This is a genomic window from Polaromonas sp. Polasp52 (genome assembly GCF_059491565.1).
The window spans coordinates 5,019,657-5,131,476 of the sequence record NZ_CP168513.1; the positions used below are offsets into that span (position 1 = coordinate 5,019,657).

The window sequence follows — 111,820 nt, forward strand, 5'->3', positions numbered from 1 at the left end:
AGGATCAGCGAGAACACCATGCCCACCGATTGCGTCCAGTCGGGCAAGGCCGTGTAGTGCAGGTGATGCGGGCCCGCCCACATATAAGTGAAGATCAGCGCCCAGAAGTGGACGATGGACAGGCGGTAGCTGTAGACCGGCCGCTCGGCCTGCTTGGGGATGAAGTAATACATCATGCCCAGGAAGCCCGCGGTCAGGAAAAAGCCGACGGCGTTGTGGCCGTACCACCACTGCACCATGGCATCCTGCACGCCGGCATAGGCCGAATAGGACTTCATCCAGCCGGCCGGCACTTCGGCGCTGTTGACCACATGCAGCACCGCCACCGCCAGGATGAAGGCACCGTAAAACCAGTTGGCCACATAGATGTGCCTGACCTTGCGCACGCCCAGGGTGCCGAAGAACACCACCGCGTAAGCCACCCAGACCAGGGTGATCAGGATGTCTATGGGCCATTCCAGCTCGGCGTATTCCTTGCCGGTGGTATAGCCCAGCGGCAGGCTGATGGCCGCGGCCACGATGACCAGCTGCCAGCCCCAGAAAGTGAAGGCCGCCAGGCGCGGCGCGAACAGCGGCACGCCGCTGGTGCGCTGGACCACGTAGTAGCTGCTGCCTATGAGCGCGCAGCCGCCGAAGGCGAAGATCACCGCGTTGGTGTGCAGCGGCCGCAGCCGCCCATAGCTGAGCCAGGGGATGCCGAAGTTCAGTTCAGGCCAGGCCAGCTGGGCCGCGATGAACAGGCCCACCGCCATGCCCACCACACCCCAGAGCACCGCCGCCAGCGAGAACTGGCGCACCACCGTGTCGTGATAGGCGATCCCTTGCGTCGTTTCTTGGTTCATGAAGCACCTTTTGTCTAGATGCTTCAAAGTGTCGGCGCGGCGGGCGGCGCGGCATTTGATACAGGTCAATCACCGTGAAGAATGCGCTCGGCTTCCTGCTCCAGTGCCTCGAATTGCCCACGCCACACGGCCCAGCCCAGCGCGCCAATGATGAGCAGCGCCAGCACGACGGACAGCGGGATCAGCAAAAACAGGATGTCCATTCAAAACTCCGGAATGCTTCGTGCCAGCCTTGCCGAATTGGCCACCACCAGCAGCGAACTCGCCGCCATGCCGAAGCCCGCCAGCCAGGTCGGCATCAGGCCCGCGATCGCCAGCGGCACGCAAGCCGCGTTGTACAGCGCGGCCCACAGCAGGTTCTGGCGCACCACCCTCCTGGTTCGCCGCGCCTGCGCCAGCAGTGCCGCCACAGAAGCAAGCCGGTTGCCGGTCATGATGAAATCCGCCCTGGCCTGGGCCAGCGGCACGGCCTGGCCCATGGCCATGGACACATCGGCCGCGGCCAGCACCGGCCCGTCGTTCATGCCGTCGCCCACCATCATGACGCGGTGGCCTTCGCGCTGGAGCCTGCGCACATGCTCCAGTTTCATCTCCGGCGTGCATTCGCCGAAGCACCACTCGATGCCGGCCCGGCGCGCCAGGTGGGCCACGGCCTGGCCGGTGTCGCCCGACAGCAGCTGCACGCGGACACCGAGCTTGAGCAAGGCTGCCACGGCCTGCGCCGCGTCGGGCCTGATCGCCTCGTCCAGCTCGAAGCCCGCGAGGTAATGTTCACCGTCGGACAGGTGTGCCTGCGGCACCGGAGCATCACGGCCCGGCACAGGCGCGCGGCAAAAAGAGGCCGAACCCAGGTAGAGGTAGCGCGCATCGCTGCCGTCCGGCCTGGCAACCTTGCCGCGCAGGCCGCGGCCGGGGACCTCCTCTACCTCGCCGGCGACCCAGCCCGGCGCGGACGCATTCGCGGGAAAGCGCGCGGCGATGGCGCGCGAAACCGGATGCAGCGACTGCCTGGCCAGCGCGCCCGCCCTGCCACACACGTCGTCCCGGTCCACGCCGGCAGGCGTGTAGGCCATGACCACATCCATGCGGTCCTGCGTCAGCGTGCCGGTCTTGTCGAAGACCACGGTGTCCACGGCCGCGCAGCTTTCGAGCGCCTGCAGCCTGCGCACCAGCAGGCCGCGCCGCGCCAGCGCGCCCGCGCCGGCCAGCATGGCCGCCGGCGTGGCCAGCGACAGGGCACAGGGGCAGGTCACGATCAGCACCGAGACTGCGACCGCCATCGCATGCGCCTGGCCGAAAGGCCACCACCACCAGGCGGCAGCGGCTGCGGCCAGCAGCACGGCCGCCAGGAAAGGGCTGGCGATGCGGTCCACCAGTTGCACCAGGCCGGGTTTTTCGAGCGAGGCCTGCTCCATCAGCGCGACGATTTCGGCGTAACGGGTTTGCGCACCGACCCGCCGCACGCGCACCAGCAGCAGGCTGGTGAGGTTGTGGCTGCCGGCAATGACGCCGTCGCCGGCGCGCCGCAGCAAGGGTTTGGATTCACCGGTCAGCAGCGACTGGTCGACCCGGCTCTCGCCGCTTTCCACGTCGCCATCGGCGGGAAAGGCCTGGCCCGGCAGCACGCGGACCAGATCGCCCGGGGCAAGCCGGCGCACGGCCACCGCGCGGAAACTGCCGTCGGCCTCCCGCCGCTCCACGCTGTCCGGCAGGCGGCGCATCAATGCCTCCAGCGCGCCGGCGGTGCGGTCGCGCAGGCGCTGCTCCAGCAGCCGGCCCGACAGCAGGAAAAACACAAACATGGGCACCGAGTCGTAGGAGGCATGCTCGCCCCAGGGGCCGGCCGGGTCAAAGGTGGCGGCCGTGCTGGCGCCAAAAGCGATCAGCACACCCAGCGCCACCGGCACGTCCATGCCTATGCGCAGGTGGCGCACATCGCGCAGCGCTGCCGCAAAAAACGGCCAGCAGGAAAACAGCAGCACCGGCAGGGTCAGCACCCAGGAGGCCCAGCCCAGCAGCGCCCGTATGTCGGGCGTGATCTCGCCGGGCCCCGACAGATAAGCCGGCGCGGCGTACATCATGACCTGCATCATGCAAAAGCCGGCCACCAGCCAGCGCCACAGCATCAGGCGCTGGGCCCGCTGCCGGTTGCCGGCCAGCAGCAGGTCGCCCGCCGGCAAGGCGCCGTAGCCGGCCTGGCGCAGCGCGGCCATCCAGGCCGAAGGCCGCGTGGCCTGCGGCTGCCACTGAAGCCGCGCCACGGCCGTGACGCCATTGACCTGCACCGCGTCCACGCCGGGCAGCTTGCGCAACACCGACTCGACGGTGAGCGCGCAGGCCGCGCAATGCATGCCTTCGATCGCCAGGCAGGACTCCCAACAGCCCTCGCGCCCGGCGGCCGGCCGGCTGAAGCCTTCCCATTCGGCCGGCTCGTCCAGCGCGGCCCATGGCGTGGCGCCGCCCGCGGCAGGCGGCACGGCGCCGGCGGAAAGCAGCGGCAAGGAGGGGGCGGTTTGCATGGCGAAAGCTTAGCCAGCGCAGGGCGCCCTGCCCTTGACATGGATCAAACCAAGGGCCATGGGCACTTCCGAGGGTGCCCGCGGGTGTCGGCTGGCTGTCAGGCGCTGTGGCTTACGTCTGCTGGCGAACAGACACCTCCCGATGCCGCGCGCACAGTCACCTGATGGCATCGGACACCTTCCGGGCCCATGCGGGCCGATGCGGTTTTGCACGCGTCGAAAGACCTCGCCAGAAACGCGGAACAGCGGGTCGCAATCATGTGCCGCGCCCTTGACCTGGATCAAGCCCGGGCCCGGACGGCGCTCCTAGACTGCGGCACATCAACACAGGAGAACCACCATGTACCAACGCATTCTTGTTGCCACCGACGGCTCCACACTGTCCAAAAAAGCGGTCAAGGACGCCATCGCCCTGGCCGCATCCCTGGAGGCCGGACTGGTGGCGCTCAACATCGTGCCGCGCTATCCCATGAGCTACTTCGAGGGCGGCGCCAACATTTCGCCTCAGGAAGTCGGGCGCATCGAAAAGGATTGGGCCGACAGGGGCCAGGCCATCGTCGACGCGGTGTGCAAGTCCGCCGAAGCCGCGGGCGTCAAGGCCAAGGCCGTGGTCGTCAAGTCCGACCTTGTCGCGGCGTCCATCCTGGCCGCGGCCAAAAAGAACAAAAGCGACCTCATCGTGATGGCCTCGCACGGCCGCAAGGGTATCTCGCGCATCCTGCTCGGCAGCGAGACCCAGCAGGTGCTCACGCACAGCGGCATTCCCGTCCTGGTCCTGCGCTGAGCGCGCGCCGTTTCATCCCCTTCCTGGAGCACAGCATGAGAGTCCTTCTGGCCGTTGACGGCAGCAAGTTCACCAAAAAAGCCCTGGCCTTCCTGGTCACCCACGAAGCCCTGATGGGCCCCGACGCGGAGCTGATCGTGCTCAATGTGCAGATGGCCGTCTCCCCGCGCGTCAAGACCATGCTGGGCGCCGCCACGGTGCATGCCTGGCACCGCGACGAAGCCCAGAAGGTGCTGGAGCCCATAGAGCGTTTCCTCAAACGCCACAACATCCCCTTCCGCGCCTCCTGGATCGCCGGCATACCGGCCACGCAGATCGTGCAGGCGGCCAAACGCGAGAAGGCCCACATGGTGGTCATGGGCACCCACGGCCACGGCCTGCTGGGCCGCGCCCTGCTCGGCAGCGTCGCCCAGCGCGTGGTGGCCGATGTCGACGTGCCGGTACTGCTGGTTCAGTAGCCGTCCATCACCCGAAAGCGAGAACACGCCATGAGCACACTGTCAAACACCCGGTCCCCGGTGTCGCCGCCCCGGGCCATTCCCACCACACGCCAGGCGCAAGGCAGCCTGGGCCTGGGATTGCTGGTCGCGCTGGTGACGGGCTCCATCATCGGCAGTGGCATCTTCGGCCTGCCGCAGAACATGGCCGCGGGCGCCGGCGCGGGAGCCATCCTGGTCGGCTGGCTGATCACTGGCGTGGGCATGCTGGTGCTGGCGCGCGTCTACCAGACGCTGGCGCTGCGCAAGCCCGAACTGGACAACGGCGTCTACGCCTATGCCCGCGCGCTCTCGGGCGAATACATAGGCTTTAACTCCGCCTGGGGTTACTGGATCAGCGCCTGGATAGGCAATGTCGGTTACCTGGTGGCCGCGTTCGGCGCGCTCGGCTATTTCTTCCCGGCTTTCGGCGAAGGCAACACCCCCGCGGCCGTCGCCGGCGCGTCAGTGGTCTTGTGGGTGGTCCATGCGCTGGTACTGCGCGGCATCAACACCGCCGCCTGGGTCAATGCCGTGGTCACGGTGGCCAAGGTCATTCCCCTGCTGCTCTTCATCGTGCTGGCCGCGGCCGCGTTCCAGGCACCCACCTTCAACCTGGACTTCTGGGGCGGCGCCAAGCTCGGCTCCGTGCTGGAGCAGGTCAAGAGCACCATGCTGGTGACGGTATGGGTTTTTATCGGCATCGAGGGCGCCAGCGTCTATTCGGCGCGCGCGCGCCAGCGCAAGGACGTCGGCAAAGCCACGGTCATAGGCTTTCTGATCTGCCTGGCCCTGCTGATGGCCGTCTCGCTGCTCTCCCTGGGCATCTTCACGCAGCCCGAACTGGCCGGGCTGAAAAACCCCTCCATGGCCGGCGTGCTGGAAAAAGCCGTGGGCACCTGGGGCGCCGTGCTCATCTATATAGGGCTGATCGTTTCAGTGGGCGGCGGCTTCCTGGCCTGGACATTGCTGGCCGCCGAGTCGCTGTTCACGCCGGCCAGCAGCGGCGTGATGCCCGAAGGGCTGGGCCGCCAGAACGGCAAGGGCGTGCCGGCCAATGCCTTGTGGCTGAGCAGCGCCATGGTGCAGGTCTTTCTCATCGTCACGCTGGTGTCCAAGGCCTCCTACCTGGCGCTGATCTCGCTGTCGACCGCGATGATCCTGCTGCCCTACCTGTTCAGCGCGCTCTACGGCCTCAAGCTGGCGGTGCGCGGTGAGGATGCGGGCCCGGCGCCCCAAGGCGCCCGCGGCGCGCTGGACCTGCCGGTGGCCGCGCTCGCCTCGGCGTATTGCCTGTGGCTGCTGTATGCCGCCGGCGCCAAGTACCTGCTGCTGAGCGCCCTGCTCTACGCCCCCGGCGCGGCCCTGTATTTCATCGCCAAACGGCAGGCCCGCCGCGAGCCCTTCACCGCGGGCGAAAAAGCCATGCTGGCCGCCGTGCTCGCACTCGCGGTGGTCGCGGGCTGGATGCTGGCTGCCGGAAAGTTGAGCCTGTGATGGCCGGCGTCCATTCAGAGACGGGCCGGCTGCGCAAGGTGCTGGTCTGCAGGCCCGGCCTGGCGCACACGCGCCTGACGCCCGCGAACTGCCGGGACATGCTGTTTGACGACGTGATGTGGGTCGCGCAGGCCAAAAACGACCACTATGCCTTTACCAGCGCCATGACGGAGCACGGCGTGGAAGTGCTGGAACTGCACGACCTTCTCGCGGTCACGGTCGGCAACCCGATGACGCGTGACCGGCTGCTGGACCGCGAACTGGCCGGCACCGACTTTGAAGCCGCGGCCGTGCTGCGGCCCTGGCTGCAGGAACTGCCGCCGGCCCGGCTGGCCGAATTCCTGATCGGCGGGCTGACGCCGGCGGACCTGCCCTTCAAGCTGCCCGGCCTTACGGCTGCCTGCGCCAGCCCTTCGGACCTGCTGCTGCCCGCCCTGCCCAACACCCTGTTCACGCGCGACAGCAGTTGCTGGATAGGCGACGGCGTGGCGCTGGGCGCCATGTACTGGCCCGCGCGCCGGCGGGAAAGCCTGCTCATGGCGACCATCTACCGCTCCCACCCGGCATTCGCGGGCAAGGTCACCGAATGGTGGGGCGACCCGGGGCAGCCGCACGCGCAGGCCTCGCTCGAAGGCGGCGACGTCATGCCGCTGGGCAAGGGACTGGTGCTGGTCGGCATGGGCGAGCGGACCTCGCCGCAGGCCGTGACCCAGCTCGCGCGCAGCCTGTTTGCCCGCGGCGCCGCGACCCGGGTGCTGGCCGCCCAGTTGCCCAAATCGCGCGGCGCCATGCACCTGGACACGGTGCTGACCTTTTGCGACCGCGACCTGGTGACGGTGTTCCCGGAAATCGTGCAGGCTATCCGCGCGTTCAGCCTTCGCCCCGGCGAGAAGCCGGGCGAGCTGGACGTCAGGGCCGAAACCGAGCCCCTGCTGGAGGTGCTCGCGCAGGCGCTGGGCTTGCCCAGGCTGCGCGTCGTCGCCACCGGCGGCAATGCCTACGAAGCCGAGCGCGAGCAGTGGGACGACGGCAACAACGTGCTGGCGCTGTCGCCCGGCGTCGTCATGGCCTACAACCGCAACACCCATACCAACACCCTGCTGCGCAAGGCCGGCGTCGAAGTCATCACCATTCCCAGCGGCGAGCTGGGGCGCGGGCGCGGCGGCAGCCACTGCATGTCCTGCCCGATTGAGCGCGACGCCGCCTGACCCTCACTGCGCCAAAACGAAAGACGGCCCTCCCCATGAGCTTTAACCTTCACAACCGCAGCCTGCTGGACCTCAAGGACTTTTCCCCGCGGGACATCCGTTTCCTGCTGGACCTGGCCGCCGAGCTCAAGCGCTCCAAATACGCGGGCAACGAATTGGCGCGCCTGAAGGGGAAAAACATCGCGCTGATCTTCGAGAAAGCCTCCACCCGCACGCGCTGCGCGTTTGAAGTCGCGGTGCACGACCAGGGCGGCCATGTCACTTACATCGACCCGGTCAGCTCGCAGCTGGGCCACAAGGAATCCCTGAAGGACACGGCCCGGGTGCTGGGCCGGCTGTACGACGGCATCGAGTACCGCGGCTTTCACCAGACGGTGGTGGAGGAGATCGCGCGCTTTTCGCATGTCCCGGTGTGGAACGGGCTCACGGATGAGTCGCACCCGACCCAGGTGCTGGCCGACCTGCTGACCATGCAGGAGTTCGGCGAAAAGCCGCTGCATGAGCTGTCTTTTTGCTACCTGGGTGACGCCCGCTTCAACATGGGCTGCTCCCTGCTGGTGGGCGGCACGCAGATGGGCATGGACGTGCGCATCGCCGCGCCCGCCGCGCTGATGCCGCCGCCGGCCCTGGTCGCCGACATGCGCGAGCTGGCCAAGACAACCGGCGCGCGCATCACCCTCAGCAGCGATCCGGCCGAAGCCGTCAAGGGCGCCGACTTTCTCTATACCGACGTCTGGGTCTCCATGGGCGAGCCTGACGAAACCTGGAAGCTCAGAATCGAGCAGCTGCTGCCCTTTCAGGTCAACAGCGCGCTGATGAAGGCCACGGGCAAGCCGCGCACACGCTTCATGCACTGCCTGCCGGCCTTCCACAACCTGGACACCGAAGTGGGGCGCCAGATCCACGAGCGCTACGGCCTCAGCGAAATCGAGGTGACCGACGAGGTTTTCGAATCCGACGCGTCCATCGTGTTTACGCAGGCGGAAAACCGCATGCACACCATCAAGGCCGTGCTTGTGGCCACGCTGGCATGAGGCTGGTCGTGGCGCTGGGCGGCAATGCCTTGCTGCGCCGGGGCCAGTCGCCCAGCGCGCAGCACCTGCTCGAAAACATCCAGGGCGTGGCGGCCCAGCTGGCGCGCGTCGCGCTGCACCATGAGCTTGTGGTGACGCACGGCAACGGGCCGCAGATAGGCCTGCTGGCCCTGCAGAACTCGGCCTACGCGGCGGTGGCGCCCTACCCGCTCGACATGCTGGGCGCGCAGACCGAAGGCATGATCGGCTACCTGCTGGAGCAGGAACTCGCCAACCGGCTTGCGCCCAACCGGCCCGTGGTCACCCTGCTCACGCGCGTGGAAGTCGATCTCTCCGACCCGGCTTTCGGTCGGCCCACCAAACCGATAGGGCCCGTCTACACCCAGGAGGAAGCGCAGCGGCTTGCGCAAACCATGCACTGGCATGTCGCGCCCGACGGCGCAAGCTTCAGGCGCGTCGTGGCTTCGCCCCTGCCCCTGCGCGTGCTGGCCGTGGATCCGCTGCGCTGGCTGTTGCAGCACCAGGCCGTGGTCATCGCCGCAGGCGGTGGCGGTATCCCGGTGGCGCGTACGGCCGGCGGGCGGCCCCTGGAAGGCGTGGATGCCGTGATCGACAAGGACCTGACCAGCGCCCTGCTCGCGCTGGAGCTGGGTGCCGACTGCCTGGTGATCGCCACCGACGTGGACGCCGTCTACCTCGACTGGGGGCTGCCGACGCAGCGCGCTCTCGGCAAGGTCGGGCCGCAGGAACTGCTGGGCCACAGCTTCCCCGCGGGCTCCATGGGCCCCAAGGTGCAGGCCGCCGCCAGCTTCGTCCTGAAGACGGGAAAGAAGGCCTTGATAGGTTCGCTGGACCGGATCGAGGAGATGCTGGCGGGCCGCGCCGGCACCGAGGTCAGTCCCGGCGGCGGCCCGGCGGCATAAGCCGGCGTGGAAGGGCCCCGCCCCGCCGCATCGCGCGGGGCTTGCGCAACAAGCCATCGCTTGAGGAATATCAAGACAGGCACCGCCTCGCCTGCCTACAGTGGCATCACCACCCTGTGGTGGTGACCACTTCATCCAAGGAACAAGCCATGAAAACCGATTTTCAGCTCAAGGCTGATGTCACCGCCGAACTGGCCTGGGAACCCGCCGTCAATTCAGCCGGCATAGGCGTTCTCGTCAATGACGGTGTGGTGACGCTCACAGGGCACCTGAACAGCTTCGCCGAAAAAGTCGCGGCGGAACGGGCGGTTCGCCGCGTGGCCGGTGTGCGCGGTCTGGCCATCGAGCTGGATGTCAAGCTGGTGGCAGACCACCAGCGCAGCGACTCCGAAATCGCCACGGCCGCCGCATCCGCGCTGCGCTGGAGCGCGCTGCTGCCGCCCGAGCGGATCAGGGTCGAGGTGGAAAAAGGCTGGCTCACCCTCACGGGCGACGTCGACTGGGCCTACCAGTGCAGAACCGCCGAGAAATGCGTGCGCGGCCTGGTGGGCGTGCGCGGCCTGTCCAACAACGTTGTGGTGAAACCCACCGTCAGCACGCGGGACGTCGCGGCGGAGATTGCCGCGGCGCTGGCACGCCAGGCCGACCGCGAAGCCCGGCATATCCAGATCGACGTGGAGGGCGGTGAGGTCACCCTGCACGGCAAGGTGCATTCCCTGGCCGAGCGCGAAGCGGCCGCCGGCGCGGCATTGGCCGCCAGGGGCGTGATACGCATCGTCAACAAGCTCGAAGTCGACATCTGAAGCGGCGCGGCCGGTTTCAGCCTTTCACCACCAGCACCGGGACCGGTGCATGCCGCACGATCTGCTCGGCATCGCTGCCCATCAGCACGCGCGCAAGGCCGCGCCTGCCGTGCGAGCCCAGCACAATCATGTCGGCATGGGCCAGGCGGGCCTCCTCGGCGACCTGCTCGCAGACACGGCCGGCGCCCGACTCCACCAGCACGCTGTCGCACACCAGGCCCTGCTCGGTGGCGCGGCGCCGCATTTGGGCCAGCATTTTTTCACCGCCGGCGCGCATCAGCGGGAGCAATTCCTCGCGATAGGTCTTGGGGGTCTCAAAGCCGTTGACATGGTCCAGCTCATCGATCACATGAAAAAGCCGTATATGCGCCCCGGTCAGGCGCGCCAGTCCAATGGCGGTATCCAGCGCCCTGGTGGAGGTCGGGCTGCCGTCAACCGGCACCAGCAGTTGCTGTATCGAGGCCATGCGATCAGACGGCGCTGGGCGACAAAGTCGTCGGACGCACCGTTTCCTCGCTCTTTGCGCTGTCGCGGACCGCGCTGCCGAACACCTCCAGGGCGGACGAATAGCTGCCGTCGTCCACCGCGCGCGCGGTGAAGGAGGTCGACAGGATCGGAGGCCGGCCCAGAATCCGGTCGATTTCAGCGAAAGCATTGGTCGCGCCCTGCCCGCCCATCACCGAGATGACCGCCACGCACTTGAGGCCTCGTGCATGGTCACGCACAAAACTGCGCATGGGCGCCGCCAGCTCGGCAAGCCAGATGGGCGCGATCAGCACGACCGTCTCAAAACCCCGCGGGTCCGGCCCTTCATAACGAATCGCGGGATGGCGCTTGAACAGCGAATCCATCACGCAGCGCAGCATGCCTGCAGCGCCGGTGCGCGATCGCGCCTCGCTGACCTGGCCGCACGGCCACTTGAATTTGCTCGACAGGAGATCGGCCACGCGGCGCGATGTCCCGGTGTTGGAATAACAAACAATGAGGGTTCGCTCGGACATGGTTGTGCTCCTTGGAGGGTTGCGCGCAAACAAAGCTGCGGTCGGCCGGTCGCTGCGCGGGCATCGGCCACCGGCAAAGGGTATGGCCGGTGGCGGCTTCAGCCCTTGAGCTAAGTCAACTACATCGCTGGGCACCACGCCTAAGCTGGCGCCATGAAGATCCAATTCCTGGGCGCCACCGACACCGTCACCGGCTCCAAATACCTGGTCCGGCATGTCAAATCCACCGTGCTGGTCGATTGCGGCCTGTTCCAGGGCTACAAGCCGCTGCGCCTGCGCAACTGGTCGCCGCTGCCCATGGACCCGGCCGGCATCGATGCGGTGATCCTGACCCATGCCCACATAGACCACAGCGGCTACCTGCCGCTGCTGGCGCGCCAGGGTTTCAAGGGCAAGGTGTTCTGCTCGCCGGGCACGGCGGACTTGTGCCGCATCCTGCTGCCCGACGCCGGCCACCTGCAGGAGGAAGAAGCCGAATACGCCAACCGGCACGGTTTTTCGAAGCACGCGCCGGCCCTGCCCCTGTACACACGCGAGGATGCGCTGCGCTGCCTCAAGCTGCTGCACCCGGTGCCCGCCGGCAAACACTGGCAGCCGGCGCCGGGCCTGAACGCCAGCCTGACGCCTTCGGGCCATATGGTGGGCTCGTCCTTCGTGCGGCTGGACAACGGCTCGCGCTCCCTGCTGTTTTCGGGCGACATAGGCCGGCCCAACGACCTGGTGCTCAAGCCGCCCTCCTTCATGGACGGCGCCGACTACCTGGTGGTGGAGTCCACCTATGGCGACCGCCTGCACAAGGACTCCGACCCGCTGCTGGCGCTGGGCCAGGTCATCCAGCGCACGGCCGCGCGCGGCGGCGTGGTGGTGATCCCCGCCTTCGCCGTGGGGCGCGCGCAAAGCCTGTTGCACTGCATCGAGGTGCTCAAGACCCAGGGCGTCATTGCGCGCAAGCTGCCGGTCTACCTCAACAGCCCCATGGCGGCCAAGGCCACGCAGGTCTACCTCAAGCACAAGGACGAACTGCGGCTGAGCTCCGCGGAGTGCGAAGCCATGGCGCATACCGCCCACATCGTTGAATCACCGGAAGAGTCGCGCCTGCTCAATGCCAAACACGGCCCCATGGTCATCATTGCCGCCAGCGGCATGGCCACGGGCGGGCGTGTGGTCCACCACCTCAAGGCCTTCGCGCCCGACAAGCGCAACACCATCGTGTTTGCCGGCTTCCAGCCCGGCGGCACGCGCGGCGCCCTCATTGCCGGCGGCGCGCCCACGGTGCGCATCCACGGACAGGAGGTTCCGGTGCGCGCCGAGGTGGTCATGCTGGACGACTTGTCGGCCCATTCCGATGCCGCCGAGATCATGGGCTGGCTGCGCGGCTTCAAGTCCGCGCCCCGGCAGACCTTTATCACCCACGGCGAGCCGGCCGCGGCCGACGCCATGCGCCAGTGCATCGAACGCGAGCTGCACTGGCCCTGCAAAATTCCGTGCTATCTGGAGACGGCGGCGCTGGCTTGAACGCGGCCCGCCACCGAGACACCCCATCGAGCTCTGGCTTGATGCAGGTCAAGATCGCCGCGCCAAAACGGTCAATACTGTCCTTATCGCAACTTCAGACCGAGGCAGCCACCATGTTCAAACGCATCCTGATCCCCGTGGACGGCAGCGAGACCGCCAACAAGGCCCTGGTCGCCGGCCTGCGCATGGCGCGCGAGACCGGCGCCAGCGTGCGGCTGCTGCATGCCATCAATGAACTGGGCGGCATGGCCGCCGACGGCACTTACTCCGGCGACGTGGCCGGCATGCTGCGCGAAGGCGGCGCCAAAGTGCTGTCCGATGCCACGGCCGTCGCGCAGTCGGCCGGCGTGGCGGCCGACCAGAGCCTGTGCGAAGAACCCGGCAAACGCCTGGGCGAAGTCGTGGCCGAGGCCGCCAAACGCTGGGGCGCCGACCTCGTGGTCGTCGGCTCCCACGGCCGGCGCGGCCTGGGGCGTGTGCTGCTGGGCAGTGGCGCGGAAGAGATTCTGCGGCTGGCGCCCGTGCCTGTGCTGGTGGTTCGGGATGCGGCTGCGCAGGGTGGCGATCACGCGAAAGGTTGAACCCGTGGAATGGGGTTGACCGTGGAAGCTGCGGGGCGGTACCCGTCCCTTGCCGGTCTCTCACTCCCTCACAACTGCGATCGGGTTCAGGCCGGACGGATTGCTGCTCCCATGGTTTTTCGCCAGATATCAATCAACGATCAGGGTATAGGTGACAGCCTGAAGCATTCCAGGCAAAGCGCCGCCGAAATTGAGCACATGCGTCCCGCGCGCAAGCGGCTTGAGCATGACGTAATAGCCATTGGCCGCGGAGGGGAAGATGTTGTACCGCGCCTCGGTCAATGCGCCCATATCGAAGCATTTTTTTGTCGCCTGCCGGGAGGTGGCGAGGTTGGCGATTCGCTCACCATCGATCTCAAGAACCAGCGCGGCGGGATCGTCCGTGATTCTTCTCGCCGTCTCCATGGCTAAAGCACAAGTCGTCGAGCGGTCCTGGCTGGGCATGACGACGTAGTTGATCAAGGGAAAGAACAAGTACTTGCCGCCAGGCACGCGGCAGCTTCGCACGGTGCGCTGTGTTCCGTAGGTGCCGGCCAGAAACCACACCGGCCCCTTTTGTTTTTCGCCGCACAGCTCGCCCGTGCGGTCGGCAACAGGGCTGTCTTGCCGCGAGAACGACCCGGCCCACTGCCACCAGGCGCGCGACCAGTCCTCCTGTGACATGCCCCCCACGGAGACATCCGGGGCGACCAGCTGTTGGGTTTGCGCATGGCTGAGCGACGCGGTGAGCAGGCAGCTCAAGAGGATGGTTCGAATGAAAGCGAATGGCTCTTTGGTGTTCTGCATAGTCAATTGGTGTTATGCGCTGGAGATGCCGGGGAGGCGACCGCCTAATGTATAGGCAAGCCATGGCACCCATTGCACCCCGGCGCACTTTTTCAACGAAGAGCGCCCGGCTACGGTTCTAATAGGCCAATGGAAATGGCCACAGCTTCTTTCTTGATCACAGTCCTGGGTGTCTTCCCGGTCATCACTCTTGTTGTGCAGGTATACCGGGACTCACGCGGAAAGAAGCGCAACCTGGCCATGCGCTGCTATGCCTGCGACTCCAGCGGGTCTTTGTTTCCCGTCTCGCACTATAAGGGCGATACCTTTCTCTACTGTCTCCCCTGTACGGAAAGGCAGCGCAAGAGTGGGCGGTTTTGGGGCTATGGGGTTCTGTTGGTTGTCGCTGTTGGGTTGGTCGGATGGGTGATTATTTCCCGCGGATAGAAGGCGTTCAGCTTGGCTGGCATGCCGTTTGTGTCTGAAAGCCAAGACCACGTGGTCGGAGGAGATGGCAGCGTTCAAGATCGACTTGCCTCGACCCACGATGGAGGTTTTCAGAGAAATCACTCGCCGACACCATCACCAAGTCGTTTGAATGTCCCTTTAAGAGCTATCTCTTAATCCATATCAAATTAATTGGTTTCACCCTCCAGTTGGAGGATGGCCGCGTGCTACCTCTTCCCTAGAATCGAGCGATGGACGTTGTAAAGGCAATGCGACGTTCCAAAACTCACCGAAAGAATATTGTGTCGACCTCTGCTTATCAGGATCATCCTATCCGTGCTGCGCTCACTAGCATCCTTGAGATGCAGCGTACAAAGGAGTTTTCTGATCCAGCTATTCTGGAAAATGCGGAGCACGCATTTGCCCGCGATAAAGTATTTGCAATTGCTCGCGTGATACAAGAACTCGTTGCGATAACGCCAGCCGAGTTGACCAGCCTAGTCGCACTCAATCAAATTCAAGCCAATCTGCAAGCGCCGTTGGGTGAGCTAACTGCATTTCTTTCAGATAAAAATTCCGGCCATTTCGTTAATGCTGTTACCCAGTTTGAACAGACCGTCATGCATCTGTTATGGGGGTTTCTTCCAAAAACACAGTCACTATCTGTTAAATCACTTTCAACACTTTTGGAGTCGCAGGCTGAATCTTCGCGAAATGCAATTAACCAACTTCTCGATCAGCAAGCAGGTCTTTCAGAAAAACTCACAGAGCTGACAGCTAAGGCCGATGCGCAGGTCTCACGGTTTGAAACCCTGACTGAAGGAGCGGCAAAGGAACGCGCAGAAGCTGCAGCCACCGTCGCCAAGCTTGAGCAGTCGTTCGCCGAAAAGGAGACCGCTCGCGCTGCGGGATTTGATGCGGTCATTGGTGAATTCTCTAAGCAATTCTCAGAGTTCAAGGAAAAATCACTAGGTGAAAGTAATCGTCTAATTCAAAAAATTGAGGATCAACGAGTTCAAGCGGCGCAGCTTGTGCAAGTTGTGGGGAACATTGGGGTCACCGGTAACTACCAGCAGATTGCCAATAAAGAGTCTGCAGAAGCAAATTTCTGGCGATGGGCCACCGTTTTATTCTTTGTAGTGGGGATCGGAGTTGCAATAGCTACATTCGTCAAATTCTGGGGGCAACCATTCAACGCCGAGAATGCGGGATCTGTAGTTATTCGATTGCTTTACGCGATTGCCATCACGGCACCAGCTTGGTACACGGCGCGTGAATCTGCTCGGCACCGAACAAACTCTGATCGAGCCCGGCAGACAGAACTTGAGCTCGCGTCTATTGGCCCCTTCATTGAATTAATGCCAGAGGACAAGAAAGTTGAAATTCGTCAGCACCTTACCTCCGTTTATTTTGGCAAAGGTGTAGAAGCACACGTCGTCAACAGTCCTCTCGATGCCTCTATGGTCAAAGACATGGCTATCGAGTTAGCGAAAGCTTTTAAGAAGTAGCGCTTAGGTTAACTTAGCCATGCACATTGAGAAGCGTCTGTCTGTGGCGCCAATCAGCCAATAAAAAAGCTGCGGCATTCTTCTTGACCGCAGCTCTGAACATCTTCCCAGTCTTTGCGCTGGTTGAGCAGTTAATGCCCGCTTTTGACCGACAGCAGCGATCTACCCATTTATTCCGAGCCTTTGAATTCGCGCTCTACTAGTATGGGAAAAATCTCATGAACATAGCTCACCGAGGCATTCAATAGCGGGAAGGGTAACGTCCTGCCGTCCTGTCCCAATCCGGACATCCATACGGATGGATAGTACCTAGCTAACGTGCCCATGAAGTATGAGAGTAAAAAGGTTCGAGCAACGAGTGACAATGAATATTTATCACGAATAGGCCAAATGAAATACTGCTCTCGTATTGAATTTCTAGTGGAGCGCGCGCCATAGCAATTCACCGGAACTCGCAGATCCTCTGGAGTCCCTCCTTGTGTGAGATCCACGGTGACAGTCCACACCTGCTTCTGATTTTCAGTTGATACCTGAACGGTTACAGCCGATTTTTTAGCTGCTTGAAGGAGGATGAGGAAGTCGTCGATCTTATGTCGAACTTCCGCTCCCTTCGCCATAACGCTGATGTTTATCGGCTGATCATTCGTAGAGCTTGAATAGGCCCCTCCCTCGAAACATTCATTGCTCTCTCGAAAGACTTTTTCATAGAGATTACTCAACTCGGGTACACGCTCCACAATTTCCCTAAAAGTGAAATCAAAATTATTTGGCAGTGGCGTAGGGGACATGAGAGTAGCTCCCACATCTCGCAAGTGTGTTCTGTCAGGCGCGAACCAATCCGCGTTCTTTGTAGCCTCAACGAGTTCAAGAAATGTTCCTCCCTTTTGTGTGGCCATCTGCAATTCACGCATCGCATCTGGCCCTTTTCTCAACGTGTCTCCCCAGTGTTTATGTGTAATCCCATGTAGCGGGCTAAGGTCGCTTTCAACCCTATCGGGCGACAGAAACAGAATTACCGCCCGAGATAAAGTGAGTACCCCGTAGTACAGCAGTAAAGGCCTGGCTATCGGCGCGACACTAGGAGCCGCGTCAAGGTACTGTTTGCCTTGCTCTAAGGCTGCAATGATCTGCCAAGCCTTGTCGGCAGCGAGATCCTTTTTATGACGCTCTGCGTAGGAGCGCGACAGGTAATCGCGATTTCTATATAGATCCAACTCATCCCACGCGATCGACATATGAATCCTTTAGGCATACTGTCTATTCGCACAAGTATCGCGCAGCCAGCCATCACGTAGAACATAAAGAAGGACCGAACGATATGCCCATTCGCTACCTGGCACCTGCGGCAATAGCCTTATTTGTAGGCTTCCCAGCGCTGTCCGCTGCTTGCTCTATGCCGCCGCCTCCTCTTGGTGCCGATGGCAAGCCGATCTACCCTCCTGAGCGCACGCGTCGTTACGAGTTCGATGCCATTGTTTTGGGAAGTGCTGAAGTTATCGCCCCGCCCCGTTTGCCGGGGTGGCCAGCAACCGCAGTAAGCGCGCTGCGACTCCGTATTGTTCGCAGCAAAGGCATTGACCTGCCAGTTGGTAGCGAACACACCCTCTATCGAGCGGGCATCGGATCAGATTGCCTGTTCGAGGCCGTTTCGGTTTCGTTGACACAATTTCCGGTGGGATCGGAAGTGACGGTGAAAACAGACGACTTGGTATCTGGAAGCATCAATAGTGCTGCGACACCTCGGTAAACCCCGAGCTGCTCTTCCCGCCGCCTCATTTCAACCAACGCGTGCCGCCACGCAATACGTCGAGCGCTAAGACGTATGCAGGTGACCGCCGCCTGGCTTGCGCGCGGGACGGCGGCTCAAATGGCCGGTTCGGGTGCCGCACGCCCAACGCAGGGCTTTATTTGCCCAACCCTATCGCCGCGCGCATCTTCTCCAGCTGCTCCGCCGTCGGCACCACAAAGGAGAACTGCGGGCCCAGGTCCATGGCCACGGCAAGCGGCTTGGACGGTGAGGTCAGTCCCTGGAAGGCGGCAATGGCCTTCTTGGCGGCGGCATCGGGCACGCTGGCGTGCAGGTACAAGCCAAAGCCGACACTGGTGGCCTTGGTCGGCACCACCACGAGGCGTGCCTGGTGCACTTTTTCGGAGCGCCCGGCCAGGCCCTTGAGGCTAACGCCCAGTGCGGCGGGCTCGCGGGTGACGACGCCTGCCCAGGACTGCTCCTCCCACGCAAAAACGGCTTTGGCGATCAGGCCCTGCTGGCCGACGGTGGCTTGCGGCGCGACGTCCTCCACATTGCCGCACAGGCCCTCGGCTTTGGCGATGGCGGCCTCCACGCCGGCGGCCGTGCCAAAACATTTGGAGCGCTGCAGCTGGTCCAGCACGGCTTTCTGCTCGGCCGGCGGCAGGGTTTTCAGCGCCACGGCGCCCGCGTCCGTCGCGGCCTTGCCGACCACGGTGATGGCCAGCACGGCGGGCTGGACCACTTCATTGTTGAACACCGCGAGCTTGTAGCCGCTCATCAGGCCGGTGACCTGGTTGGTGTAGACCCAGCAATACGGTGTGCGCCCCGAGGCGGTGATGTCGTCCACTTTCTTGATGGCGTACAGCGGCGTCTGCGGCAGGCCGGCGCGGCCTATGAAGGCATGCATTTCCTGTTCGGCCACCGCGCTTTGGTAGGCGGCCTCACCGCGGAAGAGCTGGGGGTTCATATAGGCCCCTCCCTCGCAGTTTTGCGCCTGGGCGGCCGGTGGCAGGCAGGCGGCTGCCAGTGAAAAGGAAATGAGGGACAGATGACGCATGTTGGGCTCCCGAAGCAGTGGCGTTTGGCGTTGAGGTAACTGGGCTGTGGCTACCCGAATTGGTAACCAAACGTCACAAGCACGCTTTGGGCCATCATACTGACGCGCTTGCTGAAAATGCTAACTTTTTACTGCGGGTTGACCCGAATATTAGGCTGAAAGCGTAGCCATCAGTTCTACAGTTTGGCACTCCGGCACCCGAGCTCTCCATATCAAGGCAGCGCCTGTATTCTTGAAAAAAACACATGCATCAGGTCCGTGAACGCATCCGCCGGCACGGTTTCATGCCGGCGGGCGTCCAGTTCGGCAATGTGCTCCATCTCCATGGGCTGTGCTTCAAGCGCCGCCATGGAGATGTCCTTGAAGATGCGTTCCTGGGTCGTCGTGATGTAGACGATGCGGCAGTTGTGGTGGCGCATGTCGGTCGCGATCTGCACATACTTCCTCAGCACCGCCTGCTCCGGGCCTTCCAGGATCTGGGCGAACACGCCGCCCCCGAATACCAGCAGGCCGGTGATGCCCAGGGGCGGGTTGTTTTTGGCCGCGCTTTTCAGGACGCCGTTCACGGCTTCTTCGTTGATGCCTTCATGGGCGTCACTGAGGTAGAGCAGTCTGATCATGATGCGGCTCCTTGACTGGACTTGCAGTGTCCGCATGGGGAAGAGATGGCTTCCCCGGGCAATGAAGCCCCATCATCCCACCTCGCGCCACTTTGTGGGGGATCTTTCAGGCAGAAAAAACCCCTCCGCTCAGGGGAGGGTTTTTTGGCATTAGGGGGCATTATGGAGATTGGCGTCCTCCGCCCGCATACCGGACAAGGGCTAGCCCAGGCGCCCTTCTTCGCGCAGCCGCATCCCTATCCGCTGGATCTCGGCCTCCCCCTGGGCCAGCGCGGCCCGGCTGGTGTGCACCGAGTAATACCCCATGACCAGTTCATGCGGATGTTTGACGGCCGAGCCCAGCACAAAGGCCGTGTCGCCCTGGGCCGTGAAGGCTATGGCCTCGCCGGATTCTTCGAACACCGCGAGTTCGCCGGTGGCTAAGGGGCCGCCGCTCTCGTCGCCCGCATCCAGCCGTCCCTGGTTGACCGCGACCCAGCCCACGGAGTGGCCTTCGGGCGGTGTGTAACGCCACTGCTCGCCGTCCTTCAGCGTGACGGCCAGGTAATTCATGTCGGCCGGCGCGGGAATCGGGCTTTGCGCCGCGCCGTAGCGGCCCAGCAGCACACGCGCCGGGCCTTCTTGCGGCAACTGCCCGGGCGACAGGTAAAGGCTTTCGGCCGGCGCGTTTTCTTCCGCGGCCGGCAACGCGACCCAGAGCTGGAAGCCCTGGACCGGTGAATCGCTGACCGGCGCGCCGGTGTGCCAGACGCCATTGCCCGCGCGCATCCACTCGACGCCGCCGGCCGGCAGCACGCCCTTCTTGCCGGTCGTGTCTTCATAACCGACCTGGCCTTCGACCATATAGGTCAGCGTGGCGATGCCCGAGTGCGGGTGCATGCCGAAGCCTTTGTGGCCGGCCGCCGGCTTGAAGCCGAACAGGTCCAGGAAGACAAAAGGCTTGAGGAACTCACCCAGGTCGCCGGGGCTGACCAGCCGCGTGATGGGCCCGTGGGCGCTGCCGCGCGTGCGGTGCACGATGGCGCGGGCGGCCGTTGCAACTGCGGCGCTGCTCATACGGCCTCCCTGGCGGTCTTGAGCGCCCTCGCCCACCAGGCCATGTCGTCCAGCAGGCCGGTGGCGGCCTGGGCCAGGTGCGGAAAGTCTTCAAAGCTTTTGCCCTGCTTCCAGATGCCCATGAACTCGACCATGCCGATGTGCACCGCATTGCGCACGGGCGCCATCTGCAGCTCGGTGGCGACCAGGCGCAGCTGCTCGACGGCCCGCGCCGCGCCCACGCCGCCGTAGCCGACAAAACCTATGGGTTTGCGGATGAACTCCTTGTAGGCATAGTCCAAGGCGTTTTTGAGCACGGCGCTGGGGCCGTGGTTGTATTCGGGCGTGACCACGATCAGGCCGTCCAGCGTGGCGAGTCTGGCGGCCCAGCGCTGCGCGGCCTCGTTCTTCACGGGCGCCCAGGCCGGCGACATGGGCTCGGCGAAGAAAGGCAGCGGATGGTCGCGCAGGTCTATCAGCTCAAAGGCCAGGTCTGTGCGCTGCTGGGCAAGCGTATGAATCCACTGCGCGGGCTTGTCGCCGAAGCGGCCTTCGCGGGTGGAGCCGATGATGATGCCGATACGGGGGGTGTTTGAGCTCATGGGATGGTCCTGAAAAACAAGGTGGGAGGCCTGGGCAGCCCATGGACGGAAGATTAGGGCGACACCCATTGATTGACTAGACGGCAGAATCGGATTGCACCCATCCATTCAAAGAAGGAATAAACCATGCTGGACCTCAACGACATCGCCATGTTTGTGCAGGTGGTGCGCTGCGGCAGTTTTGCCGAGGCGGCGCGGCGGCTGGGCCTGCCGGCCAATACCTTGAGCCGGCGCGTCCAGCAGCTGGAAAACCAGCTAGTCACACGGCTGATGCAGCGCTCCACGCGCAAACTCACCTTGACCAGCGCGGGCCAGGCTTTTTATGAGCGCTGCGCGGGCGCGGTCGACGGGCTGGCCGAGGCCGGCCAGGAACTGGCGACCGGCAGCCAGGAGCCCAGCGGCCTGGTGCGCGTGGCGGCGACCGCCGATTTTTTTGATTTTTTCCCCATGGAATGGGTGGCCGAATTCCTGGCCGCGCACCCGCGCGTGCGGCTGGACTTTGTGCTCAGCGACGCCCACGCCGACCTGATTGCCGAGCAGATCGACGTGGCTTTCCGTGGCGGCCCCATGCGCGACTCGGGTTACGTGGGCCGGCAACTGCTGGGCGCGCGCAGCGACGGCATGGTGGCCAGCCCGGCCTACATCGCCGCGCGCGGCGCGCCGGCCACGCTGCAGGATTTGCGGGAGCACGACTGCGTGACCTCGCCCCACCCCAGCGGCCGAACGACCTGGCGCCTGACAGGCCCCGGCGGCATGGAAGAGGAAGTGCAGGTCGCGGGACGCTTCAGCGGCAACACCGCCCAGGCGCTGCGCAAGGCCACACTGGCCGGCCTGGGCATCGCACTGCTGCCGCCCGCCATGGCCAGGCTGGACGTGCAGGCCGGGCGGCTGCTGCCCGTGCTGCCGCAGTACCAGCGCACGGGCCACGGGCTCAGCGTGCTTTACCCCAGCCGGCGGCAGTTGCCGCTGGCGGTGTCGGCTTTTATCGCGTTGGTGATGGACAAGCTCAGCGAGGTGGAGAGCTTGCCGGAAATACTGAAGCCCGAACGGCGCTGAGCGGGTAGCGCGTCGATCAGTTCACCGAAATGTTGTCCATGTTCACGGTGATATTGATCACCGCGACATTGCCGTATACATCCACCTTGATGGAAATCTGGTTGGGGGCCGTGGTTTTATAGACGACGAGGTCACATATGCCTTCCGCCACATTCTGCGGCTGGCCGAAGTTCGCGGTGCCGTTGAGGCCCCACCTGACGTTTCCCACGGTCACGGCGGTCGTGTTTTGCGCTTGGGTTCCACCCACAATATTGACGGTTACATCGGTCATGTCGTTCTCCATCCGGTTTGAAAAAATGGTGTGCGTCCACTGGATCGGCGGGTTCACTGTCCAGGGGAAATCACTGTAGGACCGTGCTTGCTGGAACACCATTACGCGCCATTACGCCGGGCATGCCGATGCGCTAGGACGGGGAAATCCGGAATCTCCAATATCGAACTCCAAAACAAAACAAGGACACGCCTTGGCGTGTCCTTATGAATTTCGGTATTCGGCTGTTTGGTATTCCTGTCCCCACCCCTTGTGTATGCGCCGAGGAGCGCAGGTTCAGGCGGATCAGGGATCGCGATTGTCTGAGCGAAGCGCAGCCTAGCGAGTTCGAGCGAGACCCCGCCTGGACCGAGCACCGCAGGTTGCCCGTAGCGCAGCGGAGGGACGCAGACACCAGGGTCGCGTTTTGTTTGGTGACTTTTGTGTTAGCGTAACTTCGCTACGCGAAGTGAGCGAACCCCGCGCGCGCAGCGCGCCTTTTGGCGAACAAAAGAAAACCCGCTTTGCGGGTTTCGCCAAAGTTACTTGCCGCCGGGCAACCCCGGCCAGCTGAACTAAGAAGAGGAAAGAGGAGGATGAGGAGGCAGAGCGCGCCAGGCCGGAGCAAGACCCGCCTAAAGCTCCTTCCGAATCGCCAGCGGTTCACTCACAAGAGACAGCAGGTAATCAATATCCGCTGGCTTCACCACATGATGGTCAAACCCAGCATGTTGCGACCTCTGGCGGCTCTCGGCCTCGCCGTAGCCCGTCAGCGCGATCATCAAGGCATCCCTGGATTCGGGGCTGTTGCGCAACTGTCGGGCCACTTCAAAGCCGTCCATGCCGGGCAGGCCGATGTCGAGGATGAGCACGTCGGGGGCAAACTCCCGGGCCACCTTGAGCGCCGCCGCACCGTCGTTGGCGATCCTGACCACATAACCCTCGAGTTCGAGCAGGACTTTCAGCGTGTCGGCCGATGCCGGCAGGTCGTCGACGACCAGGATTTTGCGGGAGGCCGCCGGCGCCGCCCTGGCGGGCTTGGGTGCGTGTGCGACGGGCGGCGCGGCTCCCTCGGCCATCACGCGGGCCGGGAAGTACACGGAGATGCGGCAGCCCTTGCCGCGCCCCTCGCTGTGCGCCTCCACCCTGCCCTGGTGCAGTTGCACCAGGTGCTTGACCAGCGTGAGGCCTATGCCCAGGCCGCCCTGGGCGCGGTCCAGCGCCTGGTCGCCCTGGGCGAACAGGTCAAAGATATGCGGCATGAATTCGGCCTCTATGCCCTGGCCGGTGTCCGAGACGGTGATGCACAGCTCGTCGCCCTGGAGGGCGGCACCCAGGATGATCCTGCCCCCCGGATCGGTGAACTTGGAGGCGTTGTTGAGCAGGTTGGACAGCACCTGCGACAGGCGCACCAGGTCGCCCTGCAGGACGATGGCCTCGCCGGGGATGTCCAGCGTGAGTTCCTGCTGCCTGGCGGCCAGCAGGGGGTTGCTGGCCTCGACGGCGCGCTCGCACAGGGTGGACAGCCGCACCGCCTCCATGTGCACGGTGACCTTGCCGCGGACTATGCGCGAGACGTCCAGCAGGTCGTCGACCATCCTGGACATGTGGTCCACCTGGCGCGCGATCACATCGCGCGCCCAGGCCACGGTCGGGTCGGCGACCTGGGCCCCGTGGATGATGTGCACCGCATTGCGTATGGGCGCCAGCGGGTTGCGCAGCTCATGGGCCAACATGGCGAGGAACTCGTTCTTGCGGCGGTCGGCCTCCTGCACCAGGGTGTAAAGCCTGGCGTTCTCCATGGCGATGGAGGCCCGGCCCACGACTTCGCTGAGCAGGGCGGCATCGGCCTGCGCGAAGCCGCCGGCCCTGCCGAACAAGATGAGCGCGCCCAGTTGCTGCTCGCCGGCCACCAGCGGGCAGACGGCCATCTCTTCATGGTCGGCCGGAAATTCCGGCCACTCGGCGGGCGGCGTGGCCGCGGGCTGCGCGGCGCACAGCTCGGTCGCGGGCAGGAAGGCTATGTCCCGCGTGAGCATGGCATCACGCACCAGCGCCGCCATGGAGGGGCTCAGGTCGCGCTGGCATTCCAGCAAGACCGGGCCCACGGCGGGATCGGCGCTGCCCGAAATCTTCAGGCAGCGGCAGTGCAGATTCCCATGGCCGTCGAGCAAGGCGACGGCCGCCATGTCGCCCAGGCCGGGCACCGCGATGTCGGCCAGCGCATGGGCGGTGGCGTCGATATGAAGGGACATGGAAAGCCGCTGGCTGGCCTCGGCCAGGTAGGCGGCGCGGCGCGTGGCGTCTTCGGCGGCGGCGCGCGCCGCCTCGGAGCGTGCCAGCGCCTCGCGCTGCGCGGCCTGCTGCTGCAGCTGCCGGTGCATGCGGTGCAGGTCGACAAACACCTTGACCTTGGAACGCAACACGTCGGGCACGACCGGGGACGAGATGTAGTCCACCGCGCCCAGCGCATAGCCCTTGGCGGCCTGGGCTTCATCGACGTAGGCGGTGATGAACAGGATGGGGGTCTGCGCGCTCTTTTTGTACTGCCGTATCAGGCCGGCAGTTTCCAGGCCGTCGATGTCGGGCATGTTCACGTCCAGCAGGATGACGGCGAACTCCATTTCCAGGATCAGGCGCAGGGCCTCCCGGCCTGAACGGGCGCTCACGAGGTTCTGCCCCAGCTCCTCGAGGATGCTGCCCATGACGACGTGCTTTTCGGGCAGGTCGTCGACGATCAGGATGTTGACCGGGTCCGGGTTCAGCATGCTTGCCGGCTCCTGCGGCATGGCGAGGACGGCGCTCATCGCGGCAACCAGGCGCGCAGCACGGCGAGCAGGTTCTCCGTGTTGACGGGTTTGGACAGGTAATCCCAGGCGCCCGCCTCTATGCATTTTTCGCGGTCGCCCTTCATGGCCTTGGCGGTGACCGCGATCATGGGCAGGGTCTTGCCGGCCGGCAACTTGCGGATCTCCTGCATGGTGACCAGGCCGTCCATCACCGGCATCATGATGTCCATCAGCACCACGCTGAGCCGGGGGTCGGAGGCGACCTTGGCGATGGCGTCATGGCCGTTGTCGGCCCAGACGATGTCCATGCCCTCTTCCTCGAGCACGGTGGCCAGCGCGAAGATGTTGCGCATGTCGTCGTCGACGATCAGCACCCGTTTGCCCGCGAGCGACTTGTTGGCGTCGTGCAGGGTCCTCAAGGTGCCGCGCTGCCGCTCCGTCATGCGCGCCTCGTTCACATGCAGGGCATGCAGGGCCAGGTCCAGCACCCGCGGGACGGACCTGGCCTCGCGGAACAGATAGCCGTCGCGGGCCTGCCAGGCGGGCTGGTGCAGCGCGTCTATCGGGCCTTCGCGCCAGACCACCACCGGCAGCGGCCCCAGCACCGAGGGGGCCGGCAAGGTATGGCGCAGCTGCTCGAAACCGTCCTCCAGCGAGGGCTCATCGGTGACGGCGCATTCAAAGCGCGCGAAGTCCTCGGGCTTGACGTCCGCCAGCGAGGCCACCGTCTGGCACAGGATATGGCTGTGGCCCAGCAGGCCGGTGACCTCGGCGCGCAAGGCCTCGTCCTGCAGGGCAACCAGCACATGCCGCACCGGGCGCGAGACATAGCGGTGCAGCTGGTCCAGCATCTCGTCGAGCACTTCCTTGGCGGGGATGGGCTTGGCGATAAAGGCCATGGCGCCGCTGCGGTAGGCACGTTCCTGGGAATCGTCGGTGGAAATGACGCAGACCGGGATATGCCGCACGCTGAAGTCCTGCTTGATGCGCTCCAGCACGCGCCAGCCTTCCATGTCGGGCAGGTGCATGTCCAGCGTGATGGCCGAGGGCTTGAATTCGGCCGCCAGCGTCAGGGCGCCGGCGCCCAGCGAGGTCACCAGGCCCTTGAAGCCCTTGGCGCGCGCGGCGTCCAGCAAAAAGCTGGCGAAAGCCAGGTCGTTCTCGACAATCAGCAGCACAAAGTCGCCGGGCTGGATGTTGTGCCTGTCGTCCGCGGCCTCGTCGGCCGGCGCGGGGGCATCCAGGGACAGGGCGGCGTCGTCGAAGGCGATGTCCTGCTTTTCAAAACCCAGGCGGCTGACGGGCGCGGCGGTTTCCATGCGCTGCTCGGCGCTGCCGCCGGGCTTGCGCGCGCCGCGCCAGGAGGAATAGGTCAGCGGCAGGTAAAGCACAAAGCTGCTGCCCTCGCCCGGCGCGCTGGACAGGCGTATCTCGCCGCCCAGCAGGCGCGAGAGTTCGCGGCTGATGGCCAGGCCCAGGCCGGTGCCGCCGTACTTGCGGGAGGTAGAGCCGTCGGCCTGCTGGAAGGCCTCAAAAATGATCTGCTGCTTGTCGGCGGAAATGCCTATGCCGGTGTCGGTGACGGAAAACGCCAGCACTTGCTGGGCGCGGTTGAGTTCCTCGTGGTCGGTACTCCAGCCGGTGAAGGCCTCCTCGATGGCCAGGGCCACATGGCCCTGGTGGGTGAACTTGAAGGCGTTGGACAGCAGGTTTTTGAGGATTTGCTGCAGGCGCTTGACGTCGGTCACCATGGACACCGGCAGCTGCAGCCCGGTGGTGATCAGGAAGTCCACGTTCTTGGCCTCGGCCACGTGGCGGAAGGTGCGCTCCACATACATCTGCAGGTCGGACAGGCGCAGCTCGTTGACATCCACCACCACCGTGCCCGACTCGATCTTGGACAGGTCCAGGATGTCGTTGATCAGCATCAGCAAGTCATTGCCCGATGAATGGATGGTCTTGGAAAACTCCACCTGCTTGGCGGTCAGGTTGCCTTCGGAGTTCTTGCACAGCTGGTCGGACAGGATCAGCAGGCTGTTGAGCGGCGTGCGCAGCTCGTGCGACATATTGGCCAGGAACTCCGACTTGTACTTGGAGGTCAGCGACAGCTGCTTGGCTTTTTCCTCGAGCGCCTGGCGGGCCTGCTCGACCTCCTGGTTCTTGCGCTCCACCTCGTCGTTCTGCTGCACCAGCAGGTGGGCTTTTTCCTGCAGCTCCTCGTTGGTCTGCTGCAGTTCCTCCTGCCGGCTTTGCAGCTCCTGCGCCAGGGACTGCGACTGGGTCAGCAGGTCTTCGGTGCGCATATTGGCTTCAATCGTGTTGATCACGATGCCAATACTCTCGGTGAGCTGGTCCAGGAAGGCCTGGTGCGTGGGGTTGAAACGCTCGACCGAGGCGAGTTCCACCACACCGCGGACCTGGCCCTCGAAGATGATGGGCAGCACCAGGATGTCCATGGGCGCCACCTCGGTCAGGCCCGACGAGATCCTAAGGCCCTGCGGCAGCGAGGAGGTCAGCAGGATCTTCTGCTTGTCGAAGGCGCACTGGCCAATCAGGCCCTGGCCCAGGTCGATTTCCTTGCCGTAAGCGCCCTGCCCGTCCGAGGCATAGCTGGCCATCAGGCGCAGGCGCGGCCTTTCCTGGGTGTAGCTCAGCACGTAGAACTCGGCCTGCTGGGCGCCCACCACGGGCGCCAGTTCGGACAGGATCAAATGGCCCACGGCCACCAGGTCTTTCTGGCCCTGCAGCATGCGGCTGAACTTGGCCAGGTTGGTCTTGAGCCAGTCCTGCTCGGTGTTGACCTGGGTGGTGTCCTTGAGGTTGCGGATCATTTCATTGATGGTGTCCTTGAGCGCGGCCACCTCGCCCAGAGCCTCCACGGTGATGGAACGCGTCAAATCGCCCTGGGTCACGGCGGTCGCCACCTCTGCAATGGCGCGCACCTGGGTTGTCAGGTTGGCGGCCAGCTGGTTGACGTTTTCGGTCAGGCCTTTCCAGGTGCCAGCCGCGCCCGGCACCTTGGCCTGGCCGCCCAGCTTGCCCTCCACCCCCACCTCGCGCGCCACCGAGGTCACCTGGTCGGCGAAGGTGGCCAGCGTATCAGTCATGCCGTTGATGGTGTCGGCCAGGGCGGCGATCTCGCCCTTGGCCTCCACGGTCAGCTTGCGCTCCAGGTCGCCGTTGGCCACGGCCGTCACCACGCGCGCAATGCCGCGCACCTGGCTGGTCAGGTTGCCGGCCATGAAGTTCACGTTGTCGGTCAAGTCCTTCCAGGTGCCGGCCACGCCTTGCACATCGGCCTGGCCGCCCAGCTTGCCTTCGGTGCCCACCTCGCGCGCCACCCGCGTCACTTCAGAGGCAAAGGAGCGCAGCTGGTCCACCATGGTGTTAATGGTGTTCTTGAGCTCAAGAATCTCACCCTTCACGTCCACCGTGATCTTCTTGGACAGGTCGCCGGCTGCCACGGCCTTGGTCACGTCGGCGATGTTGCGCACCTGGCTGGTCAAATTGCCGGCCATGAAGTTCACGTTGTCGGTCAAGTCCTTCCAGGTGCCGGCCACGCCTTGCACGTCGGCCTGGCCGCCCAGCTTGCCCTCGGTACCCACCTCGCGCGCCACCCGCGTCACTTCGGACGCAAAGGACCGCAACTGGTCCACCATGGTGTTGATGGTGTTCTTGAGCTCGAGAATCTCGCCCTTGACGTCCACCGTGATCTTTTTGGACAGGTCGCCGGCCGCCACGGCCGTCGTCACCTCGGCGATGTTACGCACCTGCGCCGTCAGGTTGGAACCCATGGAGTTGACCGAGTCGGTCAAGTCCTTCCAGGTACCGGCAACGCCCTGCACGTCGGCCTGGCCGCCCAGCTTGCCCTCGGTGCCCACCTCGCGCGCGACGCGCGTCACTTCGGACGCAAAGGATCGCAGCTGGTCCACCATGGTGTTGATGGTGTTCTTGAGCTCCAGGATTTCGCCCTTGACGTCCACCGTGATCTTTTTGGACAGGTCACCGGCCGCCACGGCCGTCGTCACCTCGGCAATATTGCGCACCTGGCCGGTCAGGTTAGAACCCATGGAATTGACCGAGTCGGTCAAGTCCTTCCAGGTGCCGGCCACGCCCTGCACGTCGGCCTGGCCGCCCAGCTTGCCTTCGGTACCCACTTCGCGCGCGACGCGCGTCACTTCAGAGGCAAAGGACCGCAACTGGTCCACCATGGTGTTGATGGTGGCCTTGAGTTCCAGGATTTCACCCTTGACGTCCACGGTGATCTTCTTGGACAGGTCGCCGGCCGCCACGGCCTTGGTCACCTCGGCGATGTTGCGCACCTGGCCCGTCAAATTGGAGCCCATGGAGTTGACCGAGTCGGTCAAGTCCTTCCAGGTGCCGGCAACGCCCTGCACGTCGGCCTGGCCGCCCAGCTTGCCTTCGGTGCCCACCTCGCGCGCCACCCGCGTCACTTCGGAGGCGAATGAGGAAAGCTGGTCCACCATGGTGTTGATGGTGTTCTTGAGTTCGAGAATCTCACCCTTCACGTCCACCGTGATCTTCTTGGAGAGGTCGCCGGCGGCCACGGCCGTCGTCACCTCGGCGATGTTGCGCACTTGGCCCGTGAGGTTGGAACCCATGGAGTTGACCGAGTCGGTCAAGTCCTTCCAGGTGCCGGCCACGCCCTGCACGTCAGCCTGGCCGCCCAGCTTGCCTTCGGTGCCCACCTCGCGCGCCACCCGCGTCACTTCGGAGGCGAATGAGGAAAGCTGGTCCACCATGGTGTTGATGGTGTTCTTGAGCTCCAGGATTTCGCCCTTGACGTCCACCGTGATCTTTTTGGACAGGTCGCCGGCTGCCACGGCCTTGGTCACGTCGGCGATGTTGCGCACCTGGGACGTCAGATTGCCGGCCATGAAGTTCACGTTGTCGGTCAAGTCCTTCCAGGTGCCGGCCACGCCTTGCACGTCGGCCTGGCCGCCCAGCTTGCCCTCGGTACCCACCTCGCGCGCCACCCGCGTCACTTCGGACGCAAAGGACCGCAACTGGTCCACCATGGTGTTGATGGTGTTCTTGAGTTCAAGAATCTCGCCCTTGACGTCCACCGTGATCTTTTTGGACAGGTCGCCGGCCGCCACGGCCGTCGTCACCTCGGCGATGTTGCGCACCTGCGCCGTGAGGTTGGAGCCCATGGAGTTGACCGAGTCGGTCAAGTCCTTCCAGGTGCCGGCAACGCCCTGCACGTCGGCCTGGCCGCCCAGCTTGCCCTCGGTGCCCACTTCGCGCGCGACGCGCGTCACCTCGGCCGAGAAGGTGCCCAGCTGCTCCACCATCTTGTTGATGATCATGGCGGTGCGCAGGAACTCGCCTTCGAGCGCCTTGCCCTCGGCCTCCAGCGCCATGCTCTTGGACAGGTCGCCTTGCGCCACGGCGCCTATCACGCGCGCTACTTCGCTGGTCGGGTGCACCAGGTCGGCGATCAGCGAATTGATGGACTCGGCGGAGTCGCGCCAGAAACCCGAGGCGTCGGGCACAAAGGCCCGCTCCTTGAGGCGCCCCTGCTTGCCGACCACACGGCTCAGGCGTTCGAGTTCGCGCGCCATGCGCACGTTTTCAGAAACCACGTCGTTAAAGGCATCGGCCACCTTGCCGGGAACACCGGTCCAGTCTTGCGGCAATGAAGCGCGCGCGTCGCCCTTTTTGAGGTCGGTCAAGGCGGTCAGCACCACCTTGGTCTGCTCCGTGACCGTCTCGGCTTCGTCGAGCACGGTGTTGATGGCCATCGCGTTCTGCAGCCAGAAGCCTGAGAGTTTTTCCTCGGGCAGACGCCGGCTGGCGCGTGTCGACAGGCGGGACTTGGACGCCAGGCCTTTGCAGCGGCTGGTGGTCGCGGTCGTCATGGCCGACAGCTGATTGAATTCGGCGGCGATCTTTCCATAGACGCCGTCCCACTCGGTTGGCAGTGTGACGCCGGCTTCCCCACGCCTGAGCGCGCTCAGGGATTTGAGAATGGACTTCAATTCGGTGTCGCGCTCCACCACCGAAAGCTTGGTCAAAGCTTCCATGCTGTTCATCCTGTATTGAGGGTAACTTTTTGTAGAAACGGGTGCCGAGATTACTCGCGAAGATACAGAATGACAATCAAATCGCACACTATTTTCCTAAGCGAGAAAACAATGTGCGGCGAGCTTGTCACAAGGGCCAAACTGTAGGTTTTGGCTTACACGAGCTCCGCTTTGAGCGCTGTACATTTTGGAGTTACGCCTTGAAAAATATCGCGACCGGATGTGCGTCGCTGCACGGCGTGGGCCCTGCAGACTCGCCTGCAGTTTTTGTGAAACCACCATCGGCGGCAGCACCATGAGCGTTCCATCCAGCAGCACAGCAACACAGGCAAGCGGATTGCAAAGGTGCGAGGCGGAAGCGGCGCACTACGCGCTGCTGCGCCGGCTGGCCCCGGTGATACGCCACAACATGGCGGGAACGCTGCAGCCGATTGCCATGGTGGCGGCGATGCTGGAGCGGCGCCTGCAAAAAACCGACACGGATCCGGAAGCCCTGCTGAGAAACGCGCGCGATATCGTGGCGCTGACCAAGGAAGCGGCCGCATCCTGCGTGGACCTGATGAGCTGGCTGGCACCCAAGGAAAAGCGGCTGGTCATAGCCGGCGCGGGCATCGCGGAATGCCTGGGCATGGTGGCGACGCAGCTGTCGTTCAAGGGCTTTTCGGTGGTCGACAACACCGGCGGCCCGCTTGTGCAACTGCCCCAGTCGGCGCTTCGCACCGTGCTGACCGCGGCCCTCATCGCGCTGACCGATGCGGCCGCCGCGCCCGGCAAGGTGCTCATAAGGGCGGAATTCGCGCAGGACATTCTTTCCCTTCACGTCGAGCTCAAGCCGGACGATGCCGCCGAGCCCATGCGCGCGGCGGACAAGCCGCCCTACCGCCTGCTGGACTGGCGCGATGTGCAGGTACTGGCGCAGCAGGAATCCGTACACATGGTTCGCGCGGAGAACCGGCTCACGCTGCAATTCGAAGCCACCGCCGCGGCGGATTCGCCGGCGCGGGCGGAGACGGCGCAAGCCTGAACGGCCGCAAGCTTCAGGCTCGCGGCGACTCCGTGTAGGACGAGGGAGCGTATGCACAACAGGCCTCGTTCGCGCTGGCACACTGAGGCCATGAGTTCTCTTCGACGTTTGGGGCGCCATGCCCTGCTGTGCGGCTGGCTGCTTTGCGCCGCCCATTTCCCGGCCGCGGCGCAAGCGCCGCAGGCAGCCGCCGCGAATGCGGAATCCGGCGCGCCGGCCCTGCTCGAAAAGCACGCGGAGCTGGCCGGGCAGCTTGCGCAGAATGCCTACCGCAGGCCGCTGTTCCTGGAGTCGGCCGAAAGCGCCAATGAGGTGACCGGCAGCGCGTATGCGGTGCTGAATTCGCCCTTCGCCACGGTCAGCGGCGCCTTCAAAAGCCCCAGGCGCTGGTGCGAGATGCTGATATTGCACATCAACACCAAGTACTGCCATGCGAGCGCCGACGAAAGCCCGAGCATGCTGAACATGCACATCGGCAAAAAGACCGAGCAGCCACTGGAAGACGCTTTTGCGCTGCAATTCAGCTACCGTCTGGCCGCCAGCTCGCCCGACTACCTGGCGGCGAACCTGAGGTCGGACAAAGGCCCCCTGGGCACCAACAACTACCGTATCGAGCTGCAGGCGGTGCCGCTTCCCGGCGGCAAGACCTTTATGCACCTGCGCTACTCCTACGGCTACGGCGTCGCCGGCCGCCTGGCCATGCAGGGCTACCTGGCCACGGCCGGCAGCGGCAAGGTGGGTTTCACGCGGGTGCAACGCGGCACCACCACCGCCTTTGTGGACGGCATGCGCGGCACGGTGGAGCGCAACACCATGCGCTACTACCTGGCCATAGAGGCCTACCTGGCCTCGCTGGACAAGCCGCCGGCCCAGCAACTCGAGGCGCGGCTGCAACACTGGTTCGACGCGACCGAGCAGTACGCCCGGCAGCTGCATGAGGTGGACAAGGAAAGCTACCTCAGCATGAAGCGGGCCGAATACCAGCGCCAGCAAGCCTCCTGAGCTGGAAGCGAATGGCTAGAAGTCGGAAGTCCTGGCCGGCCTGGCCTGGGGCGGCACGTGGGTGCCCGGCTCGCGAATCGGCAGCGTGGGCTCAGGCGGCGGCGGATCGGTGATCTCGGGCGGCATGCCCGGTTCGGGCGGCACGATCAGCGGCGGGACTTCCTCGGGAATATGGATGCCCGGTGTGCCGGGCGGCGGCTGGGGAACATGAAGATGCAGGGGCATTGAGATTTTCCTTGACCTTGATTCAGGGTGCCCGCCCGGCCTTATCGCAAGCGGGACCGGCGCGCCAGCTGCAGGCGGCCGCGCAGTTGCGAACGCAAGGCCAGCATGGCCAGTGCGCCCGCCGCGGCGGCCAGCAGGGCTGACTGGCCGGGCCGGGCCGCGACATGCGCGCGGACGGCCTGCGTGAACGGCAAACCACGCTTGCCGGCGACGGCAGAACCGGATGGCGGCAGCGGCAGCGCGGCGGCACCGCCCTGCCCTTCAACCAGCACGGCTTCTTCGGCCGTCTGGAACACATCGTCGTCCAGCCGCCTGGGCCCGCTATAGGGCGGCAGCTCAAGGGGCATATCGGCGAGTGAAGCCGCAGGTGTGCTCATGGTCCGGGCTGGCTGTGCTGCGGGTTGGGGTTCAGGCGGACTGCAGCCTTGCATCCAGTGCGTTCCTGGAGTCGTCATTGGCCGCGGTTTCCAGCTTGCGGCTCTGCGTGAGGCAGTAGGCCAGCAGGCAATCGATTTCGGTGGACTTGTCGAACACCGCGTCCACGCCCAGCTCGGCGCAGCGCATGCGCATTTCGCGCGTGGCGTAGTTGCTGAAGACCACGATCTTCTGCGAGGGGCTGCGCTCGCGGCAGGCCTGCAGGATCCTGAGGCCGCTGCCCTGCTTGAGGAACAGGTCGACGATGGCCAGGTCCCACTGGCCTTCATGGTGCGTCAGCCATTCGGTGCCCTCGTCTTCGGTTTCACAGCTGCCGACCGACTGCACGGGCGCCAGCTCTTCCAGCGTGCTGATCAGGTTGTCGCGGATGGTCGGATTGTCTTCCACGAGGTAGGTTCGCATTTTCATGGTGGGGTGCCGATCCGCAACAAAGGCAAACAAGGGTGGTGGGGTGGGCTCATGCCGGTTTTCATGTCCTTGAATTTACGTGTGCTGCCCGCGGCTTTGTGCCGGAGGGGCGAGCATGGCCTTGTAGGAGAAAAGGCCACCCGGTGCCACGGGCTTCTTCAAAAACCATGGGACCGGGGAAGAAAGCGCGCCCGCGCCAGTTCCTGGTGGGCCGGTAAGCGGTGTCTTACGCGAGGAGCAGAAAGCCCTTACATGGCACGCCGACGTCGGGCTACCGCCCGGCCGCCCGCGAGCCCGTAATGTCCATGCACCACCCCAGTGACGATCACCCAAGCACAGGAAACCACCACCATGAAGCTGATGGCCGGACTTTTGACAGGCATGGCCGCGGGGCTGCTGACCGCCTGGCGAGTCCATGCCGACCCTCGCAATATCGACCTGCTCCATGCTTTCCTGACGGTGCTGGTCTGCGCGGCAGGCCTGTTCCTGGTGTCCATGGCCCTGCCGGACAGCATCGCGCAAGTCCTGCAGGAATTCATGGCCTGGTGCCTGGCGGGCACGATTGCCGCGCTGGGCCTGCTGGCCACCGTCAAAGTGCTGGAAGGCCTGCTCGACAACTGACCGCCACACGGCGCCGGTGCTTGGCCGATGTTTGCGCACCTTCCCTCCCGCATCCGCCTGTAGGCCATCGGCCCCAGGCGGAGCCTCTTTTTTGACACAAGGATGTTCATGCCGCCCTCCAAGCGCAACACTGCCAGCCCCCATCGGACCACGGATGGCGCCAAAGACAAGAAGACCCAGCTGGAAGGCTTCACCGCGGGCAACGCCCCGGTGCTGACGACCAACCAGGGCCTGCAGATTCCGGACAACCACAACTCGCTGAAAGCCGGGGTGCGCGGCCCGACCCTGCTGGAGGACTTCATACTCCGCGAAAAAATCACCCACTTCGACCACGAGCGCATTCCGGAGCGCGCGGTGCATGCCCGGGGCGCGGGCGCGCACGGCTATTTCAAGCCCTACAAGTCCATGGTGCAGTACACCAGCGCCGGTTTTTTGCAGGACCCGGATGTGGAAACACCGGTCTTCGTGCGCTTTTCCACCGTGGCAGGCTCCCGGGGTTCGGCCGACACGGTGCGCGACGTGCGCGGCTTCGCGGTGAAGTTCTACACCGCCGAAGGCAATTACGACCTGGTGGGCAACAACATCCCGGTGTTCTTTATCCAGGACGCGATCAAGTTCCCGGACCTGGTCCATGCGGTCAAGCCGGAACCGCACAACGAAATGCCGCAGGCGGCCAGCGCCCACGACACCTTCTGGGACTTCGCCTCGCTGATGCCCGAATCCACCCACATGCTGATGTGGGCCATGTCGGACCGCGCCTTGCCGCGCAGCTTTCGCATGATGGAGGGCTTTGGGGTGCACGCCTTTCGCTTCATCAATGCCCGGGGCGGCGCCTTTTTTGTGAAGTTCCACTGGAAGCCCAAGCTGGGCGTGCACGGCCTGGCCTGGGACGAGGCGCAGAAGATCGCCGGCAAGGACCCCGACTTCCACAGGCGCGACCTGTGGGAGGCGATTGAAAGCGGCAACTTCCCGGAGTGGGAGCTGGGCGTGCAGATCGTCGACGAAGGCAAGGAGGCCGAACTGGGCTTTGACATCCTCGACCCGACCAAGCTGATTCCCGAGGCGCAGGTGCCGGTGCAGCCCATAGGCAAGATGGTGCTGAACCGCAACCCGGACAATTTTTTCGCTGAAACCGAGCAGGTGGCCTTCCACCCGGGCCACCTGGTGCCGGGCATAGACTTTTCCAACGACCCGCTGCTGCAGGGCCGGCTGTTCTCGTACACCGACACCCAGCTGTCGCGCCTGGGCGGCGCCAACTTCCATGAAATCCCGATCAACCGCGCGGTCTGCCCCATGCACAACTTCCAGCGCGACGGCATGCACCGCCAGGCCATTGCCAAGGGCCGGGTCGCCTACGAGCCCAACACGCTGGGCAACGGCACCGAGTTCAGGGTGGACGGCGGCGCGCAAGGCTTCCAGTCTTACCCCGAACAGCTGGAGCCACCGAAACTGCGGCGCCGCAGCCCGTCGTTTGACGACCATTTTTCCCAGGCCGAGCTGTTCTGGAACAGCCAGAGCCTGCCGGAGAAAGACCATATCGTGGCAGCCTTTCGTTTTGAGCTTTCCAAGGTGGAAGTGCCCGAGATCCGCCAGCGCATGGTGGACAACCTGGCCCATGTGGACCTGAAGCTGGCCACGCGCGTGGCCGCGCCCCTGGGCATCAAACCGCCCGACCCCAAGGCCGCGGCCGGCCGGCTGGGTTTTCGCGAGCACCGCATCACCAGCAAGGTGGAGGAAGACCCGGCCCTGCGCATGGTTGGGCGACCGGGCGGCAGCGCCAAGACGCGCAAGGTGGCCATCCTGGTGGCCGACGGCGTGGAAGCCGCGGCGCTCAAACGCCTGCAGCAGGACCTGCTGGACGCCGGCGCCCAGTGCAAGCTGGTGGCGCCGCACCTGGGCACCGTGAGCACCTCGTCGGGCCGGCAGCTGGCGGTGGACCACACTTTCACCAACATGCCCTCGGTGATGTTCGACGCGGTGCTGATACCCGGCGGCAGCGAGAGCGCCGCCACGCTGGGCGCCATGGGCGAAGCGGTGCACTTTGTGCTGGAGGCCTACAAGCACTGCAAGACGATTTGCGCGGTGAACGACGGCGCGCAGCTGCTGTCCACCCTGGGTTTCAGCCTGGGCAAAGACCCGGAAGCCGTCAGCGAGCCCACGCCGGGCGTCATCATTGCCGATGCGCGCAAGGTCACGGACGGCCAGGTGTCGCAGGATTTGCTGGCGGCGATCGCGCAGCACCGCCACTGGGACCGGCTCAACGTGGACGCGATCCCGGCCTGAGCCTCAGGGCCATCAGGGCGTCAGCGTGAGCTGGTGCGCGAAGGCCGGTGGGTTCATCCGCAGGGGCCGGTATTGCACGGCGGCCCAGCTATCGCGCATGTCGCGGTAGCGGCCCGAAAACACCAGGCCGCTCTGCCCGGTCTGGTAGATAAAAAGGGATTTCTCGGGGGCGCCCATGTCGTAGACCGCGCGCAGGGACGCGGCCTGCCGGTTGGCAAAAGGCGTGGCATCGCCCGTGGCCCAGTACTGGCCCACGTTGACCGTGAACGGGTCGCCGCCCGTGGGCACGCGCACGTCAAACCAGGGCGCGAGCCAGGCGACGTTGCCGAAGGGCTTGTGCGCCGACAAGGCCGGATGCGCCCTGCCCCAGGTCCAGCCGCCCACGTCGGCGCCGTAAGCCGCCTGCAGGCGGTCCAGCGCCCGGGCCAGCGCCGCCTCGGACTGCGCCTGACAACCGGCCGCGCCGCACCAGTTGCCGTCCTGGCGCTCCAGGATGTCTTCCAGTGCGCTCCTGAAATGGCGCTTGCCGTAAAGCGGCCTGAAGGTCGCCTCGCCCAGCTTGCCACCCAGGATGCCGCGCGTGAGCTCGTCGGCCCAGGCGGCAAACACCAGCGGCGCGGCCTGGTCGGCGCGCATGGTGCCGTCAAAACCGGCCAGGGCTTTGCGCGCGGCTTCGGCCAGCGGGTGCTTCACCGGCTGCGCCAGCGTTTTTTGCAGGAAAGGCAGCAGCTTGAGCGTCGCGGGCGACAGCAGGTCGGCCTGGATTTTTTGCATGGAGGCCACATCGTGCTTTGGCGCGGCCGCCAGCAAGTGCTCGATGCGGTCGTAGCGGTAAGGCACGGTCCAGTCCTGGCCCATGAAGAAGGGGTAAGCCGGCGGCGTGATGCGCTGGTTGGCCGTGGCCCACCAGCCTTTGGCCTCGATGGCGGCGCGGCCGGCCTCGGGCGTTTGCGCGTACGGCAGCCAGCCGGCCCAGTCGTAGCGGGCGTCCCATCCCGGCGACGGCGCGATGCCGCGAATGTCGTTGTCGGGCCGGCGCAGCGGCACCTTGCCGGCGGCCTTGAAGGCCAGGCCGCCCGCGACATCCGCCGCGACGACGTTTTGCATGGGCGAGTGGTGCGTCGCGAAGGCGTCCACCAGTTCCTGCACGGACTGGGCGCGGTTGATGCGCAGGCCCGCGAGCACCGTCTGGTTGTCGGCGTCCAGCGCGCTCCAGCGCAGCGCGATGACGTATTTGCGGGTGTCCAGCAGCTCGACGTGCGATTTCTGCACGTCGCTGAGCACCGGGCCGTGGCGGGTTTCACGCACGTCCAGCAGCACATCGGGCTGGCCCTTGACCTTGATGGTTTCGCGGCGGGTCTGGAAGTCGGCCCAGGCGGTGCCTGCGGCGGCCGGGATGCGGTATTGCCCGGGGTTGGCGGGATTGATCTGCTCGAGGTACAGGTCCTGCACGTCGGGCGCGGTGTTGGTGAATCCCCAGGCCATTTTTTGGGTGCGGCCCAGGACCACAAAAGGCAGGCCGGGCAAGGTCGCGCCTATGACGTCCAGCCCGGGGCCTCCATCACCACCTCCGCCGGCGGGCGCCTGCAGGCGCGCGAAGTACCAGATGGCCGGCGCCGACAGGCCCAGGTGCGGGTCGTTGGCCAGCAGGGGTTTGCCGCTGGTGCTGTGCGAGCCCGCCACCACCCAGTTGTTGGAGCCCTTGCCGTCGACCTCGCCCAGCGCCCCGGCCCAGTGGTTGATGCCTTGCGCCATGGCGACCGCGCTGGCGTCCGGGCCGCGGGAGACCTTTTGGGTGGCGGGAAGCTCGGCCCGGTACACGCCGAGCTCGGCGTAGAGCTTGCTGAAGTCCACTTTCGACGCCGGCTGCTCACCCGGATAAGGCGGGAACAACTGCCAGAGTTCGGGGGTCTTGAGCACCCGGGCGGCCGACAGGCGCGCGAATTCGGTGCCCCAGTTGCCGCCCAGGTCCAGCGCCATCATCAGCGACCAGGCCAGGCTGTCGGTAGGCGCCCAGGCCGTGCCGGAATTGCCGCCGGGCTTGACGCCCAGGATGTGGAACTCGGGGGACAAGGCCTGCGGCGAGCCGGCGTAAAAGGCATTGATGCCCTCGCTATAAGCCTGCATGGCCTCGCGTCCCTCGGCGGGCAGGCCCTGCCACTGGCGTTCGGCGGCGCGCACCACGCCCAGCGTGCGCAGCAGCTTGTCGGTGTCCAGCGTGGCCGGCCCGAACACTTCGGAGAGCTCGCCGTGCATCGCGCGCCGGTTGAACTCCAGCTGCCAGCCGCGTTCCTGGGCGTGCACATAGCCAAGGGCGAACCAGGCGTCGCGCGGTGATTGGGCCTTGATGTGGGTGATGTCGGACGGGTCGCGCGCCAGGGTCACGCGATCCCGCAGGCCGGCGGCCCGCAGCTCACCGTCCAGCGCGGGGCTGGCCCGGTACACATAAATGCCCAAGGCCGCCGCGGCAAGCAGCAGCAAGGCGGCCAGGGCGGCAAAAATCCGTTTGAACCAGACCAAGATCGTGTTCCCTGTAAGTTCGCCGGAGGGAGGTCACCCGGCGGCAGCGCCACGGCGCGTGGCGGGCCTCGATATCCTGCACCCGGCAGGATGGCCCCGGCCTATTTTTTCTGCAAGTGCATTTTGCCGTCGGCAAACTTGAAACTGACGGTGGGCACGGTGAAATCTTCAAAGGGGGCGCCCAGCGCGATCTCGCCTTCAAGCAGCAGCACGCACTCCTGCCGGCGCAACGCGATCACCGCTGCGTTGTCGGAAAAGCGCACCCAGGTGCCGTAGCTGCTGACGTCTTCGAGGAAAAACTTGCCGGCGCGGTATTCAATCCGGGCGTGCCGGCGGGACACGCGCGGGTCCTGCACCACAAAATGCGCATCCTGGTCGCGGCCCAGGAAGATGGGCAGCTCGGTCGAGGCGAAGGCGGTGTTGATGTCCAGCCAGCACAGCTCGATCAGCGCCAGGGCGGCGGCCGGCGGCGTCGCCGGCGGCACCGTGAGGCTGGCGGGCACCGTGAAGGACTCCGACATGACCTCGGACTGCCATTCGATGCGGTGCACCAGGCAGGCCTCGCTGCGGCCGCGGATTTCCAGCGCGCCCAGGCTGCGCGAGCGCACGAGTGTGTCGGAGGGTAAGTGCCGGATGACGGCGTCGGTGGCCAGGATCTGGTCGGGGCCCGAGAGGTCGCTCAGGCGCGAGGCCAGGTTGACGGCGTCGCCGAAGCAGTCGCCGTCCTGCTCGACGATTTCACCGCGCGCCACGCCCACTTGCAGGCGCATCTTGAGCTGCTCGGGCCAGTTGCGGATGCGCTCGCGGTGGACCCGCTGCAGTTCGGTCACCGCGTCGACGGCGTCCGCATTGTCGGGAAACACCACCAGCACGCCGTCGCCGAGGTATTTCACGACGTGGCCGCGGTAGGCATGGCAGACCTTGCCTATCCACTGGGTCAGTCGCGTGATGGCCTGTGTGGCCTTGGCATTGCCCAGTGATTCAAAAACCCCAGTGCTTCCTGTGAGATCGGCAAAAACGACGGTAACTTCTGCCATAAATCGATGTAACTGCTTGTAGTTTTGACGCCATTAAAACATAAGTAGCACATAGAACTTATGACAAAGGCGTCCCGGCGCGTTGCCCTGGCCACCTGCCCGGCCGGGCGGAACCGGGGCCGGGGCGCAAAAACTCAGCTCGCGCTGGGCTTGAGCTGCATGGCCTTGAATTCCAGGAATTCCTCAAAGCCGTAGATGCCGTTTTCTCGGCCGTTTCCTGACTGTTTGTAACCGCCGAAGGGCGCCTGGCCGTTGAAAGGCCCGCCGTTGATGTCGACCTGCCCGGTGCGCAGGCGGCGCGCGACTTTCATGGCGTGCTCGTCGGTGCCGCTCCAGACGGCGCCGCCCAGGCCGTAAATGGTGCTGTTGGCGATCGCCACGGCCTCTTCCTCGTCCTTGTAGGGAATGACCACCAGCACCGGGCCGAAGATTTCCTCCTGGGCGAGGGTGTCGGTGGCCTTGATGCCCAGAATGGTGGGCTGGACAAAATAGCCCTTGTCGAAAGCGGGCGCCTCGGCGCCGCCGGCGATCACGTCCGCGCCCTCCTCGATGCCGGTGCGGATGAATCCCAGCACGCGGTCGCGCTGGCCGGCGCTGACCAGGGGGCCCAGCTTGCTGCCCTCTTCCAGGCTGGGGCCTATGCTGAACTTGGCGATGGCGGCCTGGGCCAGGGCCTTGACCTCTTCGTAGCGCCCGGCCGGCACCAGCAGGCGGGTGTGGGCTGAGCAGGTCTGCCCGCTGTTGAGCATGCAGGCCGAAACCGTGCCTTTGACGGCGGCCTCGAAATTGGCGTCGTCGAGCACCACGCTGGCCGACTTGCCGCCCAGCTCCAGCGCCACGCGCTTGATGGTCTGGCTGGCCAGCTCACCGACGCGCTTGCCGGCGCGGGTGGAGCCGGTAAAGCTCACCATATCGACTTCCGGGTGGGTGGCCAGCACCTCGCCCACCACCGGGCCCATGCCGTTGACCAGGTTGAACACGCCGGGCGGCAGGCCCGCCTCGTGAATGATCTCGGCCAGGATCATGGCGTTGACCGGCGCGATCTCGCTGGGCTTGAGCACCACGGTGCAGCCGGCCACCATGGCCGGGGCGATCTTCAGCGTGATCTGGCTCAGCGGGAAATTCCAGGGCGTGATGCAGCCGACCACGCCGATCGCCTCGCGCACCACCAGCGAGTTGCCGACGGTCTTTTCCCATTCAAACTGGCGCGCCACCTTGGCGAAATTGGCCCAGTGCCAGGCCGGGCCGCCCACCTGGACGGCACGGGCCATCTTCAGGGGCATGCCGACTTCGCGGGCAATCGCCACGGCTAGGTCCTCGGTGCGGGCCTTGACGCCGGCCGCCACCTTGTCGAGGTAGGCCGCGCGCGTCTCGACCGGCAGGGCCGCCCAGCCCTCAAAGGCCGCGCGGGCCGCCAGCACGGCGGCTTCGGCCTCTGCCGCGGTGCCGGCGGGCACCGTCGCCATCAGCGCCTCGGTGCTGGAATCATGGACGGGCAGGGTTTCGGGAGACTGGGCCTTGACCCATTGGCCATTGATGTAATGCGCGGGATATACGGTCATTTGTGTGCTCATGGCGGTCCGGAAAAGGCGTGAAGAAGGCCAGGGGAAGGCCCAAAAAATGGTGAATAATGCCGAAAAAAAGGGTGAGTGACTTTCGACTCACAGGGAAAATCCCTCTGTAGGCCTAAAGATTTAAACAGTGTTCAAAACCAGAATCAACTTGACATCTGGTTACTAACTCCTTGATTCATTTGTTGTTTTGCGTTAACCATTTCACACAAAACACCTTGCATATCCTTAGATGTCGTCTTAATCTAACAGAAGACGCCGTTCCGCGGGGACGCGGACAAATATCCCACGGATGTTCCGGTAGAAAGTTGTGAAACACATGCGCTGGTTAAAACCGAATCTGAAAAGCAGCTTCATGGCTTTGCTGGGCTCTGGCGAGGTCACACCTTCCATACTGGAAGACCGCACCGAGGACATCCGCCAGTTCATTCTCGACGAACTCGGCGAATTCGGCGAAAAACACTATCCCAAGATTACCCGCCGCGTGCGCTACGCCCAGGACGTGCAAAGCCTGTGGTACACCCGCGGCGACGTGATGGCGGTGCTGGCGGCCATGCACGGTGAGACCATCGCCCGTGAAAAAGTCAGCCGCATCAGCGACAAATTCAAGGGCATGCTGCCGCGCGGACTGAGTTCGCGGTCCAGCCCGCTCACCACCTGAACCCCTTTTTCTTGCTTTTCCTTCGTTAGTTCTTTTTCAGTTTCTCCAGTTTCTTCCTGGCCTCCAAGGCAACTTTTTAAACCAGCTTCTAGCTGGTTTATTTTTGTCCGCTCGCAGCCGGCGCCCCGCGCGCCGGCCTGCCCGCTCAGTGCAGATGGCCCCAGAGCACAAAGGCGTCGCGCCCCTCCACCGCCAGGGTGGTTTTCAGGCCCACCGGCAGCACCACCTTGGTCGGCACATGGCCGAAAGGCAGTCCCGTCAGCACGCGCGCCTTGACCTTGCTTTGCAGCCAGGCAATCACCGTCGCCAGCTTGAAGCCCTTGTCGTGCGGCACCAGCGCGTAATTCGTGAACTGCCCGAAGACGATGGCTTTTTGCTGGCCCAGCACGCCGGCATGCAGCAGCTGGGTCAGCATGCGTTCCACGCGGTAGGGATGCTCGGCGACGTCTTCGATGAACAGGATGCCGCCCTTGACCGTGGGCAGGTAGGGCGTGCCCACCAGCGAGGACAGCATGGCCAGGTTGCCGCCCCAGAGCACCGCATCCTTGATCATGAAATCGGCGGCCGGTTTGGCATCGGCCGCGGGTTTGGGCAATTGCCAGCCCGTGCCCTCGCCCTGCCCCGTGATCAGGTCGTCGAAACAGGCTTCGGTAATTTCGTCCGGCGCCTGGGCGCCGAAATCCTCGCCCAGCGCCGGACCGGCCCAGGTCACCGCGCCGGTCTTGGCCATCACCGCCATCTGGAAGGCCGTGAAGTCGCTCAGGCCTACGAAGCGGGTGCCGCCCGCGATGGCCTTGGCGACGGCCTTGTAGGGAATGCCCGGCAGGATGCGCGACAGGCCGTAGCCGCCGCGTGAGATCAGGGCCACGTCGGCGCCGCTGGCAGCCGCGCGGTGGATGGCCGCCAGCCGGGTGTCGTCGCCGCCGGCGAAACGCTGGTGGCGCGCGAGCGCGTCGGTGTCGACCTCGACTTCATGGCCCAGGGCGGTGAGGCGCTGCACGCCGCGCTTGAAAGCGGCTTTGTCGCGCACGGCGCTGGAGGGGGAGTAGATGTAGATATGTTTTTTCACGGCTGCAAGTATCCCACTGCTGGCGCGGCTTTCCGCGCCGGCACGGCAGCAGGTATAAACAGGGCCACCATGATGCTGTATGTGCTGGACCTGCTGGGCGTTGCCGTCTTCGCCGTGAGCGGCGCGCTGGCGGCCGGGCGATTGCAGCTCGACCTGCTGGGCGTGCTGGTGCTGGCGGCGCTGACCGCCATAGGCGGCGGCACCCTGCGCGACCTGCTGATGAACCGCCACCCGGTGTTCTGGATGGCCAGGCCGGCCTACCTGCTGGTGATTGCCGCGGCAGCCCTGGGCACCATGCTGTATGTGCGGCTGCTGCCGATTCCGTCGCAGGCCTTGCTGGTGGCCGACGCACTGGGGCTGGCGCTGTTCGCGCTGTCGGGCGCGCAGCTGGCCGAAGCCGCGCGGCTGTCACCCATCATCGTGGTGGTGATGGGCACCATGACCGGCGTGGCAGGCGGCCTGATGCGCGACATCTGCAGCAACCAGGTGCCGCTGCTGCTGCGCCAGGACATCTATGCCAGCGCCGCGATCGCCGGCATCACGCTTTACCTGCTGCTCAAGGCGCTGGGGCTCAAGCCCTCATGGGCCTTCGGCGCGGGCCTGGTCGCCGTGGCGGCGCTGCGCATCTGCGCCATCTTCATGGGCTGGCATTTGCCGGTCTTCAGACTGCCGGGCTGAAAAACGCCAAGGCCTGGCGCGCGACCGGCTCACCGTGTTCCTGCACAAAATGCCCGGCTTGCTGGAGCACTACCGGTTCGCCGCAACCGCGGATCAGGGCCCGCAGGCCATGCATGACGGGCGGGCCCAGCACCGGGTCCTGCGCGCCCACCACCATCAGGCTGCGGCCCGTCCAGTCGTTTTGCCAGAAGCCGCGCGCCTGCCGTGAAATGGCGGCGCCGTCGGCTTCCGGGCTGTCCGGCACCATGGGCGGGAAGGCGCGCAAGGCCGCACGGTGGCCTTTGTCCGGAAAGGGCGCGCTGTAGGCCGCACACTCGGCAGCGCTCATCTGCGGGTTGCCGCGGGCGAAAAGCCGTGCCACGTCGAACTCCGGATTTTTCGCGCACATCTCGCGCCAGGCCACAAAACCCGCGGGCAGCGGCGCATCGCCGGTGCCCAGCGTGGTGTTCATGACCAGCAAACCCTGGTAGCGCTGCGGTGCCGCCATGGGCAGCGTCAGGCCCAGCAGGCCGCCCCAGTCCTGCACCACCAGCACCACGTTTTGCAGGTCCAGGCTTTCGACCAGCTCCAGCAGTATCTGGCGATGGGTGCTGAAGCTGTGGAAGCTGTCTTTCTTGGGCTTGTCGCTTTTGCCGAAGCCGACCAGGTCGGGCGCGACCACACGATGCCCGGCCTCCAGCAGCACCGGGATCATCTTGCGGTACAGATAACTCCAGGCCGGGTTGCCGTGCAGGCACAGCCAGGTCAGGCCGCCCTCGCCTGCTTCACCTTCGTCCAGGTAGTGCATGCGCAGCCCGCCCAACGCGGGCAGCTCGCTGACGTAACGCGGCGGCCACGGGTAGTCCGGCAGGCCGTTAAAAGCCGCGTCGGGCGTGCGCAGCGCGTCCTCGCGCAGCGGGTGTGCCAGCCGGGCCTCTTCGCGCTTGTCGGCGCGCCGCTGGCGGAAGAAGGCCTGCAGCAGGTCGCCGCACGCCTGCGCCAGCACGCCGCCCTGCAAGGTGGTCTGGTGGTTCAAGCGCGGCTGCTCAAACAGGTTGAGCACCGAGCCGGCCGCGCCGGTTTTGGGATCCGCCGCGCCGAACACCACACGCTGGAGCCGCGCGTGCAGCATGGCACCGCTGCACATGGCACAGGGTTCCAGCGTGACAAAGAGTTCGCAGTCCTCGAGCCGGTAATTGCCCAGCGCCTGCGCCGCGGCGCGCAAGGCCACGATTTCGGCGTGGGCTGTAGGGTCGTGGCCGTCCACCGGCGCATTGCGGCCGGTCGCTATGACCTCGCCGCGCCGCACCACCACCGCGCCCACCGGCACTTCGCCCGCGGCGGCAGCCTGGCGCGCCTGGGCAAGCGCCTGTTGCATGAAAATCTCGTCGCTCATGGAAATGGCAGCGGCTGCCGCCGGCCTTATTTCTCTTCCGGCATGGGGCGCGCCTGCTGCAGGGCGCCCTCCACGGCCTGCTTGACCTGCTGCTGCGCTTGCTGGCTTTGCACCTGCGGCGGGGCGTCGGCGGAAACGGCGGGCATGCCGGCGGTCGCAGGCACAGCCACCGGGGTGCTCAATTGTTTTTTGACCAGCAAACCGATGATGGCCAACGTGACCAGCAGTCCCACGATGCTGAAAATACCGCGCATATCAAACCTCCTTGGGGGTGTCATTGCCGGCGGCCATGCCCAGCCGGTCCATCCAGCCGGCCAGGGCGCGCTCGTTTTCATTGCCGCCGGCGTAAATCGTCTTCATCGCGGCATGGGCCTCGCGCCTGTGCTGGTTGATCTTGAGCTTGCACTGCAGCTCGGTCACCAGCAGCTCAAAGCCCACGATGCCGGCCAGCATCTTGTGGGCGAACTCCTCGCCCTGGTCACGCCACTGCTGGGCATAAGGCGGCTCGTGGTCGCCTATGAGTTTTTTGAGCAGGCGGTCCTTGGCCAGCGGGTCTTCAACCAGTGTGGCTTGCACGGTGCAGTGCACGGCCAGGTAGTTCCAGGTCGGCACCCGCGCCAGGTCGGGGTAGACCTTGGGCGACAGGTAGGCATGCGGCCCGAGGAATGTCGCGACGGCCTGGGGCCTTGCCTGCAGGTAGCGCCAGTGCGGGTTGGGTTTGGCCACATGGCCCAGCAAGACCATCTGTTCGCCCCGCATTTCAAGGTGCAGCGGCAAGTGCGTCACATAGGGCAGGCCCGCGTCGTCGACGCTGATCAGGCTGGCGAAGGGGTGATCATGGATCAGCGCCGCGGCCTGGGCGCTGTCACCTTTGAATTGGGGCGGCAGGTACATGGGCTGAAGCATAGGCCAAAACGGCGGGGATTTCCCAGGCCCGCCGGCACGGCCGGCACAGTCGGCCCAAAAGGCTCAGGGCCGCAAGGGCCAGCGCGCCAAGTGAACATGGCGGGTCTGCCCGAGCAAACTATGGACCAGCACGAGTTCACCGACCGTCCAGGCCACAGGCGGCACTGGCGTAGCGCCCAGCAGGCTGTCGTCGTACAGCAAGGTTACATGCGGCGTATAGCCGGGCTTGGCCCACTGCCCCAGCTTGGCCTTCCTGAGCGCCATGCCCAAGGTCTGGTGGAAAGCCATCAGAGCCGATAGGCCCTCACCGCCGCGCAGCACCAGCGGACGGTTGCGCGGCATGCTGGCAAAGCTTTCCGCGCGGTCAAAGCTGACGACGAAGGGCTGCGTGGCAGTCGCTTCGGCAGCGGCCGCGCCGGCCTGCCTGACGATATCTGGCGGCAAACCGGCATAGTCGCCCAGGTGGTTCAGGGTGATGTGAAAGCGCGCGGCCTCCAGAGGCCGCCCGTGCAAGCCATGGTCGACGCGAATCCGGGCGGCAAGCTCCGCGATTTCCAGCGCTATTGCAGGCGGAGGAAACAGCGCCAGGAACAGGCGGTCGGTCGGTTTGGCCTCTTCAAAGCCTGGAAATGAGGATTGTGCGGACATGAATTGGGGTTCTACTGGTCAAGGGTTACCAAGGTGCAGCACTTTGCATGGCTGTTCGCATTGAATTTTCTCAAGGCTGAACCGTTCAGGGGAAACTTCATACATTTGAAGCAGAGCTTGCCCAATTGGCGAGAAACTGGGCAACCTTATCTTCAATGCGGCTCTCCACCGTCCTCAAGCGAAGTAAAGGAATATTGATCTTCCGCAAGATGCTGTTTTTCAACATATCCCGCTCCGCCTGTTCCGGCTTGTCATGGGAGCCGCCATCGACTTCGATCACACCCAGCGGCGTTTTCCCCACCTTGAAATAGAGCACAAAATCACAACTGGCGCGGTTTCTCATGAACGCCTGCTCTCGCGCTGTCAAGGCTGTGTTGGCCGAGGAGGCGACCTGATTTAACGCGACCTGGGAGTGGAACGTCAGCGCCCGGTAGGACGCACGAGACATCGCATCCCTCAGCACCTGCGCCACGACCTGCTCGGACTTGAACCGTGAATCTTCGGGCCTCAACCTGGCGTTGAGCCGCTCCAGGGATTGGTCGTACTCCCGGTACAGCAGATCAAAGGCCGAAACCACGGGAGCGCGCAGAACCTGTTTTCCATCCGCGTAATACTCGACATAGCGCACCAATGCGGCGACGGGTCCATTGTTCGCCGCAAAGACCTCGTCGCCCGTCACCAGGGTGAATTTGCTCTTGGCCCTCGACACCGCCACATTGACCATGCGTGCGTCATCCACAAAATCCAGCCGGGCCTGGTTTTCCCGTTTCTTATCCAGCACGGTGGAAAAGACGATTTCATCGCACTCCCGGCCCTGAAACTTGTGCACGGTGTCTTTCACAAAATCCGCCGGCAAGTGTGAATCAGAAAGAACGACTTGTGCCCTGAAGGGAGCGATAAAGCCTCTGCCGTCTCTACCCAACTCTGCGGGCTCTCCCTCGTCTTCGAGCATCTTGAGCAACGAGTCCAGCTCCCGAAGATTCATGTTTTTCCGGGTATGGTTTCCCTTGGCGGTGACGAGCAGACTTAAGGGTTCTCCGCCACCATCCTGTCTCATCGGAATCAGTTCATTCTCATAGAATTGCTGGTTGCAGAACTGAATGATCCTGGGGTGGCATCGGTAGTGCTCTTTCAGCAAGGTCCGGGGCAGTGTCTGCTTGAAAACACCGATGCTCGAATCGAGCAGACTGTATTTCTCGCAATCGTATTCATCAACAGGCGCCGTCATGTCCAGCTTCACGGGAATGTGCGCCAACTGCCTGCGATCGCCGACGATGACCAGATTCTTCGCGCAACCCAGCGCCAATATTCCCGGGACAATGTCTTGCTGGGAGGCCTCGTCGATGATGACGTAGTCGAGCATGGCCCCTACCTCCATCGAGTTGACGATGGAGTGCGTGCTGCTGCCTATGATCGGAAAACGCTTTAAAAACGCATCAAAGTCTCGTCGGTAAGTCTGCGCATCGAAGGTTTGCGAATCCCGGATATTTTCCTGAAGATGGCGTTTCAGATACCTCATCGAATCCGCCGTCAATTTTTCCAGCAATGCCGTGAAATTTCCACGCGCCAAGGACTCACGGCATGCGACCAGGGCCGCGCCCTTCTCTCGCCGCACCTTGTCGTAATAGTGCATCTGCAAGGCATAAAAGACGGACTGGCGCCTTTGCGCATTACCGAAAGGTTTGGTTCGGAATATCCTGAAGTTAAACAGCAGTTCAACCCTGTCCTTGAGCCTGATGCGCTGTTCCGCGAGATGGGAGAGATAGGCCATCAAATCCGCTGTTTTTCGCGGGGATAAGCTGTATTTTTCCAAAGGCACAGGGCTCCGCACTCCATTTTCCTGCTGCCACTGCAGAAGATAGCGCCGTTCTATGTCCAGCTCATCGATCTCGGCTTTGAGTTGAGCCTCGGTGTTGTGGGCTTGCAGATGCTGCTTCAACTGCGCCAAAGTCGCCTGAAGATCCTCCATTGCGGGAGCAGCCTCGGGCTCACCTGGCGGTACGGCGGGAATGCTGGCGAAGAAGTCCTTTTGGTTGTCTTTGCTCCCAAGCCGGGCAACCAAGTAATCCAAGCCGGATTTTTCTAGTTTTTCATAGACATTTTTCACTGCGGCATTGTTGTTGGACAGCACCGCGACCGTTTTGCCGCGCAAAAGGACATTGGCGATGATGTTCAAGATTGTCTGCGTCTTGCCTGTCCCGGGAGGCCCCTCGATCAGGCTGATCTGCGCGTTGAAAGCCTGTTCAACCGCAGTGAGCTGGCTTTCGTTGACACCAAAGGGATAGATCAGTGGCTCCGACTGTTTTTGCCTGCCATTGATCCCCGCGCAGTAGGCTTGCAAGGCAGTGCCGACACAGTCAGGCAACTTTTCCAGTTGACGCACGACATTGGCCGCGATCTGTTCTTGATCCGTCGACGTCCCGCGGTCCACCCGGGCCTTTGCCACGGAAAGGAAGTAGCGGAATATCGGCTCATCCTTCATCCCCGTCTGCGAAACGAATTCAATACCATCCAGCTTATGGATGTAGGTCTTGGGATTTCCTGGGTACCGGATGGCGGCATATTTCTCGCCATAGATCACCGCCTGTTCGATGGTCTTGACGAGCGAACTGCCTTTCTTTACAAAAAACTTCTCACCCGGCTCCCGGGTGGGATCGATCTTGCAATCACTGAGCGGGCGGGTAAAGGATTTATTGGACGGGAAATGGCAAGTCAATGCCAATGACTGGTGCGTGTCGCTCCATTGAATCGTCCAGTCTCTGATCTGCCGAGTCCTGTCTTCGCCACAGACATGGATAGAGACCATGGACATTCTCTACACGCTCATTCCCATTCAATCGTCGCCGGCGGCTTGCTGCTCACGTCGTAAGTCACGCGGTTGATGCCGCGCACCTCGTTGATGATGCGACCCGAGACCTTTTTGAGCAGCGCATAGGGCAGCTCGGCCCAGTCGGCGGTCATGAAGTCGCTGGTCTGCACCGCGCGCAGGGCCACGACGTAGTCGTAGGTGCGGCCGTCGCCCATCACGCCCACGCTTTTGACAGGCAGGAACACGGTGAAGGCCTGGCTGGTGAGTTCGTACCAGGTCTTGCCGCTGGCCGCATCCTTGAAGTTGCGCAGTTCCTCGATGAAGATCGCATCGGCGCGGCGCAGCAGGTCGGCGTATTCCTTTTTGACTTCGCCCAGGATGCGCACGCCCAGGCCGGGGCCCGGGAAGGGGTGGCGGTAGACCATGTCGTGCGGCAGGCCCAGGGCCACGCCGAGCTCGCGGACCTCGTCCTTGAACAGCTCGCGCAGCGGCTCCAGGAGCTTCAGGCCCAACTGCTCGGGCAGGCCGCCCACGTTGTGGTGGCTTTTGATGGTGACAGCTTTTTTGCTCTTGGCGCCGCCGGACTCGATGACGTCGGGGTAAATCGTGCCCTGGGCCAGCCATTTGGCGCCTTTGTGGCCGCCGTCGCCGGCCTTGAGCCTGGCGGCCTCGGCCTTGAACACCTCGACGAACTCGCGGCCTATGATCTTGCGCTTGGCCTCGGGCTCGCTGACGCCGGCCAGGTGGCCGAGGAACTGCGCGCTTGCGTCGACGCGAACCACCTTGGCGTGCAGCTTGCCGACAAACATGTCCATCACCATGTCGCCCTCGTTCAGGCGCAGCAGGCCGTGGTCGACAAAAACACAGGTCAGCTGGTCGCCGATGGCGCGGTGGATCAGGGCCGCGGCCACCGAGGAATCGACGCCGCCCGAGAGACCCAGGATGACTTCTTCGTCACCGACCTGCTGGCGGATCTTCTCGACGGCTTCGCTGATGTAGTCGCCCATGACCCAGTCCTGGCGCGTGCCGCAGATATCGAGCACAAAGCGCTTGAGGATGGCGTTTCCCTGCTTGGTGTGCGTGACCTCGGGGTGGAACTGCACCGCATAGAAGCGGCGCTCCTCGTCGGCCATGCCGGCGATGGGGCAGGAATCGGTGGACGCCATGAGCTTGAAGCCGGGCGGCATTTCGGTGACCTTGTCGCCATGGCTCATCCAGACATCGAGCATGCCCTGGCCTTCGGGCGTGGTGTAGTCGGCGATGTCCTTGAGCAGCGCCGTGTGGCCGCGGGCGCGCACGTCGGCGGAGCCGAATTCGCGCTTGTGCCCGCCTTCGACCTTGCCGCCCAGCTGGTGCGCCATGGCCTGCATGCCGTAGCAGATGCCCAGCACCGGCAAGCCCAGCTCAAAAACGGATTGCGGCGCCTTGTCGGTGGTTTCTTCGTAGATGCTGGCGTGGCTGCCGGAGAGGATCACGCCCTTGAGCGTGCCGTCCTTGGCGTACTCGCGGACCCAGTCATCGCTGACGTCGCAGGGATGGACTTCGCAAAACACATGGGCGTCGCGCACGCGGCGCGCGATCAGCTGGGTGACCTGGGAGCCGAAATCGAGGATGAGGATTTTCTGGTGTTGCATGAGGGGCTTCTTCAAGGCAAAAAAAGAAAGGGCGTCTTTCAAGACGCCCTGGCCGGCTGGGTCAAACTCAATCGGCGCGGTAGTTTGGCGCTTCTTTCGTGATCTGCACGTCGTGGACATGGCTTTCGCGAATGCCCGCCGAGGTGATTTCGACGAACTCGGCCTTGTCGCGCATGTCCTCGATGGTGGCGCAGCCGCAGTAACCCATGCTGGCCCGCAGGCCGCCGGCCATCTGGAACACGATGGCGACCATGGAACCCTTGTAAGGCACCCGGCCTTCGATGCCTTCGGGCACCAGCTTGTCGGCATTCGGGTTGCCGGTGCTCGATTCCTGGAAGTAGCGGTCGGCGCTGCCCTGCTGCATGGCGCCTATGCTGCCCATGCCGCGGTAGCTCTTGTAGCTGCGGCCCTGGAACAGGATGACCTCGCCCGGGGCTTCCTCGGTGCCGGCGAACATGCCGCCCATCATGACGGTGTTGGCGCCGGCCGCGATGGCCTTGGCGATGTCGCCGCTGTAGCGGATGCCGCCGTCGCCGATCAGCGGAACGCCGGTGCCTCGCAGCGCGGTGGCGACATTGTCGATGGCCATGATCTGCGGCACGCCGACACCCGCGACGATGCGGGTGGTGCAAATGCTGCCGGGGCCTATGCCGACCTTGACGCCGTCGGCGCCGGCTTCGACCAGCGCCAGCGCCGCCGCGCCGGTGGCGATGTTGCCGCCTATGACGTCGACCTGGGGGTAGTTTTGCTTGACCCAGCGCACCCGGTCGAGCACGCCCTTGCTGTGGCCGTGGGCGGTATCGACCACGATGGCGTCGACGCCGGCCTTGACCAGGGCTTCAACGCGCTCTTCGGTGCCCTCGCCCACCCCGACGGCGGCGCCCACGCGCAGCTGGCCGTGGGAATCACGCGCGGCGTTCGGGAAGGTGGTCTGCTTGGTGATGTCCTTGACGGTGATCAGGCCCTTGAGCTCGAAGTTGTCGTTGACCAGCAGCACGCGCTCCAGGCGGTGCTTGTTCAGCAACGCCTTGGCATCGGACAGCGAGGCGGTTTCGGAGATGGTGATCAGGCGCTCGCGCGGCGTCATGATGGTGCTGACCGGCACGTCCATGCGCGATTCGAAGCGCATGTCGCGTCCCGTCACGATGCCGACCACCCGGCCGCCGTCGATGACGGGGAAGCCGGAAATGCCGAGCTGCTCGCTGAGCGCCATGACCTGGCGCACGGTGTGTGTGGGGGTGATGACGACCGGGTCGCGCAGGACGCCGCTTTCGTAGCGCTTGACCTTGGCAACTTCAGCGGCCTGCTGCTGGGCCGTGAGGTTCTTGTGGACGATGCCTATGCCGCCTTCCTGGGCGATGGCGATGGCCAGCCGGGCTTCGGTGACCGTGTCCATGGCCGCCGACACGAGCGGCAGGTTCAGGCGGATGTTTCGGGAGAATTGGGTGGAAAGTGAAGTGTCCTTGGGCAGGACCTGGGAGAACGCTGGCACCAACAATACGTCGTCGAAGGTGAGCGCTTTGCCGAGTAGGCGCATAGGGATGGCTCCAAAAACACGATTGTACCCTTGTCGCAAAAACCCGTCGGTACTAACCCTTGCCCTCCCGCCGCCGCCCCTGGCACCGGTATCGCCGCTGTTGCGCCCAGGTTGTAAAAAGGCCGCTTTGCCTGCTCTTTGCGCCCCGTTTGCGTCCGAACAGGCAAAAAACCGTGCCGCACAGCGCTACACTCGCGAAATGGACCTCAAACTCGTCTCAAGAACACTCATCCTGGCCGTCGCCGGCGGTGCATTTTCACTGACTGCCCTGGCGCAGTGGCAATGGATAGACAAGGACGGCCGCAAGGTCTACAGCGACCGCTCGCCGCCTGCCGATATCCCGCCAAAAAACATCCTGAAGATGCCGCGCGGAGCCAAAATGGTTGCGCAGCCCGCCACCAATGAGGACCCGGCAGCAGCGCCCGGAGCCGCGGCCTCCGCCCCGGCGGCCAAAAGCGATCCCAACGCACCCAAGCTGACCGGCAAGGACGCACAGCTCGAAGCCAAGAAAAAACAGGCGGAAGACGAAGCCGCCGCCAAAAAGCAGGCGCAAGATGAGCAGGTCTCCAAAGCCAAGGCGGAGAACTGCGAACGGGCGAAAAAGACGCTGGCCGGCCTGCAATCGGGCCAGCGGGTCCCCATCACCAATGCCAAGGGCGAACGCGACTATATGGATGACAACGCCAGGGCCGCGGAAATCAAGCGTACCCAGGGGATTGTGAGCAGCGACTGCAAATAAGCAGGGTGTGCCGGCCGCGGGCCTGGCCTCTGCCCTTCACTTCAGTAACCGGCCTTGGCGCCGGCCCGGGTTTTGGCAAACAGTCCGGCCCGCTTGGCGCCCTGGCGGTTGAACCTCTCCCGGCGCGCCACTTTGGGGTCCACGCGCAGGCCGCGGTAGATTTCCACCCTGTCCTGTTTGTGCAGCACATGTCCCGGCGTGGTTTTGCGGCCCCAGATGCCCAGCACCAGGCGGGCGGCCCGCAGTTCGGGAAACTCCTTGAATATCCCGCTGGCCGCCAGGGCCTGGGCGACCGTCGCGCCGGCTGCCAGCTCCAGCATCCACTCACGCACCTGCCGCGGCGCGGGGGAATAAACCAGGGTGATGGCCAGCGGAGCGCCGCCCTCAGGGCTCGCCATAGACGTCCGAGGCTCTTTTGACAAAAGCATCGACCAGGCTTCCCGCGATCTTGTCGAACACGGGACCGACCAGCGCCGCCAGCGCGGCATTGTCAAAGTCATAGCGCAGGCTGAACTCGACCTTGCAGGCCCTTTCGCCGCCCTTGCCCACCGGCGTGAAATCCCAGTGGCCGTCCAGTTTTGAAAACGGGCCGTCGACCAGCTTGAGGCTGACCTTGCGGTCCTTTTCGTGGGTGTTGCGTGTAGTGAAGCTCTGCGAGAGGCCGGCGATGGAGAGGCCGATTTTTGCCGTCATCCCGTGCGCGTCCTCCTCCAGCACCGAGGCCTGGTCGCACCACGGCAAAAACTCGGGATAACGTGCGACGTCGGTGACCAGGGCGTACATCTCGGCGGCGCTGTACCAGATTAAAACGGACTTGTGAACGGTTTTCATACAATGGAAGGCTGGGCGCAATTGTATTGGCACTGTACTTTCCGGTTTTCGCCCCTATCTCTTATCCATGGCCACCAAAGAAGCATCCTCCTCCAAAAAAACGGCCGCAACGCCTTCCGCCAAGCTGTCCCCCAAGGCCGCTGCTGCGGCCGTGCGCATTGCCGACAACAAAAAAGCCCTCTTCAACTATCACATCGAGGAGCGCTTTGAAGCCGGCATGGTGCTCGAAGGCTGGGAAGTGAAGTCCCTGCGCGAAGGCAAGGTGCAGCTCACCGACGGCTATGTGGTGGTGCGCGGCGGCGAGCTGTTCATCATCGGCTGCCAGATCAACCCGCTGGGCACGGCCTCCACGCATGTGCGGCCCGATTCGGTGCGGACCAAAAAGCTGCTGATGCACAAGGAAGAAATCCGCAGGCTGGTCGGCAAGGTCGAGCAAAAAGGCTTCACCCTGGTGCCGCTGAACATGCACTGGAAGGCCGGCAAGGTCAAATGCGAGATCGGCCTGGCCAAGGGCAAGGGCGAACACGACAAGCGCGACACCATCAAGGACCGCGAAGGCAAACGCGAGGTCGAACGCGCGATGAAGTCCCGCAACCGCTGACCGCGGCTTTTTTTTCTCCGGCGATGGAATAAACCGGCCCCGGCCGGTGTTTATCCCTGTGCAGCCGCATGTACATGTGTGCTGCGCCATCGAAAACGCCCACAACACCACACCGGAGAATTCCATGAAACTGCTGTCCACCGCCCTTCTGGCGGCTGCCCTGCTTGGCGGCTGCGCCTCCATGACCACCCCCGCCCCGGCCCGTGTTGCCGACGGCATGCTGGTCGGCCCCAACGGCATGACGCTGTACGTCTTCGACCGCGACGCCGCCAACAGCGGCAAATCCGTCTGCAACGGCCCCTGCGCCACCAACTGGCCACCCCTGATGGCCAGCGACGCCGACAAGCCGGCCGGCGACTACACGGTGATCACCCGCGACGACGGCAAGAAACAATGGGCCATGAAGGGCAAGCCGCTGTATTACTGGGCCAAGGACAGCAAGCCGGGCGACAAGACCGGCGACAACGTAGGCACCGTCTGGCACGTCGCCAAACCCTGACGCCAGGGCGCTGCTGCCTGCCCTGCCCGGCCTGGTTAGGATGGCAGCAGGCTTTGCACCACGCATGACCCACTTTCCGCTGACCGACCATATCCCCAGCCTGCGGCGCTATGCGCGCGCGCTGACGGGCGACGCCTGGACGGCCGACGACCTGGTGCAGGACACGCTGGAACGCGCCTGCGCCAAATGGCGGCTGTGGGTGGTAGGCAGCGACCTGCGCGCCTGGCTGTTCACGCTGATGCACAACATCTTCGTCAACCAGGTCCGCCGCTCCCTGCGGCAGGCGGCCGCGGGTGCCACGGTCAACGTCGATGAGGTCGAGAACGAACTGGCGGCGCCGGAGGCCGGCACCGCCCAGTCGCTGGACCTGCAGCGCTGCCTGCTGCGCCTGCCCGAAGACCAGCGGGCCGTGCTGCTGCTGGTCAGCCTCGAAGACCTCAGCTATGAGGAGGTCGCCAGGATCACCGGCGTGCCGGTCGGAACGGTCATGTCCCGGCTGTCGCGCGCGCGAAGCCGTTTGCGTGAATTGATGGACGGCCCGGCCCCGGTGGCCGCCGCCGCGCCGGCCCAGCTCAGGCGCCTGAAGTAAAGGCAGCACCCTATGGAAAAAAACCACGACACCTCTCACGCCCAAGGCGAAGCCCTGCACGACCGGATCAACGCCCTGGTCGACGGCCGCTTGCCGCCTGCCCGGCAGGCTGAACTCGAAGCGCAACTGGGCGAAGACGCTGCCGCGCGCGAGACACTGCGAAGCTGGAAGGCCCAGCGCGAGGCCTTGCGCGCCCTGTACCGCCCCTTGCTGGACGAAGCCATCCCCGACACCCTGCTGGCCGCCGCGCGCCGAGGCCAGGCGGGCAAGCGGCAAATTGACCAATGGCGGCGCTGGGGCGGCATGGCGGCCGCCGTGGTGCTGGCCTTTGGCGTGGGCTGGCTGTCACATGGGCAGCTCGGCAACCCGGCAGCGCAGCAACTGGCCTCCGCGCGTTCGGCGCAATCCTTTGTGCACCAGGCTTCGCTGGCGCACGCGGTGTTTTCGCCCGAGGTGCGCCATCCTGTGGAGGTCACCGCCGCGCAGCAGGAGCACCTGGTGCAGTGGCTGTCCAAACGCGTGGGCCGGCCGCTGAAAGTGCCGGTGCTGGCAGCCGAGGGTTATGAGCTGGTCGGCGGCAGGCTGCTGTCCGGTGACGGCGGCGCCCGCGCGCAATTCATGTTCCAGAACGCGGCCGGCCTGCGCCTGACGCTGTACCTGGGCGCCATCGATGCGATCTCCCAGCCGCAGTCCCAGGCAGCACAGGAAACCGCCTTCCGCTACAGCGGCGACGGCCCGGTGCCCTCGTTTTACTGGGTGGACCAGGGCTTTGGTTATGCGCTGAGCGGTGCCGTCTCGCGCGATGAATTGATGAAGCTGGCGCAGCAGGTGTACCAGCAGCTCTGAGCCTCGGCTCGCTTACTTCAGCCCGCGCAGGGGATGCGCCTCAGGCGTCCAGGGGCTGGCGAAAAACGCATCCGCCATGCCGGGCTTGACGTCTTCAATGCGCGCCGGGTTCCACTGCGGCTTGTAGTCCTTGTCAATGGCCAGCGCGCGTATGCCTTCGACGGTTTCGCCGGCCGCGCCCGGGCGCAGGTGAAAGCAGTGGTGCACCATGTCGCGCTCCATGCGCAGGTCATCGGCCAGGCCCATGCCGCGCGCGCGGCGAATCTGCTCCAGCGTGACGTGCAGCATCAGCGGCGAGCGTTTGCGCAAGGTTGCGGCGGTTTTGGCCGCCCAGGGGTCGGCCGACGCCTCCAGCGCATCGACGATGTGCTTCACACGCTGCAGCGAGAAATAGCCATCGATCTGGCCGTCTGCCTTGGCCGGCCGGGTGTGGCCCGCTGTCCACTGTGCCGCTATCCAGGCCTCGGCCGCCGCGGCCGAAGCAAAGGCCTGGCTACCCAGCGCATCCCAGAGTTCAGGAAGGCGGGCCGCCTCGACCTGGATGTCGGCCAGCCCATAGTCCAGCGCCTCTTGCGCGCCAATGACGTCCCCCGTCAGCGCCAGGTACTCGCCCGCGTGGCCGGGGCAACGGCTCAGGAAATAACCGCCGCCTACGTCCGGGAACAAACCAATGTTGGTTTCCGGCATGGCCATCTTGGTGTGCTCGGTCACGATCCGTAATTTGGCACCCTGGCTGATTCCCATGCCGCCGCCCATGACCACGCCGTCCATGAAAGCAACATAGGGCTTGGGATAGGTGTGGATCAGGTGGTTGAGGGCGTATTCCTCGGTGAAGAAGTCTTCCAGCGCGGAATCGCCCGCAAACACCGCCTGGTGGAAAAAGCGGATGTCGCCGCCCGCGCAAAAGCCGCCGAACAGGCTCTCCGGTGTGCCGGGCTGGCCTTTTTTGTTGCTGCCGCGTATGGCCACGACATGGACCGCCGGGTCGTCGCGCCAGGCCAGCAAGGCGGCGGACAAGGCCCGGATCATGCCCAGGGACAGCGCATTGAGCGCCTTGGGGCGGTTCAGGGTGATGAGCCCGGCATTGCCGCGGCGCTCGACCAGCACCTCGGTCCGGGTCTCCGTGTTCATGCCGTTCATGCGCGCTGCCTCCATCCAATCAGTTCATTGACCACCAGCGCGCCTATGACCAGCGCCCCGCCCGTGAGCACACTGGCGCCGGGCACCTCGCCCGCGCCGAACCAGGCCAGCAGAATCCCGAAAATCACTTCCAGCAGCGCCAGCAAGGCGACTTCCGGCGCCTTGAGCACACCGGCGCACATCACCGACAGCACGCAGGGAATGGCCAGTTGCACCAGGCCCAGCAGCGCCAGCAGGCCGACGTCATGCGCCGTGGCGGAAAACGGCAGCGACAGCGGCAAGGTCGCCAGCGTCGAAATCGCCGCGCCCAGCAGCACCGCGGGCACCAGGTCGACGTTCTTGCCATGGGCACGGCTGTGCTGCACCACCGTCCAGTTGCTGGCGCTGGCCAGCGGCACCATCAGGGCCACCAGGGTCCCGCCTATATGGCTGGAAAGGTCCATCTGCCCGCCGTACATCCAGGCAATGCCGGCGCCGGCCATGGCGATGGCCAGCCAGGTGCGTGCCGGAATCTTGTGGCCGATGAAGGCGCGCGCCAGCAGGGCCGTGATGAAGGGGCTGACCGCCATGGTCACCAGCACGTTGGCCACGGTGGTCAGCGTGAGCGCGACCATGAAGGCGGTGAACATCACGCTCCAGCAGACACCCGACAGCCAGAAAGCCGAGCCGCCGTTGCGGATCTTGCTGAACACCGCCCTGCCCTGGAAAAACGGCAGGATGACCAACAGCGACACCACCGTGAAAAAGCTGCGCCAGAAGGTGACCTCAAAGCTGCGGGCCGACTCCAGGTGGCGGGTCACGACCCCGGCAATCGACCACATCATGGTCACCAGGATCATCAGGAAAACGGCGCGGGAATGCGTGAGTTTCATGGGCGAACAATCAATTCAGCTCTGATACAAACTTAAAAAGCCGCTGAAGCTTTTACGCACAGCGGCCTGATTTTCAAGCGCTCCCCCTCTGTTGCCAGCAGGGGCCGCGGAACCGGCTTTGCCGGGCCGCAGGCGCAGCGGCCCCCTCGGGGGGCAGGAAGCTACACGAAGTGAGCGACCGTGGGGGCTTTAAGACCTTCCAGCGCGCTTGCGGTCGCTTTCTTTCAGGTGGCGCTTGCGCAGGCGGATGGACTTGGGCGTGATTTCGACCAGCTCGTCGTCCTCGATGAATTCCACGCCGTATTCCAGCGTGCATTCAATCGGCGGCGTGATCTTGATCGCGTCTTCCTTGCCGCTGACGCGGAAGTTGGTCAACTGCTTGGTGCGCGTGGCGTTGACCACCAGGTCGTTGTCGCGGCTGTGGATGCCGACGATCATGCCTTCGTACACCGGGTCGTTGGCGCGCACGAACATGCGGCCGCGGTCGTCCAGCTTGCCCAGGGCGTAGGTGAAGATTTCACCGTCGTCCATGGAGATCAGCACGCCGTTCTTGCGGCCGCCGATGTCGCCCTTGTGCGGCTCGTAGCTGTCGAAGATGTTGGAGATCAGGCCCGAGCCGCGCGTCAGGTTCAGGAACTCGTTGGTAAAGCCGATCAGGCCGCGCGCCGGGATGCGGTACTCAAGGCGCACACGGCCGCGGCCGTCCGGCTCCATGTTCACCAGCTCGCCCTTGCGCTCGCCCAGGGCCTGCATCACGCCGCCCTGGTGCTGGTCTTCGATGTCGGCGGTGACCAGCTCGATAGGCTCGTGCTTCTCGCCGTTGACGTCCTTGAACACCACGCGCGGCTTGGAGACGGCCAGCTCATAGCCTTCGCGGCGCATGTTTTCCAGCAGGATGGTCAGGTGCAGCTCGCCACGGCCCATGACTTCAAAAATGCCTTCTTCGTCGGTTTCCTTGACGCGCAGGGCCACGTTGTGCTGCAGCTCTTTCTGCAGGCGGTCCCAGATCTGGCGGCTGGTGACGTACTTGCCTTCGCGGCCGGCCAGCGGGCTGGTGTTGACGCAGAAGTTCATGGTCAGGGTCGGTTCGTCGACCTTGAGCATGGGCAGCGGCGCGGGGTTGAGCGGGTCGGTGATGGTCACGCCGATGCCGATGTCGGCAATGCCGTTGATCAGCACGATCTCGCCGGGGCCGGCTTCGGTGGCCTGCACGCGCTCCAGGCCCTGGAAGGTCAGGACCTGGTTGATGCGGCCCTTGATGGCCTTGCCGTCCGGGCCTTCCATGACGACCACGTCCATCATGGGCTTGATGGTGCCCTGGCTGATGCGGCCCACGCCGATGCGGCCGACGAAGGTCGAGAAATCAAGCGCGGAAATCTGCAGCTGCAGCGGCGCAGCCGGGTCGCCCTTCTGGGACGGCACGTGCTTGAGGATGGTGTTGAACAGGGCCGACATGTCGGGGCCCCACTGCTCGTTGGGCGGGCCTTCCTCGAGCGAGGACCAGCCGTTGATGCCGGAGGCGTAAACCACGGGGAAGTCCAGCTGCTCGTCGGTTGCGCCCAGCTTGTCGAACAGGTCGAAGGCGGCGTTGACCACCTTGTCGGGATTGGCGCCCGGCTTGTCGACCTTGTTGACCACGACGATGGGCTTCAGGCCCAGGGCCAGCGCCTTCTTGGTCACGAAACGCGTCTGGGGCATGGGGCCTTCCTGCGCGTCGATCAGCAGCACCACGCCGTCGACCATGGACAGCGCGCGCTCGACTTCACCGCCGAAGTCGGCGTGGCCCGGGGTGTCGACGATGTTGATGTGCGTGCCTTCCCAGGTCACGGCGCAGTTCTTGGCCAGGATGGTAATGCCGCGTTCTTTTTCGATGGCGTTGTTGTCCATCACGGTGTCGACCACTTTTTCGTGCTCGGCGAAGGTGCCGGACTGGCGCAGCAGCTGGTCGACCATGGTGGTTTTGCCATGGTCAACGTGGGCGATGATGGCGATATTGCGGATCTGTTTGTGGCTCATGGTTGGCTTTCTGGGAACTTTAAAACGTCAAAAACTGGCAAAAACTGTCAATGGTGAACAAGGGCCGCCGCACCCGCGGGCGCGGTGCCGCCGGAACTGTGCGCGGCATTCAGAATGTCCTGGATCTCTATCGGGCTCAGCAGGCGTTGCGGAATCAGCTCGTCCGCCGTGATGTGGGCCGAGCCCAGGAAGGCCGGGGCGTCGCCGCCCTGCCCCGCCGCAGGACCGTAGACCTGCACCAGCGGCGCGTCGGCGCCCCACTGGCCGGGCTCGCCCCGGCGGCGCAGGCCGCTTAAAAACCGCCCCGCATTGTCGGCGTCCAATGTGACAGACGGGTACGCGGCCACCAGGGACTGGGCCGGCAGCAGGCAGGCTTCGCGCTCGGGCTCGGTCATGGCTTCCAGGGCCGGCAAGCTGACGCACTGCTGCGTGGTGTAGCCGCCGGTCTCCAGCCGCCTGAGCGAGCCCAGGTGGGCGCCGCAGCCTATGGCCTCGCCGATGTCTTCGCCCAGCGTGCGGATGTAGGTGCCCTTGCTGCAGGTCACGGTGATCTTGATGGCGGCCGGCGCGCGCTCGTCGTGGACCCGGGCCATCTCCAGCTTGAAGATGGTGATGTGGCGGGCTTCGCGCTCGACTTCCTGGCCCTTGCGGGCGTATTCATAGAGGGCCTTGCCGTCTTTCTTGAGCGCCGAATACATGGGCGGCACCTGCGCCAGCGGGCCGGTGAAGCGCGCCGTCAGGTCCTGCAGCAGGGCGGGCGTGATCTCGGGCACGGGACGGGTCTCTATGACCTCGCCCTCGGCGTCGGCGGTGCTGGTCTTTTTGCCCAGCAGCAGCACGGCTTCGTAGGTCTTGTCGGCATCGAGCTGGATCTGGCTGAACTTGGTGGCCGCGCCAAAGCACAGCGGCAGCACGCCGGTGGCCAGTGGGTCCAGCGTGCCGGTATGGCCGGCCTTGTCGGCGCGCAGCAGCCATTTGGCCTTCTGCAAAGCCTGGTTGCTCGACAGGCCCAGCGGCTTGTCGAGCAGCAGCACGCCGTGCACGGGACGTCGCTGGATTTTCTGGCGATGAGAAGAAGTTTGCGTCATAAGTTCCGACAGGCTCAGCGCAAGGGACAAACCCGGCGCTTCGTTGGCGCCGTTGTCCCTGAACCTGTCATCAAGGGGAACGGCGCGAACTCAGTCGTCGTGCGCGCGGGAAGAGACCGCCTTGGCAATCAAGGCGTTCATGTCGGCCGCGCGCTCGGTGGTGCGGTCGAAGTGGAAATGCAGGGTCGGCACGGTGTGCGTCATCAGGCGCTTGAACAGGCCGTTGCGCAGGAAGCCGGCGGCCTGGTTGAGCGCTTCCTCGCACTCCTTCGGGTCGCCGACGAGCACGCTGAAGAACACCTTGGCATGCGCATAGTCGGCCGTCACCTCGACGGCCTGGATGGTCACCATCCCGACCCGCGGGTCTTTCAGCTCGCGCGCGATCAGCTCCGTCAGGTCGCGCTGGATCTGATCGGCGACACGAAAGCCGCGGTTGGGGGTGGATGACTTTTTACGCATGGGCTGAATGGGGCGGAATCTTGTCTTGCCTGGAAGGCCCGCCGCGGGAAGGCGACGGGCCGGTCCGTTTTACAAGGTACGCGCCACTTCCTTGATCTCGAAGAACTCGAGGATGTCGCCTTCTTGAATATCGTTGTAGTTCTTGATATTCAGGCCGCACTCGAAACCTTCCTTGACTTCGCGCACGTCGTCCTTGAAACGCTTGAGCGAGTCGAGTTCACCCGTGAAGATGACCACGTTGTCGCGCAGCAGGCGCAGGCGCGCGCTGCGGCGAACCAGGCCGGAGGTGACCATACAGCCGGCAATGGAGCCGATCTTGCTGACCTTGAACACCTGGCGGATCTCGGCGGTACCGATGACTTCCTCTTTCTTGTCGGGCGTGAGCATGCCGGACATGGCGGCCTTGAGTTCGTCCACAGCGTCATAAATGATGTTGTAGTAACGAATGTCGATGCCGTTGTTCTCGGCCTGCTTGCGCGCCTGGGCGTCTGCGCGGGTGTTGAATCCGATCAGCACGGCCTTGGAGGCGATGGCCAGGTTGACGTCGGACTCGGAAATGCCGCCGACGCCGGAGTACACCAGTTGCACCTTGACCTCGTCGGTCGAGAGCTTGAGCAGCGACTGGGCCAGCGCTTCCTGCGAGCCCTGCACGTCGGCCTTGATGATGATGGGTAGCATCTTGACCTCGCCCGCCGAGATGTCGGAGAACATGTTCTCCAGCTTGGCGGCCTGCTGCTTGGCCAGCTTGGTATTGCGGAACTTGCCGGCACGGTAAGTGGCGATTTCACGGGCGCGGCGCTCGTCGGTCATCACCATGAACTCGTCGCCCGCCTGGGGCACTTCGGTCAGGCCCTGGATTTCCACGGGAATGGAGGGGCCCGCCGATTTGATCGGCTTGCCGTTTTCGTCCAGCATGGCGCGCACGCGGCCGTAGGTCGAGCCGGCCAGCACCACATCGCCGGCCTTGAGCGTGCCGGACTGGATCAGCACGGTCGCGACCGGGCCGCGGCCCTTGTCGAGCTGGGCTTCAATGACCAGGCCCTTGGCCATGGCGTCAACCGGTGCGCGCAGTTCCAGCACCTCGGCCTGCAGCAGCACCTGCTCGAGCAGCTGGTCGATGCCGGCGCCCGTGCGGGCGGAAACCGGCACAAAGGGAGAATCGCCACCGAATTCTTCGGGCACGACTTCCTCGGTGACCAGTTCACCCTTGACGCGGTCCAGGTTGGCATCGGGCTTGTCGATCTTGTTGATCGCCACCACGATGGGAACGCCGGCCGCCTTGGCATGCTTGATGGCTTCCTTGGTCTGGGGCATCACGCCGTCATCGGCCGCCACCACCAGGATCACGATGTCGGTGGCCTGGGCGCCGCGGGCACGCATGGCGGTGAAAGCCTCGTGGCCCGGGGTGTCCAGGAAGGACACCATGCCGCGCGGGGTTTCCACGTGGTAGGCGCCGATGTGCTGGGTAATGCCGCCGGCTTCACCCGCGGCCACTTTGGCGCGGCGGATGTAGTCGAGCAGCGAGGTCTTGCCGTGGTCGACGTGGCCCATGACGGTGACCACGGGCGCGCGCGGCAGCAGTTCCGCCTGCTGGCCCTGCACGTCGTCGTCGGTGAAGGCTTCCGGATCGTCCAGCGCGGCGGTGACCGCCTTGTGGCCCATTTCTTCCACCACGATCATGGCGGTGTCCTGGTCCAGCGGCTGGTTGATGGTGACCATCTGGCCGAGCTTCATCAGGTGCTTGATCACCTCGGAGGACTTGACGCTCATCTTGTGGGCGAGTTCGGCCACGGTGATGGTTTCGGGCACATGCACCTCGATGACCTTGAACTCGGTCGGCGCCACAAAGGTGGACTCGGGGCGTGCTTCGCGGTCGTTGCTGCGGCGGCCGCGCGGGCCGCTGCGGAAATTGCCGCGTCCGGGCACGACGGGCGCGCCACGGCTCGGGATGCCCTTCTTCTTGGCGGCATCGTCCTTCCAGGTCGAGGACAGGTTCTCCGACTTGACTTCCTTCTTGCCGGCGGCGCCCGGCGCGGCGGCGGCCGCGGGAGCACCCGGCTTGGGCGCGGCGCCCGGCGCACCGGCCGGCTTGTGCAGCGTGCCCTTGATGGCGGCCTTTGGGTCGACGTGCGGCACCAGCACGCGCTTGGGCGCGGACATCATGGCGCGGATGCCCGCGGCTTCGGCCTCAGCCTTGCGGCGGCGTTCCTGCAGCTCCTGCGCCTTGGCGGCATCGGCCTGGAATTCAGCGGTGGCCTTGGCCTTGGCGGCCGCAGCCGCGGCAGCGGCATCGGCGGACTTGGTAGCCTGTTCGGCGGCGGCGGTTTCAGCGGCCTTGGAGGCGGCGGCCGTCGGCGCGGCGGCTTCCTTGGCCTTGCCGGCAGCGGGCTTGGCCTTCTTCGCGTCGGCGGCGGCAGCAGCTGCGGCGGCCTGGGCGGTCTGCTCGGCAGCCAGACGTTCCTGTTCGCGCGCGGCATCCTTCGCGTCCTGCTCTTCACGCAGGCGGCGTTTTTCGGCGAGTTCCTGCTCCTGGCGGCGCAGCAGCTCTGCGTGGCGGCGGGCTTCTTCCTCGCGGCGGATCAATTCGGCGTCATCGACGACGGGCGCCGGCGGCGGTGCGGCCACTTCGGGCTGCACTTCTTCGGCGGGCTGGTCCGAGCCTTCGTCGCGTTTGATGAAAGTGCGCTTTTTACGGACTTCCACCTGGATGGTGCGGGCCTTGCCGGTGGCGTCGGCCTGCTTGATTTCGCTGGTGGATTTTTTCACCAGCGTGATCTTTTTGCGCTCAGCCGTGACAGTGCCATGGCTGGCCTGCAAATAGCCCAGGAGCTTTTGCTTGTCCGCCTCGGACAGGGGGTCGCTGGGCTGCGCCTTGGCGACGCCCGCGCTGGTCAATTGCTCGATCAGCGTGGCGGGGGATTTATTGAGTTCAGCTGCGAATTCAGCGACGGTGGTGGTACTGGACATATGTTTTTTTCCTGCAGGCCTTTCATGATCATTGCTCTTGGGCCGCTGCGGGTGCAGGGGTGTCAGCGGCAGCGGGCTCATCGGTAAACCAATGCGCGCGAGCGGTCATGATCAGGGCTTTGGCCTCGTCCGCAGACTGGCCGGTGATATCGGTGAGTTCGTCCACAGCCAGGTCGGCCAGGTCGTCGCGGGTGGTGATGCCCGCTTCGGTCAATTTGGCGATCAGCTCTGGCGTGAGGCCTTGGACGTCGCGCAGGTTCTGCGAAACGCCTTCGGCATTTTCTTCCTTGGCGATTTCCATCGTCAGCAGCGCGTCTTTGGCGCGGGTGCGCAGCTCATTGACGGTGTCTTCGTCGAAGGATTCGATTTCCAGCATTTCCTGCAGCGGCACATAAGCCACTTCTTCGAGGCTGGTGAAGCCTTCGGAGATCAGGATGTCGGCGATTTCCTCGTCCACGTCGAGCTTTTCCATGAAAAGCTTGCGGCTGGTGTCGGTTTCGCTGGCCTGCTTCTGGGCGGACTCGTCGGCCGTCATGATGTTGATCTTCCAGCCGGTCAGCTCGGCGGCAAGGCGCACGTTCTGGCCACCGCGGCCTATGGAGATGGCCAGGTTTTCCTCGTCGACGACGACATCCATGGCGTGGCGCTCTTCATCCACCACGATGGACGACACATTGGCCGGAGCCAGCGCGCCGATGACGAACTGGGCCGGGTCTTCGCTCCAGAGCACGATGTCGACGCGTTCGCCGGCAAGCTCGTTGGTCACGCCGTTGACGCGGGTGCCGCGCACGCCGACGCAGGTGCCTATGGGGTCGACGCGCTTGTCGTGCGACAGCACGGCGATCTTGGCGCGCGAACCGGGGTCGCGGGCGCAGGATTTGATCTCCAGCAGGCCCTGCTCGATTTCAGGCACTTCCTGGCGGAACAGCTCGATCATGTACTCGGGCGCGGTGCGCGAGAGGATGATGGGCGCGCCGCGCAGGGTCGTGTCCACTTCCATGATCATGGCGCGGACACGGTCGCCGGAGCGCAGGTTTTCCTTGGGGATCATGTCCCCGCGGCGCAAACGGCCCTCGACGCGGCCGGATTCGACAATGATGTCGCCCTTGTCCATGCGCTTGACGGTGCCGACAAAAATCTTGTCGCCGCGCGACATGAAGTCGTTGAGCAGCATTTCGCGCTCGGCGTCGCGGATTTTCTGCAGGATGACCTGTTTGGCCGCTTGCGCGCCGATACGGCCTATGGGCAGGCTTTCAACCGGCTTTTCGATGTAGTCGCCCTCTTCGATGTCGGGGATTTCGTCGCGCGCGTCGCTCACCAGCTCTTCGGCCTCGGGGTTTTGCAGGCCGGCTTCGTCCGGCACCACCAGCCAGCGGCGAAAGGTCTCGTAGTTGCCGCTGTCACGGTCGATCACCACGCGGATGTCCACTTCGCCTTCGTACACTTTTTTGGTGGCCGAGGCGAGCGCGAGCTCAACAGCGCCGAACACGACGTCGCGCTCCACATTTTTTTCACGCGAGATGGCGTCAACCAACATCAACAGTTCGCGATTCATTTCACAAGCCTGCCTTTCTTCATTTCTTGAAATTTAATTCTCTGTGGAGGAAGCGGCACCGGGGGCCGATCTGGGTTTGCGGCCCTTGAAGTCCACCACGGGCGCAAGGCGCGCCTGGTGAAGCTCGTCGAGCGTGAAACCCAGCGCCTGCAGCGGTGCGGGAATCCTCTTCTTGCTAATCTTCTGGCCGGGTTTGGCGGGAGGCTCGTCACTCCAGACGACCTGCCAGCCGGCCTCGGCGCGCTCCAGCGTGCCGCGAAATTTCTTGCGGCTGGCCGTCACCGTCGAGCCGGCACTGGCCGCCACGCCAATCGGCGCCTTCAGCGTGATGTCGACCAGCTCGCCGGCAAAACGCTCAAAATCCTTTTCGCTGCGTAGCAGCCTGTCGATACCGGGGGAACTGACCTCCAGCCGGGCATATTCGACGCCCTCGACTTCCAGCACAAACTGCAGCTGGCGGGTGACTTTTTCGCAGTCTTCGGCATTGATGAACTGCTCGGCGCCCTGGACGTAAGGCATGTCGATCGTGACACGCAGCAAACCGCCGCCGGTGCGCTCGATCTCGACCAGCTCGTAGCCCAGCCCCGTCACAGTTTGCTCAATCGTCTCTTGCAATGCCATTCAGTCTCTAAAACCCGCTCTATTAATTCAATAGTTCAAAAACAAACGCCCAAAAAAAATGGGCGGTGAAAACCCGCCCATTTGGTCGTGAAGCTCATATTGTAACGTGCCGCGTCCCTCGATGCAAACAATTTCCGTGCCTGAAACGAGAGTCGCCGCTCAAAACCCCGGCGGGAGCAGCCCGCCTTAACCCTTTTTGTTAAGCCATCACACCGTCATTCGTTGATTGCCAGCTTGTGGCGGGACCGGTAGAAACAAAGATGGGCGCCGTGCACTGGTTTTCAACGGCGCCCACAGAGCAATGCCAAAATTTCAAATGAAATCATAGGGATTTTCTGATTATTTAAAGTAAATTCTCAAATTTGCGGGCCTACACGGCCGTCACAAGCACACGCGTATAAGGATGGCGCGGCGAATCCAGCACCTCGCTGAGCGAGCCGGATTCCAGCACATCGCCGTCCTTCATCACCATGACTTCATGCGCCATGGCGCGTATCACGTCCACGTCGTGCGTGATCAGCAAATAGCTCAGGCCGCGCTCGCGCTGGAGTTTTTGCAGCAGGCCCAGCACCTGCTTCTGGATGGTCACGTCCAGCGCGCTGGTCGGTTCGTCCAGCACCAGCAGCATGGGGTTGACGATAAGCGCCCGGGCAATCGCCAGGCGCTGGCGCTGCCCGCCCGAGAACTCGTGCGGGTAACGCTGCAGCAGGCCTGGAAACTGGGCCTCCGTCATACCGACATCGGCCAGCGCCTGCACGGCCCGCTCGCGCCGGGCTGCGGGGGCCAGGCCGGGCTCGTGCACGCGCAGGCCCTCCTCCACGATGGCCTCGACGCTCATGCGCGGCGACAACGAGGAAAACGGGTCCTGGAACACCACCTGGACCGCCCGGCGCATGGCTTTGTCACGCGCGGCCTCGCGGCCCCAGGCCTGGCCCGCCGCCTGCAGTTGCCCTGAAAAAGGCAGCAGGCCCAGGCTGGCCAGCGCCAGGGTGGATTTGCCGGAGCCCGATTCGCCGATCACACCCAAGGTCCTGCCGGCCGGAATCTGGAAATTCGCTTCTTTCACTGCCACAAATTCACCGCGCCGGAACCAGCCCCGTATCCCGGGAACCGGCACCGGATAGCTCACGCGCAGCCCTTCGGCTTTCATCGTGATCGCGGCATCCGCCGCGGCACCGGCCGCCGCCAGCCCGTCGCGCCGCGGCTTGCTGTCGATCAGCTTGCGGGTATAGGGGTGCTGGGGCCGGGCGAACACCTCGGCCACGGCGCCCTGCTCCACAATGCGGCCGTTTTCCATCACCGCGACCCGGTCGGCGAACTTGCGCACCAGGTTGAGGTCGTGGGTGATCAGCAGCACGGCCATGCCGTTGCGCTGCTGCAGCGCCCCCAGCAGGTCCAGGATCTGGCCGCGCAGGGTAACGTCCAACGCCGTGGTGGGCTCGTCAGCCAGCAGCAGCCCGGGCTGGCAGGCCAGCGCCATGGCGATCATGGCCCGCTGCCGCTGCCCGCCCGAGAGCTGGTGCGGAAAAGCCCTGGCGCGGCGCGCGGGCTCGGGAATGCCCGTGTCGGCCAGCAGCTGGATGGCGCCCTGCACCGCTTCAGCCCGGCTCAGGCTTTTGTGGAGCTCCAGTACCTCGGCAATCTGGTCGCCAACGCTGTAGAGCGGGTTGAGCGCCGTCATGGGCTCCTGGAAGATCATGGCGATGTCGCGGCCGCGAATCCCGCGCAGGGAAGACTCCGGCAGGGACAGCAAATCAACGGGTGCCTTGGGCGGCGCCCCGCTGGCCGCGCGTTCGGCCGCATCGACGCCGGCAAAAACGGCCTTCCCGTTCACCGCGGCGTTTTGCGCCAGCCGCAGCAGGCTGAGCGCGGTCACGGTCTTGCCCGAGCCGGACTCACCCACCAGTGCCAGCTTTTCACCGGGGGCGATGGAGAAATCAATGCCGTGGACCACGGATTTGCCCGCGAACGAAATCCGCAGGTTCTGGACGTCAAGCAGCGGCGCGGCCATCAGTCGGCCTTCCGGGGATCCATGGCGTCGCGCAAGGCGTCGCCCATGAAAGTCAGCAGCAGCAATGTCATGACCAGCACCAGGAAGGTGGACAGCGATATCCACCAGGCGTCGATGTTGTTCTTGCCCTGGGATAGCAGTTCGCCCAGCGAAGGCGTGCCGGGCGGCACACCCAGGCCCAGGAAATCCAGCGAGGTCAGCGCCAGGATGGAACCGCTCATGCGAAACGGCAGGAAGGTCACGACCGGCGTCATGCTGTTGGGCAGGATGTGCCGCCACATGATTTGCAAATTGCTGACGCCCAGGGCCCTGGCCGCCCGCACATAGTCCATCTGGCGGTTGCGCAGAAACTCCGCGCGCACGTAATCGGCCAGGCCCATCCAGCCAAATACCGACAACAGGATCAGCAGCAGCGCGATGCTGGGCGCGAAGATGGCGCTGAAGATGATGAGCAAATAAAGTTCGGGCATCGCCGTCCAGATCTCGATCAGGCGTTGCATCACCAGGTCGGTCTTGCCCGCGAAATACCCCTGCACCGCACCCGCCAGGATGCCCAGCGCCGTGCCGATCACGGTCAACGCCAGGCCGAAGAGCACACTGACGCGAAATCCGTAGATCAGTTGCGCCAGCAGGTCGCGCCCCCGGTCGTCGGTGCCGAACCAGTTGTCGCGCGTGGGCGCGGCCGGGCTGGGGGACTTGGCGAAGTAGTTCAGGGTCTTGGGGCCGTAAGGGTTGGGCGCATAGATCGCCCAGTTGGCGCCGGCGGTGATGCGCTCGCGGATGAAAGGGTCCAGGTAGTCCGCGGGCGTCGGGAAATCGCCGCCGAAGGTCTGCTCGGAGTAATCCTTGACGATGGGGAAATAAAGGGTGCCCTCGTAGCGCACGACCAGCGGCCGGTCGTTGGAGATGACTTCGGCGAACAGGCTGAGCACCACCATCGCGCAAAAGATCACCAGGCTCCAGAAACCCAGCGGATTGCGGCGAAAGCGCCGCCAGGCGCGGCGGGCGGGGCTGACGTGGAGCGCCGCCGCGGCGTCGGCCGCCGGCGCGGGGGCGCCATTGCTAGTCGAATTTGACACGTGGGTCCACCAGTACGTAAGAGAGGTCGCTGATCAGCTTGGTAAAAAGCCCTATCAATGTGAACAGGTAAAGCGTTCCAAGCACCACGGGATAGTCGCGCCGGATCACGCTCTCGTAGCTGAGCAGGCCCAGGCCGTCCAGGGAAAACAGCGTCTCGATCAACAGCGATCCCGTGAAGAACGCCCCGATGAACGCGCCCGGAAAGCCGGTGATGATGGGAATCAGCGCATTGCGGAACACATGCTTCCAGAGCACGCGGTTCTCGGCCAGGCCCTTGGCGCGCGCCGTCAGCACATATTGCTTGCGAATCTCCTCCAGGAACGAGTTCTTGGTCAGCATGGCCGTCACCGCGAAGCTGCCGAACACCATGGCGGTCACCGGCAATGTGATGTGCCAGAGGTAATCCACGATCTTCGCGCCCACGCTCAGTTCATCCCAGTTCGGCGAGGTCAGTCCGCGCAAGGGAAACCACTGCAGCTGGCCGCCGAAGATCACCAGCAACACAACACCCAGCACAAAACCCGGAATGGCATAACCCACCAGGATCAGCAAGGTGGTGACCAGGTCGAACTTGCTCCCCGCCCTCACCGCCTTGGCCACACCCAAAGGCACGGCCACGCCGTAACTGATGAAGAATGTCCACAACCCGAGGCTGATGGACACCGGCAGCTTCTCCAGGATCAGCGTCCACACATCCTTGTTCTGGAAAAAGCTCTTGCCCAGGTCGAAGCGGGCGAACTGGCCCAGCATCTGCACCAGCCGCTCATGGGCCGGCTTGTCGAAACCATACAAGGCCTTGATCGCCTCCAGGCGCTTGGGGTCCACGCCCTGGTTGCCGCGGTAGCTGGAGCCGCCCGATTCCACGCCACCGAAGCCGCCTTTGGCGTCCGACAGGTACTGCTCCACCGGCCCGCCGGGCACGAACTGGATCACGGCAAAGGTAATCAGCAGCACGCCCAATAAAGTGGGGATCATCAGCAGCAGGCGTTTGAGGACGTAGGCGAACATCTGGCTACTTTCCTTGGGGCACGGGTTTGGCCCACCAGGCCATCATCACCCAGTCTTCCGCCCCGGTATAAGGCGGCATGGGCGGTTTGAAGCCCAGCCGCCAGGCGTTGTAGGCGAGACGGTGCGAGGTCAGCGTCCACTGGGGAATCAGGTAGTGGCTGTGCATGATCACGCGGTCCAGCGCCCGGCAGGCCGGGATCAGTTCGGCCTTGGTCCTGGCGCCGACCGCTGCGGTGACCAGCGCGTCCACGGCCGGGCTCTTGACGCCAAAGTAATTGCCCGAGCTTTCGGTATCGGCCGCCTTGCTGCCGAAGATGTCGCTCAGCTGCTGGCCCGGGTCGTGCGTGCCAGGGAAGTTGATGGTCGTGATGTCGAACTCGAATTTGTCCAGTCGCTGCTGGTAGAGCGCAAAGTCCACCGGCGAAAAGCGCAGCGTGATGCCCAGCTTTTCCAGGTTGCGCATCCAGGGCGCGACCGTGCGCACGCCGGTGTCGCGGCTGTCCAGGTAGTCGAGCACCATGGCGTCGCCCTTGGCGTTGCGCAGCGCGCCGTCGCGGTAAGTCCAGCCGGCGTCCTTGAGCAGGGCCTGCGCCTTGCGCAGGTTGTTGCGCAGCGACTGGCCTTCACCGGTCGTCCTGGGCGGCTGGTACATGGGACCGAAGACCGCGGCCGGCACCTTGGCGCGCAAGGGCTCCAGCAGGGCCAGTTCTTCCGGCGACGGCAGGCCGGTGGCGGCGCAGTCGGTGTTGCCGAACAGGTCCTGCACGCGCGGATAGCCGTTGTAGAACATCTGCCGGTTCATCCACTCATAGTCCAGCGCCAGGCCGAGGGCTTCGCGCACACGCGGGTCGGACAGCATGGGCTTGCGGCTGTTGAGCACATAACTCTGGAAGCCGGCCGGCTGGCGGTGCGGAAAATCCTGCTTGACCAGCTCGCCCGAATCGAAGCGCTTGCCCGTCACCCGGCGTGCCCAGTCGCCGGCCGAGTAGAAGCTCATCATGTCGAATTCGGCCGCCTTCAGGGCCTCCAGGCGCGCCGTGTTGTCCTTGTAGATCTTCACGGTGATGCGATCGAAGTTATAGCCGCCGCGACGCACGTTCAAATCGCGGGCCCAGTAGCCGGGGTCGCGCGCATAGGTGATGTCCTTGCCGAAACGCACCGGGCCGATCTTGTAGGGCCCGCTGCCTATGGGTATGTCCATCACGACTTCGTCGAAGCGCTTGGGCTTGCCGCCCACCATGCCCCAGGCGCGGCTGAACACCGGCAGGCCGCCCACGGTCAGCGGCAGTTCGCGGTTGGGCTTCTTGAACCGAAAGCGCACGGTACGCGCGTCGATCACATCGCAGCCCGCCACATCCTCCAGCGCGGTCTTGTAGCCGGGTGAGGTGTAGGGGCCCATCAGCGTGTCGTAGCTATGCTTGACGTCCGCGGCCTCCACCGGCATCCCGTTGTGGAACTTCGCCTGCGGCCGCAGGCGGAACACCACGCTCAGCCGGTCCGGCGCCACCTGCACGTCCTCGGCCAGCAGGCCATAGCCCGCGGCGGTTTCGTCCATGGAGCCGGCCAGCAGCGAATCGAACATCAGCACCGACAGGTAGGCCGGCGCCGAGCCCTTGATCGTGAAGGGGTTGTATTTGTCGAAAGTCGAATAGCGCAGGTTGCTGACCAGGCGCAGGTCGCCGCCTTTGGGGGCCGCGGGATTGACGTAATCGAAATGGGCAAAGCCCGCGGGGTACTTGAGGTCGCCCCAGAGCGCATAGCCGTGTGCGGCCCATGACGGCGCTGAAACTAGCAGCAGGACCCAGACCAGCAAACTTCGCATGCGACAATTCTGCCCTACTTAGGTCGGCAAATTTCCATCGCGCGAATCTCGCGCCCCTTGCCGGCATATCTTCCGCACATTTACTGGAGCACCTGCATGGCGACACACACCGGATTCCTCACTGGCAAAAAACTGTTGATCACGGGCGTGCTGTCCAACCGCTCCATCGCCTACGGCATCGCCAAGGCCTGCCACGCGCAAGGCGCCGAACTGGCTTTCAGCTACGTCGGCGAGCGTTTCAAGGATCGGATCACGGAATTCGCCGCCGACTTCGATTCGAAGCTGATTTTTGACTGCGACGTGGGCGACGACGCGCAGATCGCCAAGCTGTTCGCCGACCTGTCGCAAACCTGGCCGACGTTTGACGGCTTTGTGCACAGCATCGGTTATGCGCCGCGCGAGGCGATTGCCGGTGACTTCCTCGACGGCCTGTCGCGCGAGGGCTTCAAGATCGCCCACGACATCAGCGCCTACAGCTTCCCGGCCATGGCCAAGGCCGCCCTGCCCTACCTGAACCCGAAATCGGCCTTGCTCACGCTGACCTACCTGGGCGCGGTGCGCACCGTGCCCAACTACAACACCATGGGTCTGGCCAAGGCCAGCCTGGAAGCCTCGGTGCGCTACCTGGCCGAATCGCTGGGCCCCAAAGGCATGCGCGTGAACGGCATCAGCGCCGGCCCCATCAAGACCCTGGCCGCCAGCGGCATCAAGGGCTTCGGCAAGATTCTGAGCGTGGTCGCCGAGGCCTCGCCGATTCGCCGCAACGTGACGATCGAGGACGTGGGCAACGTGGCGGCCTTCCTGCTGAGCGACCTGGCCGGCGGCGTGAGCGCCGAGATCACCTATGTCGACGGCGGCTTCAGCCACGTCGTGGGCGGTATCGCCGAGCCGGCCGAAGCGGCCTGAGCTCCCCGGGCCTCGGCCCCTTAAGGCTGGCGCCAGTAGTCGTAGCTCCAGACGGTCTCAAAACCCGCGCGCCGGTACAGCGCCAGCGCCGGGGTGTTGACGTCTTCCACCTGCAAAAACGCCCGGGCGATGCCGCGCTGCTCGGCCACGGCGGCGATGCCGGCCAGCACGCGCCCGGCCAGTCCCCTGCCCCGGAAGGCCTGGTCGGTGCGCATGCCGTGCACGCTGGACCAGCCATGGCTGAAGGCGCCGGCGCCCGCTGCCACGGTTTTGCCGTTTTCGCGCACGCTGGCATAGACCGAACCGCGGGCGCGGCTCAAGGCCTTGACGCGGCTCGCGCCGTCCACCGGGTCAAAACCTTCGGCCAGGAACAGCGCAGCCCAGGCCGCATCGGGCACATCGGCGGTCTCGGCGGGCACTGCCGCGCTGGCCGCGCGCATGGCCTGCACCGGCGCCACCTGAACCAGCACCGGCTTTCCCGATTGGTAGCCGCGCCGCGCCAGCTCCTGCCGCAGGCCGTCGAAGCAGGCTTCATTGGCCAGGCGGAACACCGTGCGCAGGCCGCGCGCCCGGTAGCGCGCTTCGATCTGGTCGATCATGTCCTCACCCGCCGGCACGTGGCGCAGCGGCACGGCACTGTGGGCCCGGCTGACCGTGCCGCTGTCATAGGGCAGCAGCCAGCCCTGGAACTCCTCGACGGCTTCGGGAGACACCGCGGCCAGGGTGGCCCGCTCTATGGACTCGATATCGCTGGAGGTCATGCCGCCCGCCCGTTGAAATGCTGGACGGGGATGGCGGCAAGGTCCAGGTCCTGCACGCAGCGCAGGTTGATGGCGGCCATGCGCTTGCCGTCCGGGCCCGTGCCCTCGCCATAGGGGTGGATGCCGCAGCTGGGGCAAAACCGGTGCTGGATAAGGTGCTTGTTGAACAGATAGGTACTGGCGTTCTCATCGGGCGTCAGCAGGCGCAACTGCTCGCGCGGAACAAACCAGAGCAGCGAGCCCTTGCGCGAGCACATGGAGCAGTTGCAGGCCAGCGCGCCGGTGGGTTCGCCTTCGACCTCAAAGGCAATCCTTCCGCAGTGGCAGCTTCCTTGGTGGCTCATGTTTTGCATCCTTTTTTCTCAATGATTTGTTGGGGAGTCGAGCGCGTGTGGCGCGCCCTCGACAGTTTCCTTGTGCAAGGCTTGCCGCACCCGGCACGGGACTATAGACTGTACATTCATACAGCCAAAAGTCAAAAAAATATGGCACCGCACCCATCACCAACACCCCCTTTCCGCACTTCGGCTTCCGTGGCGGTTTTTCGCCTCAAGGCCCTGCACCTGCTGCTGGTCGTCGCGGGCCTGCTCACGCCCCTTCTGCCTAGCGCGGCCTTTGCCGCCACGGCCGCTCCGCAGGCGCCGCAGCTCATGCTGGCCAAGGCCTACCGCCCGGGCATCCCCCTGGCCGACTACTGGGTCAGCGAAAAATACGACGGCATACGCGGCTACTGGGACGGCGAGAAACTGCTGACCCGCAACGGGGAACGCATCGCGGCGCCGGCCTGGTTCACGGCAGGCTGGCCCAAAGTGCCGCTGGACGGCGAGTTATGGGCGGGCCACGGGCAGTTCTCCCGCGCAATGTCCACGGTGCGCCAGCAAAGCCCGGACGCAGCGGCCTGGCGGGCCATACGCTTTATGGTGTTCGACCTGCCCGGGCAGGGCGGCCGCTTCAGCGAACGCATCCCGGCCCTGAACGGCGTGGTGAGCCGCATCGACCAACCCTGGGTGCAGGCGGTGGCGCAGTCCAAGGTGGCCAGCCATGCGGCCCTGCAGGCGCTGCTCGCCACCACCGTCAGGCACGGCGGTGAAGGCCTGATGCTGCATCGCGGGGCTTCGCTTTACAAAGGCCAGCGCAGCGACGACCTGCTCAAGGCCAAACCGCACGAGGATGACGAAGCCCGCGTGGTGGCGCATATTCCCGGCCAGGGCAAATATGCGGGCATGGTGGGCGCGCTGCTGGTGGAGATGCCCGCCGTGGACGGCAAGCCCGGCCGGCGCTTCAAGCTGGGCAGCGGCCTGAGCGACGAGCTGCGCCAAAACCCGCCGCCCGTGGGCAGTACCGTGAGCTACCGTTTCCGCGGGCTGAACGACAGCGGCATTCCGCGCTTTGCCAGTTTCATGCGGGTGCGGGACGCCGCCGTTTAAGGCGGCCGGGGCCGGCTGGGCCTACTTCTTGACGCAGTCCGCGTAGTAGCGGGTCTTGCCCTTGGCGTCGACCTCTTCCACCAGGCCGTGGATGTCGGTCTCGAACCCCGGGCACTGCGCGTTGAATTCACGCGAGAACTTCAGGTAGTCCACGATGCGCTTGTTGAACACCTCGCCCGGAATCAGCAGCGGGATGCCGGGTGGGTAAGGCGTCACCAGGCCCACGGTGATACGGCCTTCCAGGTGGTCGATCTCGACGCGCTCCGTCGTGCGGTGGGCGATGTGGGCATAGGCGTCGCTGGGCTTCATGGCGGGCGCCAGGTCGCTCAGGTAGACCTCGGTCGTCAGCCGCGCGATGTCGTACTTGGCGTACAAGGTGTGGATGTGCTGGCACAGGTCGGCCAGGCCCATGCGCTCGTACTTGGGGTACTTCTGGCAGAACTCGGGCAGGATGCGCCACATCGGCTGGTTCTTGTCGTAATCGTCCTTGAACTGCTGCAGCGCCGTCAGCAGCGTGTTCCAGCGGCCCTTGGTGATGCCGATCGTGAACATGATGAAGAAGCTGTAGAGGCCGGTCTTTTCGACGATCACGCCGTGTTCGGCCAGGAACTTGGTCACGATGCTGGCCGGGATGCCGGTTTTGGCGAACTTGCCGTTCAGGTCCAGGCCGGGCGTGACGATGGTGGACTTGATCGGGTCCAGCATGTTGAAGCCGGTGGCCATCTGGCCGAAGCCGTGCCAGTTGTTGGCGCCGTTTTTTGCCATCTTGGCACTGCGGGATTCGCCCTTGATGATCCAGTCCTGGGCCTCGCCGATCCCCTCTTCGACCAGCTTGTCCGGCCCCCAGACCTTGAACCACCAGTCGTCGCCGTACTCCTCGTCGATCTTGCGCATGGCGCGGCGAAAGTCCAGTGACTCGGCGATGCTTTCCTCGACCAGCGCGGTGCCGCCGGGCGGCTCCATCATGGCCGCGGCCACGTCGCAGCTGGCGATGATGCTGTACTGCGGCGAGGTGGAGGTGTGCATCAGGTAGGCCTCGTTGAAGAGGTGCCTGTCGAGCTTCACGTCCTGCGAGTCCTGCACCAGCACGTGGCTGGCCTGGCTGATGCCGGCCAGCAGCTTGTGGATGGACTGCGTGGCGTACACCACGGCGTTTTTCGGCCGGACGCGGTTTTTGCCCATGGCGTGGTAAGCGCCATAGAAAGGGTGGAAAGCCGCGTGCGGCAGCCAGGCTTCGTCGAAATGCAGGTTGTCGATGTAGCCGTCCAGCATGCCCTTGATGGTTTCGGTGTTGTAGAGCACGCCGTCATAGGTCGACTGCGTCAGCGTCAGCACGCGCGGCCTGACCTTGCTGCTGTCCACGCCCTTGAGCAGCGGGTTGGCGTCTATCTTGGCGCGGATGGCGTCCGGCTCGAATTCGCTCTGCGGAATCGGGCCGATGATGCCGAAATGGTTGCGCGTCGGCTTCAGGAACACCGGGATCGCACCGGTCATGATGATGGAGTGCAGGATGGACTTGTGGCAGTTGCGGTCGACCACCACCACGTCGCCGGGCGCCACCGTGTGGTGCCAGACCATCTTGTTGCTGGTGGAGGTGCCGTTGGTCACGAAGAAGCAGTGGTCGGCGTTGAAAATGCGCGCCGCGTTGCGCTCGCTGGCGCCTATGGCGCCGTCGTGGTCCAGCAGCTGGCCGAGTTCTTCCACCGCGTTGCAGACGTCGGCGCGCAGCATGTTTTCGCCGAAAAACTGGTGGAACATCTGCCCGACCGGGCTTTTGAGAAAAGCCACGCCGCCGGAATGGCCGGGGCAATGCCAGGAATAGGAGCCATCCTCGGCATAGTCCAGCAAGGCCTTGAAAAATGGCGGCTGCACGCCTTCCAGGTAGCTCTTGGCCTCGCGCAGGATGTGGCGCGCCACGAACTCGGGCGTGTCCTCGAACATGTGGATAAAGCCGTGCAGCTCGCGCAGGATGTCGTTGGGAATATGGCGCGAGGTTTTGGTCTCGCCATAGACGTAAATCGGCACGTCCAGGTTCTTGCGGCGCACCTCCTCGATAAAGGTGCGCAGGTTCAGCACGGCGGGATCGAGGTCGGGGCCGGGCGAGAACTCCTCGTCGTCGATCGACAGGATAAAGGCGCTGGCCCGGCTTTGCTGCTGGGCGAACTGGGAGAGGTCGCCGTAGCTGGTGACGCCCAGCACCTCGAAGCCTTCGCTCTCGATGGCCTGCGCCAGCGCGCGGATACCCAGGCCGGAGGTATTTTCGGAACGGAAATCTTCGTCAATGATGACGATGGGAAAGCGGAATTTCATGGCGGGGAGAGCAGTTCAAGGGCGCCCTGAACCTGTCGGAGGGCATGGGGAACGCTCAAAAGGCATAGACAGGTTGAGCCCGAGCGGCGGGAATGAAGCTTTTTCCAAGCAGCGAAGTGTAAGGACATATTGTTGCGCTACGCTTGTCTTGGGGTCTAATTGCCCCAAAATGTAGCGGATGACCGACAAAAGGAGGAAGCATGAGTGAATCGACGATCTGGTGGCTGCTGGCCGGCGTGGCGGTCGCGGTGGAACTGGCGACGGGGACGTTTTACCTGCTGATGGTGGCCCTAGGGCTGGCGGCCGCGGCCCTTGCCGCCCACCTGGGCGCCTCAACGTCCGTGCAGCTCATTACCGCGGCCGTGGTGGGCTCGGCCACCGTCGGCATTGCCCATCTTGTCCGCAGCCGGGGCCCCGAGGCCCTGCCGCCCGGGACCAATCCGGACGTCAACATGGATATCGGCGAAACCGTGCAGGTCGACGACTGGCAAGCCGACGGCACGGCGCTGGTGCGCTACCGCGGCGCGCAATGGGCGGTCGTGCAGGCGGCCGGCGCGGTGCCCTCCGCGGGCCTGCACCGTATCCGGGAAGTCATTGGCAGCAAACTGGTCGTAGAAAAAATCTGAGGGAATCACCATGTCGTCTTATGTAGCACTTATCGTTTTTATCGTCGCGATGATCTTTGTCATCCGCGCCATCAAGGTCGTGCCCCAGCAGAATGCCTGGGTCAAGGAGCGCCTGGGGAAATATGCGGGCACCCTGACTCCCGGCCTGAACTGGCTGATTCCCTTTGTGGACCGCGTCGCCTACAAGCACAGCCTCAAGGAAATCCCGCTGGACGTGCCCAGCCAGGTCTGCATCACGCGCGACAACACCCAGCTGCAGGTCGACGGCATCCTGTACTTCCAGGTGACCGACCCGATGCGCGCCAGCTACGGCTCGTCCAACTACATCGTGGCCGTCACGCAGCTGGCCCAGACCTCGCTGCGCTCCGTCATCGGCAAGCTGGAGCTCGACAAGACCTTTGAGGAGCGCGACATCATCAACGCACAGGTCGTTGCCGCCATCGACGAAGCGGCGCTGAACTGGGGCGTGAAGGTGCTGCGCTATGAAATCAAGGACCTAACGCCGCCCAAGGAAATCCTGCACGCCATGCAGTCGCAGATCACCGCCGAGCGGGAAAAACGCGCGCTGATCGCGGCATCGGAAGGCCGCCGCCAGGAACAGATCAACATCGCCACCGGCGAGCGCGAGGCATTCATCGCCCGCTCCGAAGGCGAAAAACTGGCCGCCATCAACAACGCCCAGGGCGAAGCGGCGGCCATCATGGCCGTGGCCGACGCCAATGCCAAGGCCATCGAGATGGTGGCTGCCGCCATCCGCCAGCCCGGTGGCGAGCAGGCCGTGCAGCTCAAGGTCGCCCAGCAGGCGGTAGACGCCTATTCCAAGGTGGCCAAGGACGCCACCACCACGCTGATCGTGCCCAGCAACATGACCGAGGTCGGCGCCCTGATCGGCTCGGCCATGAAAATGGTGCAGGCCAACAAGGCCTGAAACAGGCCTGCCGGGAACACACGCCATGACCGAAAAAAACGTCCTGGGCACGGACCTGGTGCCCTGCTCCTACGACCCGCTCACCGGCTATTTCCGGGACGGCTGCTGCAACACGGACGCCTCGGACCTCGGCTCCCACCTGGTCTGCGTGCGGGTGACCGCCGAATTCCTGGCGTTTTCCGCCTTGCGCGGCAATGACCTGAGCACACCTCGGCCCGCCCACCGTTTTGCCGGGCTCAAGCCGGGCGACCGCTGGTGCCTGTGCGCCAACCGCTGGCGGGAAGCGCTCGAGGCCGGCCAGGCACCGCCCGTGGTGCTGGAATCCACCCACAGCAAGGCACTGGAATTCGTCACCATGGCCCAGCTGGAAAAGCACCGTTTCCAGGGCGCGGTCCATTAGTGCGTGCATTTGTGGCGTGTTTTTCAGCTCGCCAGGCCGAGGCACTGCTATAATCAAAGGCTTCGCGGAAGGGTGGATGAGTGGTTTAAGTCACACGCCTGGAAAGCGTGCGTAGGGTTAAACCTACCGCGGGTTCGAATCCCGCCTCTTCCGCCAGTGAGTCAGTAAAAACGGGGCCTTGCGCCCCGTTTTTCATTTGGCATCCCCCAACACCAGCTCGCCTGCGAGGCCCGGGACCTATTCCGGTTTTGCCTCCGCGCCGGTTTCGGCCAGCTGCTTGAGCTTTTCCATTTCCGATTGCATGTGCTGCAGGAATGCGGCAAAACCCTCACGGCCAAGGCGCTGGATGGCCTCGTCGACTTCCTGCTGGCTGGTGGGACGCGGATAGGCCACCCCATCGATTTCGCACACCGAAGCGGCGGGGTATACAAAACCCATCATGTAAGGCAAATTGGCCGCCTCGGTGCCGAACATCCGGGTGAGCTGGCTTTCGTAGAGGATGTCGAGGGGCTTGATTTTCAGTTTACGCCCCAGGATGTCGGTGAGTACCACGACCTCGTCGGCCGCGGCACCCATGACGCCGGGTGCGGCCTGGTTTTCCAGGTGTGCTTGCGGTTTAGCCATTTTTATGTCTCCAGGAAGAATGTTGACCCAATGAAAGCGTGTCAGGCGGGTCGTCGCCGGCGCTTTCCTGCCGGACGTTCAACAACCTGCCTGGGGACATTCTGGGCAGGCAGGCGCATGGAACTTGGGGACATTGTCTTTTGGCGAACAATGTTTCGACGATTTCCTGCCCTGCCCGCAGCGGCCAGTCGCACGGAAAAAGGGCAAAAAAAAGCCACCTTGCGGTGGCTTTTTTGGTTCGCGGTGAACGATCAGTTCAGAGCGGACTTCTTGCCGTCCTTGTAGACGTACAGGGTGATGGCGGGGTTCTTCAGTTCGCCATTGGGTTCGAAGGAGATCGTGGTGGTCACGCCCTTGAAGTTGGTCTTGATCAGCTCAGGGGTGTAAACCTTTGGATCCCAGGAACCGGCGCGCTTCATGGCGTCAACCAGGACAAAAGTCGCGTCATAGGTGTACGGGCTGTAAACCTGGAACTGGTTGGGGTACTTGGCGTCGTAACGCTTTTTCCAGGCTTCGCCGCCAGGCATTTTTGCCAGGGAAGCGCCGCCTTCAGCGCAGACCACGTTGCCGATGGTCTTGGCGCCGGCTGCCAGCTTGGCCAGTTCGGCCGTGCAGATGCCGTCACCGCCGAAGTACTTGACGTTGCTCATGCCGAGCTGTTCCATCTGGCGCAGCATAGGGCCGCCTTGTGGGTCCATGCCGCCGAAGAAGATGGCGTCAGGAGCCTTGGCCTTGACCGCGGTCAGGATGGCCATGAAGTCGGTGGCCTTGTCGGTCGTGAACTGTTCGTCAACGACGGTCATGCCTTTTGCCAGGGCCGTCTTCTTGAACACTTCAGCAACGCCTTGGCCGTAAGCGGTACGGTCGTCGATGATCGCGACTTTCTTCAGCTTCAGTGCATCGGCGGCATAAAAAGCCAGGCCAGCGCCCAGGGCGTTGTCGTTGGCGATGATGCGGTAGGTGGTTTTGTAGCCTGGCTTGGTCAGGTTGGGGTTGGTTGCAGCGCCCGTGACGTGGGGAATGCCGCAGTCGTTGTAGACCTTGGAAGCGGGAATCGTCGTGCCGGAATTCAGGTGGCCGACCACGCCAGCGACTTTGGAGTCGCACAGTTTTTGTGCGGCTGCGGTGCCCTGTTTTGGATCAGCAGCATCATCTTCAGCAACAATTTCAAACTTGACCTTTTTGCCGCCGATGACCACGTTTTGCGCATTCAGGTCTTCGATGGCCATGCGCACGCCGTTCTCATTGTCTTTGCCGTAATGGGCCTGCGAGCCGGACAGCGGCGCGACGTGACCGATTTTGACGACTGCGTCTTGGGCAGAAGCAAAACCCGCCACCGCAGCGAGGGCAGCCACTACTGTCAGTTTTAATTTCATTTGCATAAAAAACACTCCGATTAGGAAATTACCGTTAAAGGTTGAGAACGAATTTTTTTACTCAACGGGGCCGAACATAACGCAATTTCCGGGCCCGCACCATAGCAACGTCCCTAGGTTAAATTCTGATAAGGGGGTTTACCCGGGGAGCAGGCCGGCTTATGTGAGAGTGTGTTTCAGCAGCGCCCACGACGGCGCCGCGCGTGCAAAACACGCGGACCCAAACAGTCACCTGGGTGACCTATCCGCCGGCCGGCGGCGGCTTGGTTTCATTCGCAAAAGCCTGGCTCACGGACTGGCGAACGACTTCCTCGATTTCCTCGCGAAGACGCGGCGCCAGGCTTTGCGTGTGCTCAAGAATGAGCTGGCCCACCACCTCGCGCAGACGCCGGTCCAGCATCAGGTCCACACGCTGCAGCACGCGTTGCACCATCTGTTCCTGCAGGTCCGGCGAAGCCGCAAGGGCTGCCGGCTGCGCGGGCGAGGCCGGTGCCGCGGCGGCAGGTCCAGAAGCCGGCATGGGCGCGGCGACGGGCCGCACGACTTCCGTCAAGGTCGGGACAAAACGCGGCGGCGCGGGCGGCGGACGGTTCATGCGCCCTCCCCGGCCGCGGCCAGGTCATGCCGTTTCATCGCATAGCCCCTGTCGGTGTAATGTTTCCAGCGGCTGCGCGCGGCGAGGCGATCGTCATCCTCCCGCGCCACCACTTCGATAAACCGTTCAAAGCGCTCGAACTCGGGTGGAATGCCCTGCCCCAGGTTGACCAGCACGCCGTAATGCGGGCAGTCCTGCAGCGACTCGGCCAGCACCACGGGCGAGGCCGCCAGGGTGCTTTGCGCCGAGCCGGCCCGGCAATGCGGCACAAACTCGGCCGGCGAAAAACTCCACATCAGCTGGTCCAGCTCCGCCAGCATCGCGGGCTCACCCGTCACCACCACGCTGGCACCGCTGAGGTAAGCCTTTCGTAGCAAGCGGCAGCTGTAGGCCAGCTTGTCCGGCACGTTGAAGTGAAAAGCGATTTCGGTCATGCCCGTGTTCTGGCGGCGGCCTTGGGTTTGGCGGGCGCCTTGGGTTTGGCCGCAGCCGCCTGGCCGAGCAGGTAGTCAAGCAGCAGCGGCACGGGCCGGCCGGTGGCCCCCTTGGCGGCGCCGCCTTTCCAGGCGGTGCCGGCGATGTCCAGGTGAGCCCAGGGGAAGCTGGCCGCAAAGCGCTGGAGGAACTTGGCGGCGGTGATCGCGCCGCCGGCCCTGCCGGCCACGTTGGCGACGTCGGCAAAATTGGTCTTCAGGCCTTCGGCGTAGTCCTCGTCCAGCGGCATCCGCCAGCACAGGTCCATGGACGACTCGCCGGCCTGCGCCAGCGCCTCGGCCAGGGCATCGTCGGTAGAAAACATCCCGCTGCGCACGCCGCCCAGCGCGATCACGCAGGCGCCGGTCAGCGTGGCGATGTCGACCACGGCCCTGGGCTTGAAGCGCTCGGCGTAGGTCAGGGCATCGCAAAGCACCAGGCGGCCCTCGGCGTCGGTGTTCAGGATCTCAATGGTCTGGCCGCTCATGCTGGTGACCACGTCGCCCGGCTTGATGGCGCGGCCGCCCGGCATGTTTTCGCAGGCCGGGATCAGGCCCACCACATTGAGCGCGGGCTGCAGTTCGGCCAGCGCCCGGAAGGTGCCCAGCACGCTCGCGGCGCCGCACATGTCGAATTTCATTTCGTCCATCTCGGCGGCGGGCTTGATGGAGATGCCGCCGGTGTCAAAAGTGATGCCTTTGCCGACCAGCACCACGGGCGCCGCGGATTTGGCCGCGCCGTCGTAGCGCAGCACGATGAAGCGCAGCGGTTCGGCCGAGCCCTGGGCCACGGCCATGAAGGAGCCCATGCCCAGTTTGGCGACCTCTTTGGGGCCCAGCACCTCGACCTTGATATTGCGCAGCTTGCCCAATTCCTTGGCGGCGCCGGCCAGCAGGGTCGGCGTGGCATGGTTGGACGGCCGGTTGGCCCATTCCTTGGCAAATTCCAGGCCCTTGACCAGCGCCACGCCTTTGTCCAGGCCGGCCTTGGCCGCCTTGGCGTTCGCGGCGTCGCCCACAGCCAGCAGCACACGCTGCAGCTTCGAAGGGCTGGCCTTGGACTTGGTGGTGGTGTAGACGTAAGCCGCTTCGCTGCAGGCCGTCACGGCGGCGCGCACGGCCTCGGCCTGCAACCCGTCCAGCAGGTCCAGGCACAGCACAAGGCGCTGCGTGTTGCCGTTCTTGACGGCGCCCAGGGCCGCGGTCACGGCCGTGCGGATGTTTTTGGGACTGGCATCGCCCACCCCCGCCAGCACCAGGCGCGTGGCGGCGATGCCGGGCGCCCGGTAGGCTGCCAGCAGCTTGCCCGGCTTGGCCTCGAAGTCCCCGGACTTGATGGCCAGCGCCGTGAGCGCCGAAAGCGGATCGCTGCCGGCGTCCCGGCCCTGGGGGACCAGCACCAGCAGTGCGTCGGTTTTTTCACTGCAAATGCGGGCGCGGGTCAGTGTTTTGAGTTCAAAGTCCATAATTCAGGGTCTGGTGGGTAAACCAAAGTAAAACAAAAATAAAACAAACGCAGATATTTCAGTCAATGTTATTCCAATCTTCGATTCGCAAAGAGCTGGCGCGCAGTTTCGGGGCCACGCTGGTGGTGCTGGTCACCATCGTGATGACCATTGTGCTGATCCGCACGCTGGGCCAGGCCTCGCGCGGTTTCATCAATCCGCAGGACGTCATGCTCTTCATGGCCTACTCCGCGCTGGGCCGCCTGCCGACCATCCTCACGCTGTCGCTCTTCATCGCCATGGTCAGCACCCTCTCGCGCATGTACCGCGACAGCGAGATGGTGGTCTGGTTCACCAGCGGCCAGGGTCTGGCCGGCTTTCTGCGGCCGCTTTTCCGTTTTTCCTGGCCGGTGCTGCTGGTGATCACGCTGATGGCGCTGTTTGTCTGGCCCTGGACCAACCAGCAGACCAAGGACATGCAAAGCCGCTACGAGCAGCGCGGCGACATAGACCGCATCGCCCCCGGGCAGTTCCAGGAGTCCTCCAGCGGTAACCGGGTGTTCTTCATAGACCGCGAGCTGGCGGGCGCGCGGGCCAGCAACAATGTGTTCATTGCCGCCACCGAAAAAGGCAAAAGCTCCATCACCACCGCGCGTTCCGGCCGCATCGAGGTGCTGAACGACGCCCAGTTCCTGATGCTCGAAAACGGCCAGCGCCTGGAAAACGTGATCGGCCAGCCGGCGCTCAAGATCAGCGACTTCGAGGAGTACGGCACCAAGACCGGCGACTCCAATCCACTCGCTGAAAACACGCCCGAAGCCAAGCTGCTGTCCACCCGCTCGCTGATCAAGGCGCCCACGCGCGGCAACCTCAGCGAACTGGCCTGGCGCATCGGACTGGCGCTGGCAGCCATCAACTTCGTCGTGCTGGCCGTGGCCCTGGCCAGCGTGAACCCGCGCGGCGGGCGCAGCGGCAACATGATTTTTGTGCTGCTGACCTTCGTGGTCTATAACAACCTCGTCAACCTCGGGCAGAGCTGGATTTTTGTGGGCCTCATCAGCTTCAGCAACTTCCTGCTGGCCCTGCACGGCGGCGTGCTGTTGCTGGGCCTGGTCTGGCTGTCCAAGCGGCAGTTCAACTGGGTGCTCAGGCCCGCCCGGCGCATCAAGCGCCAGCCCATGGCCGTGCGCAACACCGAAAGCCAGCAAGCATGAAAACCATACGCCGCCTGATTTACGGGGAAGTGCTGGCCGCCATCGCCCTGGTGGCCCTGGGCTTTCTGGCCCTGTTCTTCTTTTTCGACCTGGTCGACGAACTGCAGTACCTCGGCAAGAGCAACGGCATCAACCCCGGCGAGATTTACCAGATCCGCCATGCGTTGCTGTATGTGGGCCTGCTGGTGCCCAACCACCTTTACGAGCTGCTGCCCATCTCGGTGCTGATAGGCACGATTTTTGTCATGGCGCGGCTGGCCCAGAGTTCGGAATACACCATTTTGCGAACCAGCGGCCTGGGCCCCTGGCGCGCGCTCAAGCTGCTGCTGGTGCTGGGCGCGCTGTTTGTGGTGTTCAGCTTCGTGGTGGGCGACTACGTGGCGCCGGCCAGCGATCGCGCCGCGCAACTGCTCAAGGCGCGCTACCAGAGCAAGATCACCATAGGCCAGACCGGCGCCTGGCTCAAGGAAAAACAGGCCTACAACACCTATGTGGTCAATGTGAGGGCCCTCACCCCCGACAACGAGATGCAGGGCGTGCAGGTGTTCGAGTTCAACAACAAGGGCCTGATCGTCTCCACCACCCAGGCGCCGCTGGCGACTTTTGCCGCCGGCGATGCCTGGCAGCTGCAGCAGGCCACCCGCGCGGAGTTCGAGGTCAGCGGCGCGCCCAGCGCCGCCAGGCCCCAGGAAAGCGCCAAGGTCAGCCGGGCGGTGCTGGAAACCTTTCGCTGGCCCACCGAAATCAGCGCCGAAATGGTCTCGGTGGCGCTGCTCAAGCCCGAGCGCATGGGCACCATAGACCTCTTTAACTACGTGCGCCACCTGGACGCCAACGGCCAGACGGCCCAGCGCTATGAAATCGAGTTCTGGAAAAAGGTGTTCTACCCGCTCAGCTGCCTGGTGATGGTGATCCTGGCCCTGCCTTTCGCCTACCTGCACTTTCGCTCCGGCGGCATCGCGGGTTATGTGTTTGCCGGGGTCATGATAGGCATCAGCTTCTTCCTGCTCAACAACGTCTTCGGCTACATCGGCAACCTGCGCAACTGGATGCCCTGGCTGGCGGCCGCCACGCCCGGCATGCTTTACATGGCCGTCTCGCTGGGCGCTTTCGGCTGGCTGGTGCTGAGGCGCTAGGCAGGTACACGAATGGCCATGGCGACCACAGCACAGCCCCGCGGCATCATCCTGCTGGCCCACGGCTCGCGCGACCCGCTGTGGCGCGTGCCCATAGAAGCCGTGGCCGCGCAGGTGCGCGCCCGCGCGCCCGGCACCCCGGTGCGCTGCGCCTACCTGGAGCTTTGCCCGCCCACCCTGCCTGAAGCCGCGGCCGAACTCGCCGGCGGCGGCGCGCGCGCCATCCGGGTGTTTCCGCTGTTCTTCGGCGTGGGCAAACATGCCCGCGAGGACTTGCCGCGGCTGGTCGGGCAGATCCAGGCCAGCCATCCCGGCATCGCCGTGGAGCTGCTGCCCACCGCCGGCGAGTACCCCGAACTCACGGCCTTGATGGCCGGCATTGCGCTGGGCTGAGGCCGGGCCGGCACGGCGGCCGGCAAGCTGCGGGCCGGCACGGCGGCCGGCAAGCTGCGGGCCGCCCCTTTAGCGCAATACAGGCATAATAAAGTGAATAATTAGCCTGAATTCGATATGAACCTTCACCAATTCCGCTTTGTCCAGGAGGCCATACGGCGCAACCTGAACCTCACCGAAACCGCCAAGGCCCTGCACACCTCGCAGCCCGGCGTTTCCAAGGCCATCATCGAACTTGAGGAAGAACTGGGCGTGGAAATCTTCGCGCGGCACGGCAAGCGCCTCAAGCGCGTCACCGAGCCCGGCGAGCATGTGCTCAAAAGCATCGAACTCATCATGCGCGAGGTCGGCAACCTGCGCCGCATCGGCGAGCAGTTCTCGGCCCAGGACAGCGGCACGCTGTCCATCGCCACCACGCACACCCAGGCCCGTTATGTGCTGCCGCAGCCGGTGGCCAAGCTGCGCGAGGCCTTTCCCAAGGTCAACGTCAGCCTGCACCAGGGCTCGCCCGACCAGGTGGCGCGCATGGTGCTCGACGAGGTCGCCGAAATCGGCATCGCCACCGAGTCGCTGACGCAGTACGACGACCTCGTCACCCTGCCCTGCTACGAATGGCAGCACATGCTGGTGATCCCGGTGGACCACCCGCTGGCGAAAAAGGAAAACATCACGCTGGAAGACCTCGCCGAGGAGCCGCTGATCACCTACCACCCGTCCTTCACCGGCCGTACCAAGATCGACCTGGCCTTTGCCGCCAAGCGCCTGCAGCCGCGCATCGCGCTGGAGGCCATCGACTCCGACGTCATCAAGACCTATGTGCGCCTGGGCCTGGGTGTGGGCATCGTGGCCGAGATGGCCATCAAGGAAGACGGCACCAACAGCGACCTGATCGCCATCCCGGCGGGGCCGCTGTTCGGCATCAACGTGGCCCGCGTGGCCTTCAAGCGCAGCGCCTACCTGCGCAACTTTGTCTACAAGTTCGCCGAACTGCTCAGCGACAAGCTGGACCGTGCGCTCATCACAAAAGCCATGGCCGGCCGCGTCAACGATTACGAGATTTGACCCTCCCCCGAAGCGGCCTGCGGCCGCCTCCCCCTCAAGGGGGCGCCGCTGGCGGCCCGGCAAAGCCGGTTCCGCGGCGGCCACTTAAAAAACCATCACTTTGCAATCATGACCACCACTCAAGAACGCACCCCCACGCTGACCACCAAGCTGCCCGCCGTCGGCACCACCATCTTCACGGTCATGTCCACCTTGGCCGCCGAAAAAGGCGCGGTCAACCTGGGCCAGGGTTTTCCTGATTTTGAATGCGACCCGCAGTTGGTCAATGCCGTCACCGACGCCATGACCCGGGGCCTGAACCAGTACCCGCCCATGACGGGCGTGCCGGTGCTGCGCGAGGCCATCTCAGCCAAGGTGGCCAGGCTCTACGGCCACCACTACGACGCCAACAGCGAGATCACCATCACGGCGGGCGCAACGCAGGCCATCATCACCATCATCCTGGCCGTGGTCCATCCCGGCGATGAAGTCATTGTGCTGGAGCCTTGCTACGACAGCTATGTGCCCAATATCGAGCTGGCCGGCGGCAAGGTGGTTCGCGTGCCGTTGACGCCGGGCACCTTCCGCCCCGACTTCGGCAAGATCGCCGCGGCCATCACGCCGCGCACGCGCGCCATCATCGTCAACTCGCCGCACAACCCCAGCGCCACGGTCTGGAGTGAGGCCGACATGCTGGCGTTGCAGGAGCTGCTGGCGCCCACCGACGTTCTCCTGATCAGCGACGAGGTCTACGAGCACATGGTCTTCGACGCGGCCCAGGGCCGCCTCCACCAGAGCGCGGCGCGCTTTCCGGGCCTGGCCGCGCGCGCCTTTATCGTGAGCAGCTTCGGCAAGACTTACCACGTCACCGGCTGGAAGGTCGGCTATGTGGCCGCGCCCGCGGCCCTCACCGCAGAATTCCGCAAGGTGCACCAGTTCAACGTCTTCACGGTCAACACGCCGGTGCAGCACGGCCTGGCCGCCTATATGGCCGACGAGCAGCCCTACCTGGGCCTGCCGGCCTTCTACCAGCGCAAGCGCGACCTGTTCCGGGACGGCCTGGCCAAAACCCGCTTCAAGCTGCTGCCCAGCGAAGGCAGCTACTTCCAGTGCGTGGACATCTCCGAGGTCAGCGATCTCGATGAAGCCGAATTCTGCAAATGGCTGACCACCGAGATCGGCGTCGCGGCCATTCCGCTGTCGGCTTTTTACGGCAACGGCTTCGACCAGCGCGTGGTGCGCTTTTGTTTTGCCAAAAAAGACGAAACCCTGAACACCGCCCTGCAGCGCCTGGCCAGGCTGTAGTCCAAGGCTGTCAGCATTGACCGACGGCTGGACAGGCCCCCCTCCTGCTTGATCGTGCCTGGGCCCGGGCAAGAATCAAGGCACATAAAACAAGGAGTGCTTTCATGTCCCTCTCGCTCATCCTGCTGATTGTCTTGATCCTGATCCTGGTCGGCGCCCTGCCCACCTGGGGCCACAGCCGCAGCTGGGGCTATGGGCCCAGCGGCGGTATCGGCCTCGTGGTGCTGATCCTCGTGATCCTGCTGCTGATGGGACGCATCTAGCCACACGCCTCACCAGGAAAAATGGCCTTGCATTGCAAGGCCATTTTTTTGCGCACCTCAAAACCCGGCATCAACTATTCAGTTGCGCCCAGGCCTTGTCTAGGCGTTTAACGCTCACCGGCTGCGGCGTGCGCAATTCCTGCGCAAAAAAGCTCACACGCAACTCCTCCAGCAGCCAGCGGAACTCCTGCATGCGCGCGTCGACCGCGCCCTTGCGTTCGGCCACCAGGCGCCAGTAGCGCTGTTCCTGCGGCCGCAGTTCGGCCAGGCGAGCCGCGTCGCGTGCCGGGTCGGCGCGCCATTTTTCCAGCCGCAAGGTGATGGCTTTGAGGTAGCGCGCGAAATGCTGCAGCTGCGCATAAGGCGTGAGCGCCAGAAAACGCTTGGGCACCAAGCGCTGCAGTTGCTGGGCGGCGTCGGCCGCGGCTTCGGCGGCGTTTTTGCTGTCCTTGATCTTGCGCTGGGCCACGGCGAATTCGGTGAGGATGCCCGCGGCCAGCCGGGCCACCTCGCTGGCGATCAGAGTCAGGCGGCCCCGCCCGTCGTCTATGCGCTTCTTGAATTCGCCCTCGCTGGTGGGCAGCGGATCGAGCAGGAAGGCGCGGTCCAGCGCGACCTCGATGATCTGCTCGCGCAGTTCCTCGAGTGTGCCGCCGCCGGAGTTGTCGGCCGCGCGTCCCACCAGCATGTAGGCCGTGGCCATCTTCTGCAGCTCGGGCAGGTTCTTCTCGAGGTATTTGAGCGCGTCCTTGATCTGCAGCGCAAACAGCCGGCGCAGGCCGGCACGGTGTTTGGCGGCCGCCGCATCGGGTTCGTCGAACACCTCGATGGTGACCGCATCGCCCAGGTCGATCAGCGCCGGAAAGCCGATCAGCGTCTGCGAACCCTTGCGAATTTCCATCAGCTCGGGCAGTTCGCCAAAGCTCCAGCCCGTGTAGCGTTCCGCCACCTTGACCGCCGGTTTTTCCGCCGCTGCCGGAGCGCCAGGCTTGCCGGCAGGGGGAGTCTTGCCTGGAGTGGCGGCCGGCTCGGGCGCTTTGGCCAGGTTTTTGAGCCCGGCCAGTGCCTGGAAAGCGCCGCGCGCCTGTGAGCCCAGCTCGCCCTTGAGCGCGCCCAGGTTGCGGCCCGCGCCCAGCTGGCGGCCGTGCTCGTCGACCACGCGGAAGTTCATGAACAGGTGCGGCGGCAGCATGTCCAGCTTCATATCGTTGCGCTTGATGTCCAGCGAGGTCGCGTCGCGCACCAGCTTGAGCACCGCGTCCGTCAGCGAGCCGCTGCCGAAGACCTCGGGCTGCAGCAGCTGCTCCGTCATGCGGGCAGCGGTCTCGGGCAGCGGCACCAGGCGCGAGCGCGGTCGCTGGTGCAGGGTCTTGATCAGCGCCTGGACCTTGTCCTTGAGCATGCCGGGCACCAGCCACTCGCAGCGCTCCTCGTTGACCTGATTGAGCGCGAACAGCGGCACCTCGACGGTCACGCCGTCGCGCGCGTCGCCGGGCTCGTGCAGGTAGGTCACCAGGCAGTCCACACCGCCCATGCGCAGGGTTTTGGGAAACGATTGCGTGGTGATGCCGGCCGCTTCGTGGCGCATCAGCTCTTCGCGTGTCAGCAGCAAGAGCTGCGGCTGCTTTTTCGACTCTTCCTTGTACCAGTGCTCGCAGCCCGCGCCGCTGTGCACGTCGGCCGGTAGCTGCTGGTCATAAAAGGCGTAAATCAGCTCCTCATCGACCAGCACGTCCTGGCGCCTGGCCTTGTGTTCCAGGTCCTGCACCTGCTGGATCAGCTTCTGGTTGGCCGCCAGGAAAGGCAGCTTGGTGTCCCAGTTGCCGGCCACCAGCGCCTCACGGATGAAGATCTCGCGCGCCGTGACCGGATCGACCCGGCCGAAGTTGACGCGCCGGCCGTTGTAGACCACCAGGCCGTACAGCGTGGCGCGCTCCAATGCCGTGACCTGGGCGGCTTTTTTCTCCCAGTGCGGATCCAGCAGCTGTTTGCTGAGCAGGTGGCCGGCTACCTGCTCTATCCAGGCCGGGTCTATGTTGGCGATGCCGCGGCCGAACAGGCGCGTGGTTTCCACCAGTTCGGCCGCCACGATCCAGCGGCCCGGCTTTTTGCTCAGGCGCGCGCCGGGGTGGCGGTAAAACTTGATGCCGCGCGCGCCCAGGTACCAGTCTTCCTCGTCGCTCTTGCAGCCTATATTGCCCAGCAGGCCGCACAGCATCGAAAGATGCAGTTGCTCATAGCTGGCCGGTTTGTCATTGAGCGCCCATTTCTGCTCGCCGACCACCGTATGCAGCTGCGAATGGATGTCGCGCCACTCGCGCACGCGGCGCACGTTGACATAGTTCTCGCGCAGCAGGTTTTCATACTGGCGGTTGGAGAGCTTGTGGTCGGTGCCATGGCCGCCGCGGGCGTCGCCCAGCCATTTCCAGAGCTTGAGGTAGCCGCTGAACTCGCTTTTTTCGTCGTCGAACTTGGCGTGCTGCTGGTCGGCCTGGGCCTGCTTGTCCATGGGACGGTCGCGCACGTCCTGCACGCTGAGCGCGCTGGCAATCACCAGCACCTCGTCCAGCGCGTTGCGGTCCCTGGCTTCCAGGATCATGCGGCCCACGCGCGGGTCCAGCGGCAGTTTGGCCAGCGTGCGGCCCACGGGCGTGAGCTCGTTGTCCTCGTCCACCGCGCCCAGTTCGGCCAGCAGCTGGTAGCCGTCGGCAATCGCGCGGCGCTGCGGCGGCTCGATGAAGGCGAACTCCTCGACATTGCCCAGGTGCAGCGCCTTCATGCGCAAAATCACCGAGGCCAGCGAGCTGCGCAGGATTTCCGGGTCGGTAAAGGGCTGGCGGCCCTGGAAGTCCTTCTCGTCATACAGCCGTATGCAGATGCCGTCGGCCACGCGGCCGCAGCGGCCGGCGCGCTGGTTGGCCGCGGCCTGCGACACCGGCTCCACCATGAGCTGCTCGACCTTGTTGCGAAAGCTGTAGCGCTTGACGCGCGCGGTGCCGGCATCGATCACATAACGGATGCCGGGCACGGTCAGCGAGGTTTCGGCCACGTTGGTGGCCAGCACGATGCGCCGGCCGCTGTGGCCGTCGAAAATGCGGTCCTGCTCGGCCTGGCTCAGGCGCGCGAACAGCGGCAGCACCTCGGCGTTGCGCGTCAACGGCTGGTGCGCCAGGTGCTTGCGCAGGTGATCGGCCGCCTCGCGGATCTCGCGCTCGCCCGGCAAAAACACCAGGATGTCGCCCGCGCTGTGCGGGCTGAGCCAGAGCTCGTCGACGGCGTCGGCGATCGCGTCGTTGAGGTCATGCTCGCGCGACTCCTCAAACGGCCGGTAGCGCTGCTCCACCGGGAACATGCGGCCCGACACCATGATGACCGGAGCGGGCCCTTTGCTGGACGCGAAATAGTCCGCGAAGCGCTGCGCGTCGATGGTTGCCGAGGTGATGACCACCTTGAGGTCGGGCCGTCGCGGCAGCAGCTGGCGCAAATAGCCCAGCAGAAAGTCGATGTTCAGGCTGCGCTCATGGGCCTCGTCGATGATGAGGGTGTCATAGGCTTTGAGCAGCGGATCGGTCTGCGTCTCGGCCAGCAAAATGCCGTCGGTCATCAGCTTGACGGAGGCCTCGCGCGAAAGCCGGTCCTGGAAGCGCACCTTGTAGCCCACCACCTCGCCCAACGGCGTCTTGAGTTCCTCGGCGATGCGCTTGGCCACGCTGGAGGCGGCGATGCGGCGCGGCTGGGTGTGGCCTATGAGCCGGCCCTGCCCCGGCGGGTAATTGAGCTTGCCGCGCCCCATGGCCAGCGCGATCTTGGGCAGTTGTGTGGTCTTGCCCGAGCCGGTCTCGCCGCAGACGATGACGACCTGGTGGGCCGCCATCGCGGCGGTGATTTCATCGCGCCTGCCGGAGACGGGCAGCGATTCGGGAAAAGTGATGGTCAGGGGAGTCAAAGCTGGGGACAAAGGGAAGAGCCGAAAAGAATACCGCGGGGCCGGGACGGCCAAAGCCGCCAATTATCGGCGCTTCCGCAAGGCCCCGCGCGCCGCACGAGCCGCGGTACCGGCTCAGGCCGCCAGCACCGGCATATCGACGATCTCCCCGCTACCCTCGTCAAACCAGGCAATGCGGCTCGGATAACCCAGCGCCGCGCGCGACATGCCGCGCCCCAGGCCCACCGCCGACGAGGCGCGCGCATCGGTTTTGGACACCCGCAGCACGCCCAGGCCGACCTCCGCCGCCCAGGGTGTCTGCTGGCCGGCCGCCGTGCCGGCTTCCAGGCTGGTGTTGAGCGCCACGGTGCGCGTCAAGGCGGCCTGAACGCGGCGCGCCAGGTGGATCAGGTCGCCGCTGTCGTGGCAGTTGCGCATCAGCAGCAAAAAGCCGTCCTCGCCCAGGCGCCCCATCTCCACATGGGCCGGCACGGTTCGCCGCAGCCGCCCCGCGCAGACAAACAGCGCATGGTTGACGGCCGCCAGGCCGTAGAGTTTTTCGAGCACGTAGAGGTTGGCGATGGAGATCACGATCACGCCCAGCGGCACCGGCTTGTCGCGGTAGTCCCTGAAAGCCCCGTTCACCATATTGTTGGTTTCGCTGTTGGAGCGCATGCGGGTGACGGGGTCGTAGCTGGGGCCGTAGGCCATGGCCTGGTTCAGCTCGATCAGGTAGGAATAGCGTATCCACAGCACCGACGCCATGGTGGCCAGATAGGCCGTTCCCGCCAGCGCGCTGACGGCATGCGCCTGCCAGGGCACATGGGCACGGTCCAGCGCCGCCCAGCTCAAGCCCACGATGGCCACCAGCATGAAAGCCACACCCGCCACCGCCACCCAGGCCAGGCGGTCGCCGCGCAGGGCGCTGCGCAGGCTCAGGGCCAGCGCCACAAGACCCATCAGCGCGGCCGCGGCCAGGCTGAGCATCAGGGACTGCTGCGGGCTCAGGGCCCAGCCCAGCGCGATGACCAGGGCAGCGACGCCCGCCAGCAGCAGCAAGGCGCGCCGCTGGGATGAGGGGCTGCGCAAAATGCCCAGGATGGAGAACAGCAGATAGGCCAGCAACACCGACACCAGGCTGGCCACATGGGCCAGGAAGCGGTCCAGCGTGTCGGCGCCGCCTATGGGCAGGGCGCCCAGAAAAGCCACCACAAAGAAGGTCGAGGCCAGGGCCGAGGCGGCGGCATTGACGGCAATGCGCCGCAGGGACCGGATGTAGGCAAACACCGAACCGGCCAGCATCAGGCCGGCCGACCCGAAATAGCAGCCCCAGAACCCGATCGCATATTTATCCATGACCCCCTGACCATAACCTGCCGCACCCTGTTCGCCAAGCCCCAAAACAGGGGACACCGAGGATGGATACCCCCGGGCCGGCCGCGTCTCCCTTACACTCACTGGACTTTTTCGTTTGCCGGGAAAAGCAGTGCCTTGCCCTGCGGCCGCCCCGCCCCCCGGCTGCTTACGCCCTGCCCTTTTACGACCCGAAAGCGCGCCCATGTCCGCCGTCTTCAATTTCACCTTTGTGCCCTGGTTCCGCTCGGTCGCGCCCTACATCCACACGCACCGCGGCAAGACCTTTGTGGTGGGCCTGGCCGGCGAGGCCATCGCCGCCGGCAAGCTGCAGCACATCGCCCAGGACCTGGCGCTGATCCAGAGCATGGGCGTGAAAATCGTGCTGGTGCACGGCTTTCGCCCGCAGGTCAACGAACAGCTCAAGGCCAAGGGCCATACGGCCAAGTATTCGCACGGCATGCGCATCACCGACGAGGTCGCCCTGGACAGCGCCCAGGAGGCCGCCGGCCAGCTGCGTTATGAAATCGAGGCGGCCTTCAGCCAGGGCTTGCCCAACACCCCCATGGCCGGCTCCACGGTGCGGGTGATTTCGGGCAACTTCATCACCGCGCGTCCGGTCGGCATCCTGGATGGCGTGGACTTCAAACATTCGGGCCTGGTGCGCAAGGTGGACACCGCCGCCATAGGCCGGGTGCTGGACTTCGGCGCCATGGTGCTGCTCTCGCCTTTCGGCTTCTCGCCCACCGGCGAAGCCTTCAACCTGACCATGGAAGAGGTCGCCACCTCGGTGGCCATCGCCATGCAGGCCGACAAGCTGATCTTCCTGACCGAGATTCCGGGCATACGCATACACCACGATCAGCCCGAGAGCGAGGACAACCCCATAGACACCGAGCTGCCGCTGGCCGCCGCCGAAAAGCTGCTGGCCACCCTGCCCAACAGCGAGCGCCCCACCGATACCGGCTTTTACCTGCAGCACTGCGTCAAGGCCTGCAAGGCCGGTGTGGAACGCAGCCACATCCTGCCCTTTGCGGTGGACGGCTCGCTGCTGCTGGAAATCTATGTGCACGACGGCATAGGCACCATGGTGGTCGATGAAAAGCTCGAAGAGCTGCGCGAAGCCACCGGCGACGACGTGGGCGGCATCCTGCAGCTGATTGAGCCTTTTGAAAACGACGGGACCCTGGTCAAGCGCAGCCGCACCGAGATCGAACGGGACGCCGCCAACTACAGCATCATCGAGCACGACGGCGTGATCTTCGCCTGCGCGGCGCTCTACCCCTACCCCGAAGCCAAAACGGCGGAAATGGCGGCGCTCACCGTCTCGCCGCAAAGCCAGGGCCAGGGCGACGGCGAAAAAATCCTCAAACGCATAGAGCAGCGCGCCCGCGCCGCCGGCCTGCAAAGCATCTTCGTGCTGACCACCCGCACCATGCACTGGTTCATCAAGCGCGGTTTTGTGCAGGTGGACCCGGACTGGCTGCCTGAAGGCCGCAAGCGCAAGTACAACTGGGACCGCAAGAGCCAGGTGCTGGTCAAGAAGCTGTCCTAGCCCGGCCGGGGTTTCCCTCGCAGGGGTTTTTCTTTAGCATCGGGTCAATCCCCCCTTCACACAGGACTTCTCCATGCTCCAAATGCGCCCCAACTGCGAATGCTGCAACAAGGACTTGCCCAACGAGTCGGCCGAGGCACGCATCTGCACCTTTGAATGCACGTTTTGCGCCGACTGCGCCGACACCCGGCTCAAGGGCGTCTGCCCCAACTGCGGCGGCGGCTTCACCGTGCGGCCCAGCCGCCCCGAGCGCCTTCTCGCGAAATACCCGCCCTCGACCGAGCGCGTCTACAAGCCCCAAGGCTGCGGAGCCGCCGCATGAACACCACCACCTTGCTGCTGTTTTCCGTCGTCGCGCTGGTGGCCATCGCCACGCCCGGTCCCACGGTGCTGCTGGCGCTGGCCAACGGCTCGCGCTACGGCGTGCGCCGCTCCGTGCCCGGCATGCTGGGCGCGGTGGTTTCCGACTTTGTGCTGGTGGGCGCGGTGGCCCTGGGCCTGGGCGCGCTGCTGGCCGCCTCCGAGTTCTGGTTTTCGGTGCTCAAGTGGGCCGGCGCGGCCTACCTGGCCTGGCTGGGCCTGCGCCTGCTGCGCTCGCGCGGCGGCTTTGAGATCCCCCCCGAAGGCGCCACCGGCACGCAGCACGGCAGCCGCGCGATCTTCATGAAGTCCTTCCTGGTGGCGGTGACCAATCCCAAGGGCTACCTGTTCTGCTCGGCCCTGTTGCCGCAGTTCATAGACCCGGCCGCCGCCCAGGCGCCGCAGTACCTCGCGATTGCCCTGGTGTTCGCGGGCATCGATTTCTCCGTGATGTTCGCTTACGCCTTTGTGGGCGCGCGCGCGATACGCCTGCTCAAGGCCTCGGCCACGCGCTGGATGGACCGCGCCTGCGGCGGCGCGCTGCTGGCGCTGGCCGGCTCGCTGGCCTTCTACCGGCGGGCAAACAGCTAGCCATTGCGGGGCCCGGGCGGCCCCTATGTGCGCTGCCGAACAGACCGCTCAAGGCCCGAACCCTCATACTCCCGGAGTCTTTCCAAGGACTTCACCCCCTCCCCGGCCAGGATCCTGGACGCGCCGCCCCGCAGCCGGCGCCTCGCGGCATCGTCGTTACTTTCACAGAGAACATGGCCCATGTCACCCATTACCAGCCTGAGCGCCCTTGAGGCGCTCGCCAAAGCCGACGGCATAGAGGTCCGGCGCCAGGAAGCGCTGCTCAAAACCGGCGCGCTGCAGACCGCCATCCTGACGAGCGAAAACTTCTCCATCATCGCGACCGACGAAAAAGGCATCATCCAGCTCTTCAACGTCGGCGCCGAGCGCATGCTGGGCTATATGGCGGCCGAGGTCGTCAACAAGATCAACCCCAGTGACATCCACGACCCGCAGGAAGTGATGGCCAGGGCGCAGGCGCTGAGCCTGGAGCTCGCCACACCCATCACGCCGGGCTTTGAAGCCCTGGCCTTCAAGGCCTCGCGCGGCATTGAAGACATCTACGAACTGACCTACATCTGCAAGGACGGCAGCCGCTTTCCGGCCATCGTGTCCATCACCGCCTTGCGCGACGACTTCGGCACCATCATCGGCTACCTGCTGATAGGCACGGACAACTCGGTGCGCAAGCAGGTCGAGATCGCGCTGAACGAAGCCATGGCGGTGGCCGAGAAGGCCAACCTCGCCAAATCGGACTTCCTCTCCAGCATGAGCCACGAGCTGCGCACGCCGCTCAGCGCCATCCTGGGTTTCGCGCAGCTGATAGAGTCCGGCACGCCCGTGCCCACGCCTTCGCAAAAGCGCAGCGTGGACCAGATCCTGCAGGCCGGCTGGTACCTGCTGGACCTGATCAACGAGATCCTGGACCTGGCGCTGATCGAGTCCGGCAAACTGTCACTGTCGCTGGAGCCGGTGTCGCTGGCCGAAGTCATGCACGAATGCGAGACCATGATCGAGTCGCAGGCCGAAAAGCGCGGCATCAGCGTGAGCTTTCCGGCCTTCACCTCGCCCCTCTTTGTCAATGCGGACCGCACGCGGCTCAAGCAGGTGCTGATCAACCTGCTGACCAATGCCATCAAATACAACACCGAACGCGGCAAGGTGACGCTCAAGTGCGTCGACACCCCGCCCGGGCGCATACGCATCTGCGTGGAAGACACCGGCGAAGGCCTGATGCCCGAGAAGATAGAGCAGCTCTTCCAGCCCTTTAACCGCCTCGGGCAGGAAGCCAGCACCGAACAGGGCACGGGCATTGGCCTGGTCATGACCAAGCGGCTGGTCGAACTGATGGGCGGCGTGATCGGCGTGGAAAGCACGATCGGCAAGGGCAGCATGTTCTGGATCGAAATGAACGTCACCGCCGAGCAGAAATTTTCGCCGGAACTGCTCAATCTCGCGATCGGGCTTGCCGCGCCCGCGCCCGCGGACCCGCAAACCTGCACCGTGCTGTACGTCGAGGACAACCCCGCCAACCTGATGCTGGTGGAGGACCTGATCGCCAGGCGCCCGGACTTTCGCCTGCTGTCCGCGCGCGACGGTATCAGCGGCATCGCCATCGCCAAGGCCGCGCTGCCGGACTTCATCCTGATGGACATCAACCTTCCCGGCATCAGCGGCATCACGGCCATGAAAATCCTGTCGGAAGACCCTTTGACGAAACACATCCCGGTCGTGGCCCTCAGCGCCAATGCCATGCCCCGCGACATTGAAAAAGGCCTGCGGGCCGGCTTCTTTCGTTACCTCACCAAACCCATCAAGATCAACGAGTTCATGGAAACGCTGAACTTGATGCTCTCCCTGGCCAAAGCCAGGACCGACCGCCTCGCGGCCGGGGAAACCACGCCATGAACACCGAATTCGACATCCTCAATGCAAGTATCCTGGTCGTGGACGACCAGCCCGTGAACGTGCAGCTGCTCAGGCAACTGCTCGGCGAGACCGGTTACACCCGCGTCAGCGCCACCATGAACCCGCAGGAAGTCGCCGGGCTGCACGCTGAGCACCATTACGACCTGATCCTGCTGGACCTGAAAATGCCGGGCATGGACGGCTTCCAGGTCATGCAGGAACTCAAGAAGAACAGCCGCGACAACTACCTGCCCGTCATCGTGCTGACCGCGGAGCCGGCCCATAAGCTGCGCGCCCTGGAAACCGGCGCCAAGGACTTCATCAGCAAGCCCTTTGACCTGGTGGAAGTCAAGACGCGCATCCACAACATGCTGGAAGTGCGCCTGCTGTACAGAAAGCTCGCAAACTACAGCAAACTGCTGGAGCATGCCCTGCAGCAGGGCAGTGTGGAGACCGGCGAAGCACACCAGCGCTGAGCCGCCTCACGCCGGCGCCCTCTTGCGGGCCGCGGTATTCCCGCAGGAAAATAAAACCGTTCCGGCAAGGCGGCCGGGCCCGTTTTAGCGGCCTGAAAGCCTGCCGGAGCCTGCGTATGACGGACTTCGCACTGCCCTACCGTGACCGCGTCCATGCCGGGCGCCTGCTGGCTGGCGCCCTGACCTCTTATCGCGGCCGCCCCGGCCTGCTGGTGCTGGCCTTGCCGCGCGGCGGCGTGGCCGTGGGGCGCGAGGTGGCCCGGGAACTCGAAGCGCCGCTGGACGTCTTTGTGGTGCGCAAGCTCGGTTATCCGGGGCATGAGGAATACGCCATGGGTGCCATCGCCAGCGGCGGTGTGCGGGTGATGAACCCGCCGCCCGGCGCCGCGCCGCAGCCGCAGGCGGTGGCCGCCGTGCTGGCCCGGGAAGAAGCCGAGCTGGCGCGCCGTGAACAGCTTTACCGCCGGCAACGCCCGGCACCCGGCATCACGGGCCGCACGGTCATCGTGGTGGACGACGGCCTGGCCACAGGCGCCACCCTGCGCGCGGCCGTGCTGGCGATCCGGCAGCAGCAGCCGGCGCAGCTGGTGGTGGCCGTGCCGGTCGGTTCTGAACAAGGGTGCCAAGAGCTGGAAGACCAGGGCACGGAAGTCGTCTGCCCGGCCCGCCTGGAATATTTCGGCGCCGTGAGCCAGTGGTATGTGGACTTTCCCCAAGCCACGGACGAGGAGGTGTGCCGGTTGCTGGACGATGCGCACCGGGAACACACGCGGCAAGCCGGCCGGCCTCAATGAAAGTCGCGGCTGGAGGTGCCCAGCCGCCCCAGCAGCGGCGTCAGGTCTTCCAGCCGCCGCGCCACCAGGTTGCGCACCGCGCCATAGCCCTTGGCGGTGCCGCTCTCCTCGCTGCGCTGCCACACACCGTAGACCGCCAGCAGGCGTGAATGCAGCAGTTCGGCGCGCTGGGCTTCGCGCAGCGACTTCCAGACGATCACGTTGACCGGCCCGGTTTCGTCCTCCAGCGTGACGAAGATGGTGCCCTTGGCGGTTTGCGGCTGCTGGCGCACGGTGACGATGCCGCAGCCGGCCGCTTCCTCGCCGTCAGGCAGGGCATTGAGTTCGCTGGCGCTCAGCAAGCCCTTGCGCGCCAGCCGCTCGCGCAGCAGCGCGACCGGGTGGCGCCGCAGCGTGAGGCCGGTGGCCTGGTAATCGAACAGAATGTTTTCGCCCTCGGGTGTGTCGGGCAACGCCAGCGGGGTTTCATGCGTGGGCACGGACTTGAGCAGGCGCGGCGCCGGCTTGATGGCCGAGGCGTCCCACACCTGCTGGCGCCTGTGGCCCGACAGCGGCAGCAAGGCATCGGCGGCGGCCAGCGCGTTGATTTCCAGCGTGCCCAGTTGCGCGCGCGATACCAGGTCCTCGGTCGAGCTGAAAGGCGCTTGCGCCCGCGCCGCCACCAGGCGCAGGGCCGCGTCCTGGCGCAGGCCGGCCACCAGGCGCAGGCCCAGGCGCACCGCCGGCTGCGTGCCGGCCGGCAGCACACCGTCCGGCTCCAGCGTGCAGTCCCAGTGGCTGTGCATCACATCCACGGCGCGCACCTCCACGCCGTGGCGGATGGCGTCCTGCACCAGCTGCGAGGGTGTGTAAAAGCCCATGGGCTGAGAGTTGACCATGGCCGCCAGGAAACAGGCCGGCTCATGGCACTTGAACCAGCAGCTCACATAGACCAGCTTGGCGAAGCTGGCGGCATGGCTTTCGGGAAAACCGTAGTCGCCGAAGCCCAGGATCTGGCTGAAGATGCGCTCCGCAAACTCCGTGCTGTAGCCGTTCTTGACCATGGCCTGGACCAGGCGGCCGTGGAAACGCTCCACCCCGCCCTTGCGCTTCCAGGCCGCCATGGAGCGGCGCAGGTCGTCGGCCTCGCCGGGCGTGAAGTCGGCGGCGATCATCGCGATCTGCATCACCTGCTCCTGGAAAATCGGGATGCCCAGCGTGCGCTCCAGGGCCGGGTTGAGCGCCGGGTATTCGGGGGTGATGGTTTCGCCGCGCCTCTGGGCTTCGCGGTTCTTCAGGTAGGGGTGGACCATGCCGCCCTGGATGGGCCCGGGCCGGACAATGGCGACCTCGACCACCAGGTCGTAGTAGCTGCGCGGCTGCAGCCGCGGCAGCATGGACATCTGGGCGCGGCTCTCGATCTGGAACACGCCCACCGTGTCGGCCGCGCAGATCATGTCGTAGGTTTTCTCATCGGGTTTGACCTCATGCATCTGCAGCTGGGTGCCCCGGGTCTGGTTCACCAGCGCCAGGCAGCGCCGTATGGCCGACAGCATGCCCAGCGCCAGCACATCGACCTTGAGCAGGCCCATGGCCTCCAGGTCGTCCTTGTCCCACTGGATGATGCGGCGCTCCTCCATGGAGGCCGGCTGCACCGGCACCAGCCGCGTGAGCTTGCCCTGCGTGAGCACAAAGCCGCCCACATGCTGGCTCAGGTGGCGCGGAAAGCCGATCAGCTGCGCCGACAGGTCCAGCCACTGCAGCACCGGCGCTTCCCGGCCCGCCAGGCCGGCCTGGCGGATTTTTTCCCGCAGCACCTCGCTGCCGTCAAACCAGAAATGCTCCTTGGCGAACTGGTCTATCAGTTCGGGATCCATGGCCAGCGCCTTGCCGACGTCGCGGATCGCGCTGCGCGGGCGGTAGCTGATGATGGTGGCGGCAATCGCGGCGCGGTCGTGGCCGTACTTGCCGTAGATGTACTGGATGACCTCCTCGCGCCGCTCGTGCTCGAAGTCCACGTCGATGTCGGGCGGCTCGCGGCGCTCGCGGCTGATGAAGCGCTCGAACAGCAGCTTGCTTTCGGCCGGGTTGACGGCGGTGACGCCCAGGCAGAAACACACCACCGAATTGGCCGCCGAGCCGCGCCCCTGGCACAGGATGCCTTCCTGCCGCGCAAAGCGCACGATGTCGTGCACGGTGATGAAGAACATCTCGTATTCAAGTTCTTCGATCAGCGCCAGCTCAAAGCCCAGCTGCTTCCGGACCTTGCGCGGAATGCCCTGCGGATAACGTGTGTGGGCGCCTTGCCAGCTCAGCCGCCTGAGCCAACGCGCCGGCGTTTCGGCCGGCGGCACCATGTCGTCCCGGGGGTAGCGGTAGAGGTCGCGGATCTCGTCAAGGCTGAAGTTGCAGCGCGCGGCCACCACCAGCGTGGCACGCAGCAGCGCGGCCGGGTAAATGCCGGCCAGCCGCATGCGCGGGCGCAAATGCGCCTCGGCATTGGCCTGCAGCGCAAAGCCGCATTCGTGCACCGGCCGGCCCAGCTTGATGGCGGTCATCACGTCGTGCAGCGGCTTGCGCGAGCGCTTGTGCATCAGCACATTGCCGGCCGCCACCAGGCCTATGCCGGTGCGCGCCGCCACCTCCTGCAGCTGCTGCAGGCGCAGCGCGTCGTCCAGGCCCTGCTGCAGCTCAACGGCCAGCCAGGCGGCCGCGCCGAACAGCCGCAACGCCCAGTCGGCGTGCGCGCCCAGTGCCTGCACATGGATGGCATCCGGCAGGGGCGACAGCAGGATTTCACAATCGGCCAGCCGCGAAAAATCGGTCTCGGCCAGCGTGACGCGGTAGCTGCCCTTCTCGATCTCGTTGCCGGCGCGGCGCGCCTCGGTGATGAACTCGCAGAGGTTGCCCCAGCCCGCCGCGTTGTGGGGCAGCACCACCAGCCTGAAGGCATCAGCGGCCTGCACCAGGAACTCGGCCCCCGGCAGCAGCTTGAGCCCGTGGGCCCGGGCCGCCTCATGCGCCTTCACGACACCGGCGACCGAACATTCGTCGGTGACGGCCAGCGCCTTGTAACCCAGCTCGGCGGCCCGCTCGGCCAGCTCGTCGGCATGCGAGGCGCCGCGCTGGAAGCTGAAGTTGCTCAGGGCATGCAGCTCGGCGTAATCGGGCAGCGCGTGGGCGGACATGGCGGCTGGCCTCAGGCAAAAAAGCCGTGCAAATACCAGGCGCGCTGCCGTGCGCCCTCGGGCGTTGCGCCCAGGCGCTCGCTGTATATCCAGAGCAGGCCGCCCTGCTGGGTCCGGTAGATGAAGTAGTCGCGCAGCGCCCATGGCTTTGCGCTGAGGCCAGCGCCGCGCGCGGCCTCGCTGTCGGCCAGCAGCCACTCGGCGGCCTCCAGGCGCTGCGGCCCGGCCAGGCGGCGCAGCGGGCCCTGGTAGACCGGGTTGTTGCCGGCGGCGGCCAGCTTGACCGGCTCGGGCAGCAGCCAGGCCGGGTACAGGGCTTCGGTCCTGGCCTCCGCGGGCGGGTTGCCGGAAGCCGCCTTGGAGCCCTTTGAAGGCTTGCGGCCGGGCCGGGCAGGATGAAGCTGCGCGCTGATCGATGAAATCACGCCCCTGGCCGGCACCCAGCGCTGCATCAGCTCCGGCCTGTGGTCGGCGCAAGGCTGCCAGGCCCGCACCCGCGCATCGCCCAGGCGGGCGCTCAGGCGCTCGACCAGTTCCACCACGCCGTCGCCCTGCCGGCGTGCCTCCATCAGCAGGCTGCCGGTGGCGGCGGCCGCATCGGCCAGCAGTTCGGTGGCCAGCGATTGCAAAGTCAGGCTGTGCACCGGCGCCGGCAGCTTTTGCTGCGCCAGGTGTTCCGATATCAGGCGCGCCACGTGGCGCAAATCCTGTGCGGGCTGGGCCGTGCGCACTTCGAGCTCGCCGGTGGGCGGCACGTCGCGGCGCTTGTCCAGGTGCCAGGTGATTTTCAGGGCGCTGAGCCCGCTCTGCCGGCCCAGCAGCCAGGCGTGCAGTTGCACCAGCAGCCGTTCCACGCCGGCCATCAGCGCGGGGGCGTGGGTCACCAGCGCGTTGAGTTCGAGCTTTTCCTCGAAGTGCTCGGGCAGCAGCAGCCATTCATAGTCGTCGGGCGCGCTGCCGCGGGCGCGATCCAGCGCCTGCAGCAGTTCCGCGCCGAAACGCCGCGCCATGCCGTCGCGCGGCAGGCGCAGCAGGTCGTCCCAGGTGCGGCAACCTATGCGCTCGAGCACGCCCAGGTGCGGGCGGGCGGCCGTCAGCGTGTGCATGGGCAGCTCGGCCACACGTTTTTTGACGGCGGCCCCACCCTCGCCCAGCACACGCAAGCGGCCCAGCGCGATCAGGGAAGTCGCGCCCTGCGCGCGCCGGACTTCGGCTTGCAATCCGTTCTCGCCAAAAAAAGCCTCCAGCCGCTGCGCCAGCAGCTGCATCAGCCGCGCCAGCCCGCCAAAGAGGCGCAGGCTGCCCGTCACGTCCATCAGCACCGCTTCGTCGACCTGCGCCACGCGCGGCGTCAGGCCCAGCGCCAGGCTGGCCGCCACCTGCTGCAGCATGGCGGCATCCATGGGGCAAGCCGGCTGGCCCGCCTCAGTGGTGGTCGAGATGCGCAATGCGATCCAGCAACGCATGGATGGGACTCTGGGGTGAACTGAGGGGAAGCGCCACGCGCGACGGCAGCAGCAGGGGCGCCAGGACGCCGGCTTCCTCGCGCTGGCGCCGCGCCCTTTCGCGGCTGGCCGCCAGCAGCGCGGCCAGCCGGGCCGGCCGGGTGTCCAGCAGCAGCGGCGCGGCCAGCGGCGGGCCACGCCGCTTGAACACATCGACCCGCAAGCTGCCCGCTTCATGGGCCGAGCCCTCCAGCCGCACACGCAGCGGCGCGGGCGAGGATTCCTGCTGCGCCCGCAGGGGCCGGAACACAAACAGCAGCTTGTGGTGCGCATGGGCGGCGATCTGCAGGCGGCGCAGGTGCGCGCTGCGCGCATCGGGCAGCCAGGCCAGCACGCTGTGCACGTCGGCGCATTGCAGGGCCTCGCGCGTGGCCCACAGCAGCGAGGGTGCATCGCCGGGCCGGCCGTCTATGCTGAGCAGGCGCCGCATGTCCAGCGCCCGCGCGCCCAGCGCCGGGCCGAAAGGCAGCCAGGGCGCACCCACCAGCACCGTCAATTCGCGGGCCTGGGCCTGCAGGGCCGCCAGCGCCGGCGCCACCAGGCCCCATTCATGCACGCCGGCCTGGGGCTGCAAGAGCTCGATCAAGGCCCCCCGCGGCCAGCCGCCGCCGGGCAGCACGGCGTCCAGCGCCGCATAGCCCGTGGCGACGGTTTGCACACTCGCGCCGCCCAACTCGCCGGCGCGCCAGATATGGGCATTGGCGAAGTCCGGCAAGGCGCGGGCTGCGGGGGTTGGCGAAAGCATGGCGGGAGGTTCAAATCGGGATAAATACTGTATTTATGTACAGTATATCGATGCCGCCCTTGGCCGCAATCCCTTGGCCCTTTAAAAGCCTCACCCATGCAAGAAGCGCCATCAGCGCGCTCTTGCCATCCCGGAGGCGGCCGGGGCCCAAAAAACGGAGGAAGGCGTAATGCCCTGTAATGGCGCCTCCTCCACGGCGCCCGTACATTGGCGCCTCCTCCGCCTGCAAGCAGGCCGGGAAAGATTTTTCAACCCTGAAGGAGAAGAAACATGGCCACCAACATCACCGTGAACATTTCGGGCGGATCGGACAAGGAAAACGTCACGGCCGCCACATTGGCCAACAAGCGGTGGGGAGAGAACGGCACGGCGCGGTTTGGCCAGGCCCAGCAAGTCAACGCCGGCGGCACCACCCTCACGATCTACAAGACAACGGCGCCCCGCCAGCTGTCCATCGCCGTGGACGTGACCGACAACGGCGACTTCACCTTGAACGTGCAGGTGAACCAGAACGACATGACGGTTTCCCAGAGCGGGGTGTAATCCCCCGTAATGGCTTTGCCAGGACCGCCCCCGTAAATTGGCTTCACCCTCTTGAACAGCACGAGGGCAATTTTTTGCCAACACCCCAAGGAGGAAATATGGCCAACGTCAGTGTGAATATCGTAGGCGGAACGGATCAGGAGAACGTGACGGCGGTGACTGTGGGAGCGCAGCGCTGGGGAGTCAATGGCGTTCCATTCGGCCAGGTGCAAGTGGTCCCTGAGGGCTACCAGCTCCTGACGGTCTACAAGACCACCGATCCGACACAGATTTCCATCACGGTCCAGGTGCGCGACCCGGGCAACAACACCTTGAACGTGACCGTGAACCAGGACAACATCCGCGTCGTGGATGCCTGAACAGCAGAGATCCCGGCTTGGCGCGTGCAGCAGAACTTACCGCCTGCGCGCCAGGCGGGCCATCAGCAGCAGCCCCACCAGCGCAATCACCACAAAGCAGACAAACGACCAGTTGGCAATCGAGCCGCCCAGAAAGGTCCAGTCGATCTTGGTGCAGTCGCCGCTGCCCTTGAAGATCATGGGGATCGCGCGCTTCAGGGGGAAGGTCTCGATCATTCCGTAAAAATCGCGGCCGCAGGAAGCGATCTCCGGCGGGTACCACTGCAGAAAACTCTGGCGTGCCGCCACGAATGCGCCGAAACCGGCCAGCAGCACCATCAGGCCCGAGCCGGCCATCAAAAGGCCGCGGCTTTTGGCAATGGCCGTCACGCCCGCCACCAGCGCCACCAGCACCAGCGCATAGCGTTGCACGATGCACATGGGGCAAGGCTCCAGCCCGACCACATGCTGCAGGTAAAGGCCAAAAGCCAGCATGGCCACACAGGCCGCGGCCACCAGCACCAGCACACGGCGCGGCATGGCGTCGAAATAGGTCAAAAACATCAGGGTCCCTCTTTTTTCTGGGTGGATTATGAATGGTCCAGGGGTTCGGGCGTCTGGAGCGGCATAAGTTCCCGACTGCAATTCATGGAGCGCAGTTTTTTCGCCCTCTTTCAAGCGCACAGGCCAGCATTTGTCCTACAGCTGGGCTGTTGCGACGGACGTAGATTTTCAGGATCATCCACTTTTGCAAGCCGCGGCAGGCGGTTTGCCACAACAACAGAAAGGACCCCATGATGGAATTCCACCGCGGCCGCCTCGTCGACCACATCCATCTGCGCGCCCATGACCTGGCAGCCAGCAAGCGCTTTTACCGCGCCGTGCTGCAGTCTTTGGGCAAGGAAGGCGCCATCCAGGAAGCCGACAGCCATTTTTCCGCCGACGAACTCTGGATAGACCAGGCCGACGGCGCAAGCTCCCACGTCCACCTGGCTTTCCAGGCGAAGGACCGGGCCGCCGTCAAAGCCTTTTATGAAGCGGCGCTGGCCGCGGGCGGCACCGACAACGGCGCGCCGGGCGAGCGAAAATACCACTCGGGCTACTATGGCGCCTTTGTGCTGGACCCGGACGGCAACAACATCGAGGCGGTCTACCATGGGCCTTTTGTGGCCTCGGCCGAGTCGGTGGTGATCAAGCCCGCCGGCTAGGCAGAGCCTGGGATTTCGACGCGAAGCCTTCGCCTCAAGGAGCCGGCATGTGCCGCAACATCAAGACCTTGTTCAATTTCGAGCCGCCGGCCACCGAGCTGGAAATCCGTGACGCCTCGCTGCAGTTTGTGAGAAAGCTCAGCGGCTTCAACGTGCCGTCCAAGGCCAATGAGGCCGCGTTCGAGCGCGCTGTCGAAGAAGTGGCGGCCTCGGCGCGGGTGCTGATCCGCTCGCTGGTGACCCATGCCGAGCCGCGCAACCGCGAAGTCGAGGCTGAACGGGCGCGCGCCAGGTCGGCACTGAGGTTCGGAGCCAATCAGTAGAGAATGAGTTCTTCAAGCCGTCCGTCTTCGGCACTGGAATAAATACCTGCCGACATGACAGGGCTATCACGATGCGACTCGGGCTTGCTTTTGGGTTCACCCAAGGCTCATTGCTTCATTCAAAGACTGATATAAATCAGGTCCACACAAGTATGAAGCGCATATGACGACCAAAGACGATTGGCCCAGGGAGAAACGCTGGAAGGACCTGTACATCCGGTCAACGAAAGTTGCACGCGCAGAGCAACTGGACCTCGATTACCCCCGCACGACGGAAAAGCAACTTGTGCAGAAAGAGGAGACCGCCCGCAGCGCTGAACGCCTGAAAGTTCTGTTCGTGTGCAGCCGTAACCAATGGAGAAGCCCGACGGCAGAGCAGCTCTGGCGCAAACACCCGCAACTGCTAACCCGCTCCGGTGGTACCAGCCCCAATGCGCGCCATACCGTTTCAGCAGAAGACATCCGGTGGTCCGACGTGATCCTCGTCATGGAAGAAAAACACAAGTCAAGGTTGACTGCAGAGTTCACCAGGCTATTGAATGACAAGACCGTGCATGTTCTTGATATCCCTGACGACTACAAATTCATGGACAAGGAACTGATAGAAATGCTGGAGCAGTGCGTGCCCAGCATACTTGGCCTCGAGTAATCAACCCGTTCGTTGCACGGTACGCTACCGTCATGGGAATGCACTGCAAGGCCTAAGGCTTTCGTCGAGCGAACCCATTCCAGAGCGCAACACCCTCACCCCTCCACAAACACCCTCGCCTTGCGCGGCGTCACCACCAGCATGTCGCCTTCGCGCAGGCCCATGTCCTTGAACTGCTGCGAGGGCATCTGGGCTTCGATGATCGCGTCGCCCGGGACATTGCCTTTTTGTTCGTAGCCTTCGGCGGGGATCAGCTCCAGCCGCGCGATCGGACCGATGACGATGGCGCGCTCCAGGTGGGCGACGATGCCTTCGGCGCCGGGCGCATAGCGCTGCACGTCCAGGTCGTGCGGACGCACATAGGCAAAGGCCTTGGCGTCCTGCGCGCCGGCGTGTTCCGGTGAATCAAGGCGCAGGCCCTCGAGCTGCACCTCGCCTTCATGGGCACGGCCGTGGAATAAATTGACGTCGCCGAGGAAGCCGTAGACGAAGGGGCTGGCCGGGTGGTCCCAGACCTGCTGCGGCGAGCCTATCTGCTCGATCTTGCCCTGGTTCATCAGCACCACGCGGTCGGCCACTTCCAGGGCCTCTTCCTGGTCGTGCGTCACAAAAATGCTGGTCACGTGCAGGTCGTCATGCAGGCGGCGCAGCCAGCGGCGCAGTTCCTTGCGGACCTTGGCGTCCAGCGCGCCAAAGGGTTCGTCGAGCAGCAGCACCTTGGGCTCCACCGCCAGCGCGCGCGCCAGGGCGATACGCTGGCGCTGCCCGCCCGACAGCTGCGAGGGAAAGCGGTCGGCCAGCCAGTCGAGCTGCACCAGGTTGAGCAGCGAGTGCACTTTCTCCTTGATCTGCGCCTCGCTGGGCCTCACGCCGCGCGGCTTG

General features: G+C 64.7%; 102 protein-coding genes and 1 tRNA gene (2 of these 103 only partly in view). 46 read left to right on the top strand and 57 right to left on the bottom strand.

All coding sequences use genetic code 11. The features are described 5' to 3' along the window. The 3 genes from ccoN to ACEN9P_RS23520 all read right to left on the bottom strand — a co-directional run. Positions 1 to 842 carry the 5' portion of a cytochrome-c oxidase, cbb3-type subunit I gene (ccoN, locus tag ACEN9P_RS23510; RefSeq protein WP_495620637.1) on the bottom strand. It extends 592 nt beyond the left edge of the window, so 842 of the gene's 1,434 nt are visible here — the first part of the coding sequence; its start codon is at positions 840 to 842; its stop codon lies beyond the left edge, outside the window. 65 nt (positions 843 to 907) lie between these two features. Further along, the gene (gene ccoS / locus ACEN9P_RS23515) at positions 908 to 1,045 is read right to left on the bottom strand and encodes a cbb3-type cytochrome oxidase assembly protein CcoS (RefSeq protein ID WP_074574359.1); all 138 of its coding nucleotides are present in this window, start codon (positions 1,043 to 1,045) and stop codon (positions 908 to 910) included. Further along, a complete protein-coding gene (locus ACEN9P_RS23520) occupies positions 1,046 to 3,361 on the bottom strand; it encodes a heavy metal translocating P-type ATPase (RefSeq protein ID WP_495620638.1) in 2,316 nt (771 codons plus the stop codon). Positions 3,362 to 3,701: 340 nt separating this feature from the next. On the opposite strand from ACEN9P_RS23520, the gene ACEN9P_RS23525 reads away from it, so the two are divergent. The 7 genes from ACEN9P_RS23525 to ACEN9P_RS23555 all read left to right on the top strand — a co-directional run bounded on the left by ACEN9P_RS23525 (position 3,702) and on the right by ACEN9P_RS23555 (position 10,086). Next, on the top strand, positions 3,702 to 4,145 hold the full coding sequence (locus ACEN9P_RS23525; protein WP_495620639.1) for a universal stress protein: 444 nt from the start codon (positions 3,702 to 3,704) through the stop codon (positions 4,143 to 4,145). Between the two features lie 35 nt (positions 4,146 to 4,180). After that, complete coding sequence (locus ACEN9P_RS23530) at positions 4,181 to 4,603, top strand: universal stress protein (RefSeq protein ID WP_495620640.1); 423 nt, start codon at positions 4,181 to 4,183, stop codon at positions 4,601 to 4,603. A gap of 30 nt (positions 4,604 to 4,633) precedes the next feature. Then, on the top strand, positions 4,634 to 6,118 hold the full coding sequence (gene arcD, locus ACEN9P_RS23535) for an arginine-ornithine antiporter (RefSeq protein ID WP_495620641.1): 1,485 nt from the start codon (positions 4,634 to 4,636) through the stop codon (positions 6,116 to 6,118). Then, positions 6,118 to 7,326 carry an arginine deiminase gene (locus ACEN9P_RS23540; protein ID WP_495620642.1) on the top strand — a complete coding sequence of 403 codons (1,209 nt, stop codon included), beginning with the start codon at positions 6,118 to 6,120 and terminating at the stop codon, positions 7,324 to 7,326. Before arcD ends, ACEN9P_RS23540 begins: the two co-directional genes overlap by 1 nt. A gap of 35 nt (positions 7,327 to 7,361) precedes the next feature. After that, a complete protein-coding gene (argF, locus tag ACEN9P_RS23545) occupies positions 7,362 to 8,360 on the top strand; it encodes an ornithine carbamoyltransferase (protein ID WP_495620643.1) in 999 nt (332 codons plus the stop codon). After that, positions 8,357 to 9,283 (top strand): carbamate kinase, encoded by a 927-nt coding sequence (arcC, locus tag ACEN9P_RS23550; protein WP_495620644.1) that lies wholly within the window; start codon positions 8,357 to 8,359, stop codon positions 9,281 to 9,283. The genes argF and arcC overlap by 4 nt, the downstream gene beginning before the upstream one ends. A 149-nt stretch (positions 9,284 to 9,432) precedes the next feature. Beyond that, complete coding sequence (locus tag ACEN9P_RS23555) at positions 9,433 to 10,086, top strand: BON domain-containing protein (RefSeq protein ID WP_495620645.1); 654 nt, start codon at positions 9,433 to 9,435, stop codon at positions 10,084 to 10,086. 16 nt (positions 10,087 to 10,102) lie between these two features. Here ACEN9P_RS23555 and ACEN9P_RS23560 read toward each other — a convergent pair whose 3' ends face one another. Then, positions 10,103 to 10,552, bottom strand: a complete 450-nt coding sequence (locus ACEN9P_RS23560; protein WP_495620646.1) for a universal stress protein — start codon at positions 10,550 to 10,552, stop codon at positions 10,103 to 10,105. Between the two features lie 4 nt (positions 10,553 to 10,556). Next, positions 10,557 to 11,087, bottom strand: a complete 531-nt coding sequence (locus ACEN9P_RS23565) for a flavodoxin family protein (RefSeq protein ID WP_495620647.1) — start codon at positions 11,085 to 11,087, stop codon at positions 10,557 to 10,559. Positions 11,088 to 11,240: 153 nt separating this feature from the next. Here ACEN9P_RS23565 and ACEN9P_RS23570 point away from each other — a divergent pair, with 153 nt between their 5' ends. Further along, positions 11,241 to 12,602: an MBL fold metallo-hydrolase RNA specificity domain-containing protein gene (locus tag ACEN9P_RS23570; RefSeq protein ID WP_495620648.1), complete on the top strand. Its 1,362-nt coding sequence runs from the start codon at positions 11,241 to 11,243 to the stop codon at positions 12,600 to 12,602. A gap of 113 nt (positions 12,603 to 12,715) precedes the next feature. Continuing rightward, on the top strand, positions 12,716 to 13,183 hold the full coding sequence (locus tag ACEN9P_RS23575) for a universal stress protein (protein WP_495620649.1): 468 nt from the start codon (positions 12,716 to 12,718) through the stop codon (positions 13,181 to 13,183). Between the two features lie 129 nt (positions 13,184 to 13,312). Here the strand turns inward: ACEN9P_RS23575 and ACEN9P_RS23580 are convergent, their stop codons facing one another. Next, positions 13,313 to 13,969: a hypothetical protein gene (locus ACEN9P_RS23580; RefSeq protein ID WP_495620650.1), complete on the bottom strand. Its 657-nt coding sequence runs from the start codon at positions 13,967 to 13,969 to the stop codon at positions 13,313 to 13,315. Between the two features lie 677 nt (positions 13,970 to 14,646). Between ACEN9P_RS23580 and ACEN9P_RS23585 the strand changes: the two genes are divergently transcribed. After that, on the top strand, positions 14,647 to 15,903 hold the full coding sequence (locus ACEN9P_RS23585; protein ID WP_495620651.1) for a hypothetical protein: 1,257 nt from the start codon (positions 14,647 to 14,649) through the stop codon (positions 15,901 to 15,903). Positions 15,904 to 16,073: 170 nt separating this feature from the next. Here the strand turns inward: ACEN9P_RS23585 and ACEN9P_RS23590 are convergent, their stop codons facing one another. Next, complete coding sequence (locus ACEN9P_RS23590; protein ID WP_495620652.1) at positions 16,074 to 17,138, bottom strand: YaaC family protein; 1,065 nt, start codon at positions 17,136 to 17,138, stop codon at positions 16,074 to 16,076. 83 nt (positions 17,139 to 17,221) lie between these two features. Here ACEN9P_RS23590 and ACEN9P_RS23595 point away from each other — a divergent pair, with 83 nt between their 5' ends. Then, positions 17,222 to 17,650, top strand: coding sequence for a hypothetical protein (locus tag ACEN9P_RS23595; protein WP_495620653.1), 429 nt, complete (start codon positions 17,222 to 17,224; stop codon positions 17,648 to 17,650). A 157-nt stretch (positions 17,651 to 17,807) separates the two neighbouring features. On the opposite strand, the gene ACEN9P_RS23600 is transcribed toward ACEN9P_RS23595, so the two are convergent. From ACEN9P_RS23600 to ACEN9P_RS23615, 4 genes are all read right to left on the bottom strand, one after another. After that, positions 17,808 to 18,620, bottom strand: coding sequence for a hypothetical protein (locus tag ACEN9P_RS23600; protein WP_495620654.1), 813 nt, complete (start codon positions 18,618 to 18,620; stop codon positions 17,808 to 17,810). A 302-nt stretch (positions 18,621 to 18,922) separates the two neighbouring features. Continuing rightward, positions 18,923 to 19,330, bottom strand: a complete 408-nt coding sequence (locus ACEN9P_RS23605) for a BLUF domain-containing protein (RefSeq protein ID WP_477664595.1) — start codon at positions 19,328 to 19,330, stop codon at positions 18,923 to 18,925. Between the two features lie 201 nt (positions 19,331 to 19,531). Further along, a complete protein-coding gene (locus ACEN9P_RS23610; protein ID WP_495620655.1) occupies positions 19,532 to 20,386 on the bottom strand; it encodes a pirin family protein in 855 nt (284 codons plus the stop codon). Further along, positions 20,383 to 20,967, bottom strand: coding sequence for an NADPH-dependent FMN reductase (locus ACEN9P_RS23615; protein WP_495620656.1), 585 nt, complete (start codon positions 20,965 to 20,967; stop codon positions 20,383 to 20,385). The genes ACEN9P_RS23610 and ACEN9P_RS23615 overlap by 4 nt, the downstream gene beginning before the upstream one ends. 126 nt (positions 20,968 to 21,093) lie before the next feature. Between ACEN9P_RS23615 and ACEN9P_RS23620 the strand changes: the two genes are divergently transcribed. Further along, positions 21,094 to 22,023 (top strand): LysR family transcriptional regulator, encoded by a 930-nt coding sequence (locus ACEN9P_RS23620; RefSeq protein WP_477701041.1) that lies wholly within the window; start codon positions 21,094 to 21,096, stop codon positions 22,021 to 22,023. 16 nt (positions 22,024 to 22,039) lie between these two features. On the opposite strand, the gene ACEN9P_RS23625 is transcribed toward ACEN9P_RS23620, so the two are convergent. The 3 genes from ACEN9P_RS23625 to ACEN9P_RS23635 form a co-directional block, all read right to left on the bottom strand. Then, positions 22,040 to 22,294: a hypothetical protein gene (locus ACEN9P_RS23625; protein ID WP_477664830.1), complete on the bottom strand. Its 255-nt coding sequence runs from the start codon at positions 22,292 to 22,294 to the stop codon at positions 22,040 to 22,042. A 614-nt stretch (positions 22,295 to 22,908) separates the two neighbouring features. Then, positions 22,909 to 25,080: a response regulator gene (locus ACEN9P_RS23630; protein WP_495620657.1), complete on the bottom strand. Its 2,172-nt coding sequence runs from the start codon at positions 25,078 to 25,080 to the stop codon at positions 22,909 to 22,911. Further along, positions 25,077 to 31,109 carry a hybrid sensor histidine kinase/response regulator gene (locus tag ACEN9P_RS23635; protein ID WP_495620658.1) on the bottom strand — a complete coding sequence of 2,011 codons (6,033 nt, stop codon included), beginning with the start codon at positions 31,107 to 31,109 and terminating at the stop codon, positions 25,077 to 25,079. The genes ACEN9P_RS23630 and ACEN9P_RS23635 overlap by 4 nt, the downstream gene beginning before the upstream one ends. A gap of 295 nt (positions 31,110 to 31,404) precedes the next feature. On the opposite strand from ACEN9P_RS23635, the gene ACEN9P_RS23640 reads away from it, so the two are divergent. Next, positions 31,405 to 32,133, top strand: coding sequence for a hypothetical protein (locus ACEN9P_RS23640; RefSeq protein ID WP_495620659.1), 729 nt, complete (start codon positions 31,405 to 31,407; stop codon positions 32,131 to 32,133). Between the two features lie 90 nt (positions 32,134 to 32,223). Beyond that, positions 32,224 to 33,135, top strand: coding sequence for a hypothetical protein (locus ACEN9P_RS23645; protein ID WP_477663084.1), 912 nt, complete (start codon positions 32,224 to 32,226; stop codon positions 33,133 to 33,135). 15 nt (positions 33,136 to 33,150) lie between these two features. Here ACEN9P_RS23645 and ACEN9P_RS23650 read toward each other — a convergent pair whose 3' ends face one another. From ACEN9P_RS23650 to ACEN9P_RS23660, 3 genes are read right to left on the bottom strand one after another with little or no spacing between them, the layout of a single operon-like run. Continuing rightward, the gene (locus ACEN9P_RS23650) at positions 33,151 to 33,360 is read right to left on the bottom strand and encodes a hypothetical protein (RefSeq protein WP_477663083.1); all 210 of its coding nucleotides are present in this window, start codon (positions 33,358 to 33,360) and stop codon (positions 33,151 to 33,153) included. 41 nt (positions 33,361 to 33,401) lie between these two features. Beyond that, positions 33,402 to 33,737 carry a hypothetical protein gene (locus tag ACEN9P_RS23655; RefSeq protein ID WP_495620660.1) on the bottom strand — a complete coding sequence of 112 codons (336 nt, stop codon included), beginning with the start codon at positions 33,735 to 33,737 and terminating at the stop codon, positions 33,402 to 33,404. Positions 33,738 to 33,768: 31 nt separating this feature from the next. Beyond that, the gene (locus ACEN9P_RS23660; protein ID WP_477716015.1) at positions 33,769 to 34,203 is read right to left on the bottom strand and encodes a response regulator; all 435 of its coding nucleotides are present in this window, start codon (positions 34,201 to 34,203) and stop codon (positions 33,769 to 33,771) included. 318 nt (positions 34,204 to 34,521) lie between these two features. Here ACEN9P_RS23660 and ACEN9P_RS23665 point away from each other — a divergent pair, with 318 nt between their 5' ends. Both ACEN9P_RS23665 and ACEN9P_RS23670 read left to right on the top strand, forming a co-directional pair. Continuing rightward, positions 34,522 to 34,824, top strand: coding sequence for a hypothetical protein (locus ACEN9P_RS23665; protein ID WP_477663080.1), 303 nt, complete (start codon positions 34,522 to 34,524; stop codon positions 34,822 to 34,824). 108 nt (positions 34,825 to 34,932) lie between these two features. Beyond that, complete coding sequence (locus ACEN9P_RS23670; RefSeq protein WP_495620661.1) at positions 34,933 to 37,107, top strand: catalase; 2,175 nt, start codon at positions 34,933 to 34,935, stop codon at positions 37,105 to 37,107. A gap of 12 nt (positions 37,108 to 37,119) precedes the next feature. Here ACEN9P_RS23670 and ACEN9P_RS23675 read toward each other — a convergent pair whose 3' ends face one another. From ACEN9P_RS23675 to ACEN9P_RS23685, 3 genes are all read right to left on the bottom strand, one after another. Continuing rightward, entirely contained in the window at positions 37,120 to 39,627 is a 2,508-nt protein-coding gene (locus tag ACEN9P_RS23675; protein ID WP_495620662.1) for a penicillin acylase family protein, read from the bottom strand. Positions 39,628 to 39,728: 101 nt separating this feature from the next. Next, positions 39,729 to 40,664 carry an FHA domain-containing protein gene (locus ACEN9P_RS23680; protein ID WP_477663077.1) on the bottom strand — a complete coding sequence of 312 codons (936 nt, stop codon included), beginning with the start codon at positions 40,662 to 40,664 and terminating at the stop codon, positions 39,729 to 39,731. Between the two features lie 134 nt (positions 40,665 to 40,798). Beyond that, positions 40,799 to 42,226: an aldehyde dehydrogenase family protein gene (locus tag ACEN9P_RS23685; protein ID WP_495620663.1), complete on the bottom strand. Its 1,428-nt coding sequence runs from the start codon at positions 42,224 to 42,226 to the stop codon at positions 40,799 to 40,801. 328 nt (positions 42,227 to 42,554) lie between these two features. Between ACEN9P_RS23685 and ACEN9P_RS23690 the strand changes: the two genes are divergently transcribed. Then, positions 42,555 to 42,896: a hypothetical protein gene (locus ACEN9P_RS23690; RefSeq protein WP_477701044.1), complete on the top strand. Its 342-nt coding sequence runs from the start codon at positions 42,555 to 42,557 to the stop codon at positions 42,894 to 42,896. A gap of 145 nt (positions 42,897 to 43,041) precedes the next feature. Here the strand turns inward: ACEN9P_RS23690 and ACEN9P_RS23695 are convergent, their stop codons facing one another. Then, positions 43,042 to 43,965, bottom strand: coding sequence for an LD-carboxypeptidase (locus ACEN9P_RS23695; RefSeq protein WP_495620664.1), 924 nt, complete (start codon positions 43,963 to 43,965; stop codon positions 43,042 to 43,044). Between the two features lie 69 nt (positions 43,966 to 44,034). Between ACEN9P_RS23695 and ACEN9P_RS23700 the strand changes: the two genes are divergently transcribed. After that, on the top strand, positions 44,035 to 44,643 hold the full coding sequence (locus ACEN9P_RS23700; RefSeq protein WP_477663073.1) for a trimeric intracellular cation channel family protein: 609 nt from the start codon (positions 44,035 to 44,037) through the stop codon (positions 44,641 to 44,643). On the opposite strand, the gene tadA is transcribed toward ACEN9P_RS23700, so the two are convergent. From tadA to guaB, 7 genes are all read right to left on the bottom strand, one after another. Next, positions 44,627 to 46,018, bottom strand: a complete 1,392-nt coding sequence (gene tadA / locus ACEN9P_RS23705; RefSeq protein WP_477663072.1) for a tRNA adenosine(34) deaminase TadA — start codon at positions 46,016 to 46,018, stop codon at positions 44,627 to 44,629. The genes ACEN9P_RS23700 and tadA overlap by 17 nt on opposite strands. 26 nt (positions 46,019 to 46,044) lie before the next feature. Next, entirely contained in the window at positions 46,045 to 46,272 is a 228-nt protein-coding gene (locus tag ACEN9P_RS23710; RefSeq protein WP_477663071.1) for a hypothetical protein, read from the bottom strand. 1 nt (position 46,273) lies between these two features. Next, a complete protein-coding gene (locus ACEN9P_RS23715; protein ID WP_477663088.1) occupies positions 46,274 to 46,912 on the bottom strand; it encodes an FMN-binding negative transcriptional regulator in 639 nt (212 codons plus the stop codon). A gap of 75 nt (positions 46,913 to 46,987) precedes the next feature. Then, positions 46,988 to 47,572 carry a 2'-5' RNA ligase family protein gene (locus ACEN9P_RS23720; RefSeq protein ID WP_477663070.1) on the bottom strand — a complete coding sequence of 195 codons (585 nt, stop codon included), beginning with the start codon at positions 47,570 to 47,572 and terminating at the stop codon, positions 46,988 to 46,990. Positions 47,573 to 47,669: 97 nt separating this feature from the next. Continuing rightward, complete coding sequence (locus ACEN9P_RS23725) at positions 47,670 to 50,378, bottom strand: AAA domain-containing protein (RefSeq protein ID WP_477701045.1); 2,709 nt, start codon at positions 50,376 to 50,378, stop codon at positions 47,670 to 47,672. Between the two features lie 17 nt (positions 50,379 to 50,395). After that, complete coding sequence (guaA, locus tag ACEN9P_RS23730; protein WP_477663068.1) at positions 50,396 to 52,015, bottom strand: glutamine-hydrolyzing GMP synthase; 1,620 nt, start codon at positions 52,013 to 52,015, stop codon at positions 50,396 to 50,398. Positions 52,016 to 52,082: 67 nt separating this feature from the next. Continuing rightward, positions 52,083 to 53,552 (bottom strand): IMP dehydrogenase, encoded by a 1,470-nt coding sequence (gene guaB, locus ACEN9P_RS23735; protein WP_074574413.1) that lies wholly within the window; start codon positions 53,550 to 53,552, stop codon positions 52,083 to 52,085. A gap of 4 nt (positions 53,553 to 53,556) precedes the next feature. On the opposite strand from guaB, the gene ACEN9P_RS23740 reads away from it, so the two are divergent. Continuing rightward, positions 53,557 to 54,291 (top strand): DUF4124 domain-containing protein, encoded by a 735-nt coding sequence (locus ACEN9P_RS23740; protein ID WP_477663067.1) that lies wholly within the window; start codon positions 53,557 to 53,559, stop codon positions 54,289 to 54,291. 41 nt (positions 54,292 to 54,332) lie between these two features. On the opposite strand, the gene ACEN9P_RS23745 is transcribed toward ACEN9P_RS23740, so the two are convergent. Beyond that, the gene (locus ACEN9P_RS23745) at positions 54,333 to 54,689 is read right to left on the bottom strand and encodes an RnfH family protein (RefSeq protein ID WP_495620665.1); all 357 of its coding nucleotides are present in this window, start codon (positions 54,687 to 54,689) and stop codon (positions 54,333 to 54,335) included. After that, positions 54,676 to 55,122, bottom strand: a complete 447-nt coding sequence (locus ACEN9P_RS23750; protein ID WP_413330517.1) for a type II toxin-antitoxin system RatA family toxin — start codon at positions 55,120 to 55,122, stop codon at positions 54,676 to 54,678. The genes ACEN9P_RS23745 and ACEN9P_RS23750 overlap by 14 nt, the downstream gene beginning before the upstream one ends. Positions 55,123 to 55,189: 67 nt before the next feature. Here ACEN9P_RS23750 and smpB point away from each other — a divergent pair, with 67 nt between their 5' ends. The 4 genes from smpB (at position 55,190) to ACEN9P_RS23770 (ending at position 57,657) form a co-directional block, all read left to right on the top strand. Then, positions 55,190 to 55,723, top strand: coding sequence for an SsrA-binding protein SmpB (gene smpB, locus ACEN9P_RS23755; RefSeq protein WP_007865439.1), 534 nt, complete (start codon positions 55,190 to 55,192; stop codon positions 55,721 to 55,723). Positions 55,724 to 55,847: 124 nt separating this feature from the next. Then, positions 55,848 to 56,222, top strand: a complete 375-nt coding sequence (locus ACEN9P_RS23760; protein ID WP_495620666.1) for a COG4315 family predicted lipoprotein — start codon at positions 55,848 to 55,850, stop codon at positions 56,220 to 56,222. A 64-nt stretch (positions 56,223 to 56,286) separates the two neighbouring features. Beyond that, positions 56,287 to 56,811 carry a sigma-70 family RNA polymerase sigma factor gene (locus ACEN9P_RS23765; RefSeq protein WP_477663062.1) on the top strand — a complete coding sequence of 175 codons (525 nt, stop codon included), beginning with the start codon at positions 56,287 to 56,289 and terminating at the stop codon, positions 56,809 to 56,811. Positions 56,812 to 56,823: 12 nt separating this feature from the next. Further along, on the top strand, positions 56,824 to 57,657 hold the full coding sequence (locus ACEN9P_RS23770) for an anti-sigma factor family protein (protein ID WP_495620667.1): 834 nt from the start codon (positions 56,824 to 56,826) through the stop codon (positions 57,655 to 57,657). A gap of 12 nt (positions 57,658 to 57,669) precedes the next feature. Here ACEN9P_RS23770 and ACEN9P_RS23775 read toward each other — a convergent pair whose 3' ends face one another. From ACEN9P_RS23775 to ACEN9P_RS23830, 12 genes are all read right to left on the bottom strand, one after another. Then, positions 57,670 to 58,797 carry an enoyl-CoA hydratase/isomerase family protein gene (locus tag ACEN9P_RS23775; protein WP_477663060.1) on the bottom strand — a complete coding sequence of 376 codons (1,128 nt, stop codon included), beginning with the start codon at positions 58,795 to 58,797 and terminating at the stop codon, positions 57,670 to 57,672. Then, positions 58,794 to 59,669 (bottom strand): DMT family transporter, encoded by an 876-nt coding sequence (locus ACEN9P_RS23780; protein WP_477663059.1) that lies wholly within the window; start codon positions 59,667 to 59,669, stop codon positions 58,794 to 58,796. The genes ACEN9P_RS23775 and ACEN9P_RS23780 overlap by 4 nt, the downstream gene beginning before the upstream one ends. Before the next feature lie 189 nt (positions 59,670 to 59,858). Further along, complete coding sequence (gene typA, locus ACEN9P_RS23785) at positions 59,859 to 61,685, bottom strand: translational GTPase TypA (RefSeq protein ID WP_477663058.1); 1,827 nt, start codon at positions 61,683 to 61,685, stop codon at positions 59,859 to 59,861. A 47-nt stretch (positions 61,686 to 61,732) separates the two neighbouring features. After that, positions 61,733 to 62,773 carry a tRNA pseudouridine(55) synthase TruB gene (gene truB / locus ACEN9P_RS23790; RefSeq protein WP_495620668.1) on the bottom strand — a complete coding sequence of 347 codons (1,041 nt, stop codon included), beginning with the start codon at positions 62,771 to 62,773 and terminating at the stop codon, positions 61,733 to 61,735. A 90-nt stretch (positions 62,774 to 62,863) separates the two neighbouring features. Further along, positions 62,864 to 63,232: a 30S ribosome-binding factor RbfA gene (gene rbfA, locus ACEN9P_RS23795; protein WP_007865402.1), complete on the bottom strand. Its 369-nt coding sequence runs from the start codon at positions 63,230 to 63,232 to the stop codon at positions 62,864 to 62,866. 69 nt (positions 63,233 to 63,301) lie between these two features. Further along, a complete protein-coding gene (gene infB, locus ACEN9P_RS23800; RefSeq protein ID WP_477663056.1) occupies positions 63,302 to 66,199 on the bottom strand; it encodes a translation initiation factor IF-2 in 2,898 nt (965 codons plus the stop codon). Between the two features lie 28 nt (positions 66,200 to 66,227). After that, positions 66,228 to 67,754: a transcription termination factor NusA gene (gene nusA, locus ACEN9P_RS23805; protein ID WP_007865395.1), complete on the bottom strand. Its 1,527-nt coding sequence runs from the start codon at positions 67,752 to 67,754 to the stop codon at positions 66,228 to 66,230. A gap of 33 nt (positions 67,755 to 67,787) precedes the next feature. Continuing rightward, positions 67,788 to 68,375, bottom strand: coding sequence for a ribosome maturation factor RimP (gene rimP / locus ACEN9P_RS23810; protein ID WP_074574433.1), 588 nt, complete (start codon positions 68,373 to 68,375; stop codon positions 67,788 to 67,790). Between the two features lie 370 nt (positions 68,376 to 68,745). Beyond that, on the bottom strand, positions 68,746 to 70,386 hold the full coding sequence (locus ACEN9P_RS23815) for an ABC transporter ATP-binding protein (RefSeq protein ID WP_495620669.1): 1,641 nt from the start codon (positions 70,384 to 70,386) through the stop codon (positions 68,746 to 68,748). Further along, complete coding sequence (locus tag ACEN9P_RS23820; RefSeq protein ID WP_477663054.1) at positions 70,386 to 71,465, bottom strand: ABC transporter permease; 1,080 nt, start codon at positions 71,463 to 71,465, stop codon at positions 70,386 to 70,388. The genes ACEN9P_RS23815 and ACEN9P_RS23820 overlap by 1 nt, the downstream gene beginning before the upstream one ends. Further along, the gene (locus ACEN9P_RS23825; protein ID WP_477663053.1) at positions 71,449 to 72,474 is read right to left on the bottom strand and encodes a microcin C ABC transporter permease YejB; all 1,026 of its coding nucleotides are present in this window, start codon (positions 72,472 to 72,474) and stop codon (positions 71,449 to 71,451) included. The genes ACEN9P_RS23820 and ACEN9P_RS23825 overlap by 17 nt, the downstream gene beginning before the upstream one ends. A 4-nt stretch (positions 72,475 to 72,478) precedes the next feature. Continuing rightward, positions 72,479 to 74,296, bottom strand: a complete 1,818-nt coding sequence (locus ACEN9P_RS23830; protein ID WP_495620670.1) for an extracellular solute-binding protein — start codon at positions 74,294 to 74,296, stop codon at positions 72,479 to 72,481. Between the two features lie 96 nt (positions 74,297 to 74,392). Between ACEN9P_RS23830 and fabI the strand changes: the two genes are divergently transcribed. Continuing rightward, on the top strand, positions 74,393 to 75,202 hold the full coding sequence (gene fabI, locus ACEN9P_RS23835; RefSeq protein WP_413330533.1) for an enoyl-ACP reductase FabI: 810 nt from the start codon (positions 74,393 to 74,395) through the stop codon (positions 75,200 to 75,202). A gap of 20 nt (positions 75,203 to 75,222) precedes the next feature. Here the strand turns inward: fabI and ACEN9P_RS23840 are convergent, their stop codons facing one another. Then, entirely contained in the window at positions 75,223 to 75,963 is a 741-nt protein-coding gene (locus ACEN9P_RS23840; RefSeq protein ID WP_477663051.1) for a GNAT family N-acetyltransferase, read from the bottom strand. Next, positions 75,960 to 76,307 (bottom strand): GFA family protein, encoded by a 348-nt coding sequence (locus tag ACEN9P_RS23845; RefSeq protein WP_495620671.1) that lies wholly within the window; start codon positions 76,305 to 76,307, stop codon positions 75,960 to 75,962. Before ACEN9P_RS23845 ends, ACEN9P_RS23840 begins: the two co-directional genes overlap by 4 nt. A 45-nt stretch (positions 76,308 to 76,352) precedes the next feature. Here ACEN9P_RS23845 and ACEN9P_RS23850 point away from each other — a divergent pair, with 45 nt between their 5' ends. Next, complete coding sequence (locus ACEN9P_RS23850; RefSeq protein ID WP_495620672.1) at positions 76,353 to 77,390, top strand: DNA ligase; 1,038 nt, start codon at positions 76,353 to 76,355, stop codon at positions 77,388 to 77,390. A 21-nt stretch (positions 77,391 to 77,411) separates the two neighbouring features. Here the strand turns inward: ACEN9P_RS23850 and ACEN9P_RS23855 are convergent, their stop codons facing one another. Further along, on the bottom strand, positions 77,412 to 79,700 hold the full coding sequence (locus tag ACEN9P_RS23855; RefSeq protein ID WP_413330537.1) for an Orn/Lys/Arg family decarboxylase: 2,289 nt from the start codon (positions 79,698 to 79,700) through the stop codon (positions 77,412 to 77,414). A gap of 200 nt (positions 79,701 to 79,900) precedes the next feature. Here ACEN9P_RS23855 and ACEN9P_RS23860 point away from each other — a divergent pair, with 200 nt between their 5' ends. From ACEN9P_RS23860 to ACEN9P_RS23875, 4 genes are all read left to right on the top strand, one after another. Next, a complete protein-coding gene (locus ACEN9P_RS23860) occupies positions 79,901 to 80,326 on the top strand; it encodes an NfeD family protein (RefSeq protein WP_477663049.1) in 426 nt (141 codons plus the stop codon). Between the two features lie 10 nt (positions 80,327 to 80,336). After that, positions 80,337 to 81,254, top strand: coding sequence for an SPFH domain-containing protein (locus ACEN9P_RS23865; RefSeq protein WP_007865341.1), 918 nt, complete (start codon positions 80,337 to 80,339; stop codon positions 81,252 to 81,254). 25 nt (positions 81,255 to 81,279) lie between these two features. Continuing rightward, entirely contained in the window at positions 81,280 to 81,654 is a 375-nt protein-coding gene (locus ACEN9P_RS23870) for a DUF2237 family protein (protein ID WP_413330540.1), read from the top strand. A gap of 66 nt (positions 81,655 to 81,720) precedes the next feature. Beyond that, positions 81,721 to 81,810: transfer RNA gene (locus ACEN9P_RS23875), tRNA-Ser, on the top strand. Positions 81,811 to 81,891: 81 nt separating this feature from the next. Here the strand turns inward: ACEN9P_RS23875 and ACEN9P_RS23880 are convergent. The 5 genes from ACEN9P_RS23880 to ACEN9P_RS23900 form a co-directional block, all read right to left on the bottom strand. Then, on the bottom strand, positions 81,892 to 82,278 hold the full coding sequence (locus ACEN9P_RS23880) for a hypothetical protein (RefSeq protein ID WP_477663048.1): 387 nt from the start codon (positions 82,276 to 82,278) through the stop codon (positions 81,892 to 81,894). 251 nt (positions 82,279 to 82,529) lie between these two features. Continuing rightward, complete coding sequence (locus tag ACEN9P_RS23885; RefSeq protein WP_074575116.1) at positions 82,530 to 83,660, bottom strand: branched-chain amino acid ABC transporter substrate-binding protein; 1,131 nt, start codon at positions 83,658 to 83,660, stop codon at positions 82,530 to 82,532. 235 nt (positions 83,661 to 83,895) lie between these two features. After that, positions 83,896 to 84,249 (bottom strand): hypothetical protein, encoded by a 354-nt coding sequence (locus tag ACEN9P_RS23890; RefSeq protein WP_477663046.1) that lies wholly within the window; start codon positions 84,247 to 84,249, stop codon positions 83,896 to 83,898. Further along, the gene (locus tag ACEN9P_RS23895; protein ID WP_495620673.1) at positions 84,246 to 84,683 is read right to left on the bottom strand and encodes a DNA polymerase III subunit chi; all 438 of its coding nucleotides are present in this window, start codon (positions 84,681 to 84,683) and stop codon (positions 84,246 to 84,248) included. The genes ACEN9P_RS23890 and ACEN9P_RS23895 overlap by 4 nt, the downstream gene beginning before the upstream one ends. Next, positions 84,680 to 86,188 carry a leucyl aminopeptidase gene (locus ACEN9P_RS23900; protein WP_495620674.1) on the bottom strand — a complete coding sequence of 503 codons (1,509 nt, stop codon included), beginning with the start codon at positions 86,186 to 86,188 and terminating at the stop codon, positions 84,680 to 84,682. Before ACEN9P_RS23900 ends, ACEN9P_RS23895 begins: the two co-directional genes overlap by 4 nt. 65 nt (positions 86,189 to 86,253) lie before the next feature. Here ACEN9P_RS23900 and lptF point away from each other — a divergent pair, with 65 nt between their 5' ends. The 6 genes from lptF to ACEN9P_RS23930 all read left to right on the top strand — a co-directional run bounded on the left by lptF (position 86,254) and on the right by ACEN9P_RS23930 (position 91,519). Then, on the top strand, positions 86,254 to 87,381 hold the full coding sequence (lptF, locus tag ACEN9P_RS23905) for an LPS export ABC transporter permease LptF (protein ID WP_477663043.1): 1,128 nt from the start codon (positions 86,254 to 86,256) through the stop codon (positions 87,379 to 87,381). Then, positions 87,378 to 88,517 carry an LPS export ABC transporter permease LptG gene (gene lptG / locus ACEN9P_RS23910; protein ID WP_477701046.1) on the top strand — a complete coding sequence of 380 codons (1,140 nt, stop codon included), beginning with the start codon at positions 87,378 to 87,380 and terminating at the stop codon, positions 88,515 to 88,517. The genes lptF and lptG overlap by 4 nt, the downstream gene beginning before the upstream one ends. A gap of 12 nt (positions 88,518 to 88,529) precedes the next feature. Further along, positions 88,530 to 88,910 (top strand): sirohydrochlorin chelatase, encoded by a 381-nt coding sequence (locus tag ACEN9P_RS23915; RefSeq protein ID WP_495620675.1) that lies wholly within the window; start codon positions 88,530 to 88,532, stop codon positions 88,908 to 88,910. Between the two features lie 117 nt (positions 88,911 to 89,027). Further along, a complete protein-coding gene (locus ACEN9P_RS23920; RefSeq protein WP_477663040.1) occupies positions 89,028 to 89,972 on the top strand; it encodes a CysB family HTH-type transcriptional regulator in 945 nt (314 codons plus the stop codon). 108 nt (positions 89,973 to 90,080) lie between these two features. After that, positions 90,081 to 91,256, top strand: a complete 1,176-nt coding sequence (locus ACEN9P_RS23925; RefSeq protein WP_477663039.1) for a pyridoxal phosphate-dependent aminotransferase — start codon at positions 90,081 to 90,083, stop codon at positions 91,254 to 91,256. Positions 91,257 to 91,360: 104 nt separating this feature from the next. Next, the gene (locus tag ACEN9P_RS23930; RefSeq protein WP_007856361.1) at positions 91,361 to 91,519 is read left to right on the top strand and encodes a DUF3309 family protein; all 159 of its coding nucleotides are present in this window, start codon (positions 91,361 to 91,363) and stop codon (positions 91,517 to 91,519) included. A gap of 70 nt (positions 91,520 to 91,589) precedes the next feature. On the opposite strand, the gene hrpA is transcribed toward ACEN9P_RS23930, so the two are convergent. Both hrpA and ACEN9P_RS23940 read right to left on the bottom strand, forming a co-directional pair. Continuing rightward, a complete protein-coding gene (gene hrpA / locus ACEN9P_RS23935; protein WP_495620676.1) occupies positions 91,590 to 95,477 on the bottom strand; it encodes an ATP-dependent RNA helicase HrpA in 3,888 nt (1,295 codons plus the stop codon). Between the two features lie 102 nt (positions 95,478 to 95,579). Beyond that, the gene (locus ACEN9P_RS23940) at positions 95,580 to 96,800 is read right to left on the bottom strand and encodes a GGDEF domain-containing protein (RefSeq protein ID WP_495620677.1); all 1,221 of its coding nucleotides are present in this window, start codon (positions 96,798 to 96,800) and stop codon (positions 95,580 to 95,582) included. A gap of 202 nt (positions 96,801 to 97,002) precedes the next feature. Here ACEN9P_RS23940 and argA point away from each other — a divergent pair, with 202 nt between their 5' ends. The 6 genes from argA to ACEN9P_RS23970 all read left to right on the top strand — a co-directional run bounded on the left by argA (position 97,003) and on the right by ACEN9P_RS23970 (position 102,460). Beyond that, positions 97,003 to 98,352: an amino-acid N-acetyltransferase gene (argA, locus tag ACEN9P_RS23945; RefSeq protein WP_477663036.1), complete on the top strand. Its 1,350-nt coding sequence runs from the start codon at positions 97,003 to 97,005 to the stop codon at positions 98,350 to 98,352. Between the two features lie 73 nt (positions 98,353 to 98,425). Next, entirely contained in the window at positions 98,426 to 98,674 is a 249-nt protein-coding gene (locus ACEN9P_RS23950) for a DUF1272 domain-containing protein (RefSeq protein WP_413330552.1), read from the top strand. Further along, complete coding sequence (locus tag ACEN9P_RS23955) at positions 98,671 to 99,303, top strand: LysE family translocator (RefSeq protein WP_477663035.1); 633 nt, start codon at positions 98,671 to 98,673, stop codon at positions 99,301 to 99,303. Before ACEN9P_RS23950 ends, ACEN9P_RS23955 begins: the two co-directional genes overlap by 4 nt. Before the next feature lie 180 nt (positions 99,304 to 99,483). After that, positions 99,484 to 101,190 carry a PAS domain-containing hybrid sensor histidine kinase/response regulator gene (locus ACEN9P_RS23960; protein WP_495620678.1) on the top strand — a complete coding sequence of 569 codons (1,707 nt, stop codon included), beginning with the start codon at positions 99,484 to 99,486 and terminating at the stop codon, positions 101,188 to 101,190. Then, positions 101,187 to 101,666 carry a response regulator gene (locus ACEN9P_RS23965; RefSeq protein ID WP_413330555.1) on the top strand — a complete coding sequence of 160 codons (480 nt, stop codon included), beginning with the start codon at positions 101,187 to 101,189 and terminating at the stop codon, positions 101,664 to 101,666. The genes ACEN9P_RS23960 and ACEN9P_RS23965 overlap by 4 nt, the downstream gene beginning before the upstream one ends. A 116-nt stretch (positions 101,667 to 101,782) precedes the next feature. Then, positions 101,783 to 102,460, top strand: a complete 678-nt coding sequence (locus ACEN9P_RS23970; RefSeq protein ID WP_477663032.1) for a phosphoribosyltransferase — start codon at positions 101,783 to 101,785, stop codon at positions 102,458 to 102,460. Here ACEN9P_RS23970 and ACEN9P_RS23975 read toward each other — a convergent pair. The 3 genes from ACEN9P_RS23975 to imuA are packed head-to-tail and all read right to left on the bottom strand — an operon-like array spanning position 102,454 to position 107,877. Further along, positions 102,454 to 105,627, bottom strand: coding sequence for an error-prone DNA polymerase (locus tag ACEN9P_RS23975; protein WP_495620679.1), 3,174 nt, complete (start codon positions 105,625 to 105,627; stop codon positions 102,454 to 102,456). The two genes, ACEN9P_RS23970 and ACEN9P_RS23975, sit on opposite strands and share 7 nt — an antisense overlap. 11 nt (positions 105,628 to 105,638) lie before the next feature. Further along, entirely contained in the window at positions 105,639 to 107,093 is a 1,455-nt protein-coding gene (locus ACEN9P_RS23980) for a Y-family DNA polymerase (RefSeq protein WP_495620680.1), read from the bottom strand. Continuing rightward, entirely contained in the window at positions 107,053 to 107,877 is an 825-nt protein-coding gene (gene imuA / locus ACEN9P_RS23985; protein WP_495620681.1) for a translesion DNA synthesis-associated protein ImuA, read from the bottom strand. Before imuA ends, ACEN9P_RS23980 begins: the two co-directional genes overlap by 41 nt. A gap of 270 nt (positions 107,878 to 108,147) precedes the next feature. Here imuA and ACEN9P_RS23990 point away from each other — a divergent pair, with 270 nt between their 5' ends. Further along, positions 108,148 to 108,420 (top strand): hypothetical protein, encoded by a 273-nt coding sequence (locus tag ACEN9P_RS23990; protein WP_007865292.1) that lies wholly within the window; start codon positions 108,148 to 108,150, stop codon positions 108,418 to 108,420. Positions 108,421 to 108,518: 98 nt separating this feature from the next. Next, complete coding sequence (locus tag ACEN9P_RS23995) at positions 108,519 to 108,779, top strand: hypothetical protein (RefSeq protein ID WP_477663028.1); 261 nt, start codon at positions 108,519 to 108,521, stop codon at positions 108,777 to 108,779. Between the two features lie 36 nt (positions 108,780 to 108,815). Here ACEN9P_RS23995 and ACEN9P_RS24000 read toward each other — a convergent pair whose 3' ends face one another. After that, positions 108,816 to 109,322, bottom strand: coding sequence for a disulfide bond formation protein B (locus ACEN9P_RS24000; protein WP_477715966.1), 507 nt, complete (start codon positions 109,320 to 109,322; stop codon positions 108,816 to 108,818). Between the two features lie 233 nt (positions 109,323 to 109,555). Between ACEN9P_RS24000 and ACEN9P_RS24005 the strand changes: the two genes are divergently transcribed. From ACEN9P_RS24005 to ACEN9P_RS24015, 3 genes are all read left to right on the top strand, one after another. Continuing rightward, positions 109,556 to 109,966 carry a VOC family protein gene (locus ACEN9P_RS24005; protein WP_495622226.1) on the top strand — a complete coding sequence of 137 codons (411 nt, stop codon included), beginning with the start codon at positions 109,556 to 109,558 and terminating at the stop codon, positions 109,964 to 109,966. Positions 109,967 to 110,013: 47 nt separating this feature from the next. After that, positions 110,014 to 110,289 carry a DUF2277 domain-containing protein gene (locus ACEN9P_RS24010; RefSeq protein ID WP_477663026.1) on the top strand — a complete coding sequence of 92 codons (276 nt, stop codon included), beginning with the start codon at positions 110,014 to 110,016 and terminating at the stop codon, positions 110,287 to 110,289. A 163-nt stretch (positions 110,290 to 110,452) separates the two neighbouring features. Next, the gene (locus ACEN9P_RS24015) at positions 110,453 to 110,938 is read left to right on the top strand and encodes a low molecular weight protein tyrosine phosphatase family protein (protein ID WP_495620682.1); all 486 of its coding nucleotides are present in this window, start codon (positions 110,453 to 110,455) and stop codon (positions 110,936 to 110,938) included. Between the two features lie 95 nt (positions 110,939 to 111,033). Here ACEN9P_RS24015 and ACEN9P_RS24020 read toward each other — a convergent pair whose 3' ends face one another. Then, on the bottom strand, positions 111,034 to 111,820 hold the 3' portion of the coding sequence (locus ACEN9P_RS24020; protein WP_477663024.1) for a sulfate/molybdate ABC transporter ATP-binding protein. 302 nt of this gene lie beyond the right edge of the window; only the last 787 of its 1,089 coding nucleotides appear in the window; the start codon falls outside the window, past its right edge — the gene reads right to left on this strand; its stop codon occupies positions 111,034 to 111,036.

Bases quoted from the DNA above. Each gene is read 5' to 3' on its own strand.
- ACEN9P_RS23595 (WP_495620653.1), top strand. From the start codon at position 17,222: ATGCCCATTCGCTACCTGGCACCTGCGGCAATAGCCTTATTTGTAGGC.
- ACEN9P_RS23860 (WP_477663049.1), top strand. From the start codon at position 79,901: ATGAGTGAATCGACGATCTGGTGGCTGCTGGCCGGCGTGGCGGTCGCG.
- ACEN9P_RS23750 (WP_413330517.1), bottom strand. From the start codon at position 55,122: ATGAAAACCGTTCACAAGTCCGTTTTAATCTGGTACAGCGCCGCCGAG.
- guaB (WP_074574413.1), bottom strand. From the start codon at position 53,552: ATGCGCCTACTCGGCAAAGCGCTCACCTTCGACGACGTATTGTTGGTG.
- ACEN9P_RS23895 (WP_495620673.1), bottom strand. From the start codon at position 84,683: ATGACCGAAATCGCTTTTCACTTCAACGTGCCGGACAAGCTGGCCTAC.
- ACEN9P_RS23955 (WP_477663035.1), top strand. From the start codon at position 98,671: ATGAACACCACCACCTTGCTGCTGTTTTCCGTCGTCGCGCTGGTGGCC.
- ACEN9P_RS23855 (WP_413330537.1), bottom strand. From the start codon at position 79,700: ATGAAATTCCGCTTTCCCATCGTCATCATTGACGAAGATTTCCGTTCC.
- ACEN9P_RS24015 (WP_495620682.1), top strand. From the start codon at position 110,453: ATGACGACCAAAGACGATTGGCCCAGGGAGAAACGCTGGAAGGACCTG.
- ACEN9P_RS23720 (WP_477663070.1), bottom strand. From the start codon at position 47,572: ATGTCCGCACAATCCTCATTTCCAGGCTTTGAAGAGGCCAAACCGACC.
- ACEN9P_RS23555 (WP_495620645.1), top strand. From the start codon at position 9,433: ATGAAAACCGATTTTCAGCTCAAGGCTGATGTCACCGCCGAACTGGCC.
- ACEN9P_RS23925 (WP_477663039.1), top strand. From the start codon at position 90,081: ATGACCACCACTCAAGAACGCACCCCCACGCTGACCACCAAGCTGCCC.
- ACEN9P_RS23780 (WP_477663059.1), bottom strand. From the start codon at position 59,669: ATGAAACTCACGCATTCCCGCGCCGTTTTCCTGATGATCCTGGTGACC.
- ACEN9P_RS24010 (WP_477663026.1), top strand. From the start codon at position 110,014: ATGTGCCGCAACATCAAGACCTTGTTCAATTTCGAGCCGCCGGCCACC.
- ACEN9P_RS23560 (WP_495620646.1), bottom strand. From the start codon at position 10,552: ATGGCCTCGATACAGCAACTGCTGGTGCCGGTTGACGGCAGCCCGACC.
- ACEN9P_RS23635 (WP_495620658.1), bottom strand. From the start codon at position 31,109: ATGGAAGCTTTGACCAAGCTTTCGGTGGTGGAGCGCGACACCGAATTG.
- ACEN9P_RS23995 (WP_477663028.1), top strand. From the start codon at position 108,519: ATGGCCAACGTCAGTGTGAATATCGTAGGCGGAACGGATCAGGAGAAC.
- rbfA (WP_007865402.1), bottom strand. From the start codon at position 63,232: ATGCGTAAAAAGTCATCCACCCCCAACCGCGGCTTTCGTGTCGCCGAT.
- ACEN9P_RS23580 (WP_495620650.1), bottom strand. From the start codon at position 13,969: ATGCAGAACACCAAAGAGCCATTCGCTTTCATTCGAACCATCCTCTTG.
- ACEN9P_RS23620 (WP_477701041.1), top strand. From the start codon at position 21,094: ATGCTGGACCTCAACGACATCGCCATGTTTGTGCAGGTGGTGCGCTGC.
- ACEN9P_RS23970 (WP_477663032.1), top strand. From the start codon at position 101,783: ATGACGGACTTCGCACTGCCCTACCGTGACCGCGTCCATGCCGGGCGC.
- ACEN9P_RS23690 (WP_477701044.1), top strand. From the start codon at position 42,555: ATGCGCTGGTTAAAACCGAATCTGAAAAGCAGCTTCATGGCTTTGCTG.
- ACEN9P_RS23960 (WP_495620678.1), top strand. From the start codon at position 99,484: ATGTCACCCATTACCAGCCTGAGCGCCCTTGAGGCGCTCGCCAAAGCC.
- ACEN9P_RS23930 (WP_007856361.1), top strand. From the start codon at position 91,361: ATGTCCCTCTCGCTCATCCTGCTGATTGTCTTGATCCTGATCCTGGTC.
- truB (WP_495620668.1), bottom strand. From the start codon at position 62,773: ATGACGCAAACTTCTTCTCATCGCCAGAAAATCCAGCGACGTCCCGTG.
- ACEN9P_RS23870 (WP_413330540.1), top strand. From the start codon at position 81,280: ATGACCGAAAAAAACGTCCTGGGCACGGACCTGGTGCCCTGCTCCTAC.
- ACEN9P_RS23830 (WP_495620670.1), bottom strand. From the start codon at position 74,296: ATGCGAAGTTTGCTGGTCTGGGTCCTGCTGCTAGTTTCAGCGCCGTCA.
- ACEN9P_RS23570 (WP_495620648.1), top strand. From the start codon at position 11,241: ATGAAGATCCAATTCCTGGGCGCCACCGACACCGTCACCGGCTCCAAA.
- ACEN9P_RS23685 (WP_495620663.1), bottom strand. From the start codon at position 42,226: ATGACCGTATATCCCGCGCATTACATCAATGGCCAATGGGTCAAGGCC.
- ACEN9P_RS23965 (WP_413330555.1), top strand. From the start codon at position 101,187: ATGAACACCGAATTCGACATCCTCAATGCAAGTATCCTGGTCGTGGAC.
- nusA (WP_007865395.1), bottom strand. From the start codon at position 67,754: ATGAATCGCGAACTGTTGATGTTGGTTGACGCCATCTCGCGTGAAAAA.
- ACEN9P_RS23655 (WP_495620660.1), bottom strand. From the start codon at position 33,737: ATGAGCACACCTGCGGCTTCACTCGCCGATATGCCCCTTGAGCTGCCG.
- ACEN9P_RS23700 (WP_477663073.1), top strand. From the start codon at position 44,035: ATGATGCTGTATGTGCTGGACCTGCTGGGCGTTGCCGTCTTCGCCGTG.
- ACEN9P_RS23745 (WP_495620665.1), bottom strand. From the start codon at position 54,689: ATGGCGAGCCCTGAGGGCGGCGCTCCGCTGGCCATCACCCTGGTTTAT.
- ACEN9P_RS23815 (WP_495620669.1), bottom strand. From the start codon at position 70,386: ATGGCCGCGCCGCTGCTTGACGTCCAGAACCTGCGGATTTCGTTCGCG.
- ACEN9P_RS23840 (WP_477663051.1), bottom strand. From the start codon at position 75,963: ATGACCTCCAGCGATATCGAGTCCATAGAGCGGGCCACCCTGGCCGCG.
- ACEN9P_RS24000 (WP_477715966.1), bottom strand. From the start codon at position 109,322: ATGTTTTTGACCTATTTCGACGCCATGCCGCGCCGTGTGCTGGTGCTG.
- ACEN9P_RS23615 (WP_495620656.1), bottom strand. From the start codon at position 20,967: ATGAGCTCAAACACCCCCCGTATCGGCATCATCATCGGCTCCACCCGC.
- rimP (WP_074574433.1), bottom strand. From the start codon at position 68,375: ATGGCATTGCAAGAGACGATTGAGCAAACTGTGACGGGGCTGGGCTAC.
- ccoS (WP_074574359.1), bottom strand. From the start codon at position 1,045: ATGGACATCCTGTTTTTGCTGATCCCGCTGTCCGTCGTGCTGGCGCTG.
- ACEN9P_RS23670 (WP_495620661.1), top strand. From the start codon at position 34,933: ATGCCGCCCTCCAAGCGCAACACTGCCAGCCCCCATCGGACCACGGAT.
- fabI (WP_413330533.1), top strand. From the start codon at position 74,393: ATGGCGACACACACCGGATTCCTCACTGGCAAAAAACTGTTGATCACG.
- ACEN9P_RS23825 (WP_477663053.1), bottom strand. From the start codon at position 72,474: ATGTTCGCCTACGTCCTCAAACGCCTGCTGCTGATGATCCCCACTTTA.
- ACEN9P_RS23710 (WP_477663071.1), bottom strand. From the start codon at position 46,272: ATGCGCGGTATTTTCAGCATCGTGGGACTGCTGGTCACGTTGGCCATC.
- ACEN9P_RS23980 (WP_495620680.1), bottom strand. From the start codon at position 107,093: ATGCGTTGCTGGATCGCATTGCGCATCTCGACCACCACTGAGGCGGGC.
- ACEN9P_RS23920 (WP_477663040.1), top strand. From the start codon at position 89,028: ATGAACCTTCACCAATTCCGCTTTGTCCAGGAGGCCATACGGCGCAAC.
- ACEN9P_RS24005 (WP_495622226.1), top strand. From the start codon at position 109,556: ATGGAATTCCACCGCGGCCGCCTCGTCGACCACATCCATCTGCGCGCC.
- ACEN9P_RS23650 (WP_477663083.1), bottom strand. From the start codon at position 33,360: ATGCCCCTGCATCTTCATGTTCCCCAGCCGCCGCCCGGCACACCGGGC.
- ACEN9P_RS23575 (WP_495620649.1), top strand. From the start codon at position 12,716: ATGTTCAAACGCATCCTGATCCCCGTGGACGGCAGCGAGACCGCCAAC.
- ACEN9P_RS23610 (WP_495620655.1), bottom strand. From the start codon at position 20,386: ATGAGCAGCGCCGCAGTTGCAACGGCCGCCCGCGCCATCGTGCACCGC.
- guaA (WP_477663068.1), bottom strand. From the start codon at position 52,015: ATGCAACACCAGAAAATCCTCATCCTCGATTTCGGCTCCCAGGTCACC.
- ACEN9P_RS23660 (WP_477716015.1), bottom strand. From the start codon at position 34,203: ATGAAAATGCGAACCTACCTCGTGGAAGACAATCCGACCATCCGCGAC.
- ACEN9P_RS23600 (WP_495620654.1), bottom strand. From the start codon at position 18,620: ATGAACCCCCAGCTCTTCCGCGGTGAGGCCGCCTACCAAAGCGCGGTG.
- lptG (WP_477701046.1), top strand. From the start codon at position 87,378: ATGAAAACCATACGCCGCCTGATTTACGGGGAAGTGCTGGCCGCCATC.
- ACEN9P_RS23765 (WP_477663062.1), top strand. From the start codon at position 56,287: ATGACCCACTTTCCGCTGACCGACCATATCCCCAGCCTGCGGCGCTAT.
- ACEN9P_RS23975 (WP_495620679.1), bottom strand. From the start codon at position 105,627: ATGTCCGCCCACGCGCTGCCCGATTACGCCGAGCTGCATGCCCTGAGC.
- smpB (WP_007865439.1), top strand. From the start codon at position 55,190: ATGGCCACCAAAGAAGCATCCTCCTCCAAAAAAACGGCCGCAACGCCT.
- ACEN9P_RS23880 (WP_477663048.1), bottom strand. From the start codon at position 82,278: ATGGCTAAACCGCAAGCACACCTGGAAAACCAGGCCGCACCCGGCGTC.
- ACEN9P_RS23890 (WP_477663046.1), bottom strand. From the start codon at position 84,249: ATGAACCGTCCGCCGCCCGCGCCGCCGCGTTTTGTCCCGACCTTGACG.
- imuA (WP_495620681.1), bottom strand. From the start codon at position 107,877: ATGCTTTCGCCAACCCCCGCAGCCCGCGCCTTGCCGGACTTCGCCAAT.
- ACEN9P_RS23530 (WP_495620640.1), top strand. From the start codon at position 4,181: ATGAGAGTCCTTCTGGCCGTTGACGGCAGCAAGTTCACCAAAAAAGCC.
- argA (WP_477663036.1), top strand. From the start codon at position 97,003: ATGTCCGCCGTCTTCAATTTCACCTTTGTGCCCTGGTTCCGCTCGGTC.
- arcD (WP_495620641.1), top strand. From the start codon at position 4,634: ATGAGCACACTGTCAAACACCCGGTCCCCGGTGTCGCCGCCCCGGGCC.
- ACEN9P_RS23590 (WP_495620652.1), bottom strand. From the start codon at position 17,138: ATGTCGATCGCGTGGGATGAGTTGGATCTATATAGAAATCGCGATTAC.
- ACEN9P_RS23680 (WP_477663077.1), bottom strand. From the start codon at position 40,664: ATGGCAGAAGTTACCGTCGTTTTTGCCGATCTCACAGGAAGCACTGGG.
- ACEN9P_RS23625 (WP_477664830.1), bottom strand. From the start codon at position 22,294: ATGACCGATGTAACCGTCAATATTGTGGGTGGAACCCAAGCGCAAAAC.
- lptF (WP_477663043.1), top strand. From the start codon at position 86,254: ATGTTATTCCAATCTTCGATTCGCAAAGAGCTGGCGCGCAGTTTCGGG.
- arcC (WP_495620644.1), top strand. From the start codon at position 8,357: ATGAGGCTGGTCGTGGCGCTGGGCGGCAATGCCTTGCTGCGCCGGGGC.
- ACEN9P_RS23940 (WP_495620677.1), bottom strand. From the start codon at position 96,800: ATGGATAAATATGCGATCGGGTTCTGGGGCTGCTATTTCGGGTCGGCC.
- ACEN9P_RS23915 (WP_495620675.1), top strand. From the start codon at position 88,530: ATGGCCATGGCGACCACAGCACAGCCCCGCGGCATCATCCTGCTGGCC.
- ACEN9P_RS23740 (WP_477663067.1), top strand. From the start codon at position 53,557: ATGGCTCCAAAAACACGATTGTACCCTTGTCGCAAAAACCCGTCGGTA.
- argF (WP_495620643.1), top strand. From the start codon at position 7,362: ATGAGCTTTAACCTTCACAACCGCAGCCTGCTGGACCTCAAGGACTTT.
- ACEN9P_RS23900 (WP_495620674.1), bottom strand. From the start codon at position 86,188: ATGGACTTTGAACTCAAAACACTGACCCGCGCCCGCATTTGCAGTGAA.
- typA (WP_477663058.1), bottom strand. From the start codon at position 61,685: ATGAGCCACAAACAGATCCGCAATATCGCCATCATCGCCCACGTTGAC.
- ACEN9P_RS23760 (WP_495620666.1), top strand. From the start codon at position 55,848: ATGAAACTGCTGTCCACCGCCCTTCTGGCGGCTGCCCTGCTTGGCGGC.
- ACEN9P_RS23645 (WP_477663084.1), top strand. From the start codon at position 32,224: ATGAGTTCTCTTCGACGTTTGGGGCGCCATGCCCTGCTGTGCGGCTGG.
- ACEN9P_RS23540 (WP_495620642.1), top strand. From the start codon at position 6,118: ATGGCCGGCGTCCATTCAGAGACGGGCCGGCTGCGCAAGGTGCTGGTC.
- ACEN9P_RS23865 (WP_007865341.1), top strand. From the start codon at position 80,337: ATGTCGTCTTATGTAGCACTTATCGTTTTTATCGTCGCGATGATCTTT.
- tadA (WP_477663072.1), bottom strand. From the start codon at position 46,018: ATGAGCGACGAGATTTTCATGCAACAGGCGCTTGCCCAGGCGCGCCAG.
- ACEN9P_RS23520 (WP_495620638.1), bottom strand. From the start codon at position 3,361: ATGCAAACCGCCCCCTCCTTGCCGCTGCTTTCCGCCGGCGCCGTGCCG.
- ACEN9P_RS23885 (WP_074575116.1), bottom strand. From the start codon at position 83,660: ATGCAAATGAAATTAAAACTGACAGTAGTGGCTGCCCTCGCTGCGGTG.
- ACEN9P_RS23630 (WP_495620657.1), bottom strand. From the start codon at position 25,080: ATGAGCGCCGTCCTCGCCATGCCGCAGGAGCCGGCAAGCATGCTGAAC.
- ACEN9P_RS23990 (WP_007865292.1), top strand. From the start codon at position 108,148: ATGGCCACCAACATCACCGTGAACATTTCGGGCGGATCGGACAAGGAA.
- ACEN9P_RS23640 (WP_495620659.1), top strand. From the start codon at position 31,405: ATGAGCGTTCCATCCAGCAGCACAGCAACACAGGCAAGCGGATTGCAA.
- ACEN9P_RS23770 (WP_495620667.1), top strand. From the start codon at position 56,824: ATGGAAAAAAACCACGACACCTCTCACGCCCAAGGCGAAGCCCTGCAC.
- ACEN9P_RS23585 (WP_495620651.1), top strand. From the start codon at position 14,647: ATGGACGTTGTAAAGGCAATGCGACGTTCCAAAACTCACCGAAAGAAT.
- ACEN9P_RS23605 (WP_477664595.1), bottom strand. From the start codon at position 19,330: ATGATCAGACTGCTCTACCTCAGTGACGCCCATGAAGGCATCAACGAA.
- ACEN9P_RS23565 (WP_495620647.1), bottom strand. From the start codon at position 11,087: ATGTCCGAGCGAACCCTCATTGTTTGTTATTCCAACACCGGGACATCG.
- ACEN9P_RS23950 (WP_413330552.1), top strand. From the start codon at position 98,426: ATGCTCCAAATGCGCCCCAACTGCGAATGCTGCAACAAGGACTTGCCC.
- infB (WP_477663056.1), bottom strand. From the start codon at position 66,199: ATGTCCAGTACCACCACCGTCGCTGAATTCGCAGCTGAACTCAATAAA.
- ACEN9P_RS23775 (WP_477663060.1), bottom strand. From the start codon at position 58,797: ATGAACGGCATGAACACGGAGACCCGGACCGAGGTGCTGGTCGAGCGC.
- ACEN9P_RS23715 (WP_477663088.1), bottom strand. From the start codon at position 46,912: ATGTACCTGCCGCCCCAATTCAAAGGTGACAGCGCCCAGGCCGCGGCG.
- ACEN9P_RS23845 (WP_495620671.1), bottom strand. From the start codon at position 76,307: ATGAGCCACCAAGGAAGCTGCCACTGCGGAAGGATTGCCTTTGAGGTC.
- ACEN9P_RS23525 (WP_495620639.1), top strand. From the start codon at position 3,702: ATGTACCAACGCATTCTTGTTGCCACCGACGGCTCCACACTGTCCAAA.
- ACEN9P_RS23725 (WP_477701045.1), bottom strand. From the start codon at position 50,378: ATGGTCTCTATCCATGTCTGTGGCGAAGACAGGACTCGGCAGATCAGA.